Consider the following 115,343-nt stretch of genomic DNA (forward strand, 5'->3'; position numbering starts at 1 on the left):
CCTACGGGTCACCATATGGAGGCTTAGCTCAGCTGGGAGAGCATCTGCCTTACAAGCAGAGGGTCGGCGGTTCGATCCCGTCAGCCTCCACCATAGTTGTTGGGGATTAGCCAAGCGGTAAGGCAACGGACTTTGACTCCGTCATGCCAAGGTTCGAATCCTTGATCCCCAGCCATTTATTTTGAGCCATTAGCTCAGTTGGTAGAGCACCTGACTTTTAATCAGGGTGTCGTAGGTTCGAGTCCTACATGGCTCACTTCTTCAAATGCTTCGCGCGTATGGCGGAATTGGCAGACGCACCAGACTTAGGATCTGGCGGGCGACCGTGGGGGTTCAAGTCCCTCTACGCGCATACTGATTTGACAAAAGACTCTTGTTAATCGCAAGAGTCTTTTTGTTTTCCTTTTAACTCAAGGTTCAAGCCGATCCGGCCAACTAACGTTAACGTTATCCACTTGTGTATAACGTTTGAAGCAGAGGTATTCATTTAACTATCCACATGAAGTGGATGAAAACGGTCTGGATCCTGATAAATAAGGAAGATAATCATTGACGGATACAGTGAGAATCGTTATCATGAATATTAGTGAGAATAATTATCATTTTCGGGACTTGTCTTCACAAGTCTTCGTTGAACCGTTCAGCTTAAGCTAACGGATATAGATTGCCTATATGCGGATGTAGAAGAGGGAGATGAGATGACTGTGATTCGTTTAACGACGTCAGGCTTGAACATCGGATATGAAGAACGTCTAATTGTAGAGGACCTTAATATTGCGATTCCTCAGGGGAAGATTACCGCTCTTGTAGGTGCGAACGGATCGGGTAAATCTACAATTCTGAAGACGATGGCACGTATTATGTCCCCTTCTGCCGGATCTGTATTGCTTGATGGACAATCGATTCATAAGCAGTCCACGCGCGAGGTTGCCAAGCAGTTGGCTATCTTGCCGCAGAACCCGACCGCTCCTGACGGACTTACCGTATCAGAGCTCGTCTCTTACGGGCGATTCCCTTATCAGAAGGGATTCGGCTCTCTGAACCGTGATGACCGTGCCATTATTAAATGGGCGATCGAAGCGACACGAATGGAAGAGTTCACGGATCGACCAATCGATCAACTCTCTGGCGGCCAGCGTCAGCGTGCTTGGATCGCAATGGCTTTGGCTCAGCAGACGGATATCTTGTTCTTGGATGAACCTACGACGTTCTTGGATATGGCCCATCAGCTTGAAGTGCTCGAGCTGCTTAGGGAGCTTAATCTAACGGCTAACCGTACGATTGTTATGGTTGTGCACGATCTCAATCATGCTTCCCGGTATGCACATCATATGATTGCTATTAAGAAGGGTAGAGTTGCCGGCGAGGGCTCGCCAGAAGAAGTCATGACGCCAGACATTCTTCGTGAAGTGTTCAGTATTGAAGCTGATATCATTCCAGATCCGCGTACGGGCGTCCCGCTTTGCTTGCCTTACTCTTTGGTAGGCGGTCCTGCGGCGAAATCGCCAAGCGTAGCTCAGGAACCTGTGCCAATGATGGCGGCTGTAGGAAACTAATTCCTATTATCCAGTGCTGTGCCTGTTCGTCAGGTACAGCATTTTTTATTAGCGAAATCAGTAATGTTACTTGCATTAGATAGGGAATAGTGATATATTACTTCTTGTCGCTGCCTTGTGTAGTGATGCTTGCGGAAGTGGCTCAGCGGTAGAGCATCGCCTTGCCAAGGCGAGGGTCGCGGGTTCGATTCCCGTCTTCCGCTCCATAATACGCGCCCTTAGCTCAGCTGGATAGAGCGTTTGACTACGAATCAAAAGGTCAGGAGTTCGAATCTCTTAGGGCGCGCCATTTATATCGGGATGTAGCTCAGCTTGGTAGAGCACCTGGTTTGGGACCAGGGGGTCGCATGTTCAAATCGTGTCATCCCGACCATCATTTTGCGGGTGTAGTTCAATGGTAGAACTTCAGCCTTCCAAGCTGATAGCGTGGGTTCGATTCCCATCACCCGCTCCATAATAATAAGACAAAGCCTTGAGTTTTCAAGGCTTTTTTTGTTGTTTAATAACATTCAGCAATACTTCCAAAGGATGCCTTCTGATGTAAACTTATCGGGTAGGTTTGGTCAAAAAAGCTTCAACGGACCATTATTTTGTAGTATGATGGAGAAAGTGAAAATTGACTGCTGGGACATCCCTGCTAATGCAAACGAAGTGGATTGCTTGACGTGGATGCCTTCGTACGAACTTATTGAATGGCACTGCCAAGGCAAATCCTGAGGAGGATCATCAATGTCGGAACAGGCCTCATCAACATTAACGGCGAGTCGGCCGCAATCGAACAACCTTTTGCGCCGCGACGTTCGTTTTTTGGGGAACATTTTAGGTGATGTGCTCGTGCATCAAGGCGGGCGTGAATTACTCGATATCGTCGAACGAATCCGCGAGATGAGCAAGACGCTGCGCGCGGAATTTATCCCTGAGCTCTTTGCAGAATTTAAGCAGGTCATTAGTGAATTGAACCCGGAGATTCGCCACCAAGTGATTCGCGCCTTCGCGATTTACTTCCAATTGGTGAATATCGCTGAACAGAACCACCGTGTCCGCCGCAAACGCGATTATGAGCGTTCCGCAGGCGAGACGGTACAGCCAGGCTCGATCGAGAGCGCGATTCAAGTGCTCAAAGAGCAAGGCATTCCGGTGGAAGACGTGAAGTCGATGCTCGAGGGCATTTCGCTTGAGCTGGTCATGACGGCCCACCCGACGGAAGCTTCCCGCAGAGTGGTCCTCGATATCCATCAGCGTATTGCACGCGACATGATGGAACTCGACAACCCGACGCTCACGTATCGTGAACGCGAGAAGCTGCGCGACAAGCTGATGAATGAAGTGCTGACGTTGTGGCAGACCGACGAACTGCGCGGCCGTAAGCCGACAGTCATCGATGAAGTGCGCAACGGTATGTATTTCTTCGACGAGACATTGTTTGAAGTGTTGCCGAACGTATACGAAGAACTGGAGCGCTGCCTGGCGAAATACTATCCGGGCGAGAACTGGCATGTGCCAACGTATCTGCGTTTCGGATCGTGGATCGGCGGCGACCGTGACGGTAACCCTTCCGTTACGGCCAAAGTAACTTGGGAGACGCTTGTACTGCATCGCGGCCTTGCGCTTCGTAAGTATGAAGAATTGCTCAAGAATCTGATGGAACTGCTCAGCTTCAGCACGAACCTCGTCGAAGTTTCGGATGAGCTTGTACAGTCCATTAAGCGCGAACGTGAAGAAATCGAGCTTCGCTGCGTGGATATTTGGCGCAATGATACCGAGCCGTATCGGATTAAGATCGGATATATGCTCGAGAAGATTGCCAACACGCTGAACAATGAGACGAATCAGCGTTACAACAACCCGGATGAACTGAAGGAAGATCTGCTCATCATTGACCGGAGCCTTCGTCATCACTATGCGAATTACGTGGCGGATACGCACATACGTAAACTGATACGTCAGGTAGAGCTGTTTGGTTTCTATCTTGCAGCACTTGATGTTCGTCAGCATAGCAAAGAACATGAAAATGCAATGTCTGAAATTTTGAAATATATGAGCATTACTGACGATTATGCTTCCTTGTCCGAGGAAGAGAAGGTCGAGCTGCTGTACAGCTTGCTGAAAGATCCTCGCCCGCTGACGAGCCCGCATTTTGAATATTCGGAATCAACACGCGAATGTCTGGATGTGTACCAGACGATCTATCGCGCGCAGCAGGAATTCGGTCAAGGCTGTATCACAAGCTACTTGATCAGCATGACGCAAGGCGCAAGCGATATGCTCGAGGTTATGGTATTCGCGAAAGAAGTAGGATTGTTCCGGATTGAAGCAGGCGGCAAAGTTCGCTCTTCGATTCAGTCGGTTCCTTTGTTCGAGACGATCGACGATTTGCATGCCGCACCAGCCATCATGGAGCAGTTGTTCAACCTTCCGGTTTATCGTCAAGCGGTGGAAGCAAGAGGCAATCTGCATGAGATCATGCTCGGCTATTCGGATAGCAATAAAGACGGCGGCGCGGTAACAGCGAACTGGGAGCTGCGCGTAGCGCTTAATGCTATTACGCTTTCGGCGAAGAAATCCGATGTGAAACTGAAGTTCTTCCACGGACGCGGCGGCGCGCTCGGACGCGGCGGTATGCCGCTCAACCGCAGTATTCTTGCACAGCCTCCGCATACGATTGGCGGGGGCATCAAGATTACCGAGCAAGGCGAAGTGTTGTCCTCGCGCTACTCGATGCAGGGCATTGCCTACCGCAGCTTGGAGCAGGCGACATGGGCGCTTATTACAGCGGCTCGTCTGGCGAAATACCCGGAGCAAGAGCAGGAAGCTGTAGCGGAATGGGATGAGATTGCCAAGGGGATTTCGGAATCAGCGCAGACGAAGTACCAGGATCTTATCTTCCGTGATCCGGACTTTATGACGTTCTTCAAGGAGTCGACGCCGCTACCGGAAGTTGGCGAGCTGAATATCGGTTCCCGTCCTTCCAAGCGGAAAAACAGCGACCGGTTCGAAGATCTGCGGGCGATTCCGTGGGTATTCGCTTGGACGCAAAGCCGTTACTTGCTGCCGGCATGGTACGCTGCAGGTACTGCCCTTGACGGGTATGTGCAAGGCGATTCGGCGAAGCTCGATACGCTGCGTACGATGTACGCGAAGTTCCCGTTCTTCACTTCGCTTATCGATAATCTGCAGATGGCGCTGGCCAAAGCCGATTTGAATATCGCCAAAGAGTACGCGGGCATGATTGCGAATGAAGAAATCCGTGATCGGATCTTCAATCTCGTGCAAGAAGAATACGCGAAGACGTCTTCACTCATTCTCGAGATTACCGGCCAAGCCGATATTCTGGATAATGTGCCTGTCATCCAGGAATCGATCCGACTGCGTAACCCTTACGTCGATCCGCTCAGCTACATGCAAGTGCAGCTGCTGACGGAGCTGCGTGAGCTGAGAAACCGCGGCGAAGACGATCCGGAGCTTCTCCGTGAAGTGCTGCTTACCATTAACGGAATTGCAGCAGGGCTTCGGAACACTGGCTAATTCTTTAAGAAGATTTTGAATAAGGGCTGGGACCCGGACAGCACGGTCTGTTCGGGGTTCCGGCCTTTTTGATTTGGAGCGGGAAACATGCTGTCGTGTTGCTTTTTAAGGCTAGATGATTTACCATTTTTCCCAGACAGAAGAATTAGTGTACAATAAGATGATTAACGCTTAGTGAGAAGGACATGTAGAAGCAGCTGCTAATGCGTAAATAGTAATTGAATGCCGCATTGCCAAGCTGTCGCCTGCCAGGGCAACGAAAGCCGACAGCGGGTTTGGAGGAGAAACGGTGAAATCATTGGAGGCGCGTCTTGCGCGCATGGCGCTAAAGGGCGATCAAAGTGCGTTTGCCGAGATCGTCAGTCTGTATCAAGACAAGTTGTATCATATGGCTTACCGGATGCTGTATAACCGCCAGGAAGCGGAGGACGTCGTACAGGATACGTTCCTTAGGGTGTACAAGAATTTGGAGCGTTACGATGATACGATGAAATTCTCGACGTGGATCTATCGCATTGCAACCAATCTGTGCATCGACCGGCTGCGCAAGCGCAAGCCGACCTATTCGCTGGATGCCGAATCGAATGATCATGAAGGACTAGACGGCTATTCGATGATTCCAAGCGATAATATTACGCCTGAGAGCGAGACGCTGATGTCCGAGACGCAGCGGATCATCCATCAGGCGATTGAGACGTTGCCGGCCAAATATAAGTCGGTAATGGTGCTTCGTTATTTGCAGGATATGTCGCTACAGGAGATTGGCGATGTTCTCGATATGCCCGTTACAACGATAAAAACGCGTGTCCACCGGGGACGGGAGTTTCTCCGGAAGAAGCTTGAGCATAAGCTATAGCGTGTTTGATAAAAACGAAACTAATGCGGCAAAGGCACGTATCGTATACAAGCAAGTCGATGACTTGTTCGTATGAAACTGCCCCTAGCTGCGAGCTTCATCTAAGACCAAGAAAGGAATGGCTGCTATGAATTGCAACGTCGCCATCGTATGGATGCACGATTATTTGGACGGCGATATGCCCCGCGATGATGTGGCGCAACTGAAGACGCACCTCATTGCTTGCCCAACCTGCCGAGCTCGATTCGAACAGCTTCAGCAGACCGAGGCGATGGCTTTCGGGTTCGTGGGCACAACAGCGGCAATCGATGCGAGGCAATCCGCACAACTGACGGATCGGATTATGGCCCAGCTTCCGGCCAAACGGAGCAGAGCCAACAGCTTTACGACATGGATACGGAGACATCCGGCCGTTGCGGTTGCTGCCGTCTTCGCATTCGTCATGTTCGCAAGTTTTGCCGCCATGTGGGAGCAGGATAACCAGCTGTCGGTCAGCGGCGTAGACTTGGCCCAGGTCGTCATTGAAGGCGATACGGTTACTGTGCCGGAAAACGCGCATATTAAAGGCGATCTGACGATCGAGAACGGCAAAGCGAATGTACTCGGGGAAGTCGACGGGAATGTTACTGTCATTGATGGATCGCTGTATCAAGCGTCCACCGCACATATAGCCGGACAAGTGAAGACAATCGACCAGGCGCTCGATTGGTTCTGGTACAAAGTGACCAAATCGATCAGTGATTTGGCCTACTAGACTGGCTCCTCCCTTCGCGGGGAGGTTTTTTTGTAAAATTAAAGGATTTACAACCCCGTCTCTAGAAGAAAATAAAGTTGAGAATCTACTTTGGGATCGAAGAACCTGTGCAATCGGTCGTTGGGGGTTGACGCATGGACTATTTTGCCGATTTAACATGGAATGAATGGATTAAGGATATTATTGACGTCGCGATCGTCAGTTACATTATTTATAAACTGATTCTGCTCGTTCGCGGCACGAAGGCCGTCCAGCTGCTGAAGGGCATCTTCGTGCTTGTCGGGACATGGGCGTTCAGCACCTGGTTCAACTTATACACGCTCAAGTGGCTTATGAACCAGATGTTCACGTTCGGCGTCGTGACGGTGCTTATTATTTTCCAACCCGAACTTCGCCGGGCGCTCGAGCAGCTTGGACGGGGCAAACTGTTCAGCCGTACCTCTGTCGTGGAGAAGGACGTGAACGACCGGATCACGGAAATCATTAAGTCCGTGAACTACATGTCGAAGCGCAAAATCGGCGCGCTTATCGTGTTCGAAAGGGACACGGGGCTAAATGATTACATCGAGTCCGGCATCCAGATGGAATCGCTGATCAGCTCCGAGCTGCTCATTAACCTGTTTATTCCGAATACGCCGCTGCATGATGGAGCGGTCATCGTTCGGGGGAACCAGATCATGGCGGCAGGCTGTTATTTGCCTTTGTCGGAGAATCCGTTCATCAGCAAGGAGCTCGGAACACGGCATAGGGCCGCGATCGGCGTGACGGAAGTATGCGACGCGGTCTCGGTCATCGTCTCGGAGGAGACCGGGCAAGTGTCGCTGGCAGTCGGCGGCATGATTGTTCGCGATATTAAAGAAGAGTCGCTGATCTCGAAGTTGTTCGAAGAGCTGAACCCGAACATGAAGGAGAAGCAGGCTGGCGCAAGCAAGACTCCTTTCTGGCGCAAATGGAAAGGGGGCAACCAGAATGGATAAGTGGCTGAGCCATCCGACGGCGATCAAGATTATTTCACTCGTCATCGGCATCCTTCTGTTTGCGGTTGTCCATTTCGACGCCGAACGTTCGCCAAATACGGTAGCGACATTAACGGAGACGGAAGAGTATGAACTGAATGTTGAGGTAACCGGGCTAGATACCCAGTACGCGCTGCGCTCGGTCGAACCGACGATCGTAAAGATCAAGGTGCAGGGCACAAGCGGCGACTTATTCAAGGCGGCGAAGGAATATAAGGCGACAGTTGATGTAACGGGGATCGGACAAGGGCTGCATGAGCTGCCGGTGACGATCGATAAACCGGATACGGTCGAATTGTTGGATTATTCGCCGCGGAATGTTTCCGTGTTGCTCGAACCGATGGTCACGAAGAACTTTACGGTCCAGTTGAAGACCGACGGGACGGTGACGGACGGCTACAATTCCGGTGTGCCGGTCGTAACGCCAGGCGAGGTAGCGGTGACGTTGCCGGAGGATCGGATGGATGAAGTCGGTTTTGTCGGAGCGGTTATCTCCATTCAGGATGCAGATGACGATTTCACGGAGAACAAAGCCAAAATCATCGTGCTGAATGAAGCCGGGGAAGAGCTAAAGGAAGCGGTCGTGCAGCCTAGCACAGTTGAAGTTCAAATACCGGTGTCCATGCCTTCGAAGGTACTGCCGCTGCACGTCGATTATACGGGGAATGCGCCGGAAGGATTGGCTGTAGCATTAGTAACGCCTACCGTGCAGCAAGTCACGGTCTACGGCCTGCAGGAAGAGCTGGATAAGCTGAGCAGCTATGACGGTGTGGTAGCGGATCTGTCGAAGCAGAAGCAGTCTGGCGCCATGACGGTTGCCGTTCCGCTGATTGAGGGGATTGCAGCGGTCGAACCGGCAGAGATTACGGTGGATGTGACCTACTCCGCGGCTGCGACGAAAGTGCTGCCTCAAGTACCGGTTACGCTTAGCGGATTAGCTTCCGGCCTGCAAGCGAAAATCTCCGTGCCTGCAGCAGGCACTGTGAATCTGACGGTGTCGGGGGCCTCGAACATGCTAGCCGATGTCGATGCGCAGGATGCTCAGCTGATCGCGGATCTGACCGAACTTGGGGCCGGCACGCATGTCGTGCAGTTAAAGGCGGCGCTGCCGCGGTTTGTGTCGTTGGCAACCGGCGGGATTAGCGCGACAGTAGTCATTACGGATGGATCGACGGCAACCGGCAGCGCGGCTAACAAAGAGGATAATGCCGCGGCAGGCGGCGCTTCGAACAATACATCCGACAATCAGACGGATGCGGCGACGAATGAACCCGCCAGCGGAACGACGAATGAACCGGAGGCGGGAAGTACGAACGGGGCGGAGCCGACAACCGGCGGCAATACGAATGCAACCAATGAAGCAAACAGTACCGATAGCGGCGGAGATCCGGTCATTAATGAAGAGGATCCTGCCGAATAACGTGACATTTGACGAATACAGTCGTATGCTATCGGAATAAACATCAGAAGTACACACCATGATACTTGGCGAAGGGATTGGACTAAATAATGGGGAAATATTTTGGAACTGACGGCGTTCGGGGCGTAGCCAACCGTGAATTGACGCCAGAGCTTGCTTATAAAATCGGCCGCTGCGGCGGTTATGTACTGGCGGGACAAGCGGACAAACCGAAGGTCGTTATCGGACTCGATACGCGAATTTCCGGCCCAATGCTGGAAGCTTCGCTGACGGCTGGACTGCTCTCTATCGGGGCGAGCGTCATTCGTCTTGGCGTCGTATCGACACCGGCGGTTGCTTATTTGACGCGCATTCTAGGCGCCGATGCAGGCGTCATGATCTCGGCTTCGCATAATCCGGTCGAAGATAACGGCATTAAATTTTTCGGCGGCGACGGGTTCAAACTGTCGGATGAGACGGAGAACGAGATCGAGCGTCTGATGGATGCCGAGGTCGACGAACTGCCTCGTCCGGAAGGCGGCGAGATCGGTTCAGTGACGACGGAAGAGCATGCGCAGCGTCTCTATCTGGACTTCCTGAAGACGACGGTAACGCATTCCTTTGCAGGTCTCAAAATCGTGCTGGACTGCGCGAATGGCTCCGCCTATTCGCTGGCTCCTTCCGTATTCCGCGAGCTAGGCGCAGAAGTGATTACGGTCGGCGCGGAACCGAACGGCCTCAACATTAACGATGGCGTCGGATCTACGCATCCGGAATATCTGCGCGAGGAAGTGCTAAAGCATGGCGCGGATCTGGGATTGTCCTTCGACGGTGACGCGGATCGTCTCATTGCGATTGACGAGAATGGCGATGAGGTCGACGGCGACTTTATTCTGTGCATTTGCGGCGAGGCGATGAAGCGGGAAGGCAAGCTGAACCATGATACGATCGTGACGACGGTTATGGCCAATATCGGCTTCTTCAAAGCGACGGAGCGTCTGGGGCTTAAGACGGCACAGACGGCGGTGGGCGACCGTTACGTCATGGAAGAGATGCGCCGCGGCGGATTTAATCTGGGCGGCGAGCAGTCCGGCCATGTGATTTTCCTCGATTACAACACGACAGGCGATGGCATCCTTACGGCGCTCCAATTGGTCAACACGCTGGTCGGCGCAGGCCGCAAGCTTGGCGAGATCAAGACGCTGATGCGCAAATACCCGCAGAAGCTCGTTAACGTGCGCGTTGCGGATAAGAGCCAATATAAGGATAACCCTGCGATTGCGGCAGCGATCGCAAAGGTCGAGCAGGAACTCGGGGACAACGGCCGCGTGCTGGTTCGTCCATCGGGGACGGAATCGCTCATTCGCGTCATGGCGGAAGGCCCGGACAAAGAGCAGGTTGAAGCTTATGTCGAAAGCATTGCCCATACGGTGCGCGCTGAGCTTGGCGGCGCTTAAGCGGTAATGATGGGATAGCGTAATGAAGTGTAATGGCCTCGAGGTTAGCCATAGCTAGTGGCAGCTTTCGGGGCCTTTTGCTTGAAATAGAAGAACGTATAAGTTGCACGCATATAGTTCATCTTCTATTTCTCAGGAATGAAACGCGCTACGCCATCAAAGACGTCTTCAGCCGTTTCACCTTGTTCCCTTAAGACAAGGTTTGAAAATAATTGTGAAAATTAACGGTTGCGCCTCGGGGGTAAAATGAATATGATAGGTTATGTATTCTGGAAGGAAAGAGAGGGAAGAGGTTGCGAGTGTCATAAGCGCCAGAGCTTGCGCGGAGGTGTTCATCTTCAGCAATGAGGATGTAGCACCGGCAAGCTGACGAGGTGGAGGTGTTCGAAATGTTCGGCGGGGACCTCCCGGTACTGCATTCAGACCGTAAGCTGATCTTCGAAAACGACGGGGCGACCAGTCGCACAAGAATTCAGCAGGAATGCTTCATCATTCATTAGCAGCTCAGGCCGGCATCGGAGGCTCGTGTTTGAGTATGCGCGATTGCACGTTTGGATTTAACGGAATCGGATTGCAAATGCTATTCCCAAAGCGAATCCTGCGCGGTGTGAGTCCGTGAGGAGCTTACTGAGGGGAAGCCAGAGAAGTTATACGTTATTAATTATTTATGCCTAACGAATGTCGAATGATGTTGCCGAACCGGCGGCATTTGTTTAATTGCTTATTACTATCCCGTTTGCTTACGAGGCCGTCTTGAGAAGTCGCGGCGCTTAGCACAACGGTTACTTGCGAGAACAGTCATCATTGTTAACGTTAGATAACCTCATAACGCTATTCACGCCGCGAGGCACGGACGGCTTCGTAGAAGCGGGCATCATCCCCTTATACGGAGGTCTGTACACATGTGTGGAATCGTAGGATATATCGGTAATCGTGAATCGCAGGATATTTTGATCGAGGGACTGAAAAAACTGGAATACCGCGGTTATGACTCGGCTGGTATTGCAGTGTTCACTCAAGAAGGTCTTGAGGTTCGCAAATCCATTGGCCGTCTGGCTAACCTGGAAGGCAAACTTGAGGGAGATCCGCTCCATGGCTCCGTCGGTATCGGCCATACACGCTGGGCGACGCACGGCAAGCCGTCGGATGCAAACTCGCACCCACACACGGACAACTCGCACAAGTTCTCTGTTGTTCATAACGGTATTATCGAGAACTACCTAGAACTGAAGGAAGAGCTCATCGCGAAAGGCCGCCACTTCGTATCGGAGACGGACACGGAGGTTATTTCGCACCTGATCGCGGAAGAATATGACGGAGATATCGTTCAAGCGGTTCAGCGCGCCGTGAAGCATATGCGCGGTGCTTATGCTCTGGGCGTACTGACGGAATATGAGCCGGATCGCCTCGTTGCGGTACGTTTTGCAAGCCCGCTCGTTATCGGCGTCGGCAAAGGCGAGAACTTCATCGGTTCGGACATCCCGGCGATTCTGGAATATACACGCGACGTGTACATTCTGAACGACGGCGAGATGGCCGTTCTGACAACGAACGCTGTCGAGTTGATGACGATTGAAGGCGAAGTTATTTCCAAGGAAATATTCCATGTCGATTGGGATCTGGTAACCGCAGAAAAAGCCGGATTCGACCACTTTATGCTGAAGGAAATCTACGAGCAGCCTAAAGCTTATCGCGACACGATGATGGGCCGCGTATCGGAAGATGGCCGCAGTGTCGTCCTGAAAGAAATCGGTATGACGGCAGAGCAAATCCGCGGCATCCGCAAAGTGCATATTGTTGCTTGCGGTACGGCATTCCATGCCGGTCTTGTCGGCAAAACGGTCATTGAAGGCTTGGCGCGCATCCCGGTAGAGACGGATGTAGCATCCGAGTATCGTTACCGCTCGCCGATCATTACGCCTGATACGCTCGTAATCGTCGTCAGCCAATCGGGCGAGACGGCAGATACGCTGGCTGCGCTCCGCGAGGCAAAACGCAATGGCGCACGCGTACTTGCGATTACGAACGTTGTAGGCAGCTCGGTTGCCCGTGAAGCAGATGACGTCATCATCACACAAGCAGGTCCGGAGATTGCGGTTGCTTCGACGAAGGCATATACTTCGCAGCTGATCGCGTTCAACCTGTTCGGTCTGTACTTGGCTCAAGTGCTCGGCACACGTGACGAAGCGTTCGTTGCGGAAGTACTCGAGGCGATGCATAAGCTGCCGGAACAAGTCGAAGCGATTATCGAGCAAGCGCCGGTGCTGAAGCAAGTGGCGGACTCGATCTCGACGCACAATAACCTCTTCTTCATCGGCCGCGGCGTCGACTTTGCAGTCGCGCAAGAAGGCTCGCTGAAGCTGAAGGAAATCTCGTACATCCACTCCGAGGCGTATGCGGCAGGCGAGCTGAAGCATGGCACGCTGGCGCTGATCGAGGATGGCATTCCGGTCATTGCGGTCATTACGCAGAAAGATCTGTATGAGAAAACACTCAGCAACATCAAGGAAGTGAAAGCGCGCGGCGCGCATGTCCTTGGCGTCGTCAACGCCGGCATGGAAGAGGAAGTCGGCAAATCCGTCGACGAGCTGTTCGTTATTCCGAAGACGCTGCAGCTGCTGTCGCCGACGCTGTCGGTCATTCCGCTTCAGCTGATCTCGTACTACGCGTCGCTGGCACGCGGCAACGATGTCGATAAACCGCGTAACCTCGCCAAATCGGTTACGGTTGAATAAATGTGACTTAGGTTGCTCTGATCTGTGTTCAGTGAAAATAAAGTATTAGACTGAAAAATAAAGTATTAGACTGTGAAAATAAAGTTGTAGACTGAGAAAATAAAGTATTAGACTGCTGGGAGTTCGGCACATCATGGATAAATAGACATCATGAGCTAAACCCCGTAACCCCGTAATTATGCGAGTAATTACGGGGTATTTTTCTATTCTGGAGCTGATACAGGTTGAATCTAGGCGAAAAAGTCAGATTTATTCGAAAATCGAATGATCTAAACCAGAAGGAGTTTGCATTAAGAGTTGGGGTCTCACAGGGAACGTTAAGCGATATTGAACGGGGCGTGTGTCTTCCTTCATGCGAGACGATCTCTGCACTAAGAATCAAATTTAATTGTGATTTGAATTGGCTGCTTGATGAGGAAGGTACTGATTCCTCCTCTACTCAAACCACAATAACCAACGAGGAGTTAAAATTACTCGACAGCATTCGGTCTCTCCCACCTAGAGAAAAAGAAGAATTGCTTGAAATCATACATATCAAACTAAGGAAAAATAAATATCCGAATACGGATTAAAATATCCGAAAAGTGTAATTATGGTAACATCACCGAAATACGGGGGTGTTGCTTTGGATAAGTTTGAGATTGGGATCGTAACTTCTAACGGAATATGGTTCGAGGGTAAAATCTATTCATGTTCTCTTGCGTTAAGACAGCAGTGGTATAAGCATGCGGAGTATATTGGCGGATGGCCTGTGTCGGTGAGACGCCTAGAGAACGATAGAGTTGAAGTAATCTTACAGGATAGCACCACTGTAGTGTGTATTCGTGTAGACCACATCCCTGTAGATCAGGTAACACTCAATTCATATTATGTGGAGTTTCAGAGATTAGCTGCTTTACGTAAACAGCTACAGGCCGAGAAAGATACTGATACAGGAGGAAATCTTCATTCGGATAAGCCTACTAACAACTGAGGTGTATCAATGGCAAAGAGAAAACGGCAGCTAACCGAAGCGAAAATCGAAAGAATGATTAAGGAAGGAAGAGGCCAAGGCACAGGGAGAGAATATCTTCCTTGGCTTAAGATTCAGGACGTTCCATCCGAAGGTAGAGCAACTCGTGGATTAGGCTGGACTACAGGCCGAAGACACGAGCTTCTTTCGGATATAGAACGTGATTATTTTTATCTTCTGGACTATGCAGATGAGGTTACGGATATTCGAGAACAGTTTCCGCTGTTGCCGTTAGAAGAAACATTAATGATCGCGGAACAGATAGGTATTGAACACCCTCGTGATCCTAGAACGGGGGTACCAATCGTAATGACAACGGATTTCCTTATCACCTGCAATGATAGAGACTATGCTCGAACAGTTAAGCCATTCAATGAACTGGAAAATGAACGCACAATCGCAAAGTTTGAAATTGAGCGAGTTTACTGGGAAACGCATCATCTTGACTGGGGAATTATTATCGATAAGGATATACCGGACGTAATGGTTAGAAACATCGAGTGGGTGCATAAGGAGTACCATAATGAGGATGTTTCTGAGCTCAGCACATTTACGGTCCGCAACGTAGAACAATTACTTTCTGTTCGTTTGCAGGACGGAGAGAAAATATCGAGCGCTTGTTTAGCATGCGATCAAAAGTTAGGGCTAGAAGCAGGAACTTCTCTCGCATTGTTTCGGCATTTTATTGCGCGAAAAAAATGGATTGTAGATATGAATGAAAGAATTATCCCGTCTCTTCCAGCCGTAGATTTCAAAGTTGCGATTTCTGAATACAGACTTGAAGCCAAGGATGGGTGATTAATGTGCATAATATCGTAGAAAACACGGTGATCGAATGGTTTACATCAGATACTGAGAAACGGCAAATTGAACGAATCTTGTGGGTTTCACCTAGTAACGATGTAGCCATTAGTATTGCTATGGAAGACGACAAAGCATTCCCTTTAATGAAAACCCACTCCGAATATATAGCAGGCTTAGAATCCAATTTATGCAGGGTTGTCGAGTGGGTCAATGGCAATATCCCATTATTAGACCGAGAACTTGATGAAGAATATCTCAATCTACGTGAAAAATCTTGGGATGCAATCAAAGGTATTGTTCTGGATGAGCCGGGATGTTTCGATAAATCCTTTAGGGGTTCACGAGTTCGTGAGGCACAAGAACGTACAGGGCTACATAAGAGTACAATTTACCGTTACTTACGCAGGTACTGGCAAGGTGGGAAGATGAAGAATGCCCTTCTCCCCCACTACAATAATTGCGGCAGCTACGGGAATGATCGAATGCCTGGGGAGGCGAAGCGCGGTCGCCCTAGAAAGTTCGAGGAAGAATCCTTGGGCATTAACATCGATGAGGAGACGAAGCAACTACTACGTTCGGGAATTCGTTTGTTCTACAACAATAAGAACAAGTCGCCGCTCAAGCATGCTTACCAGAAAACACTTGAGAAGTTCTTCACAACAGGATTTCGTCAAGAAGGACAAGCTATAATTCCAATCCTACCTCCCACCGACAAGTTACCGAGTTTCGGACAGTACAGGTACTGGTTCAAGAAGGAGATGGATCTAGAGGATACGCTTAAAAGTCGTCATGGGGAGAAGCGTTTTGCCTTAGACTATCGTCCCATTCTGGGTAGCTCCACCTACGAAAGTTTTGGGCCAGGGTCAAGATTTCAGATTGACGCTACTGTAGCGGATGTTTATTTGGTTAGCGAATACCGGCGGGAATGGATCATTGGACGTCCCATTATTTATATCGTTATCGATGTCTTCAGCCGTTATATAGCCGGAATCTATATAGGGCTGGAAGGTCCAAGCTGGATAGGCGCAATGATGGCATTGGCCAACACGACAATGGATAAGGTGCAATTCTGCGCACAATACGGGATCGATATTGAACCAGAGGAATGGGTCAGCAGTCACTTGCCACAAAAGCTGACTGCGGATCGTGGTGAACTTGAAGGTGAGAAACCAAGCCAACTTATCGATGTGCTTGGTGTCGATGTGGAGAATGCTCCACCTTATCGGGCCGATTGGAAAGGTATTGTTGAGCAGCAGTTTAGACTTGTAAATCTACGGAGCATTCAATTCATTCCAGGGGCTATTAAAGAACGTTATAGAGAACGTGGGCAACGAGATTATCGGTTGGACGCTAAGCTGACACTTAAAGAGTTTACTCAGATCATGATTCGGAATGTTCTTTATCATAACAATCATCATCACATGCTGTGGTATGACCGGAATGAATTTATGGTGGCAGATGAAGTTGCACCTGTTCCTAGGGATTTATGGCATTGGGGTATCATCAACCGGAATGGAAGACTTAAGAAACAACCAGAGAACATCGTGAAGCTGAATTTGATGTATCAAGGTGAAGCTACTGTTACAGCTGCTGGTATTCAATTTAAGGGCATGCATTATGGCTGTGAGTTGGCAATGCGTGAACAATGGTTTGTGATAGCTCGGGCTAATAAAACATGGCGGGTCAAAGTCTGTTACGATCCACGTTCGACTAATGAAATCTATTTATGGTTAGATGAGGGTCGACAATTTGAGACGTGCATGCTTCTCGAACGAGAAGAGCGGTACCGTAATAAGAGGATTGAGGAAGTGGAAGATCTGCTTGAAATCGAGCGGTATCAAGGACGGCATCAGGGATCAAATAATATGTTGTCAAAGATTGAACTCGATGCGCACACGAAGGCAATTGTCGATGCAGCTGCCAAGAAGACTGAGGAAGCTATTCAACAAAGCCAGGAAAGCAGTAATCAGCGTATCAAAGGCACAAGGCAACGCCGTTCTAACGAGAAGCTGATAAATCGCGAGCAAGAGGTTTTTAAGTTGTCAGAACAGGTTACATCGCCCGACAGTCCTACTAGTAATGTTGTTCCTTTGAAACGTGACGGTAAGCCTGAGACGAAACAAACCTATATACCGCCCGCCGACAAGCTGTCCAAAATTAAAGCTTATTTGCTTGAAGATGGTGATGATGATGAGTGAGTTTGATGTTCCGTTATTTCACTTTAGCCGTGGTGAGTTTGTAGAAGCGGAATATCGAGATCCGTTACTTGAGGATTATCGGAATAATCCTCTTTTGGAGGCGTTACCGCCCATATGGGACGACAAGACTGTTGTAAGAAGGCTAGCTTCCAAGCCGATCTTTCATGAATCCGAACGTGAGTTACCTGTTCATCTTCGATTACATTGTGTTCAGCGAATATCCCGGGACTTCTTCAGACCATTATCAAGACACCTTGAGCTTCAACAAAGCATCTCTCGACTCATTAGAGATGGCTATGTAGGTCGTAATCCTCTTACGCCTAACTATGCCTTCAGAGCCCGTAGAGACGCATACGAGCTCATTATGCAAGGCAATACAAACGGGTATCCGGTGAACACCCCAACATCAGCTGGATTCGCTTTGGTGGGCATATCTGGAATCGGGAAGTCAAGCAGTTTACTACGCATTCTTCAGATGTACCCGCAAGTCATTCTTCATCGGAAATATAAAGGTCAAGATATGCCTGCACCCTATCAAATTGTTTGGCTGAAGATGGATTGTCCTCATGATGGCTCCATTAGAGGGTTATGTCTAAACTTCCTCTTGGCCGTAGATAGCTTGGTGGGGACTAAATACTATAAGAAAAATGTGACCAAAAGTCCCGACGAACTCTTGCCTTTAATGGCTCAAGCTGCCGCTGTACATTGTCTTGGAGTGCTTGTTATTGATGAAATCCAGAATCTACAGGAAGCCAAAGATGATCGGGCGGCTCAGATGCTCAATTTCTTTGTACAGCTCGTTAATACAATTGGTTTACCGGTTGTTCTTGTTGGCACCTATAAAGCCCTTCCTGCACTAAATGGAGAATTTCGTAATGCGCGGCGTAATAGCGGTCAAGGTGATGCAACATGGCATCATTTTAAGAAGGATGAGGAATGGGATTGGTTGCTACAGGGCCTGTGGAAGTACCAATGGACAGACAAAAAGGTTGAGCTGGATCAGGAATTCATTGACGTTATGTACGATGAATCTCAAGGAATCTCCGATATAGCAATTAAGCTGTTCATGTTAACGCAATGGAGAGCCCTAGATAAAGAAATTGAACATATTACACCCGAGCTTATTCGTTCTGTTGCAAGGGATCGCTTTACTCTGATACGCCCAGCTTTGGAAGCGCTGCGCTCCGGTAAAAAGAAGCAGATTCAGAAGTTCGCTGATATATATGACAGTGTCTCAATAGACGACTACTTAGAACGGATAGAAGCTGAACAAAGGCAGGCTGAGCGGCTAGAAGTGATTCGATCAGAGCTTGGCTATGATGTTACCGAACAGACTGTAAGTGAACTCAGTGCATGGTTGATTGACGCGGGTATTAATCAGGATATTGCATCAGATGCTGCCAGAGAGGTAACTAAAATTCACCTTCATGAGCTGGACAAGATAGACATTCACAAGGAAGCGCTTAGACTAGCCCTGCAAAAATCATCTGGCCCTAAGAGTAATTTGACTCAACCACGCAGCAGCACAAAGAAGCCCAAAACAATGCCAACTGAACCAAACGACTTACGATTAATTGTGACCCAGGGGAAGAAGAAAAAGATGACGGCTTACGATTCATTGAAAGCCGCTGGTTATATAAAAAGTCCAGTGGAGTTTCTAGGATAAAGGTGATTAGAGTATATGAATGAATGGTGTGCACTTCCGACTCCATACCCTGATGAGCTCTTGTACAGTGTTACAACTCGATACCATCTTAGGTCGAATAATACGAGTGCGAAATGGACGCTTAAGGAAGTTTTCGGTACAGACAACGTCATACCGACAATTGACCTTCCAAGTCATCTTGGAGAGTTTGCTAAAAGATGCATGGTACAAGGGAAATCAACAGATCATTGGATAGAAAAGCACACCCTATTCCCCTTCTATGCTCCATTCTTACCGGAGGCTCGAACTCAACGATTAAGGAAGTTGATGAAGAGTTCCGATGGTTCGGGCATCCATGCTCTTGTTGGTATTACCGCTAGCACACTGGAGACTAACCGGCATTTGCATTTCTGTCCTTCTTGTTTTGATGAAGACATTAATCAGTATGGTGAACCGTATTGGCATCGGGTACACCAGTTATCTGGCTGTCTAGTTTGTCCCAAACACCGTAAAGTTTTAGAGCAAATTACTTATCCGCTCTCCGAGCGACACGGGCTGACGGTATTGCCGATTAAGCGAGTAATGTTTCATTCAGTTCCAGTTATTACTGGTTTACCGGATAAAGTATTTTGCCGTCTTTCCGATATTGCTTGTGACCTCCAATCGCTCCTTCATTTAGCAGAAGTGCCTGTACTCTATGATAGCAAACCTATACTTCTGCCAAGGTTGGCGGAGCTAGGTTATGTAACGGCAGGACAACGTATTCGACAGCATCAGTTACAAGAGCAATTTACCTGCTACTACGGACATGAAATCTTAAAGATGCTAGATAGTCTGCCCGATCGCAATGACTGGAGTTGGCTGACCTTTGCCACAAGGGCTGCGCGGCGTGCCATCCATCCACTACGTCAGTTGCTTCTCTTTCGTTTTTTATACGGTTCATTTCAAGAGTTTATGAGTCATTGGGGCAATACCTATGCTCCCTTTGGTAAAGGACCATGGCCCTGCCTAAACAGAACCGTGGACCATTATAGGAAGTCTGTAATTAAATCTTGTTCCATTACCAGATGTACGGATACAGGACGGCCTGTAGGTACATTTAGGTGTGAGTGTGGTTTTGCGTATTCAAGGCGTGGTCCGGATCGGTCCGAGGAAGATCGGTTATATAGGGGCAGAATCAAATCGTACGGATCTATTTGGGCTTCAAAGCTGCAAGAGTATCTGAGTCAAGGTCTATCATTCCGTAAAATAGCAGCGTTGCTTGACGTAGATACAAATACAATCATCAAGTATTCCAAGACGGAGATTCATGATCGGATTGAGCCAGCTATCCCCAAAAAGGAAATTAAATCTCGTCTTGATTCCCGAGTAAGGACATCGAGTAAACCGCGAGTTGACTGGGAAAAGCGAGATATCGAATTAAGTTGGCAAGTGGAGGAAGTGTGTAAAGGAATGAATTCCGACGATGCCTCTAAACCGATCAGAATCACGAGAGCAGCAATTGGCAAGAGAATCGGAAGACTGAGCCTGCTAGAGAAGTACAAGCGGAAACTCCCCATTACGATGTCAATTTTGGAGCAATACTTGGAGTCGGTCTCACAGTTTCAGATTCGTAGAGTGCGTTGGGCCGCGGAACGATTGAGTGGTGAATGGCCTATAAGGCGATGGAAGTTGATCCGAAAGGCAGGACTGAGGCCAGGGTATAGCAAGGAGGTTTCAGAGGAGATCGATCGTTGTCTTAGTCGTAACACAATAAATTATCAGCATGCGTCTACTGAGGTGATTCAAACATGGCTTCACTAGCTCTACAAGGATGGCCGTTCCCTGATAATCAGGATATTGAATTATTCTGGTTTGGTTCACCCTACATGGATTATAGGGAGAATTGGCGTATCCGTGTAGCTTTTCGAACTCCTACGGGAGAAATAAAGGTTATTTCATTTCCGTGGGGAACAATTCCAACTTTACGCCTAGGGCAAATTTATTCAAACGGTATAAGTGATCCGATTAAGGCGCTAAGCGGAGATGTCCTTAAGGTCACGATAAACAACTTGAACCAGGGCGTAATAACAAATGGATTTAGATTACCTAAACGATTAATTGATTTTGGCAAAAATCCTGAGCTTGGCTTACAAAGGATTATACAGTTTCAATCAGAAGGCTTAACAATCTGTATTCCGCTCATTGAATTCGTTCGAGCGCTTTTTATCAACTCTAAGTATCTGGCTTATTATCTACTCCAGCCTCACGGTCTGGAGTTATTGGTGGAGAAAAGTGATCTTAGGGGAAAAACTCTTCATTTCGATCTAACCAGTCGTGTTCCCGCAAAGCATGCAACTGATACAAACGCACGTCATTTGTCATGGATTTATACCGACTCCAGAGTACGCTCAATGTGGGATTCGGTGTATAACTCGATGTTCAGTCAGGCTATAAAGGATTCACCGGTAAACCCTAGTACTAGACTGAAAAAAGGGTTGCCGCTGAATATTGAACTCCCTGATCTAGGGCCACTTGAATTACATGTTAGAGGCGAGAGATTTATGGATCATGTTTTGGTCAAGGAGATTATAGGAGTCAGCGGCTTCAACCATCCGGCTAGCGAAATCCTCTTCTGGCATCCTTCAAAGAAACATCGTGAGAGCGCCTATGGAGATAGGCAAGTTCGAATTGTTTCGAAACCCACTAGTGAAAATTATATTTTGAATGATGAAAGTGAGAATTCCAAAGAAGACGTAAATCAAGATATTCTGGAAGCCCCTCTTACCGTCATGCAGTTCAATAATTATCCGGTTGTTAATACTCGGAGTGAGAATGTTCAGCATTCCAATAAGGGGAAAGATGTAATTGTTATCTCAGGCAGAGGCGGAAAGAACTTAGGGACGCTAAAGGAAGTAAGTACACAAGACTCAATGGTTGGAGGTGACACACCACCAATCGACTTTCAAAGTTTAGAGACGATCCCGTCAACTCAGGCATTCGGACTTGAAGACTTCTTTAGTATGATTCAACTTTTAAAACAAGAATTTGCAGTTGGGATCCGTATGTCGGTATTACGTGTTCCTACGGGCAAGCGCTTCTCAATTTGTCCTAATGGATCGCGCAGGACATGTGCTATCGTTCAGGTTACAAATACGGTTGTTACAAAGTATATCGTCGAAGTTGCCAGGCCGGATAATTGGTCGATTTCGACCTTAATCCTTGAGCCAACTCAACAAGCAACGATGAAAAGTATCGAGCGGGATATTAAATTTCTACTTGAGGGACTAGTTGAGAAAAATGGCCATTGGGATCAATCTGTCTTAAACCTACGTAGCCAGGTCAAAATCGACAAAGTGAAGCATTACCAAAGTGATAGTGCACGAGATTGGGCGTATAGGATTGCAAATAAATTGATCCATTAACGGACTGATAAATCGCAGTTCGTTTTTTAGTATTGTAATACTTAATTTTAATGTGGTATGATTTGCTCGTGAGCTAGCACTGAAAAGAGGGTGATGAATTGATTGAAACGTTCTGGAATATCTGCCTACTTCATGATATTGGCACCAGGGATCAGCTTCTTCGTGAAGCAGTTCGGGTTATCCGTACGAAGCAGATATTAGAACAAAGTAATCCATCGAATGAGGATCTGACACTAGATCCTGAAGAATTATTTCGATGGATGAAGGAACGCGTAGGTGAGCGTGAACTGGGCCATTTCCCTGGAGACCGGGATTTATTTTATAAATTATATCATGCAGGCAAAGACTTAGACTTGCTGGAATACGCATTGCAGACCTTGCAGCAAGATCGAGTTACCGGTGGAATCATTGTTTATCCCGGAATTGTAGAACGGTTCGTGGATATGTGTAAACGCAGTAACTACAAGTCCCTCCTCATTACCGAGGTCGAGAAGTACCTTAAAGGGTTAATTGAGACAAAATTCTTTTTGGAGCCTTTCTCTATAACCCTTTTAACAGAGAGCTACATCGTTGGCAGGTTATTGAAGACGTACTTCGACTCTTCATCCAATGTAACCGTCATTCAAGGCTCCATTTATCAGCCGCTGCCTCTGCAAGAAAAGTATGAAGCGGTATTAGCGATTCCAAACTTCGGAATGAAAATGACCGATGAAGATGATACAACGATTCGAGATGCCGAAGGCGCTGCAATTAACAATCTCGTCCCACTTTTGCAAGAGGGAGGAACAATAAGCGCCACCTTCCCTGCTCGCATGATGTTTCAATCTGGTGCTATCGCAAACTGGCGTAAACAGATTAATGATTGGCTACCAGTAAAATCGATTTGTTTGCTTCCGGATGGCTTGTTCCGTCCCTATACCTCCATAAAGACATACCAAGTGGAGTTTAGTAACTCAATAGGTAAAGAAGTTCTTCTGGGACGTTCAAAGGTTGAGAACACGAAGCTAGTCACAGAGAAAGAGATAACAGTGTATTCCGATCAATTTCGAACGTTTGAAGATTGGCGAATCGAAATGCTGATTGATGAAGATCAAGATGTGATTCGCTCATTCCAGCAAGTTGTAATCCCTAAAGTGAAGCTAAGAGATGTGGCGGAGATCTTTCGTGGCAAGTCGATTCTCAAGCAAGATTTAAAGCCAGGAACGATAAAGGTACTTAACATCTCTAATATAGAAGATGGTAAAGTGGTTCTGGACCGGCTAGAAACAATTGACGAAGCGGAACGGAAAATTAAGCGATACGAGATTTTACCTGATGACCTTGTAATGACCTGTCGAGGAACCGTTACAAAGTTGGCTGTGTTTCCTGAGACCAATGAAACGGTTATTGCCTCGGCAAACATAATCGTTATTCGTTTCAAATCAACGATCCTTAGTCAGTATGCGAAGATATTCTTAGAAAGCCCCACAGGGTCTGCACTTATTCAAAGCTTTCAGCGAGGTACAACAGTAATGAATTTGAATCCTGCTGATGTCGCGGAGATCGAGATTCCTGTCCTCTCACAAGATCAACAGTTAGAACGGATTAACCGATATATACAAGAGGAAGAACGATATAACACCGTGGTTCGAGAGGCGACTACTCGGTGGGAACAAGTGAAGAACCAAATTTACAGTGATTTATATTGAGGAGGACATTTAAGAAATGGCAACAGCGAACTTAGGTTTTGAAGAAAAATTATGGAGCATGGCCGACAAGCTGCGCGGCAGCATGGATGCCGCGGAATATAAGCACGTTGTGTTAGGCTTGTTATTCCTAAAATATGTTTCCGATGCATTTGAAGAGAAGTACGAAGCATTGAAGAATGAGCCTTACGCTGATGCTGAAGATCGGGATGAATATGTCGCTGCGAATATCTTCTGGGTACCGAAAGATGCTCGATGGAGCCACATTAAGAACAATGCCAAGAAACCGGAAATCGGCCAAATAATTGATCAAGCGATGATCGACATAGAGAAAGAAAACTCTTCACTTAAAGGTGTTTTGCCGAAGGATTATGCCAGACCTGCCCTGGATAAAACGCGCCTGGGCGAAGTCATCGATTTGTTCTCGTTCAAAGTTGGCGATGAAGATAGCCGTTCCAAGGATGTGCTTGGCCGCGTATATGAATACTTCCTTAGTAAGTTTGCTAGCGCGGAGGGCAAGAACGGTGGCGAATTCTACACACCGAACAGCGTTGTACGCCTTCTCGTCGAAATGATCGAGCCTTTTAAAGGCCGGGTTTATGACCCTTGCTGTGGATCCGGTGGTATGTTCGTACAGAGCGAGAAGTTCGTCGAAGAACATCAAGGCAAACTCGGTGATATTGCAGTATATGGCCAAGAATCCAACCCAACGACTTGGAAGCTTTGTAAAATGAACTTGGCGATCCGCGGCATCGACAGCAACTTGGGCGAACATCATGCGGATACGTTCCATAACGATCTGCATAAGAATTTGAAAGCAGATTACATTTTGGCTAATCCCCCTTTCAATATCAGTGATTGGGGCGGCGACCGGTTAACTGAAGACGCCCGTTGGGCGTACGGGATTCCACCAGCTGGTAATGCCAACTACGCCTGGATTCAGCACATGGTGAACAAACTGGCTCCAAGTGGTATAGCCGGCTTCGTCTTGGCGAACGGATCTATGTCTACGAGTACAACGACCGAGTTGGACATTCGGAGCAAGTTGGTCAATGCGGATTTGGTGGACTGCATTGTCACGCTGCCAGGACAGTTGTTCTATTCGACGCAGATCCCAGTCTGCCTCTGGTTTATGGCTAAGAATAAAGCTCCAAGAGGGCTCCGTGACCGCCGCGGGGAAATTCTGTTCATCGATGCTCGTAAAATGGGACAAATGGTCGATCGTACACATCGTGAGTTGACGTCTGAGGATATCAGGAAAATCACAGATACTTATCATGTTTGGCGTGGTCAGTCTGAAGCTGGGTCATATGAGGACACGAAAGGTTTCTGCAAAGCGGTGAAACTTGCGGATGTGCAAGAGCATGGATATATCTTGACACCAGGAAGGTATGTTGGGATTGAAGATGTCGAGGAAGATAGTGAGCCATTCGAGGATAAGATGGCTCGACTTATGTCTGAGTTGGCGGAGCAATTCGCTAAATCGCGGCAGCTAGAAGACGAGATTCGTAAGTGTCTTGGGGGGATTGGGTTTGAGTTTTAAAGAAACATTGGTAGGGAAAATTCCTGTTAACTGGTTAATTGTTTCCGTAGGTGAACTAGTAGATGAAGGGGTTTTATTAAAGCCATTGGATGGGAATCACGGAGGGATTCATCCTAAAGGTAGCGATTTTGTTGCAACAGGTATCCCATTTATTATGGCATCGGACATAAATAATGGCGTGTTATCGTTTAATGAATGTAAGTTCATTACCGAGTTACAAGCAAGCAAACTTAGAAAAGGCTTTGCAGAAGAAGGGGATGTTTTAATTACTCACAAAGCGACAATTGGTAGGGTTGCTTTGGTTAAGAAAAACCCCTACAAATTCATCATGTTAACTCCTCAGGTTACTTACTATAGAGTTGCTAATAAAAAAAAGCTGGATAATAAATTTTTGAAATACTACTTTGAGTATAGTAATTTTAAAAGTTTGTTGTATCTTTGGTCGGGAGCGGGCTCAACCAGAAGCTATATTGGTATTACTGAGCAACTTAAATTGCCAATTATTGTCCCGCCTATCGAGGAACAACAGAAAATTTCAAGTATTCTATTTGGTCTTGATGAAAAAATTGAACTCAATAATTCAATAACCAAAAATCTTGAAGAAATGACACAAGCTATTTTCAAACGTTGGTTTGTGGAATTTGAGTTCCCGAATGAGAACGGAGATCCGTATAAGTCCAACGGTGGTGATTTTAATGAAAGTGAATTGGGATTGATTCCGAAGGGGTGGCAAGTATTAAATCTAGATAATTTTGTTCAAATCAATCCAAAAAGGGCAATGAAAAAAAAGGCTATCTATCCATATGTTGAAATGAAAAACCTTATTAACGATTATGCTAGGGTTTTAGAACATACAGATAGGGAGCTTAGTTCTGGATCGAAATTCACAAATGGTGATGTGCTTCTCGCCAGAATTACACCGTGTTTGGAAAATGGAAAAACGGCCTTTGTCGACTTTCTTGAGAAGGACCAGTTAGGTTGGGGCTCTACTGAGTTCATAGTTTTAAGGACGTATGATGGAATTCCCAATGAATTTGCATACTTCCTTGCTCGTTCCGAGTTATTCAGGTCACATGCAATCACAAATATGACGGGATCATCTGGACGTCAGAGAGTGTCTGAATCAGGCCTAAAGAATTTTAGAATTGCACTCCCCCTTGATTTAAAACTGATTGTCGATTTTGGGAGGATTGCTAAAAGCGCTTTGGAATTAATGAAAAAGAACGATGATGAATCTAATCGACTAAAATCAATTAGAGATTCTCTTCTCCCAAAACTCATGTCCGGTGAGATTCGAGTGCCAGTAAAACAGTATTCACGAGTTCAAACCACCGACTTGCCTAAAGCCGCTGAGAGCAAAGAACAATACACTACTACCTGACCAAAGGAGGTGCAATATGGCCCTGTACACCACATCCTACACAGAGAGCGACCTCGAACAAGCCGCTCTGGAGTGGTTCGAAGAACTGAACTACAACAAAGCCTACGGACCGGAGATTTCACCCGAAGGTGAATATCCGGAAAGGCAATTCTATCAGGAGGTCATTCTAAAAGAACGCCTACGTGAAGCGCTTATTCGCATCAACAAACATCTACCTCGTGAAGCAATTGAAGAAGCGATTCGTATTATCGAAGTGCCTCGAAGCCCAAGTTTAATGATTAACAACAAAGCGTTTCAGAAAATGGTTACGGACGGCATTGATGTACAATACCGTATGACCAATGGTGACTATCCTACCGAGAAAGTTTGGTTATTCGACATGCATCCGGACCGTGTGGACAATAACGATTTTCTCGTTGTGAATCAGTTTACGGTAATTGAGAACCAAGTGGATAAGCGTCCAGATGTCGTGGTGTTTGTCAACGGCCTTCCGATTACGGTTTTAGAGCTAAAGAGTGCCTCCAATGAAGAAGTGGGAATCAGTGATGCGTACAATCAGGTGCAGACCTATAAGAAGGCCATCCCGTCTCTATTCACGTACAACTCCTTCATGGTGATCAGTGACGGGGTCAATGCCAGAGTAGGCACGCTGACGGCTGACGAGGAACGGTTTATGATGTGGCGCACCATTGATGGTGAGGACGTAGCCTCCTCCTCACTCCCGCAGCTCGAAGTGCTGATTAAGGGCATGTTCGAGAAAAGTCGTCTGTTGGACATCATTAAGCATTTTGTGTTGTTTCAGACGGATGGTGAACGTCTTTTCAAAATATTAGCCGGTTATCATCAGTACCACGCCACAAATAAGGCGATTGCTGCTACGGAAAGAGCAACGCTTGACGATGGTGACCGTAAGATCGGTGTCATCTGGCATACACAAGGCTCGGGCAAGAGTTTGTCGATGGTCTTTTACGCAGGTAAACTGGTTCTGACACTCGATAACCCGACGATTGTAGTTGTAACAGACCGTAACGATCTCGATGATCAGCTGTACGCTACGTTCAGCAAGTCGAAGGACCTGCTCCGTCAAACCCCACAACACGCCGAAGACCGCGACCACTTAAAACAGCTGCTATCAGTGGAATCAGGCGGTATTATTTTCACTACGGTTCATAAGTTTGCGCCTGAAGAAGGCGAATCGAAGTACCCTGTTCTCACAGATCGCCGTAATGTCATCGTTATGGCAGACGAAGCTCATCGCAGCCAATACGGCTTTCAAGCTGAAATGGTCGCATCGGATGATGAAGCAAAAATCAAGTATGGCTATGCGAAATACATGCGCGATGCGTTGCCGAACGCTTCTTATATTGGGTATACCGGAACGCCGGTAGAACTGACGGATAAGAACACCCCAGCTGTTTTCGGTGATTACATCGACATCTACGACATGACCCGGGCTGTGGAAGATGGCACGACCGTCAAGATTTACTATGAGAGTCGTATTGCACGGTTGGAACTATCGGATACTGAACGTCCAGTTCTCGATGAGGAGTACGAAGAAATCACCGAATATCAAGAGTATTCCCAGCAAGAGAAACTGAAGTCCAGATGGGCGCGTCTCGAGGCTCTCGCTGGTGCGGAGAAACGGGTCAAAAAGGTCGCCAAGGATATGGTCAATCATTACGAGCAGCGTAAAGGCGCCATGTACGGCAAAGCGATGATCGTTGTCATGTCACGGCGCATCGCCATTGATCTGTATAAGGAGATAATCGCCCTTCGCCCGGATTGGCATAGTGATGACGATAACGAAGGCAAAATCAAAATCGTCATGACTGGAAGCTCAAGTGATCCAGCCGAATGGCAGCCTTATATCGGGACAAAGCGGCGGCGGGAACACCTGGCCAAGAGGATGAAGGATTTGAACGATCCTCTAGAGATTGTTATCGTTCGCGATATGTGGTTGACCGGTTTTGACGTTCCGAGCATGAACACGATGTACATCGATAAGCCAATGAAGGGTCATAACCTGATGCAGGCCATTGCTCGCGTTAACCGTGTATTTCGCGACAAGCCGGGCGGCCTAATTGTAGACTATATCGGCATTGCGGATAAGTTGAAGTCGGCACTTCAGCAATACACAGAGAATGATCGCCAGACCGCGGGTATTGACACTGACCAAGCCATTGATTTTATGTTGGAGCGAATTCAACTCATCCGCGAGCAATTACATGGACATGATTTCTCCAAGTTCGCATCAGAGAAAGCCTCTGAACGGATGAAAGCTATCGTAGAAACAGTGGATTATGTGCTTGGACTTGGCGATCAAGGCAAACGTAATTTCGTAAACTGGACGACGGAGCTGGCTAAGGCCTATGCTTTGTGTGCCACGACTGAAGCCGCGGAGTCGGTCAATCTGGAAATCAGTTTCTATAAAGCCGTGAAATCGGGAATCGTTAAGATCATCACTACGGAGAACAAGAAGAAAACAACGAATGAGTTGGACGCTGAACTTAATCAACTGATCTCCAAGTCAATCATGTCCGATGAAGTTGTCGATATTCTCGAAGCGGTTGGTTTGCAAAAGCCGAACATCGCGATTTTATCGAATGAATTCCTCGAGCACGTTCGGGGATTGAAACAGAAGAATCTTGCGGTTGAATTGCTGAGAAGGCTCCTCCAAGGCAAGGTGAAGGCTGTTTCACGTACGAGCATTGTGCAGTCCAAAAAATTCTCTGAAATGCTTGAAGAAGCTATTCGTAAGTACAATAATCGTACTGTTGAGACAACGCAGGTTATAGAAGAGCTCATTCAGATGGCTAAAGAGATGAACGCTGCCGTTAAGCGCGGTGAAGATCTCGGGCTAATCAAGGAAGAAGTGGCCTTCTATGATGCACTTGCCTCAAATGAAGCAGCAAAAGAACTAATGGGAGATTTGGTTTTAAAGCAAATTGCGCATGAGCTTACTCAGGCCATTAAGAACAATATCAAGGTGGACTGGACGCTGCGTGAAAATGTCCGTGCTCAGATGAGGATTACGGTTAAGAGATTACTGAAGAAATACGGATATCCACCTGATCTTGAAAAAATGGCAATTGATTTGGTACTTCAACAGGCGGAGTTAATGGCACAGGCAGAGACAGAAGAATTTAAATACTAATGGACATCAGGCGTAGCTAAAACAGTATTAGCGACGCCTATTTTTTGGGGGTGATTGTATGGTAAGGATAAATAATATATTGGATCAATTATTTAAAAGAAAACAAGATGAAATCTTAAAGAAATCTTTGGTCTTTGAAATAGCCCAAAATCAGCATCCGGACACTACAAGGCCACCATTAGCAGAGATAAGAAGGTTATTCGGGAAACCTGATGAATGTTTTTCTTTTAGTATTGGGTCGCACCCTGATTTTTGCGATCTAAGGGATGATGAATTTCAATACCACTATATAGTCTCGATGTTCATTGATATTTCGGGCTCTACACGTCTTGGTTTAAAGTTTGATTTGCCAGAGGTGAGATTCTATAAAAATGCTATTTTAAAATCTGCGATTGAGATTTTTCAGGCTTTTGATGGACACATTCATAGGTTGCAAGGTGATGCGGTTTTTGCGTTTTTTGGACATAAAGGGATGAAAAAGGCAGATGCTATTATTAATGCTTTAAATGCAGCTTCATTAATGCAAGCATTTAACAAAACTACTTTAACTAACTTTTTCGAAGAAAATGGCCTTGAGCCCTTAAAGATTCGTATTGGTATCGATTTTGGTGATAATGAGAGTGTCCTATGGTCCAAATATGGTATTGGGGATACAACAGAAATTACTACAACTAGTATTCATACTGATCTTGCTGCAAAGTTACAATCAAGAGCGAATGGAAATAATATCATGATTGGTGAAAATGTATATACTTATTTAGATCTTCCTGAGTCATTTTTAGATGTGAAAACTTATCAGGAGAATTATCAAGTAGTTGAAGATAAGTATATTATTAAATCTCCCGCATACTCAATGCGATTGTTTAATTGGAATAAATATCTTAACCAGTTCTCATTCTTGCCTAAAGAGGGAGCAGATGTAATAACCTCGCCAGATCATTTTGAAATTAAGTGCTATGTACTATTTGATGGGAATGAAATTGAATATAGAAGTAACAGTTTTGCACTTGAAAAAGGCTTAAGACTGAAATATGTGTTAGAAACTAAGTTTGTTAAGCCGTCCTATATTAAATGGAGAGTAGAGAATACTGGAGAAGAGGCAACCAAAGAGGGGGCATTGTCATTCACAATGGATTCATATAACGATAGGCTGGAGTGTTACCAAACAACGAAATACAATGGACACCATAATATGGTATGCTCTTTGTTCCATAGGGATAATACGCTGATGGCAAAAGATAAATTTGGTATATACGTAAGTGACAATAAACAAGCTATCAAAAAATTAACACCTTCAAGTCAAATTCAACTCATGAGAGGTTAAAACTATTAAAAGCAAAGGGCTGTATACTTGGAATGGATGAAATTTGTCAAGGAGTATAAACAAAAGTATATACTAATTCTTCGACATATCTTTACACGATGCCTGATGATCTAAAAAAGCAGACTAATACTAAAGAATTCCGGTATGGGGTGAAATAGTGGATAATAACAAAGAGTTTGACTACCATAAACATAATTCAGTTTATATTAGTGATTATATAAAATTCGCTGATGCAAAAGCAGGGGCTGCATTGGGACTTAACGTCGCATTGGTTGGTTTTTTTGCAAAAACATTAAAGGACAGTTGGACGATTACAGCATTAAAGTTGTCTGACTTGTTTTTACTCATCGCTCTACTTTTTCTTATAATTTCCTTGTATTTTATCTTGTGGAGAATTCTTTGGCCTCGATATGTTAAAAGTACACAACTGTATCAATCATGGGGAGGGATAGGCTCCTTTGCAAATTTAGATGACTACTATAATTATCTTAAACAACAGCCTGAACAAAAGTTTCTTAAGGATATGGCTGCTCAGAATTATTCATTAGCCCAAGTGTGTATAAAAAAATACTGGAACTTTGAAAGAGCAGTTGTTTTCTTAACGACAGGCGCTATCTCAGGTGTTGCTGGTTGGATGCTTATATAACTTAAAAATTGGTATGTAACATAAATTCAGTTGAAGATTTCAGTACAATGATAAGGCGGAGGATTCGATGAAGCGTTTATTGAAAAAGTCGCTAAACCCAAGCGATCTCAGCAAGCTATTTCAAGCCGGACAGCTCACCCGAAGGGCAATCTATGGTAGTTTAGACCCTGAGGTTATCCGTGAGCATTTCTCCATTACTGATGTTGAGATTGGAGATAATGCAATCTTAGAAATACCAGGGGTAACATTCGTATTCGACCTAGAGGGATCTTCCGCCAACATCCGTGATCATGGTGAACGGGATTTCATCAATACATATGCTGAAATGTTTAGCAACCTGACTGGCATCATTTATCGTAATAATGGCATAGTGGAGAAATTTCCAGGGGATGGTATAAGCGCCCATTTTCTTAAACTTGAAAATGAGCAAAGTTTAGCTTCGTCTAGGTCTAGGGCGGCAACTGCTGCATACGAAATTCAAACATACATGAGTAGACTAGGTTATAAAGGGTTTCGAATTTGTATGTGGTCAGGGGAAACAACGGTAGCAACGACAATTGGAAATGAAATTCACCATGAACTCATTAGTGTTGGACATGGTGTAAATATGGCCCATAAGCTTGAAAAGATTGTTAAAGAGAACGGGTTCACTGTGGGAATGGACTACGAAATATCAATCCACTACAAGGGGAAAGCAAATAGGGCTATAAATCAACGTATTTTACCACATAACCTAATGACTCATGAGGTAAAACATTGGTATGGAGTAGTCTAATACTTTATTTTCTTAATACATCTCCGTTATTAATTAACTCAGTAAGCTAGTCTAAAACTTATTTTTTAAAAGCTAACGAATTTTCAACTCGAATATCCCGTTAAATCAACAACTCTAGTCTAATACTTTATTTTCACTGAACAATCTGAATGCGTTAAATATTGTTTGTAACTGCAAAATAAAGTTTGTAACTGATAAAAGAAGTTTGTAACTGCAAAATATAGATTGTCACTAAGGTTGCTCTGATGTGCTCAGGGCAACCTTTTTTCTTTGGGCTAGAATTTAGGCAGAGATTCATGCATGTTACGGCCTATATGCCCTTCTGACGCGTCTAACATCGAACAAAGGTTTTTTTTCATTGATCTATGTTTATGTGTGTTTCTGAGCATTACAGAGGGTTCTGAGGTCCATGCGGAAGCGGGAGCAATGTGGGAACGTATTAAGCTTAACCGAGGGGCGGGATATAGTTGTACATCCAAGTACGGATCCTTCAGCCAATTAGTCAAAAGCAGCCCAGATTTATTGGAGGTATTCATTGAATGTATGATGATATTGATAATCCATAGCGAACTTGCTCTCGTGCGGAAAATTCAAAAAGTTGATACGGGATTATGTATAAATCCCATAAATGATTTAACACTAACTTGGTGATTAAGAATGAGAGCAACCATAGCTAACAAACATCAAAATGCAAAGAACTGAAAAATAATAGTGGTGGTAATAGTATGGATAAAAATGAATCACTAGAGATAAGATTAATAGATTTAAAAGATTCGGAAAGAGTCTTTTATTTAATTGATAATTCAAGAGAACATTTAAGGAAATGGCTTCCGTGGCTTGATGAAACTGTAGAAGTGAAAAATACTGAAGAATATATAAAACTGAGTATTAAAGCAAAGGAACAAAACCTGGGCTTACAATTAGTAATTATGAACAGTGAAATTGTGGGAATTGTGGGCTTTAATTTAATTGATTGGCCCAATAAAACAGGGTATGTGGGTTATTGGCTTGGCGAGGAATATCAAGGAAATGGTATTATGCTGCATGTTGTCAAATCTTTGGTTACATATGCTTTTGATGAAAGGAAACTAAATCGTATCGATATACGGATTGCTGTGGAGAACATGAAAAGTCGAGCAATACCTGAACAATTGGGGTTTATAAATAAGGGAAGAATTCGGTAGGCAGAATGGCTCTATGGCCATTATGTTGATCATATTGTGTATGGCATGTTATCTGAAGATTGGAATAGGGGAACGTAATAAAGCAATTGCAAGATGAAGGTCACTTCACTGTGATGGTCTAAAGAGTCAAAATTAATACAAATAAATTAACGAAAGAGAACAGTTCTTGTGAGCTGTTCTTTTTTGTTTGTCAAACTAGGAAGTTGCACTGCAAATACGCTGTCGGTATGCGCTGATGACGAATGTACTTAACTTAGTAAAAGAGTAAGAAAATTAGGCTCATTCGCATGTTGACATACCCCATGGGGGTATAATATGATTAAATCAACAAAGAACATACCCCTTAGGGGTATGTGTAAAAATTGATGAGGTGAATGTTATGGCTAACGAACAAACAACGTTACAGATAAACGGAATGACCTGCGCTGCATGCGCAAATCGTATTGAGAAAGGTCTCAATAAATTGGAGGGTGTGACGAAGGCAACGGTCAATTTCGCTCTGGAAACGGTTAGCGTTGAGTTTAATGCCTCTACGGTAACGCTTGAAGCCATGCAACAGAAAGTAAAACAACTAGGGTATTCGGCTGATCTGAAGAAAGAGCAAGGAGATACTGGGTCGAACAAAGAGCATATCCAGGTCCAAAAGCTTAAATTCTTTGCCTCGGCTGTTCTGTCTCTGCCGCTGTTATGGGCGATGGTCGCACATTTCTCGTTTACTTCGTTTATCTGGTTGCCAGATGTGCTTATGAATCCATGGATTCAGTTTGCGCTTGCTACTCCAGTGCAGTTCATCATCGGCGGGCAGTTTTATGTAGGTGCATATAAAGCACTGCGAAATGGTTCTGCCAACATGGATGTACTGGTTGCGCTAGGAACATCGGCTGCTTACTTCTACAGCCTCTACATGACGATTGAATCGATAGGCCACGGCGCGCACATGGTCGAACTGTATTATGAAACGAGCTCGATATTAATTACGCTTATCCTTCTAGGGAAACTTTTTGAAGTTAGAGCCAAGGGTCGTTCTTCAGAAGCTATCAAATCACTCATGGGTTTGCAGGCCAAGACAGCACTTGTCATTCGAGACGGCGTTGAACTCGAGTTACCTATCGAGAACGTGCTGGTCGGTGACGTGATTATCGTTAAACCAGGCGAGAAAATCCCTGTTGACGGTATCGTTCTAGAAGGCCTCTCTTCGGTAGATGAGTCCATGCTTACAGGAGAGAGCTTACCAGTAGAGAAAAAGGTAAATGACACGCTTATTGGAGCAACGATCAACAAAAATGGTGTACTTCGTATGCAGGCGACGAAGATTGGCAAGGAAACCGCGCTTGCGCAAATCATTAAGGTCGTTGAGGAAGCGCAAGGCTCCAAGGCGCCGATCCAACGGGTTGCGGATAGAATCTCGGGCATCTTTGTTCCAATTGTCGTAGGGATTGCTGTCTTGGCATTCCTTATCTGGTACTTCTTCGTTTCACCTGGAGACTTCGCTGAGGCGCTTGAAAAGGCTATAGCGGTTCTCGTAATTGCCTGCCCTTGCGCACTTGGTTTAGCAACGCCAACCTCTATTATGGCCGGTTCCGGTCGAGCGGCAGAGCTGGGTATTCTATTTAAGGGCGGCGAGCACCTAGAGTCGACGCACCGTCTGCAAGCCGTGATACTGGATAAAACCGGAACGGTAACGAAGGGAAAACCGGAACTTACGGATGTGCTCGTCGAGAAAGCTTTTGAAGAAGATCAATTTTTATCTTGGGTTGGTGCAGCCGAGAAAAACTCCGAACACCCATTGGCTGAAGCGATTGTCACAGGGATTGAAAAACGAGGCTTTTCTCTTCCGCGGACGGAGTCATTCGAGGCTATTCCGGGTTATGGTATCCGTGCCGTTGTAGAGGGTCATGAAATTCTCGTGGGAACCAGAAAGCTCATGGCACAGTTCAAGGTAACCGCTGTAGAGGCTCTTGAAGACATGGAGAGATTTGAAAGTGCGGGGAAAACTGCGATGCTGGTGGCCATTGATCATCAATACGCGGGAATGGTCGTGGTCGCGGATACAATAAAAGATACTTCAAAATCGGCAGTCGCGAAATTGAAGCAACAAGGCCTTCAGGTTGTTATGATCACAGGCGATAATGAACGTACTGCACAAGCTATCGCACGAGAAGTAGGTATAGATAGCGTTCTCGCCGAGGTTTTACCCGAGGGTAAAGCCGAGGAGGTCAAGAAGTTACAATCCACAGGTCTTAAGGTAGCAATGGTTGGAGACGGGATTAATGACGCACCAGCCTTAGCTACAGCCGATATTGGTATGGCAATCGGTACAGGGACAGATATAGCGATGGAAGCTGCCGATGTAACGTTGATGCGCGGCGATTTAAATAGCATTCCAGACGCTATTACAATGAGCCATAAAACCATGGCGAACATCAAGCAGAATTTGTTCTGGGCATTAGCTTATAACATTATCGGTATTCCGATAGCTGCCGCAGGCTTCTTAGCCCCTTGGCTGGCAGGTGCAGCAATGGCGCTTAGTTCCGTGTCTGTTGTCCTGAATGCTTTGCGATTACAGCGTATCAAACTATAAACAACACAAACTTTAGAATAGAGTTGAAGAGATATGAAAACAACATTGAATGTCCAAGGAATGTCTTGCCAGCATTGCGTGAACAGCATTGAAGGTGCGCTTAAGACGAAGGGTGTCACAGCTAAAGTAGATCTGGCTGCTAATCAAGTAACGGTCGAATTCGACGAGAACAAAATCTCGGTCGCTATTGTGAAAGAGACGATTGAAGAGCAAGGGTACGACATCGTATAAATCAAAGAAGTGAGGCGTTGGGGATGAAAACAAACATCGATCTGTATACAATTCCGACATGCAGTGATTGTAACTATGCTAAACGTTTCTTTAAAGAACACCAGATTCCATACACCGAATACAACTGCGAGAACAATGTGAGCTATGCGCAAGAAGTTTTGCGACTAACCGGGAAACAGGTTGTTCCGACTCTTGTTATAAACGATAAAGTGTACGTTGGGTTTGCCGAGAATTTGGTGGCAATTAAGCAGCAGCTAGGGCTTTCCTAAACAACGCAAACCAAATGGGATGGGAATAACCCGTCCCTTATGGTTTCGAATGAAGTCCCATTGCAGTTGATTTTACTTCAATCAGAGGTGGATATCTTGGGGGATAAGACCAAAATTGCAATAAGTGCTCCTATTCAAGTGGGTGGCAGTTTATTCACATCGGAGCAGCTTTCACAAATTGGAACCATCGTCGGAGCGGATGCAAAAATTGAGATGACCACGTTCAAACAGCTCTACGCTGAAGTACCGATCGAACGGCGGGATGCAATAAAAGAGGGGCTTGAACTTCAGGGCTTGGAAGTTTATCCTGCCGGGTTCGCTACGAAAAGTTTAATTGCCTGCAATTTTTGCAAAGGTGCCGAAGAAGCGAGTCTGAGTGCCGCAAAAACGTTAAATAAGGCGATAGCCGGTATAGAAACGCCTATGCCGTTAAAGGTCGGCTATGCGGGTTGTGCGCTAGGTACAAGCGAGCCGCTACTGAAAGATATCGCGGTCGTCAAAATGCGCGATACCTTTGACATATACGTTGGGGGAGAGCCAAAGGGAATTAAAACTGCCATTGCCAAGCAGCTCCTAACCGGTTTAACGGAAGAACGTCTCGTTCCAGTCGTTACCGCTATCATCGATTTCTATAAAACACATGCAAAAGGGAAGGAGAAGTTCAGCAAGTTCGTGAATCGTGTTACACTTGAACAACTACAGCAGGTCGCAAACAAACATTAAAAATGATACGACGTAAAACCCCGGTCAAATCGACCGGGGTTTTACGTTATTCAGTCGACGATTCAGCAAGATTCAACGTTGCCTCCGCTATGGACTTCGTCAATGCATCCATCGGTAACTTCAGCATCGTGCCGTGTCCCACCGCGAGAAGGGTAGGAGAATATTCAATCAGCTTGCTGGCACTTTTCAGCGCGGTTATTTTGCTCCAGGTTCCCTTGGATGGATACGGGAATGTCGGCCGTAATTGACCCGCAACTGCGATTCCTCCCTCGATTTGAAAAGCGTCACCGGCAATTAAATGACCATTACGTGTATCAAAGAAGGCCATCGATCCAGGCGTATGCCCTGGCGCATCTAGTGCCAATAAGGAACCGATTCGATCTCCTTCATGGAGCAGAATATTCGGCCTCGTTTGGACGTTTTTAGGGATTGCGCCGCGGACTGGAGAATTCGACTCTTCTGGATTCAATGAGAGGTCTCCTAATAGCAGGCGAGATTCTCTTGCCGAAATGTAGACGGCGAGATTCGGTAATGCTTGTTTCAGAGCATCAAGAGAACCTACGTGATCATGATGAACATGGGTCAGAACAACCTTAGTAATAGGCTTCCCTATCTGTACAGAGGCTTCAAGGATTTCCTCTGCGCAACCAGGGATTGACGTATCGATTAAAGTTAATTCCTCGTCTTCCTCCACGAAATAACAATTTACAGACAGGGATTCCTTATTGAAAAAAGTCAATTGATACAATGTATCTTCAATTTCAAGACGCATGACTTAACCCCCTCATACTGTTTTTGATACCGTGCTTATCTTAATTATAAATGATCCTTCTTTTGGATAATGATACTAAATTCAAGGGACCCTAAGAACAAAACGTGACAGCTCAACAATAACCTCGATATAATGAGAAAACATAATGCGGTTTTTATAGGAGGGTACTTAGTGACTGACCATAAAAAATCCCCACCTACACCAAGATGGGTGAAGATACTGTTTACTGTTGCCATTGTTTTGATTCTTCTATTTGTAGTTTTAAAGCTTACGGGCATTGGTGGAGAGCATGGGCCGGGGCGCCACCTCTCGGAGAATGATTCTTTGAATTACACATCACCTGTTGAACGGCAACTGATAAAGTCATGATGATGACTCAAGGCATTCGCAAATTTACACTTACTGTGCATATCACTACATCAGTAGGTTGGTTGGGAGCAGTTGCTGTGTTTTTAGCTCTTGCGACTACTGGGCTTATTAGTGAGAATGATCAGTTGGTTCGATCTTCTTATATCGTCATGGATGTTATTACAAAATCTGTTATTCTCCCCTTAAGTATTGCCTCACTTATAAGCGGGGTCATACAATCCTTAGGCACGAAGTGGGGGATATTCCGACACTATTGGGTAGTGGTGAAACTTATTCTAACAATCATTGCTGCGATTGTTTTGATTCTTCAGCTTGAACCTATAAGTTACATAGCAGCTCAAGCTTATGGTTCACCCTTAACGAGTGGTAGTTTTCACGAGGTTAGACTCTCGCTGGTTGTACACGCGGTTGGAGGAATCGTGGTGCTGCTATCAATCATCGCATTATCTGTATTCAAACCACGAGGGATTACGCGATATGGTTGGAGGAAGCAATTAGAACAGGAACGGAGTTAAATCGGTCATATGATCTCACGCTGATATGTAAATGCCATAACTTAAGACCAAAAAAACGATGGAACCCTATAGGAGTTCCATCGTTTTTTGTCCGAGGAAAATACAGTTGACTTGATCGCTGAAGTTAAGCTCCCATGAAAATTAAAACTTGGCTGCTGTAAAATGACAATAGAAAAGAAGACCGCTGTTTTGATCTTTTTTAAGTGGGGCAGCGCTCGGATATAGAGATATAGATTAACTTTGAGAGATTAAGAGACTTCAGAAATACTTACTGAATATCCTAAGTTCTCTAGCCGTCGAACGGCGTACTTTACAATAGATTGTTGTTTCTGCTTGTCAAAGTAGTCTTCGCCTAAATCTACATATAACTCTTTACGAGTTAAGAGATAGAAGGCAATCCTCAACATCGCATGTGCCACATTAATTGCTGCCCGTTTTTTACCCTTTCGTGCTGCTGTACGTCTATACATGGCACCAAGGTAATTTTTAGAGGCTGCAACCTATAAAGTTTCAACGCTTGAAATTATCAATGCCAATCATCTTACGAACACTCAGCTTCTGATTGGCCAAAAACTAATAATTCCTAATGCTATCAGCAGCACTACGCAAAACAGTGTTGTTGCTAAACCAGTCAACGAGATCACATATGTAGATTATTTAATTCAAAGTGGTGATACCTTCTGGAATATCGCGATAAAACATGGGATCCCAATGCCTGAATTGATACCGATTCATACAATCCCAACAACCACAACTCCAGGACCTCAATATGGGGAGAACTTGGATTGGTTTCAAGCGGCTCAGTATTTATTTCCGATCAATAAAATTGCGACCGTGACTGATTTAAGTACTGGAGTTCAGTTCAAAGTGAAGCGGGTGATGGGAGAGATCCATTCCGATACGGAGCCCTTAACTGTAGCAGATGCAGCTCAAATTAAGGCTGTCTGGGGTGGAAGTTATTCTTGGAAAACAAGAGCGGTAATCGTCACTGTTGATAATAGGCGGATTGCGGCTTCCATGACATCAATGCCGCATGGGGAAGACTTCATGAAGGATAACGATTTCGTTGGACATTTTGATATTCACTTTAAGAATAGTTTGCGTCATGCCGACGGTAAGCTGGATTTGCTACACCAAGCTGAAGTATCAAGAGCTGCCGGTATAAAATAGGAAGCATAAGCCTTCGTTAACGATAAAATGTCGTTCCGATGGCTTGGCCTTTATTCGAATAATTAGGGGGCCGACTAGCTCAAGCTATTTAAGAAAGGATGAATCCGGGTGAAACAGATTTTAGTTGTTGAAGATGAGCCGAAAATTCGAGATGTCGTCACTTCTTACCTGAAAAAGAATGGATTTAATACCTTAGAAGCCGAGACAGGAAAAGAAGCTCTACATACGCTTTACAAAGAGACCATTGATCTCGTAATTCTAGATTTAATGCTTCCCGACATGAGCGGAGAAGAGGTTTGTAAGCAAATCAGGCAAACGAGTTCCATCCCTATACTTATGCTTACGGCAAAAGTATCCCAAGACCAACGACTTGAAGGGCTTTCACTTGGGGCCGATGACTATCTTACAAAGCCATTCGATCCTCGTGAGGTAGTAGCTCGAGTGAGGGCGATACTCCGTCGTTCAGATGACACTCAGCTGTTAGCGGATCGAATCAGTTTCCAGAACGGTTATTTGATTAGATTCTCTGCAGCACAAAGTTCTCGTCCAGTCTGAACCAATTAGTTTAACCCCCAACGAGTACAAGTTACTGCTTGCGATAGCGAAACATCCCCAACGCCCTTTCACGAGGGAACAGTTGATCGAAATGGTTTGGGGATATGACTTTGATGGCGACGTAAGAACCGTCGATCAGCACATCAAGAACTTAAGACAGAAGATTGAGCCTGAACCACGAAATCCTCTGTTTATTGTTACGGTTTATGGGGCTGGTTATCGGTTCACAGGAGGTGCCCCGTCAAGTGCGTCTACATAATAAATTGGCAGCGATCCTCATTGCTATGGCAGCCATTATATTAGTGTTGTCTACGGTGAGTACGTTATTGAGCATTCATTACCATCTTCGATTATTTAATCACCAACAGCCGCTCCATTCGATGATGGTTGACGAAGCGAATTTCCCTGCATTTGATTTTCATCTAGAACAAGCTCTTGTACAATCTACGCTGCTTACCTTCATCGGTTCTCTGATGATCGCAGTGTTAATCGGTTTTTATGTAGCGCGGCGCATTTCTTCTCCTTTAGTTGAGATGAAGGGGATCGCAGAAAGAATGATCACCGGGGAATGGAACTCTCGGGCAAATGTCAAAGGGAAAGATGAACTTGCACAATTGGCCTCTTCGCTCAATGGGCTTGCCGAACAATTACAAGTCCAAGAGCAGCTGCGGATCAACATGTCTCAAGATGTAGCTCATGAGTTAAGAACTCCATTAGCGACATTAAAAAGTCACATGATTGCCCTTGAAGACGGAATATGGGAGCCCACCCCTGAACGAATACATGCGTGCTACGAAGAAATTGAACGATTAATTTCATTAGTTGCAGAACTTGAAGAACTGAATTATATGGATTCCCCCGAGTTTCGTCTTCAGCTTGAGAAACAGTCGCTGGCCCCAGCAATACATAAAGCTAATGACATCGTAGCGGCAGCATTCCTGAATAAAGACGTACGCTTAAATATCATGCTTGTACCTAATGTAAATATTCAGATGGACTTTAATCGAATAATACAAATTCTCGTCAATATCCTGACGAATGCGTTGACACATACGCAAATAGGCGGTCAGGTCGATGTGAGAGCGGAAATACAAGGGGAATACGTCATAATCGACATTCATGATTCCGGTCCAGGGATAGCCTCTGAGGATCTACCTTACATCTTCGAGCGTTTCTATCGTGGAGACAAATCAAGGAACCGAAAATCAGGTGGAAGCGGAATTGGCCTCGCTATTGTAAAAAAGCTCGTCTTAGCTCATAAAGGTGCAATTTGGGTTGAAAACCACAACGGAGCATTATTCCATATTAGATTGCCTATCATAGATAATCAGCCTGCTCATTAAATAAAGAGCAGGCTTTATTTGATAGCTAAGGACTTTCACACAAGCTCTGGACTCATAAAGGGATCTTTTGAAACAACTAACCCGTCTTTATGAAAGGATTCTAATTTTTATAGAGCAGGACTTCGACACGAAAACTCGAATCCTACTTCTAGCATAAAAAAACCACATACCTTGCCGAATTCCGTAAGGAAACGGGGGATCCATTTTGGGTGAATTAATCTGGTAATAAGAGATTATAGGGAACCTTCAACCGAACCCCTCAGCTAACCTCGTAGGCATCGAAGGGAGAACAAATCGTTTTATGAAAGTGCTTGCATCTCTGTTAGGGGCCATCATGTTATTTACGTTTGGTGCATCAAGTGTTTTTGCTGATATGTCTGAGTTAAGGCATGCAACCAGTAAAGTTGTAGGAACTCCATACAAATGGGGCGGAACTACGACAGAAGGTTTCGATTGTTCGGGATTCATTCTATACATATTCAAACAGTTCGATGTAAAGCTGCCGCGCGTCTCCAAAGCACAAGCGAAAGTAGGCACCGCGGTTGAAAAAGATCAGCTGCGCGAAGGAGATCTCGTTTTCTTCAATACGGATGGAAAAGGGATTTCCCATGCTGGAATTTATGTCGGAAATGGTGAGTTTGCTCACTCTTCTAGTAGTAAGGGTGTAACAATTAGCAAGTTGACTGATACATACTATGCGAAAAGATATGTGACCGCTCGTCGTGTCGTTACGGGTCAAGACTATACAAACATGGTTAATGACGAACATTAATTCGGTTGATTAATAACAAAGGGATAATTCCTATCACGGAATTGTCCCTTTTGTGTTGCCCAAAAGTTAAATTCCTTGAACGATGTCGTCTACACGGCTTCTACATAAGTCTTGGTTATAATGAAAGTATGAGATCAGGGATAATGCGATACTCCAACAGAAGGGATGTACGAAAAATGAAGAAAAAGCTAATGATCCTTAGTTTTGCAGCGCTTCTTGTTTTAAGTGCGTGCGGCCAACAATCAGCGACTACTGACCATAATAGTCATCAATCCATGAACCATTCAGGAACTGGTGAGGTACCAGAAGGATTAAAGGTAGAAGCAAATCCTACCTACAAAGTTGGAGAAGAAGTTGTCATTCATGCTGAACATATGCCTGGTATGGATGGTGCGAAAGCAACAGTTGTCGGTGCGTATGACACAACAGTCTATAGTGTGTCTTATACTCCGACTACCGGTGGTGAAAAGGTTACCAATCACAAATGGGTCATTCATGAAGAAATTAAGGATGCGGGCAGTGAGCCGTTTCAAGCGGGAGATACAGTTACGTTAGATGCGGAGCATATGGAAGGCATGAAAGGTGCAGAAGCCACAATTGACACTGCCGAAAAGATGACAGTATACATGGTCGACTACACGCCAACTACAGGTGGAGAAGTTGTGAAGAACCATCAATGGGTTGTTGAGAGTGAGCTTGGGAAAAACTAAGGATAAACAAAATTGGAGGCCTTTAGGGGCCTCCGTTTTATATGGTTTTTGGCGAATTTTAACGCATTTTTGGCAAGATCCCAACGGCTCTTGCGGCTGCCGCGCTCTTTTGGACAAAATCGACAGGATCGTCAATCGATTCCCAGTGAATATACTTGAAGCAGTTGCTTTGGAACAGCCAGTGATTGTGAATAGCTGTTACCTTAATACCGCGTTTACGAAGCTCAGTAACAAAGGGGTTTATTTCTTTTTCTAATATGACGGTTTCTCCAAGGTTTAACGTCCGGCCGCGCGAATCTTTCGATTCCACGGATAGGGCGAACGGTAAAGTTAACGGAGAACGGCTTCTACGACCTAAGATCTTTACATTCAAATTCCGCAGTGTTTGGACGACACAAGCACCATTTGTCACGCTACCAGTGCCCCCAATTATACGAGCTAGACGATCACAAAGATTGGTACCCATATAAACTTAACCTCCCTTCATTTTGCTAGATTAATATATGAAATAAGGAGTCTACTGTCCGTGCTATAAACTAGTGGATTATAAAAATATGTAGTTGTGCTAAGGGAAATTTAGAGGCTTAGTAGGATTTTTAGATGAGGCGAACAAAAAGTTGAAGGCCTCAGATCAAGATCTAATGAACCTGCGGAATCAGATCATCTCAATTGAAGAATGTTCCGCTACTTGGCGATTAGGAGAGTCTCGTGCTGCAGACTCACCTCTTAGTTTTTTAACGTCATATAATAGTGTGAGGTCCTATATGTACTCCATTACTACCCGAAAATTCAGGGGTTGGTTGATATATTCCAAATTACCGATTTTAGTTACAAACTATATTTATCGGTCGGAAAATTGTCAGTTACAAACTTTAGTTTTAATTCATGATAGAAGAACTCTTACTTATCAATAAACCCAAGTTACAAAGTATATTTAACGCTTTCAAGAGCAACCTTTTTTATTGTCTCCGCCAGTCTAGCGACGTAGTGGCTGTGACGACCGCTTCTTTGTCCGCATTCATCATTCCGTCACAATCTAATGGCCATAATCGGCTGATGCCATAAAAAAAGTAAACGCATGCCCCGATCATTCGTATGAATAACCTAAGCTTCACTGAAATTGAATCGGTTAAACCATTCATTCATGATCGTAGGAGGTCAATCAGCTTGTCAGTAGAAATAGTCGTCTTACTTTTGCTCATCGTATTAAATGCTTTCTTCGCCGCTTCCGAAATCGCGCTCATCTCTCTCAATGACACGAAGATCAAAACGATGGCGGAAGCGGGACATAAGAAAGCGAAAATGTTGGTCCATCTCTTAAACGAACCCTCACGGTTTTTAGCGACGATACAGATTGGTATTACATTGGCCGGATTTTTGGCCAGTGCGTTTGCGGGCGAGTCGTTCGCAGGCGTGCTCGCGACCGCTCTATTCGAAGCGGGAGTGCCGCTTTCGATCGAAGTATTGGAGACGATATCGCTTGTCATCATTACGCTGGTGTTGTCCTATTTCACGCTCGTATTCGGCGAATTGGTCCCGAAACGTCTAGCGATGCAAAAGGGCGAAGCGATCGCCATGTTCGCGGTAACGCCGCTTACGCTTCTCCTCAAAGTTGCTTCACCTTTCGTCAAATTGCTCACCTTGTCCACGAATATGACGGTACGGCTCTTCGGCGTAGACCCGGATGCCAATAAAGAAGAGGTCACGGAGGAAGAAATCCGCATGATGCTCGATGTGGGCAAAGAGAGCGGCGCGATCCAGGAAACCGAGAAGCGCATGATCAATAATATTTTCGAATTCGATAATAAGACGGTCTCGGACATTCTGACCCACCGCACGAGCGTAATCAGCATTCCGGTAACGATATCGCTCCAAGAGTTGGCTGTGATTGCGCATGAAGAGAAGTATTCCAGACTTCCCGTATATGAGGAGCATATCGACAATATCGTAGGCATCCTGCATACCAAAGACCTGATTCCTTTCATCCAGCAAGCGAACTCGGATGAATTTGATTTGAAAGCCATTATGCGCACGCCGTATTTTGTGCCCGAGAACAAACCGATCGATGAATTGCTTAAGGATCTGCAGACGAATAAGGTTCATATGGCGATTGCTATTGACGAGTACGGCGGTTTGGCGGGGATTGTGACGATCGAAGATTTGCTGGAGGAGATTGTAGGTAATATTTTCGATGAGCATGATGAAGATAATAAAGAGATTGAACGGTTAGATGACGCGACCTATATCATCAACGGAATGGTTTCATTGCGAACGGTGAATGAGGTACTGGGCATTACTCTTCCCGTCGAGGAGTACGACACGCTGAGCGGATTTATTGTCGGCCAGTTAGGTTCCATTCCGAGAAAAGGGGATCGGCCGGTTATTGAATTCGAAGGCGCGGTCTTCCAGGTGGAAGAGGTAGAGGCCAAACGAATCGGGAAAATCAGAGCGTCCCGAGTCTCGTAGGGCTGACTGCACGAATCCGAGCGCATGACAAAAATAAAGCAGGCTCTTGTCCAATCGGGCAAGAGCCTGCTTTTTATCAAAATATAAGATTTATAAGTTGCACACTTATAAATCATCTTCTATTTCTCCGGAATGAAACGGTTAACCTACGTTTGTTTTCGTATCGTTGTGGAAACATTCGTCGGAACAGTAACCTTTGTGCGTCTCTTGGCAATCCTCGCACACCAGATGCTGATGGTGGCACAGGTCGTCCGCACAGTTGACGTACACATCGGTAGGGGCGTCGCAGTGGTGGCACTTGCCGACCGTGATATCCTCATCCGTCTGATTAACGCGAACCGAGACGCGCTCGTCGAACACGTACATTTTGCCGTCGAACAAACGGCCTTGCACTTCCGGATCCTTGCCGTAGGTGGCGATGCCGCCTTCCAGCTGGGCAACGTCGGTGAACCCTTCATTCAGCAGCACGCCGGTCAGCGTCTCGCAACGGATGCCGCCCGTGCAGTAAGTCAGAATCTTCTTATCCTTGGCATCCTTGAGGTTCGTCCGGATCCATTCCGGGAATTCGCGGAACGATTCTACCGTAGGGCGGATCGCATTGCGGAAGTGTCCGAGATCGTATTCGTAATCATTGCGGCCATCGACAATGATGACGTCTTCCTGCTGCAGCTGCTCATAAAATTCCTTCGGCGACAGACGCTTGCCGCTTAAGACGTTCGGATCGAGCGGAGTGTCGTATCGCAAGGTGACGAGCTCCTTCTTCGGGCGGACGAACAGCTTCTTGAAGGCATGTCCTTCGTGCTCGTCGATCTTGAATACCATATCGTGAAAATAAGGATCTTGGCGCATGTGGGCGATGTACGCATCCGTCTGCTCTACGGTACCCGACAGCGTGCCGTTGATCCCTTGCTCGGCGATCAGGATTCTTCCCTTGACGCCCAGTTCTTTGCAGAAAGCAAGATGCTCTTGGGCATATGTCTCATAATTCTCGATCGTGACATATTTATAATATAACAAAATGCGATAAGGCTTGTGGTTCTCCATGTCGATTCTCCTGACTTGTCTATATTCATTGGATAGTGATAGTGCCGGGTTACGGCGCGGCTGCCCGGATACGATACACGCATTTTTGGCCTGCGCTCGCCAAGCATTCGGTGCGTGTTACCTCGGCCTCTAACAAAGCTTCGAATAGCTGCAGCTCGCAGGTGCAAGCATGATTATAGGTGCGTGCCACTTGGTAGATCGGGCAATTGTACTCGGTCAATTCATACTCGTGGTCGCCGTGCTTCCTCCACGTCGCCATATAGCCGTTACGATGCTGAAGGGCGGTTAAGGCAGCCACTTTATCTTCGAGCTGCTTGCCGTGCAGTTCGGCCTTATACCGTTTCTCTAGAGAGGCTTGGCGAAGATCGAACAAATGATTGACCTGTATCTCGCTGGAATCGCCTTCGAGCTCCGATAATAATTCCAAGGCAACCGTGTGGTACTTCTTCGGGAAAAAATCATCCGCCTTCTCCGTCAAGCGATAGACTGCGGCGGGTCGTCCCATGGGAAGCCGAACGGTAGAAGAGGCAATTAATTCATCCCGCTCAAGCGCCGACAAATGGCGGCGGACGGCCATACCGGTAATAGCCAGCTCTTCGGTAATGGCTTTGATGCTGAGCTCGCCGCTGGTCTTAAGCATCAACATGATCTTCTCGCGTGTCGAAAGATCGAGTTCTTCTGAAATCAAACGGCCTTCATCTCCTAGGTGGTGACCGTTATACGCCAGTGCCACAAAAGGTGCGTTGCTTCAAACATTATATACAAAATAGTTAAATAAGTATATTATACAGCATGCGAATTTTGTTGGTTATTCGTCCAATCCTGGCAGGATGAAACCTAGACCGAACCAGTGAACAGTGCTATAGTCAACTGAACGCACTTGTCGGATGATCGATAGGAATCGCACGCGCGGAGGATCCGGAAGCGGGATCCGCGCGAAGGCATCGGAAGGATGCCGGATGAATCGTTACGTATGGGAGATGAATGTGATGGAAGCTTTTTTACGCACAATCTATGACGAATCGCACATTAAAATAAATGAGCCTCTACGGAATTACGCGTATACCAAAATAGGCGGATCTGCGGATGTCCTCGTGTTCCCGGTGAACGAAGAACAGGTGCAGCAGACCCTTCAATATGCAGATCTTCACGAGATACCGGTTACGATTCTAGGCAACGCGTCGAACGTCCTCATCCGGGATGGCGGGATTCGGGGCATCGTGATGAATCTCACGTTAATGAACGGCATCGAGCGGCAAGGCAACAAGGTCATCGCCAAAGGCGGAGCGTCGCTGATCGAGACATCGCGCTTTGCCTTAAGCCATACGCTTAGCGGGCTGGAATTTGCTTGCGGCATACCCGGCACGGTCGGCGGAGCGGTCTACATGAATGCGGGAGCCTATGGAGGCGAGGTCTCCGACGTGATCGACCATGCCGTAGTCTTGACGGTGGCCGGCGAAAGACGGATTTTGTCCAAGGATGAACTGGGGCTCGAATACCGGAATAGTGCCGTGGCCAAACAAAATCTCATCGTGCTTGAAGCAACCTTCACGCTTCGGCCAGGCGTTCGCGAAGAGATGGAAGCCAAGATGAACGAACTGACCTTCCTGCGCGAATCGAAGCAGCCGCTCGAATATCCGTCTTGCGGAAGTGTATTCAAGCGTCCGCCGAATCTATTTGCCGGCAAACTAATCCAAGATGCGGGACTGCAAGGCGTGCGGATCGGCGGAGCGCAAGTGTCGACCAAACATGCCGGGTTCATCGTCAATGTGGGGGAGAGCACGTCGGATGATTACTTGTCCGTCATCCGTTTGGTGCAGCAGAAGGTCAAAGAAGCATTCGATGTTGAGCTGCAGATGGAAGTGAAGGTCATCGGGGAAGACGAATAGGTAATAGAGGCGAGGTGAGCTAAGTGAGCTAAGTTCGCCCGCCTAATAACGACAAACGGCCTCCATGCGGAAGGCCGTTTTCTTTGCGTACGCCCGGCAGAGGCATCGGGGCTAACGATACGATACCGTGGCAGAGCGTCTATCCTAAGCGACTATTGGGCGATTTTCCATTGCTGCTTAATCATATCTTTCACTAGTGCGGCCGCTTGCACCTTCTCATGCAGCTGCGGCGAGATGATGATGTCATACTGCCCGTTCAACAGGCAGGCCTTCAATTCTGCAACGGTGTTGCACGACTGATGCAGGCGGTTCATCACGCAGCCGTATTGAAGCGGGTGATGGGTGTCGCTGCCGGCAACGACGGGCAGGCCGATCTCCGACGCGAGTACGGCGACGCGCTCCTGCATGCCGAGGCCATACTTATGCAGATCCTTGCCGTTCAGATCGAAGCAATCGAGACGGCGCAGTTCTTCGGCCGGCAGATGGTGAAGCGGCGTGCTCTCCCGATGGGGATGGGCGCCGATGCGCAGGAGCGGAAGCGTGTCGCAATAGTCGAGCAAGTCGCGGATGCCGATGAACGTATGCTCTTCGACATGGGCCGTGAGCCGGGCGCGGAGGGCGCGGATCGCTTGGCGCGGACCGATCATCAGCAGATGGCCGATTTCCTGCACATCGATCTCGATGCCGGGGAACACTTTGAACCCTTCAATATCGTAATAGTCGTGCACATAGTCGTAGCGGGCGTCGAGCTGATCGTACAGGTCATTAAAATTTCGCGTGTTAAAATGCTCCGTCAGCGCAATCGCGTCCAGTCCGCTGAGACGGGCGTATTCGATCATTTCGCGGAAGCGGATCGGGTCGAAGTCGGTCTTCTTGGCGAGTTTGCCATGGGTGTGCAGATCAATATTCATCGTTAGGCTCCATTCCTATTATGAGATGTTAGAGAGGGAAAATCCGGCCGAGGGTGAACAGGGCCGCCACGAACAGAACCGAGACGGCGATGAACAGGTAGTCATGCCGCTCGATACGCAGGTAGGCCAGCTTCAGCTTCTTGGCCTGTGAGCTGGTCATCGCGTACGTGAAGCCTTTCACTTCGAGCGCCTCGACGGTCGTTCTAGTCCGCTTGGCCGTATTAAGAATGAGCGGATAGAAGGCAATGACCGTAATTTTGCCCATGTAGACGAGATAACGCCACTTGAGCAGCCCCTTGTTGCGCGGCGTACGCCCGCGAAGCCGGTACGAATAGATCAGGTTGTTATATTCCTCGATGAGAATCGGCAGCATCCGATAGCCGTACGAGATCCCGAAGCTGAACTGCGCGGGCATGCCGAGACTGAGCATGGCATCGCTGAATTTCTCGGGGTCCATACTGGCGAATACGGCGATGCTCGCAAGCGAGATGACGAGCAGCTTAAGCGTTAACGTCGACAAGGACCAGATGGCGTCCAGACTGCCGCCGAAGAAGAACGAAACGAACAGCATATAGCCGACATCGCTGACGAGTCCGACCGCCAGAATGACGAGGACGAGGGTGCTGACTCTCGAGGTGTAGGTGAGCACGACCATGAGCGCGAGCATGCCGAGCAGAACGGTTTTGTTGAAGATAAACCACGGCGCGATGGCGAAAAAGGCATACCAGATAACGAGCACGCGCGGATCGAATCGCGACAGGAACGTATTCGCGTGGCCATAGGCCGTACGCATCAGCTCAATCTTGATCTGCTCCACGCTCAGCTTATCCCAGAAGGATGGTTTAACAGCTTCCAATGGCGGTTTCCTCCTTGCAGCTTCGTTCAATGAGTCGGGCGACCAGTTCCTCCACGGTGAGGCAGACAGGCGAGATGCCGGCCATGTGGCTGAGGCGGACGATCTGCGGCGGAATAAGCCCGGCCTGCTCCAGCAGCGGCGCGCATTCGAACACCGTGCGCCCATCGGTATCAAGCGCAACCTGCCCGTTGTGCATCACGATGACCCGATTCGCCCAATCGGCGACCAGCTGCATGTCGTGAGTGGCGACGATGACCGTCTGAACGCGGTCCTGCAGCCGATCGAGCAGCTCGGTCATCTCGCGCCGGCTGGCCAGGTCCAGACTGGCCGTCGGTTCGTCGAGGAGCATGATCTTCGGCCTCATCGCAAGGCCGATGGCAAGCGTCGCCCTGCGCTGCTGGCCGCCGCTCATGAGCCGCCCGTCGCGCTGCTCCAGCTCCTTGAGCCGGAAGCGGACCATGATGTCCTCGATGAACGCTTCGTAATCCGGTATTCGGCGCGCCTTCAGGAAATATTCGACGTCCTTGCGGATGGAGTCTTCAATGAACATTTCCTCCGGGTTCTGAAAAATAAACGCGACGTCATCCGAAAGCTCCTCAGGAGAGACGGCCCTCGTTATTTGCCCGCACACCGTTACCCGCCCCTGCTGGGGCTTGCGAATCCCGGAGATCAGGCGCATCAGCGTAGACTTGCCCGCGCCGTTATTGCCGATCAGGGCGATTCGGTCGCCTTCGTATAACGTCAGATTGACGCCGCGCAGGACGGGAGCCGTCGTGCGTGCCATATCCTTATAGCCATAAGTCACCTGCTCGAAGCGGACAAGTGGCTGCCGACCGGAACGACTGTCGGCTTCCTGCGGCAGCTCGTGGGTCTGCTTGTCCCTGGAGGAGACGTCATCACCGCTGTTCGAATGGTCAGGCTGATACCGATCTTTGCCCAGGGACAGATCGTCCAGCCAGTCGGCGGCTTGTGCCAGGGTCACCGGGTAGAGCGGACGGGAGGAAGCGGGCGAATCCTGCGTCGTCGGCGTAGTTCGTTCACGCAAACGATGAAAGGCTTCGGTCACTTGCGGCGGCTCAATATGGAGCTCACCCAGCTCACTTATGGCATTCAATGCCTCGCGGACAGGCTTCACCCAGCGGATGCGGCCGCGATCCATAAGCAGCATCGTATTGCCGTATTCGGCGATGAACTCGGTATGATGTTCGATGACGATGATCGTCTTGCCGTGCACCTCGTTCAGGATGCGCAGCTTGTCATAGATCAACCGGGCGTGGAAAGGGTCCAGCTGCGCGACCGGTTCATCGACGACGATGACATCGGGGTCGAGCGACAGCGCGCCGGCGAGGGCGACCATATGCTTTTGCCCGCCGCTCAATTCCCAGATCCACTTGTCGCGCAGATGCGTGAGGCCGAGCAGCTGCAGCGCGCGCTCGCCGCGTTCGCGGTAATCCGCATAGCCGTAGTTGAGCGGGGCAAAGCAGGCTTCATCATAGACGCTCGGCCGGACGAGCTGATTCTCGAAGTCCTGGAAGACGTAAGCGACCTGCCGGGAAAGCGAGGAGACGGTCTGCTCATGGGCGGGAGCTCCGTTAATCAGCAGGCTGCCGCTGAAATCGCCGACGTAGTAGTTCGGAATGAGGCCGTTCAGGCATTTGCACAAGGTCGACTTGCCGCTTCCGTTGCCGCCGGCGATGGCGATGAAGTCGCCTCTGGCGATCGTAAGCGACACATCGCGCAAGACATCGTCCGTTGCGCCGGGATAACGAAACGTTAGGCCATGGATCTCGATAATCGGTTCCTGTTGGTTAAGGTTCATTAGAGCTTCCTCGCATGCGTGGCTTTGCGGGCGGAGCGGCGGATCGAGAAGATCAGCGTCGCGACGAGCACGAGTGCCGCGGCGCCGATGCTGGCCCAGACGACCCCGTTGCCGTATTGCTCGACGAATTCAGGCTCCCAGACGGCGAAGTTAATGTCCGCTTCCGACATGAATTCGGCGGTGCCGGCGATCAGAATGAACAAGATGCTGAGCAGCATCAGCCGCGGAGAGGCGAACTCGCCGAAGGACGCCTTAACCCGGGTCTCGCGCGGCTTCATGCCGAGCAGAGGCTCGATCTTGCCATAGAGGCGCGGCACGAGATACAGCGTAGGCAGAAGGGTGAACAGCGTGCCGGAGACAATCATCGTATTCAGGAAGTTGACGCCTTCAATGACGAAGATACTCTCGGGAAGCCCGGGTACCGCCTCCAGATCCTCGATGCCGAAGCCGACCTTCGCGATGTCGACGATGACGCTGAGCAGCTGATCGATGCCGATCGCGACATAGGCGGCAAGCGCCAGCTGACGGCGATTCGATGGATTGCTGACGAGCAGACCGGCGATGTAGACCGCAAGCGAGAACTCGATGAATTTCTCGACCTCGCCGAGACCGCCGAACTGGCCGAGCAGCAGCTCTCCGAAGATGACCTCGCCGAAGGAGGCACCAAGCGCCGCGTAGAGCGGATTGAACAGGATGGCGAGCGTAAGCGGCACGAACATGAAGTACTCGACCTTCAGCTCGATGAATCCGAGTTTCACCGAGGGGATCAGCTCCGTGAACATATTGGAGATGCCGTACAGCGACATCGCCAGAATAAAGACCATCAGCTTCTGGGACGACGTCATTTCATTGCGGGATAGCATGTGGAACCCTCCTATAATGATTTGGTCTGGCATGTGTTGGTTCAAAGTATAGGCAAGGATTGTTAATCCGGCGTCAACCGGAAATGGATGTATTGTAAAATTTATTTCATAAAATTAAAAATGAAAAAATATTTTCATTGGGCGTCAAATTCTGCTAAGGTAGTACCAGATGAAAGTTGTCTATATCCATGGATACACAAGGGAGAGAGAAACGGATGAAGTGGGAGTTCGATGTTGGGAGGTTCTCGAAGAGCCAGCAGAAAATCGCCGATTTCGCCATGAAATCCGAGGACCGGCTGCTCTACTTCACCGAGGAGGAGATCGCTGCGCACACGGGCGTCAGCGTCGCGACGGTATCCCGGTTCTGGCGTTCCATCGGATATGCCAGCTTCAAGGAATTGAAGCGGGTTATGCAGGAAAGCCGTCAGGCTACGCCTGCCCGCAAGATGCAGCAGCTGCTCGACAAGCTGGAGCAAGACGACATGATGAGCGGCATACTGGCGATGAATATCGCCAATCTAGAGGAAACGGCGCGCAGGCTATCCCGCAGTGAGTTCGAACAGGCGGTCGAAGCGCTATGCTCGGCCAGAAGAATCTTCGCCTATGGCAGCGGGGCCACGGCGTTCCTGACGGACCTGCTTCAGTTCCGCTTGAACCGGATCGGGTTCGATGTACGCGTCATGGCGAGGAGCGGACATGAATTGTACGAGAATCTTGTCCATGCCGGAGAAGAAGATATCGTGGTCATCTTCGGCTTCGTACGAAGCTCGCCGGAGATTCAAGTGATTCTGTCCCAAGCCAAGGAGGCTGGGTATAAGACGCTTCTTATTACCGATCTGCTCGTCTCGGAGATGATCGAGGCGTGCAGCATCGTGCTCCAGGTAGATCGGGGCGAGATTGAAGGCTTCCATACGAATGCCGCGCCGCTGGCACTCGTCGATGGGCTGGCAGCCGCGGCGGCCAAGCGCAGCGGAGCGGCGGCGATGGAGCGACTCGAGCAGCTGCACGCATTAAGGAAGCGATATGTCAGCATGATTCCGAAATAACGGCAAGAGCAACGTCCCGATTCTAGTCTATCGGGGCGTTTTTTATTTGGTCGGCACATAGGTCTCATTGGATAGCTGGATAACGTACCTTTTATGGCCACAGTCATATACTGGTTTATCTGATTATTCGCCTATGGAGGTCATTTCTGACATGTACGGTTATCCGAGAGCCCAAGCTTTCCCGATGTATGTCTATCCGGCATACGCCTACCCTTCGAACGCCTATCCGTATTACGCTTATGCCAACATGCGGGCGTATCGTCCCGGCTACGTGACAGGCTACTACCCTGCATACATGCCGCATCCAGGGTCTTTGCCCGCTATACCGCGGTCAGACGTTGCAGAAGCGATGGAAATCAAGGATTACGGTCCGAATCCTACGGTCGTTAATATCGAACAGATGACGACGCGCAATGATACGTTCCGGACTGCATTGTGGACCGGCAAACATTTTCAGGTAACGGTCATGAGTATTCCCGTCGGCGAAGACATCGGCCTTGAAGTTCATCCCGCCACTGACCAATTCATTCGCATTGAGCAAGGGCAAGGCCTGGTTCAAATGGGGGACGCTCAAGACCAACTGGATTTTCAGAAAATGGCGCATGAAAATGAGACCATTATGGTTCCTGCCGGTACGTGGCATAATGTCACGAACACCGGGGATAGGCCGCTGAAGGTATATGTCATCTATGCGCCGCCTGAGCATCCGCATGGGACCGTTCATGCAACGAAAGCCGAAGCGACAGCAATGGAGAAGCACCAGCCATAGGGGTAACAAGAACAACCGTTCATCGCCTGAGACCAGGGAGGAACGGTTGTTTTTTGGTGGTTGCATTGGAGGCGTATGCTACTTCGTGATCAGCAAGGCCGGCTGCCCGAACCGGCGCGAAGCATTTTGACTGGAGATCTGAGATCTATAAAGGATTCATGGAAAGGAGCATATCCTGAGTTTCACCAGCATAAAAAACCGAGTGAACGAGACTTCTTCATCCGGAACACCGTATCTCATATGGATGAGGGATGATATCGAGGAGAAAGTAGGGGGTAGGATGAAGGCAGTCTTATATGGGGCATATGGACCACCAGACGTATTGAAGATTCGCGAGGTAGCCAAGCCTGTCCCCAAAGATCATGAAATCTTAGTGAAAATCCATGCTACATCCGTAACGGCGGGGGATTGCAGAATGCGCAGGGCAGATCCATTCGCGGCCAGACTCTTCAACGGGCTGGTAAAACCTTCGAGAGTGCAAACTCTAGGCTTCGAGCTGTCTGGCGAGGTCGAAGCCATAGGGAGCAAGATTACGCGTTACCAAATAGGCGATGCCATTTTCGCCTCCTGCGGATTCGGCTTCGGGGCCTATGCGGAGTACCGATGTCTGCCTGAGGATGGCATCATCGCATTGAAGCCGTCTAATCTCGATTACACGGAGGCTGCGGCCGTGCCGATCGGCGGAGGAACGGCCTTGCGATATCTGCGGGCAGGAGGGATCAAGCCGGGGCAACAGGTTCTTATCTATGGCGCATCCGGTAGCGTGGGCACCTATGCGGTTCAGCTCGCTGCCCTTTTCGGCGCAGAAGTAACCGCCGTATGCAGCACAGACAACGTCGCGATGGTGAAGGCATTAGGCGCGAAGCACGTCATCGATTATACGAAGTCGGATTTCTCGCAGTTTGGCGAGCAGTATGACCTTATCTTCGATACGGTGGGCAAGAGCAGGTTCGCGAGCGGGATCAAGGCGCTGAAGCCCCAAGGCTATTATGTAAGCTCATACAGCGTTGGGCTCTCTCCGGGAGTCAATGGACTGTGGTTGAGAATGAGCAGCGGCAAGAAGCTGAGAACTCGAACGGAGAGGGAAAAACAAGAGGATTTGCTTTTTCTCAAGGCACGCCTGGAGGCGGGGGAGCTGCGGCCGGTCATCGATCGTTGTTACTCTCTTGAGCAGATCGTGGAAGCGCATCGTTACGTGGACACGGGGCGCAAGAAGGGGAATGTCGTCATTCAGGTTGTGCATTAAACAAGAAGCGGTAGTTTGGTTTATACTTGCGTTCACAACTACCGCTTTATTTCTGCAGATGCTCACTTCACTTCAGTTGCGTTATTGAATCTTTAGCTGCGTCAGCTGATGGTATTTGAGGTCATACTTTTCATAATAGTCCTCGCCGAATAGCGAGTAAGGACTGTGGCCGACTCCCCATAGTGTGCCGTCACGCTTCAGGAAGAGTGATTTCTCCGACGCCGCGGCTACTTGGTTAATCCCTGACATGAGAGGGATTCGGATTGGTTTTTCGATTCGATCGCCAATCGAAGTTGAACCGAGTTCACCGAATTCGTTATTCCCCCAACCGAAAAGATTGCCTTTGACATCAATCGCGAAGAAATGGAACATTCCCGACTCGATTTTGGCTATTTGACTGAGCCCGGCTATTTGTTGAGGTCTTTCGGTAAATAGCCCTTGGTTCCCGAATATCCCGTTATTCCATTGGCCCCAACCCCAGACCGTACCGTCTTTACGAAGAGCGAGAGCGGCTGTGTTGCTCGTCGCCACCGTAACAACATTGCGCAGCTCTTGCAATTGAACGAGTTGGTCGGAATCAGGAGCTGTTTGCCACACCGTACCATTCTTCTTGACGACGATCGTAAAGGGGAAGCCGATCTTAACTTCCTTCACATTTGTCCACGGCAGCTTGAACGGTTTGGAGTAGATAATATTCGAAGGGCCAAAATCCATTTGGCCCAATCTCCCATTAAAGTTAGAGCCCCAGCCGAATACGTTACCGCTTCGGTCGATGACGATGGTTGAAGAATTGTTTTTCTCTAATGATAGGATGTTAGACAAACCTTTTACCTGCTGCGGCACTATGGTTACTTCATACGCTTGTTCTCCGTTTCCCCAGCCCGCGGCGTTATTAAAGCCCCATACCCATACCGTGCCATCCTTCTTGAGCGCCGCGCCGGTGTCCCAATCGGTCCGTGCTTGAACGACCCCTGTAAGTATACGCGTCGGTTTCTCAAAGAATTGCCCCCAGACCCACAGCTCTCCGTTCATGGTGACGATAGCTGCTTCGCCATCAATGCTTATCATTTTTACGGATTGTTTATAATAAGGATCAGTAATTCCCCAGACGCCTTTCTTGTGTAGCATGGCCTCTTCAACAAGCGGTCTAAACTGCTCTGCGAGTGAATCATAAGGGCCGTTCACCGTTATCTTCGCATAGCCCGATCTCACCAGCAGTTCGTTAACAAACGTCCCGTCCTCCAAATAAAGCGCAGCCCAATAATGCTTATTACGATCCCGTTCTCCCCTAAAATCAATCATGATGGACGAGCCGGCGGGCAGCAGGCTCCTCATGTAACTTGTGGCATCCATGCCATTGCGAATCGGGGACAGAGCGGCAAGACGTACAGGCTCCGTCACTACGCTTCCCTCCGCATCCCGATACTTAACCTCCACATACATCCCGTCAAGGACGCGTATTACTTCCGCTTTCGTTTTTACCGCATTCGTTGATTCTTCAGCGATTGCGGATTCCGCGGATACAACACTGACTACGGGGCTAGCGATTGTCGACAGTATGAAAATAACCGCAAGGAAGAAAAATAAGTTTAATCTGCTTTTCATATTCTTCGTAGATTGCCTCCTGCTCGATAATAGTTATTACGCCTATCATACCAATTGTAAGTTTTGACAGGAAGTTTCAATTGCAACCGATAGGGAAATCAGATGTCGGCAAGACAAGTATATGACCGTGAATCTTTCACGCCCTAAACTAGTAGTAGGCCGCCATTTCCGAAATGTGTTATCTTTAGTAGGGTTAACCACTAATCGGATGAGGTGTGCATAGATGAGCGAGTTTACGTATGGCAATATCATTCGGACGGCAGACAAAGCGAAGCTGATAGAGCATCTGCCTTCGGGCACGCCGCTGCTTCCGCTGGGCGAGAATTGGTTGGCGTTCTTCACGACGGAGGATGGAGAGCTAGGCGCGTCGGAAGAGCTGGAGGCGCTGTCGGCGCATTGTCCGGTTTTATATTTCTTCCATCTGGAGGATCATGGCTGGGGCTTCGAAATCCACCATCAAGGCGAGATTGTCTCGAATCTGCAGGTGATCTATGAGTTGATCGGCGAGGATCTCGGCGAGTTGCTGGATATGAATGATCAGCCGCTTGAGCTCGAGGACTACGAGAATCAGAATCCGGATGCCGAAGCATTCAAGCTGTTCGGGCTGGATGACGCGAAGATTGCGGCGATTCAAGAGCTGCTGGCCGGTGATCTGACCTTCGATGAAGACGATTTCGTAGCCGTGGAGCAATTCAAAGCGCTGCTCGGCATCGAGGCGATGAGCTGGATCCGATACGATCGCACGGAAGATCGGGAAGAGATCGAATACGTCTAAAAAATGGACACATTAAAAGACGGGAGTCGACAGCCGCAGGGCTGTAGGGACTCCGGTCTTTTGTTTTTATGAGGGCGATGCCTCAAAGCTGCGGCCGCGGATCATCCGCCTATCTGAACCAATTGAGGACATATGTCCTTTCTAAACCGGCCCGAGATGGCGTTTAATAAGTGAAGAACATGAAGCGTAAGGGGAGAAGATAACATGAGAGGAGCTCTATTCGCCATTCTCGGCGGAGCTTTCATCACGCTGCAAGGGGTGGCGAATACGCAGATCAGCCAGTCGATCGGCACGTGGCAGGCGGCGGCCCTGACCCAGTTCACGGGGTTTATCGTCGCCCTCATCATTCTGCTGTTCATGCGGGACGGCAAGCTGCAGGATTATAAACAGGTGAAGCCGTGGTACTTGTTCGGCGGCGCATTTGCGGCCATTATTATATTCAGCAACGTGAAGGCGATCGAAGAAATCGGCGTGACGATCTCGATCGCGGCGCTCTTGATCGCCCAGCTTGGCGTGACGTTCGCGATCGACAGCAACGGCTGGTTCGGCGTGGCCAAGCAGCGGATGAGGCTGCCGCAGTTTATCGGAATCGGAATGATGATTGCGGGCGTCGTCATTCTCAGCGTTTAATAGGGGTACGAGGTTTTTGGGAGGGGAAGCGCGCGATGAAAGAGATAGCGGATGCCATGCTGCTTCAGCAGTATTTGGCCATGCCTCAGCTCGAGACGGTTCTGCCGGAGGCGCTGCTGCCGCATCTGTCCTTATATGGGTACGAACCAGGCGAGTTCGTCTGTTCGCAGGGCGAGACTCCGCAGCAGCTCTATGTGCTGGTGAAGGGCAAACTGAAGATTTATACGAATACGGCGGAAGGCCGCGCGATCATTCTGTCCTTCAAGACGCCGATCGAAGTCATCGGGGATATCGAATATATCCGGGGGACGGACATCCATAACACGGTCGAGGCGGTGACGCCGGTCCACATGATCGTCATTCCTTACAAATGGCTGCGCAAGTACGGGAAGGATCATGCGCCGCTGCTGCAGTTCCTGCTCGAGATCATTACGCGCAAATTCACGATCAAGTCGAACGCGTTCAGCTTCAATCTGCTCTATCCGGTCGAGGTGCGGCTGGCCAGCTACATGCTGTCCGTCTGTTTTGACGAGTCGGATACCCGGTTCCACGGGAAGCTGCGCACGGATCAGCTGAAGGACGCGGCGAATCTGATCGGCACCAGCTACCGACACATGAACCGGATTATCCAGCAGTTCTGCGCTGAAGGATTGCTCGAGCGGCGCAAGGGCGTCATTGTCGTGAAGGATAAGGAAGGGCTCCGGAAGCGCGCGAGCGAGAACATCTATGAATAGGAGAATGCAGTTATGCTGGTAGGGTTAATCATGGCGCTGGTCGCAGGGGCATTGGTGGCGGTGCAAAATATTTTCAACAGCAAGGTGAACGAGCGGACCGGTTCCTGGGCGACGACGACGCTTGTGCTGGGCATGGGATTCGCGGCCTCGCTGACGTGCGGCCTGATCTTCGAAGGGAGCAAGATGTTTCAGCTGCAGCACATGCAGCTATGGTTCTGCTTTAGCGGCATTATCGGCGTAGGCGTCGTCACCTGTCTGGTCCAAAGCATGCGGCTGCTCGGTCCGACGTATGCGATCGCCATTGCGCTGACGGCTCAGCTGGGTACCGCGCTGCTGTGGGATTCGCTCGGCTTGTTCGGTCTCGAGCAGGTGCCGTTCACGGCCAAGCAGCTGATCGGCGTGCTCGTCATTGTCGGAGGCGTCATCGTGTTCAAGCTTGGCGGGACGACGCGGGAGCAAGAGCCGGTCCACGCGCGCGCCAACGTAAAGGAAGCTCATTCATAAGGGGAGATCAGGATGAAAAGATACGATACGCTGCTGTTCGATGTCGATGATACGCTGCTCGATTTCCGCGCGGCGGAGAAGCTCGCGCTGCGGCTGCTGTTCGAAGCGCAGCAGATGGCGCTTACGGAGGAACTCGAAGCGGCGTACCGCACTATTAATCAAGGACTGTGGCGCGACTTCGAAGAGGGCCGCATCTCGCGCGAAGAGGTGCTCAATACCCGGTATGCGCGGCTGTTCCAAGCTTTCGGGCAAGAAGTGGACGGCATCTTGATGGAGCAGAAGTACCGCGGTTTCCTGGAGGAAGGCAACCAGCTGATTATCGGCGCGATGGAGTTGGTCACCCGCCTGCAGCCGGATTTTGACCTCTATATCGTGACGAACGGCGTATCCAAGACGCAGGACAAACGGCTGCGAAGCTCGGGTCTGCATCCGTTCTTCAAGGACGTATTCGTCTCCGAGGCGACCGGCTACCAGAAGCCGATGAAGGAATACTTCGATTACGTCTTTGCGCGGATTCCGAATCTTGCGCTGCCTCGTACGCTCATCATCGGAGATTCGCTCACGGCAGATATTAAGGGCGGGCAGCTGGCGGGCCTCGATACATGTTGGTTCAATCCGGAGCGGAAGGCGAATGCGACCGGCATCGAGCCGACCTACGAGATTCACGGCTGGGATGAGTTGGATCAGATCGTGTACACGACTCCGGAATGAAACGAGCCTGCGCCATCGAAGACGGTGCAGGCCTTTTTCTATTCCTATCATGGAAGGCGTTAACTGTTTCATTTTGGAAAATAACTGAAGCCGGGATATTTGACGACCGGCCATTTTTCTTTCCTCAGACTTCCCATCAGCTCCGGACTGGCATGCAGATTCCCTTCGACAAGCTGTTTCGGCGTGAGCGCCATCCATTGGTTCAGCGATACGTCCTGGAAGCGGTCGCTCTTGAACATCTCGAGGAACCAGACGGATTCCGTCCCCGTGTTCTGAATATAATGTCCGTAGGCAAAAGGCACGTAACCGACGTCGCCGGCGCGATAATCGAACGTGCGCGCCGCACCGTTGCCGCCGAACACCGTCATGCGCGCCTGGCCGGTCAAATAGTACTGCCATTCGTCGTTATTGGGATGCCAGTGCAGCTCGCGCATGCCGCCGGGCTCGATCTCGACGAGCGCCGCCGCAATCGCGACGGAGATCGGGAAGTTGGTGGAATCCACGATCCGTACGCAGCCGCCGGGGAAACGCTGGGCGGGCTGCTTCAGCAGCTGATGCTTGAAGCTGAGCGGTATCGTGCCGTACGGCGAGCTGATGGCTTGCGTATCGACCGGGCCTGGCACTTTATCTTGATAAATGTACACTTGGTCCTTCGGAATGCCGTCGAATGCGCTGATCGGCACGCCGAAGTTGGCGGACAGCACGTCCTTCGGCGTGTGGGCGAACCAATCGGAGATCGAGAGGGTGTTCAGATCCGAGAAGTTGCCGTCGTCGAAGACGAGCAGAAATTCGCAGCCGCCCTCCAGACCTTGAATGGAATGCGGCAGCCCTGGCGGAAAATACCATAGATCGCCGGCTTCCACGTCGGCTATGAAGTTGCGGCCGTTCTGATCCACGGACGTAATGCGGGCTTTGCCGCCGATCATGTAGGACCATTCCGCCTGCTGATGCCAATGCAGCTCCCGTACGCCGCCGGGGGTAAGGGCCATGTTGACGCCGGCAAGCGTGGTCGCGATCGGCAGCTCGCGCGCGGTAATCTCGCGCGACCAACCGCCGTGATTGAGCTGCATATGCGTATCCGAGTAAGCGTAGCGCATATTCGGGATGAGTCCGCTATCGGTCTTCGGCGGCACGAGCAGGTCCGGGTTCTCGCGGTCGCGCATCACATCGCGCGGCCCGAGGTCGACCCATCCGGCACCGTCGCCGCGGATCGGCTGCGGAATGGCGTTGTTGTCTTCCTTGCGGTTGGTCAACACGCTCACCTCATTTCATTAACGGGATGAAACAAGTCCGGCTCCATCCTTCTCCTTGCGAAGCATATGAAGCTTTTCGAGCGGAAATGACAACGGCTGGAGGAAACATAGATAGGCCTGCCGTCCCGGCTGAACGGCTTGATTCTCTCCACAAGGGTTGAATATTTAACCACATGAAAAAGAAAGCGGTATCATTTTTCTTGCCCGACACTGTGGATAATTGAAGAAAATTAGAAAGATTGTACACAATTTCACGGCGTTAATGGATTTATTAACCAAAAGGAGCATCGGATCGCCCCGTTTTCCAACAAAATGGTTCCAAGCTATCCACATAGTTCTCCACAATATCCACAACTCCACATGTGGATGAATGGTGCATAACTATTCAAGAATGCTAGAAATTTCATGGTAGAATGGAACTAGCTAGACGGAAAATCGGGATTGTTGATGCGATAAATCATTAAGGGGGTTAGCGACGATGATGCTAGTAAGCTCCTGCCTGGCTGGCCTGGCGGTTCGCTACAACGGAACAGACTGCCTCGATGAGACGATCGCGAAGCTGCTGGAGACGAAGCAGGCTGTCACGGTCTGTCCGGAGCTGCTCGGCGGATTGGCTATACCGCGCGAGCCTGCCGAGATTCAAGGCGGCGACGGGTATGCGGTATTGGATGGGCGGGCGAGCGTAGTTACGAGCTCCGGCGAGGATGTAACGGAGCAATTCGTGTTAGGGGCGAACCTGGCGCTTAGGCATGCGCGGGAGGTTGGCGCCACCGTCGTCGTGCTGAAGGCGAATAGTCCCTCCTGCGGAAGCGGGATGATCTATGACGGGACCTTCCGGGGAAGACGGATTGCCGGCCACGGCGTCACGGCGGCGCTTCTTCAGCGCAGCGGCATTCGCGTGATCTCCGAACTGGAGCTTGCGGATTACCTGTCCGGCATAGAATAAGCGGGAGGAGCGACAGGCCGCGTCTATTCGCCTCGGCGCGTATTCCTTACCGCCAGGCAATCCGCTACAATAGAGGCAGTCCTATATGTTAGTGTTGAGGCAACTCCAATCGGTAACAAGAAAGAAGGGAAGAAAGATGTCATCCCTTGTCGATACGCTGACCTCGCTTACGGAAGAGGATCTGAGGCGCTTCCTGGATCAGTACCGTTCGCTCGGGCCGATCCCCGGCATGCTGCTGACGTTCATGAAGTCGTTCGTGCCGCCGCTGCCTACGCTTATCATCGTCGGCGTGAATGCCGCAGTTTACGGCTTGTGGCTCGGCTTCCTGTATTCATGGATCGGAATGATCGCAGGTTGCCTGACCACGTTCCTCATCTTCCGGAAGCTCAGCGACCACCCCTATGCGGATAAGTGGGCGCGCAAGCCGAAGGTCCGCAAAAGCATGGCGTGGGTGCAGCGCAACGCATTCGGCTATGTATTCCTGCTCAGTTTGTCCCCGGTTGGCCCGTTCGTCGTCATTAATATCGCGGCCGCCCTCGCGCGGATGCCGCTGCGGTCCTTCCTCATCGCGATCGCGTTCGGCAAAGCGGTGATGGTCATGGCGGTCTCGATCGTCGGTCACGATGTGAGCCGGTTCCTGGAGCATCCGGCGGAGCTTGCCTATGTGCTGCTGTTCGTAGTCGCGTCGTTCCTTATTAGCAAATGGGTGGAGTCGAAGTTCTCGCGCGAGATCGCGGAGGATGAGGCTCAGCAAATCATGCGTTGAAGCAGGCCATACATACGGCTTCCTATTCTTCCATACGAGAGGGCGTGAATCCGCTTGATCGATCTACTGGATTATCCGGACGCGAGTGAAGTGAAGCAGCTGCTCTCGGCATGTATGTGGCCGGATGAGCGGCGAATCGCCGAAGCTTACGCCAATTATGCCGCCAGCCATTCGAGCGAACTGCTGGGCATCGTCCAAGGCGGTCAACTCGTGGGGCTGGCCGGCATCGAGCAAGAATCGCCAGGCGTGTCCGTCTTGAAGCATCTGGCGATTAAGCGGGACTTCAGGAGGCAAGGCATGGGGCAAGCGATGATCGAGGAATTGATGAAGACTCGGCAGATCGGCTGCCTGAAGGCGGAGACGGACCATGAGGCCGTCGGCTTTTATGAGAGAATCGGGTTTCAAGTGACGAGCCTGGGCGAGAAATATCCGGGCGTAGAGCGGTTCATGTGTGTGCGATATGCCAAGCAGTAGCGCCAATAGCGGTATTCTGGGACTTCATACGTCCTGGAATACCGCTATTTCTTTTACCGACTCGCTACAAGCTAAGGCAAGGGACAAATATGCGCGATCTCACTAATTTACGTCATATCAATGTTAGGTATATGAAGAATTTTGGCTGAGATGACGAAGATCATGCAACATTTTGTTTTAAAAAACAAAATCCTCCTCATCCATGTGTGAGGAATATTGACGTAATACCTAAATTTGGCATATGATCTGCGTAGCCATTAAGCCTACAACAACGCTGCTCAAGGAAGGGGAACGAACTCATGGGGCTGGAGCATGAGCAGGAGATATATAGATCGATCAAACAGGCCATCATTGAACAAAAGCTGCGGCCCAATATGCAGCTGGTCGAGGAGGTACTGGCCGAATCGTTCGGCGTGAGCCGCACGCCTGTCCGCAATGTCGTCCGCAAGCTGGCGAGCGAGAAGCTCGTGACGATGATCCCGTACCGCGGGGCATTCGTCTCTTGCCCGACGATCCAGGAAGCGAAGGAAGTATTCGAGATGCGCCAGGTGATCGAAGCGGCCGTTGTTCGCAAGCTGTGCGGACGGCTGACGGAGCAGCAGATCGAAGAGCTGGGCATTCTGCTCGAAAAGGAGCATGAGGCGCAGGCGAACGGAGATATTTTCGGCGCGATCAGCATTACGGGCTCATTCCATCTCAAATTGGCTGAATTATCGAATAACTCGTATTACAGCCGCAGTCTGGAGGAGCTCATCTCGTTAACGTACGTGATTATCGCGCTCTACGGCGAGCAGCAGATGAAGGCTTGCATGGACCATCACCGGATTCTGGATGCCATCCGCCGGCAAGACGCGGTAACGGCAGAACGTCTCATGCGGGAGCATCTGCAGGAGCTGGAGGATTCGCTGCGGTTCGAGCAATCGGAGGACCGCTTGTTATCGCTGGCGGACATTTTTAAGACCGAGCGGCAGGCGCATACGTAACGGCAAAGCGCTGTCCATTTTTTTGGCCAGCATTGTATACAATTTTGTATCTGATATGGCGGAACGATCGGATACAACGCAGTGCACGACGACGTTAAAGATGGGGTGAGGGCATGAAATTATCGGTCGAGCAGGTGGGCAAACGTTTCGGAGACAGGCGGATTCTGCAGGATGTCAATTTGACGGTACGCGAGAATGAGTTCGTCTGCATACTTGGCCATAGCGGCTGCGGCAAATCGACGCTGCTTAATATGGTCGCCGGCTATTTGTTTCCCGACGAGGGACAGATCCGCGTGGATGGCGTGCCGATCGAAGGCCCTTCGAAGGCGAGGGGGATGGTGTTCCAGGATCATGCGCTGTTCCCTTGGTGCACGGTGATCGAGAATATCTCCTTCGGCCCGGAAGTGCAGGGCATGCCGAAGAAGAAGGCGAGGGAGGCGGCCCAGTCGTTCCTGAGCCTGGTCGGTCTGGAATCTTACGCGAACCATTATCCGGCAGAGCTGTCGGGCGGCATGAAGCAGCGCGTCGGGATCGCCAGGGCGCTAGCGAGCAGCCCGGACATTCTGCTCATGGATGAACCGTTCGGCGCGCTCGACATTCTCACCCGGGATATGATGCAGCGGGAGCTCCGGCGCATCTACGAAAAGCTGCGTCCGACGATCCTGTTCGTGACGCACAGCATCAGCGAAGCCGTCTATCTCGCCGATCGCGTCGTGGTGATGAAGCATGGGGAGATCGCGGATATCTTCGAGATCGGCATCGCCCATCCGCGGACGTACGAATCGCCGGGCTTCGGCGAGGCGATGGCCCGCATCGAGCGGGTGCTCATGAAGGATGAAGAGGAGGCGTTGGCATGAGCGACTTACAGCCCGAGACGCTGAATAATCCGCCGGCAGCCGGCCTATCGGCTGTGACTGCGGCCTCCGAAACGCCGCTTGCCGCTGCAAGCAAGAGCAAGAATGGGAAGAAGACGCGTCCTACCCGTTCGGCACGATGGAATCTCATCCCGTATGTCCTGTTCTTCGTCGTCTGGGAAATCTTCTCGCAGCTGAACGGGAGCCTGAAGCTGTTCAATCCGTTGTTCCTCCCGGCCCCTTCGCTGCTGCTCTCCGATGGCTGGGCGCTCGCCAAGACGGGCATTATCGTCGACAGCCTGGTAGCGAGCTCCATCCGCATCGCATTCGGTTTCGCGATCGGGACCTTCGCCGCTATTCTGCTCGCGGTGCTTATGAGCAAATTCCAGCAGCTGGAGCGATGGGTCTCCCCGATCCTGTCGCTCGTCAGCCCGATTCCGGCGCTCGCGCTGCTGCCGTTATTCATCATCTGGTTCGGCATCGGCGAGTTTCCGAAGGTGCTGCTCATCGCCTGGACGACGTTCGTGCCGGTGCTGGTCAATACGCTCGAGGGGTTCAAATCCGTGCCGTCGACCTTGATTCGTTCGGCGCTGAGCTTAGGCGCTTCGCAGCGGCAGGTGTTCACGCGGGTGATGATCCCCTCGGCGGTGCCGAATCTGCTGATCGGCGCGCAGATCAGTCTGGGCCTCTCGTTCTCGGCGCTCATCGTCGCGGAGATGATGGGGGCGGATTCAGGCTTGGGCTACATCATCGTCGATGCCCGCAACTATTTCAAGATTAGCAATATGTTCGTTGCCATCATTCTGATCGGCATTGAATACAGCCTGTTCCATGGGCTTCTGAAGCTGCTTGAGAGGAGGGTGCTCGCTTGGAGGAGGGGCGGCATGCGAGAAGCCGTCGAGAAAGGTTAGCGCGAAGAGAGAAACTAATTCCTTGGAGGGAAACCGTATGAAGAGAAAAAGTTGGCTTCAATCCTGTCTCATCCTATCCTTAACCGCCGTCATGCTCGCTGCTTGCGGCGGCAACAATGGCAATTCCGGCACCAATGCATCCACGACCGAATCGACCGCAGCCTCCACCTCGGAGCCGGCCTCTACGAACACGAATACGGACGACGGCGCCGCGCTGGAGACGACGGATCTCGAACTGATCGGCGTACGGGACGCGCAAATCTCTTCGCAGCAGATCATCGCCGACAAGCTGGGCTACTTCAAGGAAGCGGGCCTTAACGTGACGAGCAAGCTGATCGAGAGCGGACCGGACATCGGGCCGATGGTATCGGGCGGCAGCGCGGCGGTGAGCATTCAGACGAACTTCATGGATATTATTCTGAAGTCGAACGGCATCGGCGTCAAAATCGTTGCGCCCCTCGCGCAAATCGCGGGAACGCAGGCGGTCGTCGGCGCGAAAGATCTGGAACTTGCGAGCGCCAAGGATCTGGAAGGCAAGACGATCGGCATCCCGAACGGCGCGGACGTGAAGATCGCCATCGATAATATGGGCAAGGAACTGGGCGTCGACGTGAGCAAAATCAAATTCGTCAACCTGGCGCCGAGCGACGCGGTCGTTGCCCTGCAGAACGGCGACATCGACGCGATGGCCGCGTGGGAACCGTTCATTACGAAGGCGATCCAAGGCGGCGGCAAGTTCCTGTTCAGCGGCACGAAGAGCGAGCTGCCGGAGAAGCAGGGCGACGTTAACTGGATGAGCGTGCACACGACGATTCAGGTGACCGACGGCTACCTGGAGAAGAACCCGAATACGATCAAAGCCGTGCTTGGCGCGCTGAAGAAAGCGACGGATTACATCAACGATAACCGCGACGAAGCGATCAAGATTCTGGCTCCCGAGCTGCACCTGAGCGAGGAAGAGCTGAAGGAGATCATGAACCGCAACGTTTACTCGATGGAGGTTAACGATACGTACGTCAATGGCAGCAACGGCCCGGCCGTCGGCGAGTACCTGGAATCGGTCGGCAACATCAAGTCGACACCGGAATCCGCATCGTATCACGATCTGAGCTTGCTGCAAGCGCTGGATGCAACGCTGATCAAGACCGAACTGAAATAATTCGCATCAGGGATGAGGGGAGGCCATCGCTATGGCGTTATTCGATCAAATCATCCGCGGGGCTAACGTCGTCCTGGAGCATGAAGTACGAGCAGCCGATCTGGGCATCCGGTCAGGGAAAATTGCGGCTATCGCAGCAAGCGGAGCGATGGAAACGAAGACGGCGGATGCCGTTATCGAGGCACGGGGACTGTTCCTGATGGCCGGTATGATCGATGCGCATGTCCATCTGAACGAACCCGGACTCGAAGCATGGGAGGGATTCCGCAGCGGATCGGCGGCGCTTGCCGCCGGCGGCTGCACGGCGTATCTGGATATGCCGCTGAACGGCATTCCGCCGACGGTGTCGGTCCGCGCGCTGCAGTTGAAGATGGACTGCGCCAACGGCAGCTCCCATGTGGACTATGCCTGTTGGGGCGGCTTGGTTCCAGGCCATCTGGATGATCTGGCTCCGATGAGCGAGGCCGGCGTGATCGGGTTCAAGGCCTTCATGTCCGCGCCAGGCGACCCGAGCGAGGAAGCGTTCCGCGAAGTAGACGACGAGACGTTGTTGGAAGGGATGAAGCGCATCGCGAAGCTGGGCAAAGTGCTGGCTCTGCACGCCGAGCGCGAGTCGATCGTCGCCAAGTTGACGAAGGAGAAGCTGGCGGCCGGTACGGTCTCGGCGGCGGATTATTCCGCGTCGCGTCCGATCGCGGCGGAGGTAGAGGCGGTCCAGAAGGCGCTGTCGTTCGCCCGGCTGACCGGCTGCGCGCTCCACTTTGTCCATATTAGCAGCAGTGAAGCGGTAGGCGTGATTCAGAAGGCGAAGGCGGAAGGGCTAGACGTGACGCTGGAGACGTGCCCGCACTATTTGGCACTCACAGATGAAGATCTGGCGCACATGGGACCCGTCGCGAAGTGCGCCCCGCCGCTGCGGTCCGCCGCAGAACAGGAAGCGTTGTGGAGGGCGGTGGAGAACGGGCGGATCGATATGATCGCCTCGGACCATTCGCCTTGCGATAGCGCGATGAAGGCCGATACGTCGAACTTGTTCGAGGCATGGGGCGGCATCTCCGGGGCGCAAAGCACGCTGGAACTGATGATCGATGAAGGCCATCTGAAGCGGGGCATTCCGCTTCCGCAGCTCAGCCGGATGCTGTCTGCGGAACCGGCAAGGCGCTTCGGTCTGGACGCAGCCAAAGGCAGCATACGGATCGGCGCCGATGCCGATCTGGTGCTGATCGATCTGAACGCGGCGTACCGATTGGAGCGAGAGCAGCTGCTGTACCGGCATAAGCACAGTCCTTATGTAGGGCGCACATTCGGCTGCAAGGTACGGATGACGATCAGCCGCGGCAAAGTGGTCTATACGGCGGAGTCCGGCGTGACGGAGGAAGCCGACGGCCGGTTTATCGCGGCGTCTGCGGGCGCGAAGTGTAAGTGATGTAACGGTATGACGCGAACCTTTGCTATAACACAAAAGCGGCAATCCTGGACTTGGTCCAGCGATTGCCGGTTTTTGCTTTTCATTATTGGCTTACCTGGGCTTCGCTCATCCGCTCCGTGCTCCGCGAGACATCCTTGTAATGGACATGGACCACGATATCCTGGTTGTAGTTGCCGAATTGCTTGCCGAAGAGGCTGATCCCGCCGCAATGGCGCGCTTTCTCATCCGATACAAGCTTCAGCCGGAAGTCCTCTCCGCGGACGATGCCCAGATCCTGCACCGTGACGTCAGAGAGCCTCGTACCATCCAGATACGTACCGCTTTCTTGGACGGAAAGCGTCTTGAGCAGGCCGTTCTGCGTGCCGATCTGCCACCAGGAAGGGGTGAGCAAGGCGCGCTTGCTGCCGAAATCGCCAGGGCAAGTCCACATGCCCACCTCGATGTCATTGAGCAGGAAGCTGATGTCGGACGGCCAGTCTTCATTATAATAAGGCGCCTCCGAACAGAGCTCGAGCGAGATCTCGATGCCCTGGACTTCCTGGCCTGCGTGCAGATAGTTCGGGATTCGGTATTCCACGAATCCGCTCCCGAACCACAGATGCGCCGCCTTCGTCCGTTCCGGATCGGAGAAGTAACGGGGGTCGTCGACGAGCCCGAGGATCTTGGTCTCGGAGGCAAGTCCACAGGTCGGCTTGACGGCGTAATCCGAATATTGCCCGACCGGAATTTCCACGCTGTACTTCGTCATCTCCTCGTGCACTTTCGGGGAACGAAGCTGCAGCGTGAGCGCATCGACGGCAAGCGAGCAGATCTTCGGGCTTCCGCGCGTACCGGCCAGGCTCTGCGTCGCAATGATTCCGCCTTCCTCCATCTTCTGGATATGCTTCGTGACGATCGCCGACGATATCTCGAGCGTCTCGGCCAGCTCCTTAATGCTCATCGGCCGCTCATCGAGCAGCTCGATCATCCGCACGCGCGTCTCGGAGGAGAAGCATTCCAGCAGGTTCATATATTTCGTGCTTACTTGTATATGCATAGGATGTCCTCGCTTTCCATACTTGCTCCATTATATAACCATACGGTTAATACAACAACTTTATAGTTGTCAATAATGCGGTAGGCAGGAATAAGCTGAGCTGCTAGGCGATCGACGGCTTTCTACGGGGCAAGGAAACAGCAGAAGGTCTGGACTTTGGGATAAGTCCAGACCTTCTGCGCCGTTGGCGAAATTACTGTTCCTTCGCATCCGTGATGAAAATCTCGCCTTCATCGAAGAACACCTTCATGTTCAGCGCCTCGCTGACGAACCGCACCGGCACCAGCGTCACTTCGTTGCGGGAGATGGCCGGCGAATCGAGCAGCACGGTCTCGCCATTGACGCTGGCTTCCTTCTGATCGATCACGAGTTCGATCGACTGGCCGTCCTTCGTAATGGTGACGCGTTGCGCCTTCTGATTCCAATCGACCTTGGCGCCGAATGCTTCGCTGATGAAGCGGAGCGGCACCATCGTGCGGCCGTCGAGGGAGAATGGCGCTACTTGAAGCTGCACGCTGCGATCGTCCACCGTTGCGGCTTTGGAATTGAGCTTCAGCGAGATCGTTTTGAACGGGAAGATCGTGTCGTCGCGATAGATCGACTCTTGGTTCCCGAATTCGATCGGCTTGGAGATGACCGTGCCGAATTGCGTCTCCACCTCGATGACGTAGTACTGGCCATTCTTGATCGAGCCGTTGTTGTTCGCATACAGGTCCAAGGAGACCGTGCCTTGGAACTTGCCCACCGGCGTCGTCACGTCTTTATTGAAGCTAGGGTTGATGATTTTATCCCCTTGCATAAGTCCGAGCAGCCAGCCGACGCCTGCGCGATTGGTGCGCCAGATGCCTGGTTGTTCATTGCCGTCTTTGTCCGTGCCGCGCAGAATGACCGACAACACCTCTGTCTTCTGGGCAAAAGCAAGCTTCAGCCTAAAGTGCCCGTCCGTGCTGCCGTCTTCGCCGAATTGGGCAATGGAGATTTTATCTTGGTTCAGGTCGGCCCAGCTGAATTCGCGGATCAGCACAGGCGCATACGAAGTGTCGGCATCGACGAATGGCGTTACGGCCGTTTTGACCGTGCCCGCGCTTGTTATGATCTCCAGGTAGTAAAACTCGCCGGCCTTCATGCTATTGTTATCAGAGCCGTACAGTTCGAATTGATTCACGCCCTTAAACGTTCCGAGCGATTCCTTGAACGTGCCGTTGATCGTCTTTCCGTCATGCTCCACAGCGAGCAAGTATTTGCCGACGTCACTTGGCTCCTTCCATGTCGTCCAGATGCCATGGCCCGTATCGGTACCTTTGTCGTCCGCCGTCTTCATGACGATCGACTTGATCTCGAGTCCTTCGCCCGCGTCAACCAGCAAGCTCAAATGGCCATCCCGCGTGCCGTCCGGCTGGTTCGCGTGCGTCAGCGAGATCCGGTCCTGTTCGCGGTCCAAATAGCGGAATTCTTTCACGGTCAAAGCCGCGCCCGTCGTACCGTCCGCTCCCCAAGCGATACCTCCTGCAAGCAAGCTGTTCGCCGCTAGCGCTCCAATAGCCGCGGTCTGCAATGTCTTCCGTAAACCTTTCATTCGTAGTGCCTCCTTTAATGTTTTCCTTGCCTTAACTATAGGGAACGGACCGGTCATATGACCATTTACCAGCGTCACTCGTTCGGTCATGACGGTCATACCTGTCGAAAACCAGAAAAAAGTGAAGTTGTTTTTTCTCTTTATCCTGAAGTTCTTCCTCTTTTATAATGGCGCTAAAGGCTCGGGACTGGACTTAGAGGAGGTTGAGGGAGAATGACGACATTGCCGTATCGCGTAGAACAAACGATGAATAAGCTGTGCAGCGCCTTAGCCGCACGGATGACGACAATCGAAGCTGTCTATCTGTACGGATCGGTCGCCCTGCAAGACTATATCGAAGGCTCCAGTGATATCGACTTTATTGCGGTGCTGCGGCAGACGCCGACGGAGGAAGAGCTAGAAGCGATTCGGCTTGCGCATGAGGAAGTGGAGGCAGAGCTTCCGAATACCGACATCATGGGCAGCTATATCCTTCGCGAGGAGCTGGGCAAGCAAGCGGACGCACGAACGCCGATCATGACTTATTTCGATAAACAAGTACGCACGGACGGACATGGCGCGGATCTTAATCCGATTACATGGTGGATTCTGAAGCAGCACGGTATTCGTATCTACGGGAATGAACTTCCGTTCGACTATGAGCTGGACGAGAACGAGTTGACTCGTTATGTCCTTCACAATATGAACCATTACTGGACGCAATGGATCGACCGGCTGGAGCGGCAGCTGGCGCTCGTGCAGGACATTCAGGCGGATCTGCCGGTCGAGCAGCTGGACGAAGCCGTGGAATGGTGCGCCCTAGGTATGCTGCGTCAGTTGTATACGATTCGGGAGCGGGCGATCACGAGTAAGGTGAAAGCCGGACTGTATGCGATGGAACAGCTGCCGGAGCGGTGGCACGGGGTTATTTTCGAAGCGATTGCGATCAAGGAACGCAAGCCGCATCGTTACTATAGCTTGCAGCGGGATCGGCTGACCGATCTGGTCGGCTTGATGCGTTTTATACATTTGGAAGCGAATCGCCAGGGAGTTGCAGTGCGGATCGAAGATCAGGAAGAGGAAAGCGGGTGCTAAAGCATGGCGCAAATACAAGTTGCATATACTAGTATCATAGACAGGGCGTTCGTCCTTCATGGCAAGTTGCTGGAAGGAAAGCTGGTTCCCGGTTCGAGTCTCTATATTCCGCTCGATCGGTACTCGCAGCTGGCGGGCGCAGTGAGCCGCGTGGAATATCAGGATGACGCCAAGCTATGGGATATCGTTATCGTTTGTCCGGACCACGAGGAAGCGGAGCTGCTAGAGATGCTTATCATACATGACGAGGTGCTTGAAGTGGCGTAGCGTCGTAGCCAGAATAGCTTAGCTTATGGTAAAATAATCCTAATGTGAACGTTGTTCCATACGTTAGGGATCAACTTCATAGGACGGAATAGGGATAAAGAGGGGATCAGGATCTCCTCTTGTTTGTATAGGAATGGGAATAAGCGAGGGTATTCTGGGGAACCTGCAAGTGACCAGATACACTCGTGCGATTCATCTATTTCTTAGCAAGTGTAATAGAGGATCGACATATACATAAGCAGAAGACGTACAAGCAGGCATGGAAGAATGGGAGAGGAGAGGGGAGCGATTTGAAGCATTTAGTCAAAGTATTAGTGCTGCACAACAACGAGATCGTCGTCATTGAGCAGTTCCGGCGGTCGCTCAACCGTCGTACCATTGAGCTGCCTGGCGGCAATTTGAATCCGGGCGAAGACGTCGTCTCGGCCGCGAAGCGGGAGCTTCGGGAAGAGACCGGTCTGGTGTGCGGAACATTGATCGGGCTCGGAGAGTATTTGAACACGAACGGGACGATCAAGGTCAATTTCTTTTTCACCAAGGATATTCTAGAGGAGCGCGAGCAGCAGTTGGATGAGGATGAGGACATTCTCGTGCAGCGGCACTCGGTCGCCGAGGCGTTCCAATATGTGCATACGGGCAAGTGGGAAGATGTGCGGCTGGCAATGTCGCTGTATATCGCAAGATCCAAACGACTGCTTTAAGGCGAGACTGCTGATCGACGATTGGCGGTCTTTGTTGTGTTAAGGATCGAAAATAGAAGTTTAGGCAGGTGGAATTGGTGGATATCGAGTATGTGTGGGGTATTTTTGTAGCCGATCAGACGAAGCGTTTCCCGGATTTTTTCCCGATTGGGATCTATACGTCGCGCGAGTTGGCGCTCGAAGAATTGGGCCGCTTGCCGAGAGACGAGAATTATCAATTGCTGAGGATGCCGCTCAATAAGAGCTTCCCTTACTATCATAAGAAGACGGGGAAATTGGTGGGGATGAACGCGATCCATCATGAGCATTTTCACTATAAAGATGAGCAGGACAGAGAGGAATCATGATATTCATCGAATCGAAAGGCCAAAGAGTTGTATATAAGGATCGGTTGCAGCTAAGTCCTAATCAAGGAGAAAGAAAATGAAAGCTGGGATTTTCCATAAAAGGTATGCGATCGGTGTTTTGACATTGGCGCTATTCTGGCTGATTGCCGGTTGCGGCAACGCTGATCTCGAGACTACTAGGGGCGAGGGGGAGGCAAGTATGGCAGCAGACATTACGCCGCTTATTACAGAATTCGAAAGGCTCGGTTATTACAAATATACCGATGCAGATCAGTTACCGGCCGTTAAGAAAGACTCGATAAGTGCCGGGTACGTATTCGGTTGGGAAGAGACGAATCGTGATTTTCATGCCGATGCGGAAGATTTGGCCGAAGGGGGAGTAGGACAGTTCCTACAGCAAATCGAGCCCTTTCTGACCAAGGAAAACGTGCCGTTAACGAATATTCGTGAGCGAATTGAAGGTTACGACTATGAGATTGAAGTGAATGGTAAGGGCTACATCATGTATGATCTGGAAGATCAAGAGAAGGAAGATATCTGGGAGTTAACCACGAAAAGAGCTTTTGCCATGGTGAATGAGCTCCTGCAGCAGGCCACATCGGAAGCAAGGGTATATGCGTTATATGGCGGCAATGATCAAAGAGCCGTCTTCCTAACTACGGAAATGTTTGCGCTCGTTCAGAACACGGATTTGATCGAGGAAAGCGAAAAGCCGATAACGCCATAGAACAGAACATAAGCGCACGATAATTATTGAGAACGATCAGTAAAGAACAACCATTACGAGAAGCGCGACTTTCGTGTGGGAATTCATGTTCACCCGTTCAAAGTATCAGACGGCCGATATGATCGAGCAGCATCGTCTGTTGATGAGAATCTGCGCGAAGCGCATCGTCTGCTGGAAACCGGCCGGACCGTGGGCAAGAGCGTGCTGGAACGCTTCTAAATGCTTTGCCCAAGGGAGTCTTGAGCTGGGAGAAAAACCGATGATTCATAAAGGCGGGGTATGGCAGGATGGCATGTGAGGTCGTAATAATGCCATAGGTCACCGCATAGAATTCAGAGGTAAGAAAACAGAAAATAGAAAACAGGCGCGATGTAGCAAATCAAGGTATGAACGAGTATAGGAAGGAAAAAGGACAGGAGCGCCTCGGAACGCTCCTGCGCCTAGTCTAATCTGTAGCTCGGAACGGATTACACAGAATCGTTATTTGCTCGAAGCCTCTTCATTGGAGGAAACCGCTGGCTGCCCGTTAGCGGTTTTCTCGCTTTTCTTCGTTTCTTTTGCCGTTTTAAGATACCCAAGCAGCGCTGTAGCTAAGCCAAAGGCGGCGGTGAGAAGAGAAATAATGGCTGAAAATACGTTCATAGTTATTTTCACCTCCATATCAAACTCACATCTCTTGCTAAGCATCGCTCCTCTTCCATCTTTTCAAGGGCAGAAACCTAACTTACCCTCAATGAAATTATAGTCCCGAACATATGTTTATATGCCAGTTTGGCCATAAAGCTGAAATACTTACAAGTTCGCTCTAGGATCAGAAACGAAGAACGAAGAAAGCTAAACTGGGAATAGGAATAGAGGAACAGTTGCCGGAAGCCGATCAATAAGCGATTGCCTTTTCTTATGTCCGGCAAATGGGTGGTGGGAATATAAACTAAAAAAAGAATGCGTATGTTCCGAAGAAGTAATGAGGCACGTTAATTCTTAATGAGGAGCATATTTGAGATGTTCAAGAAAATTCTATCGTGGTTCAAGTCATCCAACGAGAAAGAATCCCCACAGACTACTAGGAAGTCATCACCGAACTCACCTATGAAAAGGACGATTGATCCCTCCAGGATTGGGGAACTCGGGGAATATAAAATTAACATTCAATTGGACCAACTTCCGAAGGATACAAAAAACCTGCGTGATATTATGGTTAAAAACCCCAGATCCCGTACAGGATACGCTCAAATCGACCATATTGTCGTAACTCCGTACGGATTATTCGTTATTGAAACCAAGAACTACAATGGAGAAATTAAAGGAGGCCGGTCTGATAAGTATTGGAAGGTTAGCAACAGATTCAATATGTTTAATCCTTTAAGACAAAATTTTGGGCATATTAAAGCACTTGAGCTTGTACTATCGGAAATCCCCGACTTACTATATATCTCCATGATTTCCTTTACGATGCGATGCCGCTTCAGTATTGATCCTGAACTGAGAAAGATTGAATCCAATGAGTTGATTGTTTATGATACAGAACTATCAGAATTTATCAGTCGTAAGATAAATAGGATCAAAGCTACTTCGGATAAGGCTTTGCTAACGGAAGCTGAAGTGCAAAACATCTATGATAGGATTCAAAGCGCCAACATTACTGATCCTGCGCTTAGATCTGAGCATGTTGCTAAGATAAAAAAGCAATAAATAGATCTCCTGACAACGGCAGCAGCCCCGGGTTCATCCCGGCGGCTGTTTTTCACATTACCGCACCCGAAATATGTCCATCCGCCCCCACAAAGCGACATTTGTTCGGCTCCCCGGCCCGCTAGAATGAAGGGCCATCTCAGGCCAGTGGCGTTGCCGATCGTTTCCCTGTAAAGGGGAGAGGTCGGTCTCGTCTTTCTATTGCCGCTACCGGTGAAGGGCTACAATTTTCGAGGTGGTTTGGAGGCCGCGAATGCCTCTACGCCAGCCATCAGCAGGTCTGCACCAAATTTAAAATGATGGTCCATATCAACGGAAGCGGCGATATTCGGAGCCGTTTCCACGAGCCTAGGGTATTCTTGCTTCGGAAGGCTGCCATAGAACGCCAGCAATTTCGCCCCCCACAATCGGCGTTCTTCTTCAGCCCCTTTTACGTATCCATCCCCCGTCACCACCAACGATACCACTTGATTCAGGATGTGTTCAAAAATAAGAAACGCTTCCTGAGGCTCGAAGCCGGCATCGCGCAGAATGCCGAGAGAGGCCTCGAAAATCCTCAGCCTGTTTGTGGAAGGAAGAGCTCTCCTCGACAGCAAGCTTCTTCCTGATGGATGGGTAAGCAGCAGTTGGCGCAACGCGTAAATTAACCCTCTGACCTGGTCCCGCCAATCCGTTTCCTGTTGTGCGGAGACATCGAAAGACGCCAGCATAGATTCGGTCATCGCATCCAAAAGATCGTCTTTGTTGTCTACATAGCGGTAGATTGCCATAGCCGTTACTTCGAACTCTTGGGCTAAGCGGCGGAAACTCACCGCATCGATCCCTTCCGTATCCGCCAGATGTAAAGCCTGCGCTGCGATGGCTTCCCGATTAAGGGAGCCCTTTTGGTTAGGGTTGCCTTCAGGTTGTTGATCATTTTTATTACGAACCACAGTTCGACGCTCCCGATAGAAAAAGTATAGCCCTAGTATAACAAAAAAGTTGACGAGTATACACTGTATACCTATAATGCGAAGTATACAGTGTATACTTCCGGAAATAGGAGTTGAACTTGCCCTTGAGGAGAAAAAGCATACGTAGAATTGCTCTAGCTGCCGGCGTAACCGTGATTGCGCTATCTGCTTGCTTCGGGTTTCTGCTTTATCAGCCGCTGATGGTTGCTTCGGGTTATACCAGCAAAGAAATCTGTTCCGGAACCTTTGTCTCGGGGCTTGATCCCGATCAGGTCTACGCCGATATGGTCGAACCGGAGGGGGCTATCGGGTATATTAGCCCTTTGATTCGCTTCGACGTTAACCCGGAGCAACGCGAAGTAACGACGACCATCGCTGGTTTTTACAAAACTCGGGCGGTATATGGTGAGGGGATGGGCTGCATGCTGGTGCATCAGCCTGACGATGTGAATCTGGTCGCAGCCGCTGACGTGGATACCGTAATCGGCCTATCGGATTCACAGGGTCCCGAGATAGCGGGAAACGCCATGGTCGAGACGAAGAACGAACGACTGCGCGCCGCGTTAGACCGAGCTTTTGCAGAGCGCGAGCAGCCGCCCTACATACGCACCCAAGCGGTCGTCGTGGTGAAGGATGGCAAGATCGTTGCTGAGCGGTACGCTTCCGGCATAGGTGTGGATACCCCATTGCTAGGGTGGTCGGCGACAAAATCGGTTACCAACGCGCTCATTGGCATTCTGGTCCGGCAGGGAAAACTGAATGTCGACCAATCTGCGCCAATTGCCGCTTGGCAGGATGAAAAGGATCCGCGCCACTTGATTACGATAAATGAACTGCTGCGGCAAACAAGCGGACTCGCGCTGAAACAAACCAGCTCCGGATTCGATCCAGCCTCAAGAATGATATTCCTCGAACGGGACATGGCGGGTTTCGCCGAGCATGCCGAACTGGCGGCTGCCCCTGGGAGCCAATGGGCTTACACCGATGGCAATTTTATTCTTCTCTCGCGTATCATCCGCGATGCGGTTGGCGGTCGAGCGTCGGATGTCAGACAGTTCGCGCAGCGTGAACTTTTCGGGCCGACCGGCATGGAACACGTGACGCTGGAATTCGATGCGACCGGCACTCCGAACGGGGCCATGTCGATGTTAGCATCCGCGCGCGATTGGGCTCGTTTTGGACAGTTGTACCTGAACGACGGCATGGCAGGCACGGATCGCATCCTGCCGGAAGGGTGGGTGGAATACTCGGCTTCGCAGACGCTCGATACGGGGTATGGAGCTGGCTTTTGGATTAACCAAGCCGTTAGCGGCAACGCGCCTTATGGACTTCCATGGGGGATGCCCCATGTGCCGCAGGACGCATTCTTTGCCATGGGCAATATGGGTCAGCATATTGTCATCGTACCCTCGCAGCACTTGGTCGTCGTGCGATTGGGGATGTCGCATCATCCGGATGGCCTGATCGCCGGAGCCGACCGGCTGGTTGCCGATGTGATCGAGGCGCTTGCAGACAAGTAGTTGAATAGGAGCAGATTCCATAGAAGTAACTCGTATGTTCGCATAAAGTTAGCAGCCCCGGTTCTCCCCGGCGGCTGCTTTTTCACATTCCGCCGAACCCAAAAATATGTCCATCCGACCCAAAAAAGCGACATTTGTTCGCCTCCCCCCGACCGCTAGAATGAAGGTCATAAGGCATCGCACTTCATATCATGGGGGTTATGACAGTGAAAAAATCCGTAAAAGTGTTGAGCACGACGCTCCTTGCAATGAGTCTTGTCACCGCGGCAGGCTGCAGCAGCGATAACGGCAATAACGGCGGGGGCAACACCAACAGCGGCGGTACGAATACCGCGGCCGAAGGCAACAGCGGCGGCGGCAACGCGCCTGCAGCCGAGAAGGCAGACATTCTGTTCTGGACGCCGTTCTCCGGCGCGGACGGCGAGTTCATGAAGAAGATCGTGGAGAAATATAACGGCTCGCAGGATACCTACAAAGTGAAGTTGGTCATCCAGCCGAACGGCGAGTATTACAAAATGCTGGACGTTGCGCTCAGCGCGAGCAAAGACCGTCCGGACCTGGCGATCATGCACGTCGACCAAATTCCGACCTATGTGAACAAAGGCCAACTGCAGCCGATGGACGATCTGGCCGCAGCGTCGGGTATCAACAAGGCGGACTACGTCGAAGCGCCGGTGAACTACGAGACGATCGACGGCAAATGGTACGGCATTCCGCTCGATATCCATCCGCTCGTCATGTACTACAACAAGGATCTGTTCGACAAAGCGGGCATCGCCGCGCCGCCGACGAACCGCGCGGAGTTCGAATCGGCAGTCGAGAAGTTGACGGACAAAGACAAAGGCGTCTACGGTTACGCGGTACCGACCTTGTGGCCGCAGCAGTTCATCTTCCCGTCGCTCGTCTGGCAGAACGGCGGCGACCTGTGGAATGGCACGGACGTAGCCTATAACTCGCCGGAAGCGGTCGAGATGGTGCAATGGATGCGCGGCCTCGTCGAGCAAGGCTTCTCGCCGGCGAACGTGCAGCAAGACGGAGAGAACACGCTGTTCCTGCAAGGCAAGAACGCGATCCAGTTCAACGGTCCTTGGATGAAAGGCCAGTTCGACGAAGCGGGCATCAACTACGGCGTTGCGCCGGTGCCGCAGATCGGCAAAGCGAAGCAAGCGGTCTATGCCGGCTCCCATAACTTCGTCGTCACGAAGGACACGACGGACGCCGCGGTCGTCAAAGGCATCGGCGACTTCCTGAAATACGTCTCCACCAACTCGATGGATTGGGCGGCTTCCGGTCAGGCGCTCGCATCCAAGCCGATGCTCGAGAGCGCGGAGTTCAAGGCGCTTCCGATGCAGAGCAGCGTTGCGCAAGCGTTCGATTACGTGCAATTCGCGCCGAACGTCCTGAACTGGGCGACGATCTCCGATCCGATCTGGGGCGAGCTGAGCAATGCGATCCTCGGCAAGAAAGACGCGCAAAAAGCGATGGATGACGCAGTCGCCAAATCCCGCCAAGCGATGAACAAATAAGCCCGCTTGAACCTAGGGGTCTAGCGGTCATGAAGTAGAGGACGTCAGGAGGCGCGGCAGCTTAGCGCCTCCCGCCGTTCTTTTATAGGTTCATTTCAGGCGGGAAAAGGAGGAGTCGCTTATGGTGAAAAGCACCTGGCAATCGAGGCTGACGTCATCGCTGTTCGTGCTGCCGTATGTCGTGAGCTTTTGCGCGTTTTTGTTAATCCCGATTCTTTATGGCGTTTATATTTCATTCCATAACTTCGAGCTGTTGTCCGATACGCATGAATTCGTCGGCCTTCAGAATTACGTCACGATCTTCACGCCGGGCACGTATCTGTTCGAGCAGTTCACGCGCGGGCTGTGGAACACGCTGCAGTTCGTGCTGTACTCCGTGCCGCTGCTGGTCATTCTCGGCTTGGGTCTGGCGATGCTGCTGAACGCGCTGCCGAGCAAGCTTCGCAGCCTGTTCCGGACGTTTTATTTTATGCCGTACGCGGTGTCCGCTTCGGTCATGTCGGTCATCTGGCTCATGATGTTCGATTCGAACGCCGGTTTCCTGAACGGACTGCTGGGCAAGATCGGTGTGGATCCGATCGCTTGGCTGACCGATCTTCCATGGGCTTGGGTGTCGCTTACATTGACGACGCTCTGGTGGACGATCGGGTTTAACATGATTATTTTCATTAACGCGCTTAATGAAGTGCCGGAGGACTACTACGAGGCGGCTTCCATCGACGGGGCCAACGCCTGGCGCAAGTTCACGAGCATTACGCTGCCGTCGATCCGGCCGGTCATGCTGTTCATCATCATTACGTCGACCATCGCTTCGTTCAACGTATACGCGCAGCCGTTCCTTCTCACCCGCGGCGGACCGGGCGACAGCACCCGCGTGCTGCTGATGAACGTGCTCGACGAAGCGTTCAAGGGCAAGCAGGTCGGTTCGGCTTCGGCGATGGCCATCCTGATGGCGGTCATCATCATCATCATTTCGGCGGTGCAGTACAAGATCGCTTACGGCAGGAAGGAGTAGACCCGCATGAAGAAGACGTTGCTTATGATATTGGCTATTCTCCTGGCGGCGCTCTTCCTGCTGCCGCTCATCTGGATGGTATCGACCTCGTTCAAGAACGATTTCGAGGCGCTGGCCGGACAAATGAATTTTATTCCGAACAAACCGACGCTCGATAACTACATCGAAGGTTTGCGCGGCGAGCTGATGAACGTGCCGATCACCCGTTGGATCACGAACTCGTTGTTCGTCGGCCTGGCCGGGACGGCGATCGTGCTGCTGTTCTCCTCGATGGCGGCTTTCGCGCTGGCGCGCCTGCAAGACTTGCCGCTGCGCAAGGTGATGTTCCCGATGTTCGTCGGGTCGATGATGATCCCGGGCGTCCTGACGTTCCTGCCGATGTACATGGAATTCAATGCGCTCGGCTGGATCAACACGTACGCCGCGCTCATTCTGCCTTACTCGTCCGGAGCGTTCGGCGTGTTCCTGCTCTACCAATTCTTCGCCTCGTTCCCCAAAGAGATCGAGGAGGCGGCCCGCATCGACGGCGCGAACAAATGGCAGATCTACTCGCGCATTCTGCTGCCGGCATCGGTATCGATCATGGTGACGCTCGCGATCTTCACCTTCATGGGCATCTACAACGATTTCGTCTGGCCGCTCTATGCGACGACCTCGCCGGAGATGCGGACGATTACGGCCGGTATTGCGATGATGGCCCAAGGCAGCTACACGCAAGCCTACGGCAAGCTGATGGCGATGACGGTGATCGCGACGCTGCCGGTGATGATCGTGTTCATCGTCGGCCAGCGCTCGTTCGTGAAGGCGATCACGCAGGCAGGTGTCAAGTAAGCCAGACTTGTGGCGAACGCAAAGCCGCAGGCGATAGGTTTTCAGCTGTTAGCGGAGGTTTTTCGTTATAAGCGACTTTTGTAGATGAGTTGCTCCCTTAGCCGATTCAATCCGGCAACTCATCTATAACGGGAGCGTTAACGAAAGAACCGGAGCTATAACAGCGTAAAGAAGTTTAAAGAGACCCTTCGCGGTCTCTTTTCGAGCATGTAGGCAAAGGAGACGAACATGCAGAAATCAACGCATATGAAAATACGGCTGGCGGCAGCGGTGCTGCTCGTCGTGGCTATTGGATTGGGGGCATGGTTCGCCATGACAAGGAACAACGAAGAAGCGGAAGTGTACGCGGCCTATAACGGCCATGGCGGCACGTTCAAGAACACCTTGGTGCCGTTCGACACGCCGGACCCGAGCGTCGTGTACAAGGACGGTTACTACTATATGACGTTCACGCATAACGGCGCGGATGTGATGGTGCTGAAGTCGCGGACGATCGATTTCAAGCAGGCGGAGCGCAAGACCGTCTGGTATCCGGACGTGGGGACCGCCTATTCCGCGAACCTGTGGGCGCCGGAGATCCAGTATTTGCAGGGCAAATGGTATATCTATTTCGCCGCGGACGACGGCGCGAACGAGAATCACCGGATGTATGCGCTGGAAGCCGATACGGATGACCCGATGGGCAGCTATACGTTCAAAGGGCAAGTGACGGACGAGACGAATAAGTGGGCGATCGACGGGCTGGCGATGGAGCTTAACGGCAAGCTGTATTTTGTCTGGTCCGGCTGGGAAGGCGAGATCAACATCCAGCAGAACACCTATATCGCGCCGATGAGCGATCCGCTGACGATCAGCGGTCCGCGCGTGCTCCTCTCGGAGCCCGATCTGGCCTGGGAGAAGGCAGGCGGCCCGCCTTATATCAATGAAGGCCAATCCATTCTTCACCAGGACGGGCGCGTCCATATCGTCTACTCGGGCGCGGGCAGCTGGACGCCGTTCTATGCGCTCGGGATGCTGACCTTGGAAGAAGGCGCGGATCCTCTCATCCCGGCCAATTGGAAGAAGGCCGAGCAGCCGTTTCTGAAAATGGACGAAGATGCGGGCGTCTACGGTCCCGGGCATAATTCCTTCGTCACGTCCCCGGACGGCGAAGAGCAGTGGATCGTCTACCATGCGACAACGGCGCCGACGGATGGCTGGAGCAACCGCAGAGCCCGTGCCCAGAAGCTCGCTTGGGATGCGGACGGCAATCTGCAACTCGGCAAACCGCTGTCGCTCGATACCGCGATTCCGGTGCCGGCTGGTACCGGCGTGTTCAAGGCTGCGCCAGGCGGCAAGGAGGCGGTATTCGACCTGATCCCTTCGAAAGTGCCGACAGTCGCGGCGATCCTGCTGCATTACCGCAATGATTCTGGAGAAGCGCAGGAAGCAAGTATCCGAGCAGGCAGCGCAGCGCCAATCTCAATCTCGTTGCCGCCAGTCGATGGCACGGGCTATACCTACGCCGACATTCCGCTGGAAGCGGGCATGAACGAGATCGCTATCGCGGTTGATGGCGATCAAGCCTCCATAGAGGCGATCGAACTGCCGCGTTACGAAGCGGAGAATGCCACGGCGCTTACGCATGGCACGATCGAGGAGAATGCTTTTACCACATCGGGATTCGGGTATGCCGTGCTGTCGTCCGGCGAGGAAGAAGCGCTCCGGTTCGACAACGTCATCGTGCCGGTGAGCGGCGTCTACCAGATTCGGCTGCAGGCGGCGAATGCCGCCGGCCAAGCGGCGAAGCTTACGGTCCGCACAAGCGGCGGCAAGTCCGATGAGATCGTGATTCCGTCCGGGGGAAGAAATGATTTCCAACCGCAGACGATTAGTTTGCAATTGAGCGCCGGTCCAAACACCCTTATACTTGAACATGCTACCGACGAGGTGCAGCTCGATTATATCGACGTAACGCGAACATTAACACCATAGGGGATAAGGGGATGTAGGCCAATGACAGGCTTGTCCAACGCGAAATCGGCCCTCACCGGAGTGATGGCCCTCCTGACGGCAGGCCTGGTCTTGGCCGGCTGCGGCAACAGCGCCTCAAGCGCCGAGAGTACGGAGGCCGTATCGACCGATGCGGTCCAGCTAGAATATTGGACGCCCTTCAGCGGCGGGGATAATCTGTTCATGACCGAGATGGTCGACCAGTTCAACCAGGAGCACAAGGAGATTCAGGTGGTCCAGATGAATTCGCGGCTGGACGATTATTATTCCCGCCTGCGGACGGCGATTCTGTCCGGCAATGCCCCGGATGTCGCCATTATTCATGCCAGCTCGCTGCCGCGCTTTGTCCAGAACGGGTACATAGAGGATTTATACGAGCCTGCGCAGGAAGCGGGGCTGGACTTCGGTATTTTTAACCAGACGATCATGAAGGCTTCCCAATTCCAGGGCAGGCCTTATGCAGTGCCGCTCGATACGCACACGCTGGTCCTGTATTACAACAAAACGTACTTAAGTCAGGCGGGACTGCTGGATCCGCAAGGCAAGCCGATACTGGAGCAAGGAGAGACGGGGTTCACTTCCTTCCTGCAGCAGTTGAAACGGACGGTTCCGGCGGATGTGGCGCCGCTCGCCCAGCCGAGCACGCGCATCGATTCCGTGTGGCTGTGGTGGAGCCTGTATAACCAAATCGAAGGAGGCGGCGCTTTCTACGACGCTTCGGGGACGAAGGCGGTCATGGACAATCCGGCAGCCTTAAAGGCGCTCACGTACATCAATGGGTTGTACGCAAGCGGGCTCATTCCCGCGAACATTACCGACGCGTTCAAAATGTTCCACGACGGCAAAGCGGCCGCCCTCATAACGGGCGTATGGGCGACAGGAGCGCTCGAGCAGGCGGAGCAGCTCGACTTCGGCGTCGTGCCGTTGCCCACGCTGTACGACAAACCGGCGGCATGGGCGGATTCGCACACGCTGACGATTCCCGCGCAGCACGAGATGACCCCCGAGAAGCGGCAGGCGGCGATGATCTTCATGAAATGGCTCGCCGAGCATGGCGCGATGTGGGCCGAGGCCGGGCATGTACCGAGTGTAAGCGCTGTCTTGAATGCCGAGGCGTTCAAGGCGCTGAACTATCGCAGCGATTATGCGGCCGCCGCCAATTCGGTCGTCTTCTGGCCGAAGGCGACGAAGCAATTCTCGATGGTCGAAGTCCTCATCCGGCAATTCGAGCGCATGATCTATCGGGAACAGACGCCGGAGCAGACGCTGCATGCAGCGGTCCAAGAGATCGATGCCGAGCTCACGAAATAGGCAAGGGGAGCGCACATGATGATATTTACATCGCTTAGAAGATGGTTACGCAACTTGCCGCTTGCCCGCAAGCTCATTCTCGTCCAGGTCGCGCTGATCGTCGTTCCGCTCGGCGCGATGGGTTACTTTGCTTTTGCCAGCTTCGCCGGGAAGATCGAGGAGCAGGTGGGCAAATACCAGCTGCAGACGCTCAAGCAAGTCACGCTGAACATCGATACGTACATGAATGAGCTGAACCGGCTGTCGCTCATGCCTTATCAATATGAAGAGATTCTCGACTTTCTCGCTTCCTCCCGCGCGCCGGGGCAACCGCTGAGCCTCACGGAGATCGGCCAGCTGAACAATTTCGTCTCCAAGGTATTCCTGAACGGCCGCGTCGACATTATGGGCATCTCGTTGGTCGGAGATAAGGGCGCTTCCTACGTGGTATTGCCCGAGAGCCAATATATGACGACCTACCAGCTGGAGGGCGGGACGGAATGGCTCGAGCAGGCGAAAGGCAAATTCGGCGAACCGACCTTCATTACGACGCACGAGGTCCAATCCACGAGCGGCACGGTCTATCAGGTGTTCTCGATCGCCCGCGAACTGCGCAGCTTCGACAGCGGGCAAATACTCGGCTACATCGCGATCGATATCGATCCGAAGGCCGTACGCAACCTGCTCGCCCAGGTGAGCATGGGCAGCGAAGAATCGCTGTATATCGCCGACAGTGCCGGTGATCTGGTGCTGCGCAAGGACCAGGCGGCTGTCTATCCGCCGCTTGGCGAGCTGACGCAGGAAGCGGGCGTCTCCCATATGAACGTGGATGGTCAAAGCCTGCTCGTCGCGCACGTCAATTCCGACGTGACCGGCTGGACGACGGTGGGCGTCGTCCCGGTCGCGGAGCTGACGAAGGACAGCCTCGTCGTGCGCAACTCGATGATGCTTATCGGCGCCATCTGCGTCGGGCTTGCCGTCTTAATCTCCGTGTTCATCGCCTTCCGGATGACGATGCCGCTGCGCAAGCTGCGAACCTTGATGCGCAAGGTCGAACGCGGCGACCTGAAGGTCTCGTTCCCGGTCGAGCAGTGGGATGAGGTCGGCCAACTCGGCAACGCGTTCAACATGATGGTCTCCCAGCTGAGCGAGCTGGGTTATCGGCTGTACGAGACTGAGATCCGGGAGAAGGATGCCGAGATCGCCGCGCTGCAGAGCAAGATCAATCCGCATTTTCTGTACAACACGCTGGGATCGATCTCCATGTACGCCGAGGTGGAAGGCAATCGGGAGGTCGTGAAGATGACGAACAACCTCAGCCGCTTGCTGCGTTATTCCTTGAGCGGACGCAAGGAGATCGTTACGCTTCGGGATGAGATCGAGCATGTGAGAGGCTACATGACCATTCAGAAGATGCGCTACGAGGACCGGATCCATTTTGGCTTGGACGTGGAGGAGACGCTGCTGGAGTGTCCGGTCATTCCGCTCTTGATCCAGCCGATCGTGGAGAATGCGATCAATCATGGGTTGGACAAAGGAATCGGCGAAGGCCGCATAAACCTCGCTTGCCGCCGGCATCAAGGGATGCTGGCCATCGTGATCGAGGACGACGGAATCGGTATGACGTCAGAGCAGCTGAGTGTCATCCGGCAGCGATTGCACCATGACTATGACCTGGGCGGCACGTCGGGCAATGGCCTGATGAATGTGCACCGCCGCTTGCGGCTCCATTACGGCCAGCAATACGGCGTGCAGCTGGAGAGCATGCCGTTCCAAGGCTTGAAGGTGACGCTGACGATGCCGGTCACCTATCCGATGACGGAAACGGGATAGAGAGGAGAGGACGATATGCACCGTATTCTAATCGTGGACGACGAGACGATATTTCGCAGAGGACTTCGTAAAATGATCGAATCTTCGGGCTCTGGCGTATGGGAAGTGGTCGGTGAAGCAAAGGACGGCTATGACGCGTTGGAGCAGATTGAGCAACTGGCGCCCGATGTGCTTCTGACGGATATCCGGATGCCGCGGATGGACGGCATCTCCCTGCAGCAGATCGTCAAGGAACGCTTCCCGAAGCTGCGCGTCATCGTGCTGAGCGGCTACGATGAATTTACGTATTTGCAGCAATCGCTGCGGCATGGCGTACGGGATTATCTGATGAAGCCGGTAGAGCGGGAGGAATTGTTCCATGCGCTCGGGAAGCTGGCCGTGGAGCTGGATGCCGCGCAGAAGGAGCAGGAATCCCATGCGCCGGAGCCGCCCGACGCGGCTCGGGTTCGGCAGCAGGTCAGTGAGCATCTGGTCGCAGGCCTGCTGCGCGGCGAGGTGCATGCGAGCGAGCTGGCGCTGCTCGGACGAATCGGCAGGCCGCTCGACGAGCCTTGCTTCGCGTGCATGATCATCAAGCTGGATAAGGATGCGCTCGATCAAGATCGTTACGCGAAGGCCGACCCATCGCTGTTCCAACTGTACATCCAGCAGATGGTGCAGGAGTTATTGGATCAGAAGGCGAAGGGATTCGCCTTCGTCATCTCGGATACCGAGGTCGTGGCGCTCATTAACGTGAAACAGCAGCCTCAGGCGGAAGAGGAGCTGACGCTCATGTCGGCCTCGATCCGCAAGCGGATGATCTCCCTCTCGAATTTGACGGTGACGATCGGGCTTGGCCGCATTCTGGAGGGCGCGGATAGCATTCCGCAGTCGTTCGCGGAGGCGCGCATCGCGCTGCTCCACAGGCTGATCGTCGGCGGCGACCGCGTTCTCAGCTACAGCCAGACACGGCAGAGCCATCACGAGCTGGCCTTGGATGTGAAGGAATGGTCCTGGGATCTGCTCGAGACGGCCATCTATGAGGGGAAGATAGAAGAGACGCAGCAGCTGGTGCGCACGTTCATTACCGATCTGTGCCAGCATGCCAAGAGCCCGGAGACGATCCACCAGCAGCTGTGCAAGCTGCTCATCTATTACTATGAGCAGGCGGAGAAGCTGCAGTTGACGAAGGCTTGGCTCGGCGATAAGACGATCCAGTCGGCTATGCTCGAGCTATGCTCCATCACGTCCCGTGCCGAGCTGATCGACCTGTGCAGCAGGCAGCTGGGGCGGCTTGCCGGCTGCATGGCCAAGTCGCCCCGCCAACAGGGCAGCGATCCGATCGAGCGGGCGCTGCGTTACGTGAAGCAGCATTACCGGCAGCCGCTGACGCTGCGGGATGTGGCGGAGCATGTCTATCTGAACCCGGCCTACTTCTGCACCTTATTCAAGCAGCGCACGGGCAAGTCCCTGGTCGAGTATTGGACGGATCTTCGCATCCATGAGGCGAAGAAGCAACTGTCCTCCTCGAACGAGAAGGTGACAGTTATCGCGGAGTCGATCGGCTTCGGCAACGTGCGCCACTTCAACCGGGTGTTCAAGAATGCGACTGGGGCAACGCCCAACGATTACCGCGAACAGGCGCGGGCGATGATCGGTCATTCATGAAGAAGAGCGTCGGCATTAGGACATGGCATGGAGTCCTAGTGCCGACGCTCTTTGATTTTATAATGGGATGGACCCTCTACGCTCTCGGCTCCCAAACCGCGTCCGGAATCGGATCGTTGAACATCTTCTTGCCCGCATATAGATAACCTCTGACATATTGCTCGTATTCGCCGTTGTCCGCAGGCATGCCGGCATTGAACCGGATGAACGTTAAGCCGCCCTCAGCGAGATCGTAACGCAGCTGCATGTAATTGCGCCAATATTGCTTGACGTCAAAGGCATCGGCGCTGTCGCCGTAATTGCCCAGATCGATGCCTTCCGCCGTCGCGAACGCCGGGGAAGAGAACTCGACTTGTTTGACGATCCCGCTCTCCATTGCAATCCGAATATAGTTTCGCGCGGAGCGATAGATGAGCTCGTCGTTCCCCGTTTCGGTCGGACGGCCCAAGATCGCCAGCACCTCGCCTTGAGTCATGCCGAGCGCGATCTTGCCGATGGATTGGCCCGGTACGATCAGATAGTCCGAGTTCTGCTCTTCCATTCGTTCGTGCTCCGTCGTCTGGCCGGTGCCGGCAGCGGGTTCCGGATCGTTCCGGTACGGAAAAGCGCCGTCCGTCAGTTGAGCGGAGGTCACTTTCTTCAGTTTGCCGTTCCCATTGTCGTAATAGATGTCCGACGTATAGCGATTCACATAGAAATCGTTGATCTTCCTCGTATTGCCGCTAGTAATCTCCTGGAATAGCGTCACTTTATATTTGTCGTCGATGAGTTCCGCATCCGATAGCCACAGCGGCAGCTGCAGCTGTTTGCCCAGCATTTTCTTCACCCGATTGACGGCTTCCTGCGCGGTAAGGATTCGATTCCATCCGCTGCCTTGCTCCTGAACGTCTGTTCCGATATCCGCGTTATCCTCCGTCTGGGTCGGATTGCTCAACGGCTCGGCCGCGTTCGTGCAGCCGATGACGCTCATTGAGAGGGCAGCCAGGATCCAAACAGCCTTTATGTAGCCTTTCATATTGTCCTCCTATTGAATCATGAAGAAGCGGCCAGACTTCGCGCCGATTATCTGTTATCTATTATAAGCGATCTCTGGGCGATATTCGGTATTTTGACATACATTTATGGCGATGCAGACAAAAAAATAACCCGCTGCGCAAGGCGGGTTCTAGGTCGATCTATGAGAGGAACTGATCGATCGGCTTAGATGCTGCGCGAAACGCCACGAGCAGCTTGTTTCGGAGAATGGACCAGCCGGAACTTAATGAAACTTACGATCCGCCAAGTCGCGATATAGCCGAAGGTCATGAGGTTGCACATAAACCCAAGCGTACCCGGATCGATGGATGTTATCGTTGCAATCGCGACGAAACGCAGCGCGAACAGTATGAGAAGCAGCGCAAAAACCGTCCTGTTCCGCTTGATGAACGTGCTGCCGTCCCGCACTTCAAAATTGGTCGACTCGAATCAACGGAATCGAGACCAGGACGCCGATAGCGATCGCAAGGATCGCTTGCTCCTCGCGGATATGCAGCGAAGGATCGAGCAATTGCGTAAGCGATGCCGCAATGAAGAAGACCGGCAGCAATAAGGTTGCGCCTGCCTTATTTTCTCCGTTTAGGGAGCGACTCCATAGTGTGTCTAGTCATCGATTCAAGGTGATAATCGTCATATCGATCGCCAGCGTAATGGAAACCGCGCAACCGAGGAACACTGAAGAGGACAAAACGTACAGGGAGCTGCACACCATGAGATGGACATCTACGACAGTGTTAGCGATTAGTCTTACCCTCGGTTTAACGGCTTGTGCCCGCAGTAACGAGCCGCTTCAGCGGCAAGATCAGGTTCGCAGCCAGAATGTCACTGATAACAAACTGACCGATCCTCGCATCGTGGCCGAGGACAAGGATTTGAAGCAAGGCGACCTTGGCATAGGTGGAGGCGGCAGTGCGGACAGGCCGTTCGCTGCGCAAGCGGCGATCCCTCAGGTATTCCCGAATTGGTCGGTCAAGCCCATCAACGGCAGCTATGCGGAGAATGCCATCGCAACCGCGCAACAATTCATGGGCACTCCTTATCTATACGGCTCTGACCGAGATGATCCGTCCTCGTTCGATTGCTCGGATTTCACCCGATGGGCCTATCTATCGGGAATCGGCATGGATCTTCCGCTCGATTCGCGCAGCCAAGCCCGCTATGTCCAAGCTTATTCGAACCGGTCCTACTATAATCTGAACAACGCCCGCCGCGGCGATCTGTTGTTCTTCACCTCGTTCAACGGCGTGAATCCGGATCAATACCAAGGCGTCTCGAAGACCGTCGATTCGGTGTCCCATTGCGGCATCTATCTGGGGAATGGCAAAATGATTCATACCGCTTCGCCCCGCACCGGCGGCGTCCGCATCGACAATGTGTTCGGCAACCACCTGCAATGGCGGTTCTTTATGGGCGGCACGGTGCTGGATCAGAAGTAAGGTCGCATGCGCAAGCGCTGCTTCGTTCTCCCGACAAGCATTCTCCCTAACGTCGACCATCAGGCTGCCTAGCCCGGCGGTCGACGTTATTTGCTTCGTCTACCGTATCTTTCGTTAAGGAAACAAGCTGCATTCCTCGAACGATCCACTTCGCGGTTCATCTCGGAGACAATTTTTTATTCAATCTTAAGTTTACCAGTATATGGATGGACGATATAGTTAACCTGACCATGTATGACGGGAGGGGCTGTATCTATGGAAAGGCGATTGAATGAAACAGCCGCAGGTTGGCTATTCTTGATCTCTTATGTAACCGGAGTGCTGCTGACGGCCTTCATGACGGCGAGCGGGAGCCCGCATCATGACAACCACGCCGCATTCCTGGGTTATGTCATTGCAGGCCAGGTCGGTCTCAATCTGCTGCCGGCCGTTGTATGGTGCAAGCTTCGTCGGATCCCGTTCAGGGAGGCCTTTCGCTTAAGAAGAGTCTCGCTGCGCGCACTTGTTCTATCTCTGCTTATCTTCGTCGTCAGCCAGGTAATTCTATTGTTCTTCCACCAGTTGACGGAGCTCGCGGCGATCGCGGCAGGGGCGAATTACGAGACGTCCCATTATCCGATTGCGGATTCATTAGGGACGCTTCTTCTCCTTGCCGTGAGCATCGGGATTATACCGCCGATCTGCGAGGAGCTGCTGTTCCGAGGGGCACTATTGTCGGGTTACGCCCGAGGAGGCGTCTGGTTCAGCGCAGCGGTGACAGCCGGGCTTTTTGCTTTATTCCATGATAATCCGTACCGGCTTGCCGAATTATTCGTTTCGGCGTGGATAGCGGCTAGCATTGTGCTGCGTACACGGTCTGTCTATCCGGGGCTGCTCGTCCATCTCGTCACGAATCTTACCTACGTCTGCGTTTCTTACTGGCAAGGCGGCGATATGCTCGAAGGGTTAACGGCAGCTGAGGGGCCGAAGCTTGCGGCGGTGGCGCTGACGGGTCTCGCTTCGGTCGCCGCGTTCTTCGTTTGCCGGTGGCTGTGGCTGAAGATCGAACCTGCGGGACAGAGGCAAGAAGAAGGAGGATCTTTGCGGCTTCGTGCCGCATGGCTCCTGCCGATTGTCCTTGCGGTCATCGCGTTCATCGTGAAATTCGTGTGGAACCAATAAGAGGAGTGCACATACTTGCAGACAAATGATGGGACGCTAAGCAAGAGCGACTGATATATCGAGCTGAAAAGAGGATAATTCGATGCAATATGACCAAGACATGCACTATGGCAGCGACTATCATTACATACCGGCTACCTCGGTCAATAATGGCGAAGGAGTGGAGGTACGCCCCGACCTGTACTGCTTCACGGTCCAGATCGTCAATGTCATTATGGCCGGGCACCCGGGATCGCCTGATTTCGTGCTGATCGACGCCGGCATGCCGCATTCGGCGCCTGCGATTATCGAAGAGGCGGAAGGGAGATTCGGCCGGAATTGCCGGCCCAAGGCCATCGTATTGACGCATGGGCACTTCGATCATGTCGGCGCGATCATTGAGCTGGTGCAGCATTGGCAGGTACCCGTCTATGCGCATGAGGCGGAATTGCCCTATCTGACCGGGCGCGAAAGCTATCCGAAACCCGATCCCGGCGTGCAGGGCGGGCTTGTGGCGAAGCTGTCGTTCATGTTCCCCAATGAGCCGATCCAGCTAAGCCGCCGCGTGAAGCCGCTTCCGGAAGACGGCACTGTGCCGGAGCTCCCGGATTTTCGCTGGATCCATACGCCAGGTCACTCGAAGGGACATGTCTCCTTGTACCGGGAATCGGACCGTACGCTGATCGCGGGGGACGCGGTGGTGACCGTCGAGCAGGAATCGCTCTATAGCGTCATCACGCAGGCGCCGGAGCTTAACGGACCGCCGGCATATTTTACCCCGGATTGGGAGCAGGCCAAGGCGTCGGTACAATTGCTTGCAGAGCTGAAGCCGGAAGCGCTCGTATCCGGGCACGGGCAGCCGATGTTCGGCGAAGAGCTGCAGCACAAGCTGGACCAACTGGCCCAAGATTTCGATACGGCAGCCAAACCGAAATTCGGCAAGTACGTGCATTAGCCGCCAGGTCAGACCGGGCGGCTGCGATCTTACTAATCCCAAATAGTAATTAGACGCATGCTGTGCTCCTCTTAGAGGTTCCTCAATTGGTCCAACAGGGCCGAAGGCTCCATCCGCTCCATGAAGTCTGGGTTCACGCTGGCGTGCCGAATAATCCCGCGCTTGTCAATCAGATAGGTCGCGGGGACGGGCAGCGTCCAACGGTCGGCGCTGTTGAACGCGGCAAGGTCAAGTCTGAAGATTTCGGCGAACGTCCGCTGAAGGTAGTTGGGCATCTCGAATAATAGCTTATAGCTGTCGGCCGTTCGACCATAGGGATCGCTGAGTACCTCGAAGGATAATTGCTCCTTCTCCTTCTGGGTTAAGGCATTGTCGGGACTTTGGGGGGAGATGGCCATGAGGTGGCCGCCGAGTGCTTGAATGTCCGGCAGAATTTGCTCATACGCACGAAGCTGAACATTGCAATACGGACACCAGCTGCCGCGGTAGAAGACGAGCGCGATATGCGTTCGGGCCAGCTCATCATGCAACCTGACTGTCTTCCCGAGCGGATTCGTTAATGAGAAGTCCGGTGCAACGGATCCCGCTGGGAGCCCAAAGGTAATGCCGGATTGTTGCTGCTCGAAGATATGACGAAATACTGCCGTCTGGGCTTCTTCCGGTACGCGCGCGACGAAGCTTGCTTTCTGCAGCTCCAATTGTTCGTGAAGGGACATAGGACAACACACTCCTTTGACGAAATCGGATAACGGCAACTCCCGATGCTATCCTTAGAAAGATACCATATGGTATCTTTTTTTTATTTTACAACCATGTTCCAAATTATGGCAAGAGGCAAACCGACCCTTTTGGTATAATGAAGCCAAACCATTACCTACGGAGGTTGTATGAAAAAGGGAGAGCAGACCCGCGAACGTATTATTCGGAAGTCCGCCGAGTTGTTTAATCAGAGGGGATACGCGGGTTCGTCGATCAATGATATTATTGCCGCTACCGGTATCAAGAAAGGCGGCATCTACCGCCATTTTGCAAGCAAAGACGAGATTGCGTTTGAAGCTTACGACTATGCCTCCGGAATCGTCGGCCGCCGGTTCGCCGAAGGGATTGCGCAAGCGACGTGTGCGGCGGATCGGCTTCTTGCCTTTTTTCATGCGTATGAGGACGTGGTGAACGATCCTCCTTTCATTGGCGGGTGCCCCTTGCTGAACACGGCCGTGGAGAGCGACGACACCCATCCTCAATTACGGGAGAAAGCGAAGCAGAGCCTGAGCAAGATAATGGCGATGATGAGCGGGATGATCGAGGAAGGCGTCAAGCAAGGGGAGTTCAAGAAAGAACTCGATGCCGAATCGCTTGCTTCCTTCGCTCTATCGCTGCTGGAAGGAGGCATCCTGCTTAGCAAACTCGAGGGCACCAACACCTATATTCGGATGAACAGGGACAGTCTCGCCCGGTATCTGGAGCAGTGCTGCGTAACGGGGCGGTAGCAGGGACGACATCTACCGGAATGCCCCTGTTACGTCCAAACGACGGCCGTACAGGTGCTCAAGCGTCACTGCCAGCGTGAAGCCGAGCGACTCAGCTAGACGAATGGAGGCTCTGTTCGACTCGATCACCTGATAACGTGGGATAAGGCCTTGGGAGAGCAGCTGCTGGGTCGCCGCGGCGGCGACCTGTTGGGCCAATCCTTGACCGCGGCAGGCCTCGCCGGTGTGAACGCCGCCAATCTCCCACACGTGCTCGTAATTCCGGAAGGTGAAGCAGGTGCTCGCTGGCTGGCCGTCATGATAGATCGTATACGAACGAGCGCCTCGGCGGAACAGATCGGCGAGCTCATCCTTGCTATAGCCGTTGGCCATCCAAAGCGGCAGAAGCGTTTCGTTGAGCATCGTACCTTCGATTACCGTATTCGTCGACCGGGTAGGAACCGGCAATTCCGTGCAGGAGTAGGAATGGAAGGCTCGGATCCTTTCGTATGCGTACCGGTGGGCGATGTAAGGCTTATACCTGTTGTCTTGGATCTTGAAGACGATTGCTCCTTCATCCGGTAATTTCCCGAGCAGCCTCGGAAGCAGCTGCGGATCGGTCGCATACAGGAAGGCAATGGCGGAGGCGTTCGGGTAATGGATGAGATCGTAAGGAAATAGCGAAGCCGGGAGCAGGAGGAGAAGCGCGGACTGCCCGCACTCTTGGTGGAGGCGGCAGTCTATGTGAGGACCGTACGATTCGATCATTTTGAGCAGGGCAATATTGTGCAGGATACGCTGGCTAAGCAGCTGACGGGCTTGTTCGAGCATGGCAGACTGGCCCCCTTGTATCGGCTTTGCCCCTAGTATACCATTAACGAATGGTTGGATCTCCCAACAAGAGTGGTAGTGTCGGCAAGGTAAACTGCCTAACCGGCAAGCCAGAAGACAGGTGGTGACGACAGGTGATTGCGAATAGCTTGCTGCTGTTGTTCGGGGTCATGATCGTGGTGTTACTGCTGCTGTTAATCGTCGCGATAATCCGTCATGCGATCGATTCCTCCAGGACATCGCAAAAGATTGACTTGCTTACGGACGAAGTTCGGATGCTTCGCAAGGAGCTTGGGCGGCAGAAGCAGCACCATATTGATACGCAGGTATAGGGAAAGGAGAAAGGCACATGTCCTACAATATTCTGTTCAGCTACGCCCATCCCGATGACGAGACGTTCCTTAGCGCTTGTCTCATCCATCAGCTGGCCGAGGCAGGCGAGCCGGCGGCGCTGCTGCTGGCTACGCGTGGCGATGCGGGAAGCAAGAACGGCGCCTTCGGGCATCTGACCCGGGAGCAGCTCGGCGAGCTGCGGGAGGAGGAGATGGAGCGGGCGGCCCGCGTACTGAAGCTCGGGCAGGTGACGCATCTGGGATTCCCGGACGGCAAGCTGGCTGAAGTAGACCCTGGCAGCGCGGTGGATGCGATCGCGGAAACGGTGAACCGGCTTCAGCCGAGCGTCGTCTTCACGTTCCCGCCGGACGGGTGCAATTACCACCCGGATCATATGGCGATCTCGCGACTGACGACCGAAGCGGTTGTCAGCGGACGGTGTCCCTCGGTCCGGCAGCTGTACTATGTCATGTCCGGTGCGCTTCATGAAGAAGGGCGCAGACCGAATCTTGTGATCGATACGGCGCCGCTGTGGGCGATGAAGGCCGAGGCGCTACGCTGTCATGACTCACAGATTCTGGCGATCATGCGGCATTTCGGCCCCTTGGAGACCGTGCTGGACGACCGCCGTTTCGAGGCATTCGCTCTGGCTTGGGAGCAAGGCGCCATGTGGCCCGAGAAAAGCGAAGCGGAAGCGCGAGCGGCATTACGGCTGCCATAAGGCTAGCTGCCTACGGCTCGCACAAATAAAGCAAGGCTGACCGCATGTGCACGCGGTCAGCCTTGTTTTTGTTTTCTCGATGCGGATCAGCCGACGGTTGATGTCTTGTTCGCGTTCCTGGCCAGCATGCGCCAGCCTGTGGCGGAGATGGCCGTGAGCGCCAGGGTAACGATCAGCCAGCCGGCATATGGCGTCGCGCGGTTGACCGCGGCTGCAACCGGATTGGACGCTGCGGTAATACGTTCGACGATCCAGGCAGCCGAGGCGACGATGGATAAGCTTGCACCTAGCAGGCGGATGGATGCGGCTAGCCGCGTCACGCTGAGCAGCAGCAACCACGGCATCGTGACGGCAATAACCGCGAGCTGCATCAACTCGATGCCGAGATTGAAGCCGAGAATGCTCGAGGCCATCCGCAAGGGACTAAGCCCAATATTTTGAATGAGCATAGCGAACGCCATGCCGTGAATGAGGCCGAAACCGAAAGCAACGACCGATTCCCGGCCAGGGAACAGCGGCCGGATCGCATGGATCGCCGATACGAGGATCGATAGCGCAATACACACTTCCACCCAACGGCTAGAACCCGGAACCCAGCCCATGGCACCTGCGATCAGCGTAAGCGAGTGGCCGATGGTGAAAGCCATCGTTACTCGGAGCAGCTGAGCGAGGCTATGCCGGACGCCGCCGAATTCAACCCATCGGTTGTTTCTAGCCAGCATGGGCGCCGGCAGCAGCAGCGCGAGCAGAAACATCAGATGATCCGTCCCTTCCGCAATATGCGAAATGCCGAGCTGAACGAAATTGACGAATCCTTGCCACCAGCTGCCGCCGCTGAGGTCGACGTCGATCGAGGTGACATTCGCACGCAGCGTGCCGAGCACGACGGGCTCGCTGGACGTTATGCCATGATCCCAGTCGCTGCGGGCCGAGACGATGACGGAATGCGTCACGATCTCATGCAAGATGACGTCGTAGTGGAGTGTGAAGCGGTTAGCTGCTGCACCGCTAGGCGGCGTCATCGCCAGCTGGACAATGAGGTCATAGGGCTGCGTCTCCAGTTGAAGCGACATCTCCTTCACCGTGACGTCCCATGTCCTTCCGTCCGCGCTGACGGGACGCACATGTTCGAGTACATATTGTTCCAGCTCGTCTTCGTACGCGCGAAGAACTTTGGCCGGGTTGTCCATAAGCGATTGGCCGAACGCGATCTCGAGGCGATCAAGCGGAAGCACCAGCTCCGCCGTCACGCGATTGTCTTCGATGTCGAGGGAGACCGCAGAGCTTGGCATTTCGTGCGCCGAAGCTCCCGTCACGACGCTTGCAAAAAGAAGGCTCATCATGGCGAACGCAACTAGTAACTTCCGCATGTTCCTCCTCCTTCGTTTTAGCTGCTGAAGCTGCCTCCATAGTCGGCCACTTTATCGCGCCAGATGGTGTGGTAGTGAATTTCGTTCGGGAAAGCGATCCCGTTCTGACAGACGAATTCGATCCATACGCGCGGACCGTCGATACGGACGTAGGAAGCGTGCGTGTTCAACTCGGTCGATCCGGACCAGGCGATGTTCGTCTGGCCAAGCGATTCCGTGGACAGATAGACATCCAACAATTCGTTGGCAATATCGGATTGGGTATCGTTCACCCAAGCCTCGATCGCTTTTTTGACGAGCGCTTGCTGATCCGCGCTTAACTCAGAGACTGCGACGCCTTCGCTCTCGGTAGGGAAGGCGCTGTCTTTGCCAGGTCCTACGAGCACGTCGTCGAATGTCTTCGACAGCTTCGCCGCTTCGGTCTGCTCGTCGCTCAGCGACTGGAGCATGTCGTACATCGTATCGTGGCGGACGGCGAGCGGCGTATAGGTCGCGCCATCCGCGGCCGTGAAGCTAAGCGGCTCGACGCCAACGAACATCGGCGTCGAGCTGGTAGCCTTGGCGTTGTAGGAGATGTTGCTTGCATAGTGATGGCCGCCGATCTGCAGAATCCATGCGGAGCTGTCAGAGGGCTCGCCCAGGAAAGAGACATAGTAATAATTGGAATCCCACATGCTGCTGTTCGAAGCGCTCAAGAATTCGTCCGCATAGAGCAGCTGCCGGAATGTCTCGTAACCGGTCTGGCCCAGCGCGCCATAGGCCAGCGCCTTGAACGCTTCCAAGCTCTCAGCGCTCAAGGTACCGATCATAATCCCGTTCCGCTGCGTCGTATTGATTGGCAAGTTGGACCACACTTTGGCGTTGTCCGCCGTCATATCGTATTGCAGCGTGCTGATCTGCTCCTCGGTCAGCGTCGCCTTGAACGCTTGGGCCAGACAGGCAACTTGTGCAGCGGCAGTGCCCGTACTACAGGCGGATACGTCCGGCAAGGCAGTGTCTTTGGTCATCGTAGCCGCCACATCCGTGACGCTCTCGGGAATCGTTACGCCGCCGCCGGGTCCTCCTCCGCCTGGACCGCCGCCGTCAGGTGGGCCTTCCGTACCGGAGGGCGCTTGATCGGTCGTCTCCGTTCCCTCGGTATTGGCGGTGTCCGTCGTGTTCGTGGTGGAGTCATTGGTGTCCGTCGTATTCTCGTTCCCGCAGGCGCTCAAGACGAGGCTCACGAGGACGAGTAGACTGACGAGGGTTAAAGAAAGCTTCTTCATGGTTTCCTCCAAACATGGAATGGATTAAACTAGCGGCACTAACTTAAGCGGTTAACCTTAAATCAAGCATTCATTAATCCGTCTTTTGCGTGCCTGTTCTAGTGTGGTAAATTTACCATTTTCTTATAAGGGGGAGAGACTAATTGTTTGCAGCGTAAAAAAGGACAGCCGAATGCGACTGCCCTTATCGTTATAGACGGTAGACTACGCTATTTACTGTCCGTCCGGTGACAGATATGAGGCTAAAGGAAAATCATCCCACACCTGCACTTCAATGTATCGCTCCGGTCCTTGTTCGCCTTGGTAGTTCCATTCCTGCGGCAACCCGAATTCATCAATAACCTGCTTTATCTCTCGCAGCGTATACACCTGTCCTCGGTATGGCTTGCTGTCTAGAACCCGCATCGTAGGGAATAAGTCACCGTAAGTAAAGCTTATGGAGCAGGGATCGAAAGTGGGGGCTGGTATTCGTAAAGCTTGGCCGTTCTCGTACCAAGTCAACAGCCAAGGGCATTCACCAACTGTCATATAGTGCGGTGCCACACGTACAGGTTTGCCGCCCTTCAAGAGGAACATCTCTCTGGCCTTGCTTTCCAGACGGCGACGAATCTCCAGATAGTCCTCTGCACGTTGGCTGGCGAATCCTTTGCCCTGCTTCCTGATGTCGCGCATGACCTGCTGTGCTTCAGTAGGACTCAGATCCGATAAGTTGCGGAAAGGGCCCGTAGCCGCATCATAATAATGAAAGAGATCCGGAATCATCTAATCCTCCTCCTTTGACCCCGTTCATCTGGTTATTTCTTGTTGATCTAGCATTCGATCCAGAACCGATGAAGCACATTGCCGTCTTCCTCGATAAAATCCGCATCCTGAATGCCGCCGTTACGCAAGATGGTCCGTTCGGAAGCGGTGTTGGCCGCATCGCAAATGACGAGCGCCCGGTTGATGCCGAGTCTTCGCGTCTCGATTAGCGCGAGTGCCAGCTGCTTGGTCGCATAGCCTTTGCGCCGCTCTGAAGGGCGGATGCCGTAGCCGATATGCCCTCCATGATGGACGAGCCACTCGGTGAGCCGATGGCGAATGTTCACTGCGCCGACGATCCGATTGCGTCCCGTGACGAGCCAGAACGTCGAGCTCGGTACCCAGCCGTCCGGCTGATTGACGCCGGCCGCATTGTCGTGCAGCAACTGGAGCATCGCCGCGAAGTCCGTCGGGTCTTGGCTGATGACCCAAGGCACCATGGTCTCCCCGCTCGCTACCCATTCCTCGTAGAAATCCATATATTCCGTCTGCAGAGCAGCAGTCGGTTTCGCTAAGTAAACCTCTTCCATCCCGGTTCCGCTCCTTTCGGACAATCCCCCTCGTTTCCTGTATTATACAAAAAACGAGAAGCGTGACAAGCGCATATATGGAAATTTTGACCTTAGCTATCCTAGTTAATGGTAAAATATTCAGAGAGTGACGACCAGCAAGCAAGGGAGGAACTAAGATGTACGACGAGAGTAAGGAGCCTGTCATAATACTGCGCGATGTGCGCATGAAGTATAGCGACAGATATGTCCTGCAAGGTATCGATCTGGAAGCTTATCCGGGCCAGATTATCGGCTATATCGGACCGAATGGCGCCGGCAAGAGCACGACGGTCAAGATTATGCTCGGCCTGGTGCAAGGCTACACGGGCGAGGTGAAGCTTTTCGGCCGCAGTCTGGCCGAAGAAGCGTATGACTATAAGCGGCGGATCGGCTACGTGCCTGAAGTGGTGGAACTGTTCGAGAACTTGACGGCCTGCGAGTATCTTACCTTCGTGGCGGAACTGTACGGCCTCTCCTATGCGGACGCCGATGCCAAGGCTAGCCGGCTGATGGCCATGTTCGAGCTGGAGCAGGTGTACCATAAGCGGATGACCTCGTATTCGAAGGGCATGCGGCAGAAGGTTATGCTGATCGCCAGCCTTTTGCACAATCCCGATGTGCTGTTCTTCGATGAGCCGCTAAGCGGGCTCGACGCGAACAGCGTCATGATCGTGAAGGAGATTATGGCGCAGCTTGCTGCTCAGGGCAAGACGATCTTTTACTCCTCGCATATTATGGAGGTTGTCGAGAAGATCAGCAGCCGCATCATCCTGATCGACGAGGGCCGAATTATCGCCGACGGTTCGTTCGAGGAGCTGAAGTCGCAGAGCCAGGAGGGAACGCTAGAGCAGATATTCAACCAACTGACCGGCTTCCATGCCTATAAGCAGCTAGCCGGGGAGTTCGTATCGATCGTACGGGAGGCTTAAAGCGATGAAGGATTATTCCATCTTGAAGCTGCTCGATTATGGGCAAGGGCTGTTCGAGCGGTTCGGCGTGGACTACGCGATGATGCGCCGCATGCTCCAGGTGAAGCTGACGATGGACCGCAGGCGGGTACCGACCGTCTTCATGCAGCAGCAGGACGCGGACAAGCGGGCCGAGGAGGAGGAGAAGGACAGCAATTTGTTCGTCCGCTCGTTGTGGCTGTACGGTTTGCTCGGCCTCATTATGATCCCGATCGTCGTCATGGGCGATCATTATATGTTTCAATTATCGCTCGTGTGGGCCATTCTTATGTTCATGATTACGACCTCGATGATCTCGGACTTCTCTTCCGTACTGCTCGATATCCGGGACAAAAGCATTCTGCAGACGAAGCCGGTTTCCCCGCGCACGATCCATATGGCCAAGACGGTCCATATCATCATCTACCTCTCGCTGCTTACGGCTTCCATGACGCTGCCATCGCTCGTCGCAGGCTGGATTACGCATGGATTCGTTTTCTTCCTGCTTCTTCTCACGGAGATCGTGCTGGCCGATATGGTCATTGTGCTGCTGACCGCTTTGCTTTATGTGCTGCTGCTCAAGTTCTTCGACGGGGAGCGGCTGAAGGATACGATCAACTACGTGCAGATCGCCTTATCGATCGTCATTGCGGTCGGTTATCAGGTCATCATTCGCTCATTCGAGCTGATCGACATGTCGCTTGGCTATACGTTCCGCTGGTGGCAGGTACTGTTGCCGCCCGTCTGGTTCGCGGCCCCTTTCGAACTGCTGCTCCATGGCGATACATCGATCCCCATTCTAATAATGACAGGACTTGCGCTCATCGTTCCCATCTTATCGATTCTCTTCTATTCGAGGTTAATGGACGGATTCGAACGGAACTTGCAGAAGCTTGCCAATAACAGCGGCGGCGGGAGCGCTTCTGCGGGACATAGCCGATTGACGGATTGGGCGGCCCGGATCTTGTGCCGATCCCGGGAGGAGCGGACGTTCTTCCGCTTCACGCTTCGGATGCTGAAGGGTGAGCGGGAATTCAAGCTGAAAGTGTACCCGTCGCTGGGGTTCGCGATCATTTTTCCGTTTATTTTTATGTTCAACGCGCTGCGCGATATGGGGTGGGAGGGGATGGCCGGCAGTTGGTGGTACATCTCCATTTACTTCAGCGGCATTGTTATTCCGACCGTTGCGCTCATGCTGAACTACTCCGGTTCTTACAAGGGCGCATGGATCTATTTGGTTAGTCCGGTTCGGTACCAGAGCTCCATTACGCAAGGGGTCATGAAGGCAGCGATGGTCCGCCTCTTCGCGCCAATTTTCCTGCTCCAATCCGTCATTTTTACCGCGGTGTTCGGGCTGCGCATTGTTCCGGATGTGGCGGCTATGCTGCTCAGCCTCGCTATCTACACGATCATCTGTTTCGCTGTTTTTAATAAGGAACTGCCGTTCTCGCAGTCTTTTGCCGGGAAGAAAGGATCTGGCGGAGCAAAGACCGCGATGCTCCTCGTTCTGCTTGGCGGCTTCGTGCTTATCCATGTAGCGGCCCTATTTATTCCGCACGGGATCTGGATCTATCTGGTGCTGCTCCTTATCCTTAATGGCTGGTTGTGGAAGCCGAAGGGCGAGAAGGACGCCGGACACAGTAAGGGAGGACAAACGGCCTAATGACGATCAAGAAGCTGTATCTGACTGTTGTGCTCTATTTCATTTGGATTGCGTTGAGCTGCACCGTTGTGGCCGGGACGCCGCATCTGTTCGTCCGTATTCTGAATCTGATCTGCATCGTCTTGTTATCCGCTATGATGGGCGCTTTCATTCGCGAGATCTTCATGCTGAAGCAGAAACAAAAAGAGAAGGAGCAATCCTAGGAAGTCGTGTGAGTTGAACGAATTAAATAATCCGCGATTGGTCGAGATAACGAACGATATTCATCGATTGGCAGAGCGCAGGGGTGTTGTAAGCGTTACCTTGCGTTCTTTTTGATGCGCGAAGATACAAAAACTGACTTCTATTGCGTTTTACAACCGCATCTTGCAGGCGTAATATTAGTGAAGCCTTCAGCATGTTTGAGGCATTCTTATAACTGCATATGCAAATTGCACACGCTAAATTTCCAGGAATGGAAAACGGGGGACCCAATCAAATGGGGTGAATCCCGATCGACCGATGAGCGCTCATCGGTCGATCGGGTAGGGCGACTCTACCGCCCGAATCCGACAGCTAACCTCGTCAGCGTCGTTTAGAGGGAGGGGTATGTGTTTCGACTTTCGAAAACACAGGACTTGCGCCTGTGTTTTTTTGTTGTTCAAAAAACCGCATACAAGCGTAATCGGAAGCTTCTGTGCAGGGTAATTTAATTCTATCTCCTAAGGTGGTGAGTCCCGTGCGCTCCTCGCTCAAACGTTTTTTAATTGGACGCCCGTTGAAATCGACGGAAGCCGGCGAACAGAAACTGAACAAGAAAAAGGCGCTCGCAATCCTGTCATCCGACGCGCTCTCTTCGGTGGCATATGGTCCGGAGCAGATTCTGATCGTGCTCATGACGGTCGGCATGGCAGCCTTCTGGTATTCGCTTCCGATCGCGATCGGCGTGCTCGTGCTGCTGACTGCGCTCATTTTGTCCTACCGCCAAATTATATTCGCCTACCCGCATGGGGGCGGAGCTTATGTCGTATCCAAAGAAAACCTCGGCATGCTGCCCGGGCTCATAGCCGGCGGCTCGCTGCTGGTCGATTATATCCTGACCGTAGCCGTCAGCGTATCCGCGGGAACGGATGCCATTACATCCGCATTCCCGAGCTTGCACGAGCATAACGTCATCATCGCCATCGTATTCGTGCTTTTGTTAACGACGTTGAATCTTAGGGGCGTTACGGAATCGGCCTCCGTTCTGGCTTATCCGGTATACTTGTTCGTGCTTGCGCTCCTTGTGTTGATCGGCGTGGGCTTATACAAGGTCGCGACGGGGCAAGTGGATCCCGATCTTCACGCCTCGTTCGGCGCGCCGGTCGCCGGCATCAGCCTGTTCTTGCTCCTCAAAGCTTTTGCATCGGGCAGCTCGGCGCTTACGGGCGTCGAAGCGATCTCCAATGCGATCCCGAACTTCCAGTCGCCGGCGCCGAACAACGCGGCCAAGACGCTGGCGGCGATGGGGATTCTGCTCGCGCTGCTGCTAAGCGGCATCGTGCTGCTGGCTTATTTCTTCGGCGCGGTGCCACGAGATGAGGTCACCGTCGTCTCGCAAATCGCCGAGGAAGTATTCGGCCGCCATGCCATGTACTATTTCATCCAAGGAACAACGGCGCTGATCCTGATCCTGGCGGCGAATACCGGATTCTCGGCTTTTCCGCTGCTGGCCGTGAATCTGGCGAAGGATAAATTCATTCCCCGCATGTTCACCGTCCGGGGAGACCGCCTTGGCTATTCGAACGGGATCATCATCCTGGGCTTGTTGTCGATCGTGCTGATCATCGCTTTCGAAGGCATGACTGAGCATCTCATCCCGCTCTATGCGGTAGGCGTATTTATTCCGTTCACGTTGTCCCAATCGGGCATGATGGTGAAATGGCTGCGCGACAAACCGCAAGGCTGGGTCACGAAGTTCATCATTAACACGACGGGCGCCTTGATCAGTTTCATCGTGACGATGATGTTCTTCATTACGAAATTCCCGCAGGTGTGGTCGGTCCTCATCTTCCTGCCGATCATCCTGTTCGTGTTCTACCGAATCCGCAGTCATTACGAGGCGGTCGCCGACCAATTGCGGATCTCGACCTGCGAAGAGGCCGTGCCGGTTGAAGGCAACGTCATTATCGTGCCCGTAGCGGGAATTACGCACGTTGTGGAGAACTCGCTGAATTATGCGAAGTCGCTCCATGCGCATCAAGTCATTGCCGTCCATGTGCCGTTCGAACGGGAAGATGAGGCGATCTTCGAAGAGAAATGGCGCAAGTGGCAGCCGGATGTGCGACTCGTGACGCTGCATTCGCCCTATCGCAGCCTGCTCGCGCCGCTGATCAAATTCATCGATACGGTGGAGCGCAAGGCAGGCGAATCCAACTACAGGGTAACCGTCATTATCCCTCAGTTCATCCCGAAGAAGGGCTGGCATAATATTCTGCATAACCAGTCCAGTCTGCTCCTTCGCGCGCATCTGCTGTATCGGCGAGATGTCATCGTCGCAACGGTGCCGTATCATTTGAAGAAATAAGGGATAAGGAAAGGCAGTTCAAGGACGAATCGATCCAAGAACTGCCTTATCTTGTGGGAAAATAGTGTAGGTTTTCGATCAGAACGAGTGAAAAATGAGTTGGTTGAGCTGCAAATTTTGCGGCTCTTTTTTATTTTATTTACTATTAATAGTCCCGCGGTTTTGGAGGCCGTTTCCAGTTTTTATGGGTGTACTTCGGTTGAAAACCCATGTTACGCTGTTTCAGGCCGAAACGTCGGTGACAAGCCGAGGTGCGGGGGACGCAAGACTTTCAGCGCGACAGACCATCTTGATCGCGTCTGAATTGGGGTGAATCGCGGCAACGCGTAGGGCTGACTCCTTCAGTTCGAACCCGACAACTAACCTCGTAGGTACGGCCAATTGCTTAGCATTTCAGGGTACGGAAATGCGCATTTGGCCACGGACGAATGCTTCACATTTCAGGATACGGAAATGTGTATTCATCCCAGGTCAATTGGCTTGCAACTCAGTGCAAAAGTTGCAGCATTTGGCCACGGACGAATGCTTCACATTTCAGGATACGGACAAATATCCGGTATTCCTCCCGAAATGTGTAGTCGTATATTTCGTCCAACAACAAAGGGGGAAAACATGAACATGAACAACATGAAGAAAACGATTCTTGCTGCAACGGTCGGTCTGTCGGTAATGATGAGCGCTGCGCTTCCGTTCGGAGACGGCGGACAAGCTTATGCAGCGACAAGCACGACGCAAGCGAACAAGATCATCAGCGCAGGCAAAAAATATCTCGGCACGCCGTATCAATTCGGCTCCAGCCGTTACAATACAAGCACCTTCGATTGCTCGGATTTCGTACGTCAGGCGTTCCTCGACGGCCTTGGCGTGAAGCTGCCTTCGGATTCCAGGCAGCAGGCGACGTACGTGAAGAACAAGACAGCCGAGACGAGCAACTGGCGCAATCTGAAGCCGGGTCATCTGATGTTCTTCATGAGCTATAAAGGCACGAGCAAGTCGGCTTACGCGGGGATCAACAAGTCCGCTCAGCGCATTACGCATGTCGGCATCTACCTGGGCAACGGCAAAGTGCTTCATACGTATTCCAATGCCGGCGGCGGCGTCACGATCAGCAATATTGCAGGCACGCATTGGGAGTACCGCTTCGTATTCGGCGGCAGCGCCCTTTAATATAGCTTACCCCGCATTCGTATTTGAAGCAGATTGCCAAGATTTATAGGTGTACGATACCGGAATAACCATGATACGCTATTGCAGATTCTTCAGCGCCGCCATTCGCCTTTCCCAAACAAAAGGAGGACGACTTACGACATGAAGAAAACTATACTTGCCGCAACGATTGGACTATCAGTGATTATGGGCGCCGCTGTTCCGCTGGGCGGTCACAATGAAGCGTCTGCCGCCACGAGCAGCACGCAGGCGCAGCAGATCTTGAGCGCCGGCCAGAAGTATATGGGCACGCCGTATGAGATGGGCTCCAGCCGTTACAATACAAGCACATTCGACTGTTCGGATTTCGTCCGCCAGGCGTTCTTGGACGGCCTTGGCGTGAAGCTGCCTTCCGACTCCAGGTCGCAGGCGACTTATGTGAAGAATAAGACGGCCGAGACGACGAATTGGCGCAACCTGAAGCCGGGTCATCTCATGTTCTTCATGAGCTACAAAGGCTCGAGCAAATCGTCGTACGCCGGTATTAACAAACAGGCGCAGCGCATTACGCATGTCGGCATCTACATGGGGAACGGCAAAGTGCTCCATACGTACTCCAATGCCGGCGGCGGCGTCACGATCAGCAATATCGCAGGCACGCACTGGGAGTACCGCTTCGTATTCGGCGGCAGCGCCCTCTAATATAGTTTTACCGTAACCGCACCAAGGTATGAAGCTTACCCGCCACATAATTGAACCGATTAGCCGGTACCGCTCACATGCGGTATCGGTTTTTTTTATCCTGAACTTGGCCCCGTCTCGCCGGTTTGACGATGGCGATGGATGGTGACACTACAAGGCATCACGATAAATTGAGGTTGAGGTGTCAAACGTGAGGACGATTCCTACCTATCTAATTCTGCTCGCGCTAGCTGGCAGTCTGTTCGGATTCGGATTAAGTGGCTCCGCTTATGCATCGGATCTGCCTAATCCCGAACCGGACGAAGCATTGGACCCGAGAGCGGCCAGAATCGAACAAGCGCTGCTCCAGCAGCTGAAACCGGCGATCGATAAAGCGCTTAACGAGATTTTTCAAGAGCAGTACGCGCAGTTTAATTGCGAGCAGATCGTCTCGATCAATGAACGGGAGACGTTCCGAGGCAAGCGCGGCGAGGCTAGACCGGTCGATGCGATTCATGGCGCGTTGTATTTTGAGATCGGCATCAATCTGTGCCGGCCCAATGGAGATCGGATAGAGCTGACGCTCAAGAACGATACCGCGAATGCGCAGTATTATTTGGCGGGCTACAAAATCACTCCGGCCGTCAATGTGCACGAAGGCAACGAGGAAGACGATGACTAGCAATAGATAAGGGAGCAAGGGGCAAGTTTTCTCGTAAGTGGGGAAGGCTTGCTTTTTTGATGCCATGAAACCTGCGTTAAAGTGGAATGGAATAATTTTACTATTCGTGAAACATTGCCTACTCCGGGTGCGTCTAAAGTAACAGAAGTAAGGAGGTGCGTCGATGAAACATTGGAGCAGCATCGGGATAATTGCGGGCATCTTGTTCCTGGGCGGCTGCGGCCAACATCCACAGACTGGCGGTACGGAGCCGGTCGGGATCGAGCAAGTTAAGCTGGTCTGCTCATCGTTCATGAAGGAACGTATGCCTTGTGAAAATATGCAGTGGGACGATAAAGCGTCTATCGCCGTATTCGAACAGGCGGTGAAGACAGCGGAGAAATTGCCTGGCGTCATGGACTATACAAGTGAGTACATGATGACATTCACATACTCGGAAGGCGCAGCAATGAACTTTTCAATCGGCGTAGGGCCCGACCGGACGATGAATGGGCTGCTCGTCTATGAAGAGGACACGCATACCGGGTATTCGATTCCCGTCGAGCAGTCCAATGCGATTCGGGATTTGATCGAGGAAGCGACAACGGATAACCGGAGCAGCGGCAACGATGAAGTGGACCAAGAGCGGGATGTCATTAACCTGCATGGCATTCAGGTACATAACCGGGAGCTTCTCGATGCTTGGATGGAGCAAGGCAGCGGCAGTCAGCGGATCGTGCATTACACGATCGAGGGCGATCCGATTTTTCACACGGTATCTCATGATCAAGGGAAGGTGAAGCTTGTCGTCGATACGACGCACGACAAATTTGGCGCGCCTACTGTCTCCACATTGCAATGCGAAGCATTAGATCGGGCGGAGTCGGATACAGCCCTAGTCTACACGCTTAAGGGCTGTTCCGGGGATAGCAGCGGTGAACGGAATGCGGTCGTTCTTCTGGAGATCAATTATAATATGCAGGCACAAGATCGTTTCGATTTCGTACTGAAATATGGGCCTAATCTCGAGTCGGAGATTCATACGGCGGATCAATCCGTCCAGTTCGATCTGGGTCAAGGCGAAAGCTTGGCCGTTTCCGATTTCCAACTCCCGTCAAAGGACCTTCAGGCCATCTACAAGCAGCTCGTGCTTGCCAACTATCTGGGCAACAAGAAGCTTACCGTCGCCTGCAAGAAGGACGCATCCGACGTGAGTTATGACATGACGGTATGGATTAATGGAGGCGAGGTTCGCTATCAATGGGCGGCCTGTGATTTCGGCAAGGACGGCAGAGAGATGACCGAAATTGCGAATCAAATCATTACAAGCGTGAAGGAGAGGCTCGAGGCATACCAATAGAGGTAGGATACGAATAGAAGAGCGAATGAATACGGATGCGCATTATCTTGAAATTCGTTAAAAAGGTGGGGAATGCTGTGATCGTGCTCTATGTGCTGCTTGTCTTGTTCGGCCTCTTGCTAATGGTGAAGCCTGCCGTCTTCTGGGCGATCTCGGAGAGTTGGAAATCCAATGACGGCACCGAGCCGTCGGATTTGTACCTGTGGTCGACGCGCTTCGGCGGTTTCATGTGTTCCGTGGTCGGGATTGGCGCTATCATAGCTGTCTCGTTATAGGGAGGTAACCAAATGAAAGAAGGCTGGGAACGGACGGCGACCGCCGCCACTCTCCCTACCCATGAACTTAAGGCATTGATTCAACAAGTATTCCCCGGCAAAACAGTGGCTTATGCCGAAGCGCTGGGCACGGGGCTGAGCAATACCAATTATCGGATTCATCTGGAAGGGCATCGCGATCCGTATGTGGTACGGATTTACCGCAGCGGCGCCGAGACGGCGAGGAAAGAGCACGCGATCCATCAGCTCGTGCGCCGAAAGGTCCCGGTAGCGGATTTTCTGTACATGGACACGAGCCGCTCGGTCTTCGACGGAGCGTGGGCGGTGCTGGAGTGGAAGGATGGCACGCTGCTGCGGGACGTGCTGCGCCAAGACGAACTCGCGGAGACGATCGAAGCGGCGGAGGCCGTTGGAGCGGTACTGGCGAGGATTCATTCGTTCCCATTCGCCGACTCCGGCTTCTTCGGCGACAAGCTGGCGATCGCGCAGCCGTTCCCCATGAACCGGGAAACCTTCCTCGCCTTCATGGAGAATAGCCTCTTCCATAACCGGTGCGGCCAGTGGCTCGGCGAACAGGTGACCGACCAGCTATGGACGGCGTGCCTGATGTACGGACCGCTTTTATCGGCAATCCGGGAGCAACCGGTGCTGGTGCATGCCGATTTTAACGGCTTGAACCTGCTGATGCAGCCGGGCACGGGCGGGATGGGCGTGTCGGCGGTGCTGGATTGGGAGTTCGCTTTTGCCTGGAGCCGATATGCGGATATGGGCAATTTGCTGCGGTATGAGCAGCCGGGCTCGTCCTTCGGGCAGGCATTCCTTGCTTCTTATGAGGCGCATAGCGGCAGTAAGCTTACGCGTCATTGGCTGCTGCTCGCCAAGCTGGAGGATCTTATCGCCTTATCCGATATGCTGAATCATGCGACGATCATGACGCCTCGCCGGGTCGCAGACCTGAAGCGGCTCATCGGGGGCACGTTATCTTTTCTGCAGCGCTATGAGGTTACGTAAGCTTGCTAGCATGCGGACATTCATGCATAGTTGAAAGATACATATAATAGAAGAACGCGGGTGCAAGATGAGAATCGAAGCGGCAACGGAACGGGATTACGCGTATATCCGCAAGCGGGATCGCCACCTGAGGGAGCAGCTGATTACGGCCAAGATACAAGGGAAAGAGATTTACATCCTCCGCACGGACGATGGCGATCCGATCGGGTGGCTGCGTTACGGGTACTTTTGGGACAACACGCCGTTCATGAACCTGTTATGGATCGATGAGCCTTATCGGGGGCAAGGCGCGGGCAAGCGGGCTGTTCTGTATTGGGAGGACATGCTGCGGGAACAGGGGTTTAAGCTCGCGATGACCTCGACGTTGGCGAATGAAGGCGCCCAGCATTTCTATAGGAAACTGGGGTACAAGGATGCGGGCTGTCTGCTGCTCGAGAACGAACCCCTTGAGATCATGATGACCAAGAACCTTTAGATCAGGAGGTCATACGGACGATGCGCGACCCTTACGAATTCAAGCCGGAAGAGACGGACAAGATTACCGCGCGTTTCGGCGAACCGTTCTATGCCAAAATAAGTAGCGATCTCGGTACGTATGCGGACCTGTGGTCGCTGACTTCCCTTCAACTGATCCCTTCCTATTCCGCGAATATCGTCTTCCGCTGCCACTCGGCGCGTCATGGCCGTGCGGTGCTGAAGATCGGCAATCCGGCTTGGGGAGGAATCGCAGCGGAATATCTGGCGCTCAGCGAATATAAGGGCAGACGATTCTGCCAAGTCTTCGAGGCCGATATTGCGAATCAGGTCATGTTGGAAGCTTGCGTGGAGCCGGGCATACCGCTTCGGGATGAACCCGTGCTCGAGAATCGGCTAACGGTATTCAGTACCTTATATGAAGGACTGCACATCGCGCCGGATGAATCGGAGCGCTATCCGACCTATATCGGCTGGGTGCGCAGAATAACGGCCTACATGAGCACGCGGACAGACTTCGTCGAACTCTATCGGCATATGAGCAAGGCGGAGGAGATCTGTCTGTCCGTCGCCGCAGCCTATGGGCGGCAGCTGCTGCTGCATGGCGACTTCCACCACGATAATATACTGCAAGGCAGCGATGGGAACTACGTGCTGATCGACCCCAAAGGCGTCATTGGCGATCCGGTATTCGATGTGCCGCGATTTATCCTGAATGAGTTCGATGATGATCTCACGCCGCGGACCGGCGATCATATCAACGCCGTCATTGGCTCGCTGGAGGCGAAGCTCGACATTCCACAGCGGATCATTCGGCAATGCCTCTACGTCGAGACGACGATGGGCATGTGCTGGAGCGTCGAAGACGGCGCGGCGCCCGAAGAGCTGCCGAAGCTGCTGCGAACGGTTGAATTCGCCGAATCGTTGTTGGCGTAAATCTGCTCCGTAAGCGAAAGGAGTCTATGCGGATGGTGTTCAAATTCGGTAACCGCTCGGTGCAGGTGATCTAATCTGACAGCAGATTGGGCCGAGCGATAGTAATAGAAGATGCTGTCAGTCAGCTGCACCGAACCTCACATTTGGAACCATACATGAGAGGGGTACAGCCGTACATGATGAACAAGGAAAACGAGTTGAAGCAGCTTTGGCTGCAGGAGGCGCGGCGCACCTTCAGCGGGTGGGATTTTGCCCATATTGCCGCAAGAACGACGGAGCAGCCGCTGCCATGGGATTATCGTACCGCGGTGCAGGCGGCTATGTCGCCGAGCCGGCAGATACTGGATATGGGCACGGGCGGAGGAGAGTTTCTATTGTCCCTATCCCCGCCTCCGGGACGCACGTATGCCACCGAGTCCTATCCGCCGAACGTGATGCTATGCCAGGAACGGCTGCCGGCGCACGGGATCGAGATCAGGCAAGTATTCGATGACAACGAATTGCCATTCCCGGATGAAAGCTTCGATCTCGTCATCAATCGCCACGAATCTTATGCGGCCGAAGAGGTGTACCGGATTCTGAAGCCGGGTGGACGCTTCCTTACGCAGCAGGTCGGCGGGATGAACAATCGGGAGTTGGCCGGTTTCGTGCTGGGGAAGGAGACCGAGGCTTCGCCGATCGATCGCAAGTTCGGGCTGGACCAGAGCGCTGCGGCGCTTCAGCAAGCGGGCTTCACCATCCAAGAAGGCCATGAGTTTTTCCCGCTGCTTACCTTCCATGATGTCGGGGCGTTCGTTTATTTTGCGACCATCATCGAATGGGAGTTCCCCGGATTTACGGTCGAACGGTGCTTCCCGCAGCTGTTGGCACTGCAGGCGGTGACGGAGCGTAAGGGAGGCTTCACCTCCCGGGAGCATCGGTTCTTCCTTGTTGCGGGGAAGCAGCTTGCCAGTTAACAACAATTACATGTTGAAGAATATATGAAGAACCCTTCCGCCGCTTTTTCG

At 51.4% G+C, this 115,343-nt stretch carries 102 protein-coding genes, 8 tRNA genes, 5 pseudogenes and 3 riboswitches; of the genes and pseudogenes, 92 read left to right on the top strand and 23 right to left on the bottom strand.

The genetic code is table 11. The features are described 5' to 3' along the window. The first annotated feature begins 17 nt into the window (after positions 1–17). The 34 genes and pseudogenes from FHS18_RS18755 (at position 18) to FHS18_RS18920 (ending at position 37,857) form a co-directional block, all read left to right on the top strand. Positions 18–93 (top strand) — tRNA-Val (locus FHS18_RS18755). Between the two features lie 7 nt (positions 94–100). Beyond that, positions 101–175 (top strand) — tRNA-Gln (locus tag FHS18_RS18760). A gap of 8 nt (positions 176–183) precedes the next feature. Further along, positions 184–256 (top strand) — tRNA-Lys (locus FHS18_RS18765). Positions 257–272: 16 nt separating this feature from the next. Next, positions 273–352, top strand: a tRNA-Leu gene (locus tag FHS18_RS18770). A 352-nt stretch (positions 353–704) separates the two neighbouring features. Next, complete coding sequence (locus FHS18_RS18775) at positions 705–1,556, top strand: ATP-binding cassette domain-containing protein (RefSeq protein WP_183601837.1); 852 nt, start codon at positions 705–707, stop codon at positions 1,554–1,556. 131 nt (positions 1,557–1,687) lie between these two features. Next, positions 1,688–1,762 (top strand) — tRNA-Gly (locus tag FHS18_RS18780). Between the two features lie 6 nt (positions 1,763–1,768). Then, a tRNA-Arg gene (locus tag FHS18_RS18785) sits at positions 1,769–1,845 on the top strand. Positions 1,846–1,852: 7 nt separating this feature from the next. Further along, positions 1,853–1,929: transfer RNA gene (locus tag FHS18_RS18790), tRNA-Pro, on the top strand. 7 nt (positions 1,930–1,936) lie between these two features. Beyond that, positions 1,937–2,010, top strand: a tRNA-Gly gene (locus tag FHS18_RS18795). A gap of 275 nt (positions 2,011–2,285) precedes the next feature. Further along, positions 2,286–5,081 (top strand): phosphoenolpyruvate carboxylase, encoded by a 2,796-nt coding sequence (ppc, locus tag FHS18_RS18800; RefSeq protein ID WP_183601638.1) that lies wholly within the window; start codon positions 2,286–2,288, stop codon positions 5,079–5,081. 289 nt (positions 5,082–5,370) lie between these two features. After that, a complete protein-coding gene (sigW, locus tag FHS18_RS18805) occupies positions 5,371–5,937 on the top strand; it encodes an RNA polymerase sigma factor SigW (RefSeq protein ID WP_183601639.1) in 567 nt (188 codons plus the stop codon). Positions 5,938–6,064: 127 nt separating this feature from the next. Next, on the top strand, positions 6,065–6,691 hold the full coding sequence (locus tag FHS18_RS18810) for a zf-HC2 domain-containing protein (protein ID WP_183601640.1): 627 nt from the start codon (positions 6,065–6,067) through the stop codon (positions 6,689–6,691). 134 nt (positions 6,692–6,825) lie between these two features. Continuing rightward, entirely contained in the window at positions 6,826–7,668 is an 843-nt protein-coding gene (gene cdaA, locus FHS18_RS18815; RefSeq protein ID WP_183601641.1) for a diadenylate cyclase CdaA, read from the top strand. Then, positions 7,661–9,127, top strand: a complete 1,467-nt coding sequence (locus FHS18_RS18820) for a CdaR family protein (RefSeq protein WP_183601642.1) — start codon at positions 7,661–7,663, stop codon at positions 9,125–9,127. The genes cdaA and FHS18_RS18820 overlap by 8 nt, the downstream gene beginning before the upstream one ends. Before the next feature lie 89 nt (positions 9,128–9,216). Next, positions 9,217–10,563, top strand: a complete 1,347-nt coding sequence (glmM, locus tag FHS18_RS18825) for a phosphoglucosamine mutase (RefSeq protein WP_183601643.1) — start codon at positions 9,217–9,219, stop codon at positions 10,561–10,563. A 902-nt stretch (positions 10,564–11,465) separates the two neighbouring features. Beyond that, positions 11,466–13,298 carry a glutamine--fructose-6-phosphate transaminase (isomerizing) gene (gene glmS / locus FHS18_RS18830; RefSeq protein ID WP_183601644.1) on the top strand — a complete coding sequence of 611 codons (1,833 nt, stop codon included), beginning with the start codon at positions 11,466–11,468 and terminating at the stop codon, positions 13,296–13,298. A 224-nt stretch (positions 13,299–13,522) separates the two neighbouring features. Then, positions 13,523–13,870 (top strand): helix-turn-helix domain-containing protein, encoded by a 348-nt coding sequence (locus FHS18_RS18835; RefSeq protein WP_183601645.1) that lies wholly within the window; start codon positions 13,523–13,525, stop codon positions 13,868–13,870. Positions 13,871–14,280: 410 nt separating this feature from the next. Continuing rightward, on the top strand, positions 14,281–15,108 hold the full coding sequence (locus FHS18_RS18840) for a TnsA endonuclease C-terminal domain-containing protein (protein ID WP_183601646.1): 828 nt from the start codon (positions 14,281–14,283) through the stop codon (positions 15,106–15,108). A gap of 5 nt (positions 15,109–15,113) precedes the next feature. After that, positions 15,114–17,312 (top strand): Mu transposase C-terminal domain-containing protein, encoded by a 2,199-nt coding sequence (locus FHS18_RS18845; RefSeq protein WP_343060577.1) that lies wholly within the window; start codon positions 15,114–15,116, stop codon positions 17,310–17,312. Further along, complete coding sequence (locus FHS18_RS18850) at positions 17,293–18,978, top strand: ATP-binding protein (RefSeq protein ID WP_246427780.1); 1,686 nt, start codon at positions 17,293–17,295, stop codon at positions 18,976–18,978. The genes FHS18_RS18845 and FHS18_RS18850 overlap by 20 nt, the downstream gene beginning before the upstream one ends. Before the next feature lie 15 nt (positions 18,979–18,993). Further along, complete coding sequence (locus tag FHS18_RS35430; protein ID WP_183601647.1) at positions 18,994–20,760, top strand: TnsD family Tn7-like transposition protein; 1,767 nt, start codon at positions 18,994–18,996, stop codon at positions 20,758–20,760. Further along, positions 20,748–22,361, top strand: coding sequence for a Tn7-like element transposition protein TnsE (locus FHS18_RS18860; RefSeq protein WP_183601648.1), 1,614 nt, complete (start codon positions 20,748–20,750; stop codon positions 22,359–22,361). Before FHS18_RS35430 ends, FHS18_RS18860 begins: the two co-directional genes overlap by 13 nt. Before the next feature lie 98 nt (positions 22,362–22,459). Then, a complete protein-coding gene (locus FHS18_RS34455) occupies positions 22,460–24,049 on the top strand; it encodes a restriction endonuclease subunit S (protein WP_183601649.1) in 1,590 nt (529 codons plus the stop codon). A 16-nt stretch (positions 24,050–24,065) separates the two neighbouring features. Further along, complete coding sequence (locus tag FHS18_RS18870) at positions 24,066–25,589, top strand: class I SAM-dependent DNA methyltransferase (protein WP_183601650.1); 1,524 nt, start codon at positions 24,066–24,068, stop codon at positions 25,587–25,589. Beyond that, complete coding sequence (locus tag FHS18_RS18875) at positions 25,579–26,970, top strand: restriction endonuclease subunit S (protein WP_183601651.1); 1,392 nt, start codon at positions 25,579–25,581, stop codon at positions 26,968–26,970. Before FHS18_RS18870 ends, FHS18_RS18875 begins: the two co-directional genes overlap by 11 nt. 16 nt (positions 26,971–26,986) lie before the next feature. Then, positions 26,987–30,124, top strand: coding sequence for a type I restriction endonuclease subunit R (locus FHS18_RS18880; RefSeq protein ID WP_183601652.1), 3,138 nt, complete (start codon positions 26,987–26,989; stop codon positions 30,122–30,124). A 79-nt stretch (positions 30,125–30,203) separates the two neighbouring features. After that, positions 30,204–31,448 carry a nucleotide-binding domain-containing protein gene (locus tag FHS18_RS18885; RefSeq protein ID WP_246427767.1) on the top strand — a complete coding sequence of 415 codons (1,245 nt, stop codon included), beginning with the start codon at positions 30,204–30,206 and terminating at the stop codon, positions 31,446–31,448. 157 nt (positions 31,449–31,605) lie between these two features. Further along, on the top strand, positions 31,606–32,094 hold the full coding sequence (locus tag FHS18_RS35210; RefSeq protein WP_183601654.1) for a Pycsar system effector family protein: 489 nt from the start codon (positions 31,606–31,608) through the stop codon (positions 32,092–32,094). 67 nt (positions 32,095–32,161) lie between these two features. Beyond that, positions 32,162–32,869 carry a hypothetical protein gene (locus tag FHS18_RS18895; RefSeq protein WP_183601655.1) on the top strand — a complete coding sequence of 236 codons (708 nt, stop codon included), beginning with the start codon at positions 32,162–32,164 and terminating at the stop codon, positions 32,867–32,869. 725 nt (positions 32,870–33,594) lie between these two features. Then, positions 33,595–34,131, top strand: a pseudogene (locus FHS18_RS18900) (GNAT family N-acetyltransferase). A 331-nt stretch (positions 34,132–34,462) separates the two neighbouring features. Further along, positions 34,463–36,634 (top strand): annotated as a pseudogene (locus FHS18_RS18905) (heavy metal translocating P-type ATPase); the annotation flags it as partial. 33 nt (positions 36,635–36,667) lie between these two features. Further along, positions 36,668–36,865 (top strand): copper ion binding protein, encoded by a 198-nt coding sequence (locus tag FHS18_RS18910; protein ID WP_183601657.1) that lies wholly within the window; start codon positions 36,668–36,670, stop codon positions 36,863–36,865. Positions 36,866–36,888: 23 nt separating this feature from the next. Then, positions 36,889–37,134, top strand: a complete 246-nt coding sequence (locus FHS18_RS18915; protein ID WP_183601658.1) for a glutaredoxin family protein — start codon at positions 36,889–36,891, stop codon at positions 37,132–37,134. Between the two features lie 39 nt (positions 37,135–37,173). After that, positions 37,174–37,857: an NAD(P)/FAD-dependent oxidoreductase gene (locus tag FHS18_RS18920; protein WP_183601659.1), complete on the top strand. Its 684-nt coding sequence runs from the start codon at positions 37,174–37,176 to the stop codon at positions 37,855–37,857. A 46-nt stretch (positions 37,858–37,903) separates the two neighbouring features. Here the strand turns inward: FHS18_RS18920 and FHS18_RS18925 are convergent, their stop codons facing one another. Further along, positions 37,904–38,629: an MBL fold metallo-hydrolase gene (locus FHS18_RS18925; RefSeq protein ID WP_183601660.1), complete on the bottom strand. Its 726-nt coding sequence runs from the start codon at positions 38,627–38,629 to the stop codon at positions 37,904–37,906. A 365-nt stretch (positions 38,630–38,994) separates the two neighbouring features. On the opposite strand from FHS18_RS18925, the gene FHS18_RS18930 reads away from it, so the two are divergent. The 6 genes and pseudogenes from FHS18_RS18930 to FHS18_RS18960 all read left to right on the top strand — a co-directional run bounded on the left by FHS18_RS18930 (position 38,995) and on the right by FHS18_RS18960 (position 44,063). Beyond that, complete coding sequence (locus FHS18_RS18930; RefSeq protein ID WP_183601661.1) at positions 38,995–39,513, top strand: hypothetical protein; 519 nt, start codon at positions 38,995–38,997, stop codon at positions 39,511–39,513. A 780-nt stretch (positions 39,514–40,293) separates the two neighbouring features. Continuing rightward, positions 40,294–40,683, top strand: a complete 390-nt coding sequence (locus FHS18_RS34465) for a hypothetical protein (protein WP_183601662.1) — start codon at positions 40,294–40,296, stop codon at positions 40,681–40,683. Positions 40,684–40,791: 108 nt separating this feature from the next. Continuing rightward, positions 40,792–41,497: pseudogene (locus tag FHS18_RS18945) on the top strand (response regulator transcription factor). Then, positions 41,484–42,581, top strand: coding sequence for a sensor histidine kinase (locus FHS18_RS18950; protein WP_343060580.1), 1,098 nt, complete (start codon positions 41,484–41,486; stop codon positions 42,579–42,581). Before FHS18_RS18945 ends, FHS18_RS18950 begins: the two are co-directional and overlap by 14 nt. Before the next feature lie 162 nt (positions 42,582–42,743). Continuing rightward, positions 42,744–42,874: riboswitch (cyclic di-AMP (ydaO/yuaA leader) on the top strand. A gap of 8 nt (positions 42,875–42,882) precedes the next feature. Beyond that, the gene (locus FHS18_RS18955; RefSeq protein ID WP_183601663.1) at positions 42,883–43,353 is read left to right on the top strand and encodes a C40 family peptidase; all 471 of its coding nucleotides are present in this window, start codon (positions 42,883–42,885) and stop codon (positions 43,351–43,353) included. Positions 43,354–43,529: 176 nt separating this feature from the next. After that, positions 43,530–44,063, top strand: coding sequence for a YdhK family protein (locus FHS18_RS18960; protein WP_183601664.1), 534 nt, complete (start codon positions 43,530–43,532; stop codon positions 44,061–44,063). A gap of 58 nt (positions 44,064–44,121) precedes the next feature. Here the strand turns inward: FHS18_RS18960 and FHS18_RS18965 are convergent, their stop codons facing one another. Beyond that, positions 44,122–44,529: a DUF1259 domain-containing protein gene (locus FHS18_RS18965; RefSeq protein WP_183601665.1), complete on the bottom strand. Its 408-nt coding sequence runs from the start codon at positions 44,527–44,529 to the stop codon at positions 44,122–44,124. Positions 44,530–45,230: 701 nt separating this feature from the next. On the opposite strand from FHS18_RS18965, the gene FHS18_RS18970 reads away from it, so the two are divergent. Then, positions 45,231–46,529: a hemolysin family protein gene (locus FHS18_RS18970; RefSeq protein ID WP_183601666.1), complete on the top strand. Its 1,299-nt coding sequence runs from the start codon at positions 45,231–45,233 to the stop codon at positions 46,527–46,529. Between the two features lie 141 nt (positions 46,530–46,670). Here FHS18_RS18970 and trhO read toward each other — a convergent pair whose 3' ends face one another. Both trhO and FHS18_RS18980 read right to left on the bottom strand, forming a co-directional pair. Further along, entirely contained in the window at positions 46,671–47,573 is a 903-nt protein-coding gene (gene trhO, locus FHS18_RS18975; RefSeq protein WP_183601667.1) for an oxygen-dependent tRNA uridine(34) hydroxylase TrhO, read from the bottom strand. A gap of 49 nt (positions 47,574–47,622) precedes the next feature. Next, complete coding sequence (locus FHS18_RS18980; protein ID WP_246427768.1) at positions 47,623–48,261, bottom strand: helix-turn-helix transcriptional regulator; 639 nt, start codon at positions 48,259–48,261, stop codon at positions 47,623–47,625. Positions 48,262–48,532: 271 nt separating this feature from the next. Between FHS18_RS18980 and murB the strand changes: the two genes are divergently transcribed. After that, positions 48,533–49,462 (top strand): UDP-N-acetylmuramate dehydrogenase, encoded by a 930-nt coding sequence (gene murB / locus FHS18_RS18985; RefSeq protein ID WP_409348561.1) that lies wholly within the window; start codon positions 48,533–48,535, stop codon positions 49,460–49,462. Between the two features lie 152 nt (positions 49,463–49,614). On the opposite strand, the gene FHS18_RS18990 is transcribed toward murB, so the two are convergent. The 4 genes from FHS18_RS18990 to FHS18_RS19005 are packed head-to-tail and all read right to left on the bottom strand — an operon-like array spanning position 49,615 to position 53,911. Next, positions 49,615–50,373 carry a PHP-associated domain-containing protein gene (locus tag FHS18_RS18990; RefSeq protein WP_183601668.1) on the bottom strand — a complete coding sequence of 253 codons (759 nt, stop codon included), beginning with the start codon at positions 50,371–50,373 and terminating at the stop codon, positions 49,615–49,617. 28 nt (positions 50,374–50,401) lie between these two features. Beyond that, positions 50,402–51,229 carry an energy-coupling factor transporter transmembrane component T family protein gene (locus FHS18_RS18995; protein ID WP_246427769.1) on the bottom strand — a complete coding sequence of 276 codons (828 nt, stop codon included), beginning with the start codon at positions 51,227–51,229 and terminating at the stop codon, positions 50,402–50,404. Then, the gene (locus tag FHS18_RS19000) at positions 51,216–53,048 is read right to left on the bottom strand and encodes an ABC transporter ATP-binding protein (protein WP_183601669.1); all 1,833 of its coding nucleotides are present in this window, start codon (positions 53,046–53,048) and stop codon (positions 51,216–51,218) included. The genes FHS18_RS18995 and FHS18_RS19000 overlap by 14 nt, the downstream gene beginning before the upstream one ends. After that, positions 53,048–53,911, bottom strand: coding sequence for a DUF8171 family membrane protein (locus tag FHS18_RS19005; protein WP_183601670.1), 864 nt, complete (start codon positions 53,909–53,911; stop codon positions 53,048–53,050). The genes FHS18_RS19000 and FHS18_RS19005 overlap by 1 nt, the downstream gene beginning before the upstream one ends. A gap of 215 nt (positions 53,912–54,126) precedes the next feature. Between FHS18_RS19005 and FHS18_RS19010 the strand changes: the two genes are divergently transcribed. The 3 genes from FHS18_RS19010 to FHS18_RS19020 all read left to right on the top strand — a co-directional run bounded on the left by FHS18_RS19010 (position 54,127) and on the right by FHS18_RS19020 (position 56,972). Then, the gene (locus FHS18_RS19010; protein ID WP_183601671.1) at positions 54,127–54,957 is read left to right on the top strand and encodes a MurR/RpiR family transcriptional regulator; all 831 of its coding nucleotides are present in this window, start codon (positions 54,127–54,129) and stop codon (positions 54,955–54,957) included. A gap of 151 nt (positions 54,958–55,108) precedes the next feature. After that, positions 55,109–55,726 carry a cupin domain-containing protein gene (locus FHS18_RS19015; RefSeq protein ID WP_246427770.1) on the top strand — a complete coding sequence of 206 codons (618 nt, stop codon included), beginning with the start codon at positions 55,109–55,111 and terminating at the stop codon, positions 55,724–55,726. A gap of 280 nt (positions 55,727–56,006) precedes the next feature. Beyond that, a complete protein-coding gene (locus FHS18_RS19020) occupies positions 56,007–56,972 on the top strand; it encodes an NAD(P)-dependent alcohol dehydrogenase (RefSeq protein WP_183601672.1) in 966 nt (321 codons plus the stop codon). Between the two features lie 81 nt (positions 56,973–57,053). Here FHS18_RS19020 and FHS18_RS19025 read toward each other — a convergent pair whose 3' ends face one another. Next, positions 57,054–58,373: a thermonuclease family protein gene (locus FHS18_RS19025; RefSeq protein WP_183601673.1), complete on the bottom strand. Its 1,320-nt coding sequence runs from the start codon at positions 58,371–58,373 to the stop codon at positions 57,054–57,056. 427 nt (positions 58,374–58,800) lie between these two features. Here FHS18_RS19025 and FHS18_RS19030 point away from each other — a divergent pair, with 427 nt between their 5' ends. The 5 genes from FHS18_RS19030 to FHS18_RS19050 all read left to right on the top strand — a co-directional run bounded on the left by FHS18_RS19030 (position 58,801) and on the right by FHS18_RS19050 (position 61,931). Continuing rightward, positions 58,801–59,352 (top strand): hypothetical protein, encoded by a 552-nt coding sequence (locus FHS18_RS19030; protein WP_183601674.1) that lies wholly within the window; start codon positions 58,801–58,803, stop codon positions 59,350–59,352. Positions 59,353–59,556: 204 nt separating this feature from the next. Next, positions 59,557–59,982, top strand: a complete 426-nt coding sequence (locus tag FHS18_RS19035; protein ID WP_183601675.1) for a DMT family transporter — start codon at positions 59,557–59,559, stop codon at positions 59,980–59,982. A gap of 35 nt (positions 59,983–60,017) precedes the next feature. Continuing rightward, positions 60,018–60,716 (top strand): Crp/Fnr family transcriptional regulator, encoded by a 699-nt coding sequence (locus FHS18_RS19040; protein ID WP_183601676.1) that lies wholly within the window; start codon positions 60,018–60,020, stop codon positions 60,714–60,716. 12 nt (positions 60,717–60,728) lie between these two features. Beyond that, entirely contained in the window at positions 60,729–61,220 is a 492-nt protein-coding gene (locus tag FHS18_RS19045; RefSeq protein WP_183601677.1) for a DMT family transporter, read from the top strand. Positions 61,221–61,232: 12 nt separating this feature from the next. Continuing rightward, on the top strand, positions 61,233–61,931 hold the full coding sequence (locus tag FHS18_RS19050) for a YjjG family noncanonical pyrimidine nucleotidase (protein WP_183601678.1): 699 nt from the start codon (positions 61,233–61,235) through the stop codon (positions 61,929–61,931). Between the two features lie 68 nt (positions 61,932–61,999). Here FHS18_RS19050 and FHS18_RS19055 read toward each other — a convergent pair whose 3' ends face one another. Then, complete coding sequence (locus FHS18_RS19055) at positions 62,000–63,184, bottom strand: oxalate decarboxylase family bicupin (RefSeq protein ID WP_221401389.1); 1,185 nt, start codon at positions 63,182–63,184, stop codon at positions 62,000–62,002. Between the two features lie 478 nt (positions 63,185–63,662). On the opposite strand from FHS18_RS19055, the gene FHS18_RS19060 reads away from it, so the two are divergent. The 8 genes from FHS18_RS19060 to FHS18_RS19095 all read left to right on the top strand — a co-directional run bounded on the left by FHS18_RS19060 (position 63,663) and on the right by FHS18_RS19095 (position 70,703). Further along, on the top strand, positions 63,663–64,130 hold the full coding sequence (locus FHS18_RS19060; protein ID WP_183601680.1) for a 2-thiouracil desulfurase family protein: 468 nt from the start codon (positions 63,663–63,665) through the stop codon (positions 64,128–64,130). Positions 64,131–64,266: 136 nt separating this feature from the next. Next, positions 64,267–64,896: a TVP38/TMEM64 family protein gene (locus tag FHS18_RS19065; RefSeq protein ID WP_183601681.1), complete on the top strand. Its 630-nt coding sequence runs from the start codon at positions 64,267–64,269 to the stop codon at positions 64,894–64,896. Between the two features lie 54 nt (positions 64,897–64,950). After that, positions 64,951–65,370, top strand: a complete 420-nt coding sequence (locus tag FHS18_RS19070; protein WP_183601682.1) for a GNAT family N-acetyltransferase — start codon at positions 64,951–64,953, stop codon at positions 65,368–65,370. A gap of 299 nt (positions 65,371–65,669) precedes the next feature. Further along, the gene (locus FHS18_RS19075) at positions 65,670–66,353 is read left to right on the top strand and encodes a GntR family transcriptional regulator (RefSeq protein ID WP_183601683.1); all 684 of its coding nucleotides are present in this window, start codon (positions 65,670–65,672) and stop codon (positions 66,351–66,353) included. A gap of 113 nt (positions 66,354–66,466) precedes the next feature. Further along, positions 66,467–67,210, top strand: coding sequence for an ABC transporter ATP-binding protein (locus tag FHS18_RS19080; protein WP_183601684.1), 744 nt, complete (start codon positions 66,467–66,469; stop codon positions 67,208–67,210). Beyond that, entirely contained in the window at positions 67,207–68,118 is a 912-nt protein-coding gene (locus tag FHS18_RS19085; protein WP_183601685.1) for an ABC transporter permease, read from the top strand. The genes FHS18_RS19080 and FHS18_RS19085 overlap by 4 nt, the downstream gene beginning before the upstream one ends. A gap of 37 nt (positions 68,119–68,155) precedes the next feature. Further along, a complete protein-coding gene (locus FHS18_RS19090; protein WP_183601686.1) occupies positions 68,156–69,277 on the top strand; it encodes an ABC transporter substrate-binding protein in 1,122 nt (373 codons plus the stop codon). Between the two features lie 31 nt (positions 69,278–69,308). Then, the gene (locus FHS18_RS19095) at positions 69,309–70,703 is read left to right on the top strand and encodes an allantoinase (protein ID WP_183601687.1); all 1,395 of its coding nucleotides are present in this window, start codon (positions 69,309–69,311) and stop codon (positions 70,701–70,703) included. Positions 70,704–70,788: 85 nt separating this feature from the next. On the opposite strand, the gene FHS18_RS19100 is transcribed toward FHS18_RS19095, so the two are convergent. After that, positions 70,789–71,742: an ArsR/SmtB family transcription factor gene (locus FHS18_RS19100; protein ID WP_183601688.1), complete on the bottom strand. Its 954-nt coding sequence runs from the start codon at positions 71,740–71,742 to the stop codon at positions 70,789–70,791. 193 nt (positions 71,743–71,935) lie between these two features. Then, entirely contained in the window at positions 71,936–73,318 is a 1,383-nt protein-coding gene (locus tag FHS18_RS19105) for a copper amine oxidase N-terminal domain-containing protein (RefSeq protein WP_183601689.1), read from the bottom strand. A 213-nt stretch (positions 73,319–73,531) separates the two neighbouring features. Here FHS18_RS19105 and FHS18_RS19110 point away from each other — a divergent pair, with 213 nt between their 5' ends. The 6 genes and pseudogenes from FHS18_RS19110 to FHS18_RS19135 form a co-directional block, all read left to right on the top strand. Next, positions 73,532–74,392 (top strand): nucleotidyltransferase domain-containing protein, encoded by an 861-nt coding sequence (locus FHS18_RS19110; RefSeq protein WP_183601690.1) that lies wholly within the window; start codon positions 73,532–73,534, stop codon positions 74,390–74,392. A gap of 3 nt (positions 74,393–74,395) precedes the next feature. Beyond that, complete coding sequence (locus FHS18_RS19115) at positions 74,396–74,659, top strand: hypothetical protein (protein WP_183601691.1); 264 nt, start codon at positions 74,396–74,398, stop codon at positions 74,657–74,659. 290 nt (positions 74,660–74,949) lie between these two features. Next, a complete protein-coding gene (locus FHS18_RS19120; protein ID WP_183601692.1) occupies positions 74,950–75,360 on the top strand; it encodes an NUDIX hydrolase in 411 nt (136 codons plus the stop codon). A 68-nt stretch (positions 75,361–75,428) separates the two neighbouring features. Next, a complete protein-coding gene (locus tag FHS18_RS19125; protein WP_183601693.1) occupies positions 75,429–75,707 on the top strand; it encodes a hypothetical protein in 279 nt (92 codons plus the stop codon). A gap of 76 nt (positions 75,708–75,783) precedes the next feature. Further along, complete coding sequence (locus FHS18_RS19130; protein WP_183601694.1) at positions 75,784–76,434, top strand: hypothetical protein; 651 nt, start codon at positions 75,784–75,786, stop codon at positions 76,432–76,434. A gap of 55 nt (positions 76,435–76,489) precedes the next feature. Further along, a pseudogene (locus tag FHS18_RS19135) lies at positions 76,490–76,653 on the top strand (zinc-binding alcohol dehydrogenase family protein); the annotation flags it as partial. A gap of 261 nt (positions 76,654–76,914) precedes the next feature. On the opposite strand, the gene FHS18_RS19140 reads toward FHS18_RS19135, so the two are convergent. Next, positions 76,915–77,076, bottom strand: coding sequence for a hypothetical protein (locus FHS18_RS19140; protein WP_183601695.1), 162 nt, complete (start codon positions 77,074–77,076; stop codon positions 76,915–76,917). 360 nt (positions 77,077–77,436) lie between these two features. On the opposite strand from FHS18_RS19140, the gene FHS18_RS19145 reads away from it, so the two are divergent. Beyond that, positions 77,437–78,126, top strand: a complete 690-nt coding sequence (locus FHS18_RS19145; protein WP_183601696.1) for a nuclease-related domain-containing protein — start codon at positions 77,437–77,439, stop codon at positions 78,124–78,126. Positions 78,127–78,347: 221 nt separating this feature from the next. Here the strand turns inward: FHS18_RS19145 and FHS18_RS19150 are convergent, their stop codons facing one another. Further along, positions 78,348–79,058 carry a TetR/AcrR family transcriptional regulator C-terminal domain-containing protein gene (locus FHS18_RS19150; protein ID WP_183601697.1) on the bottom strand — a complete coding sequence of 237 codons (711 nt, stop codon included), beginning with the start codon at positions 79,056–79,058 and terminating at the stop codon, positions 78,348–78,350. A 125-nt stretch (positions 79,059–79,183) separates the two neighbouring features. On the opposite strand from FHS18_RS19150, the gene FHS18_RS19155 reads away from it, so the two are divergent. The 8 genes from FHS18_RS19155 (at position 79,184) to FHS18_RS19190 (ending at position 90,733) form a co-directional block, all read left to right on the top strand. Beyond that, positions 79,184–80,599: a serine hydrolase domain-containing protein gene (locus FHS18_RS19155; protein WP_221401390.1), complete on the top strand. Its 1,416-nt coding sequence runs from the start codon at positions 79,184–79,186 to the stop codon at positions 80,597–80,599. A 200-nt stretch (positions 80,600–80,799) separates the two neighbouring features. Continuing rightward, positions 80,800–82,125 (top strand): ABC transporter substrate-binding protein, encoded by a 1,326-nt coding sequence (locus FHS18_RS19160; protein ID WP_183601698.1) that lies wholly within the window; start codon positions 80,800–80,802, stop codon positions 82,123–82,125. A gap of 121 nt (positions 82,126–82,246) precedes the next feature. Further along, positions 82,247–83,140 (top strand): carbohydrate ABC transporter permease, encoded by an 894-nt coding sequence (locus FHS18_RS19165; protein WP_183601699.1) that lies wholly within the window; start codon positions 82,247–82,249, stop codon positions 83,138–83,140. A 6-nt stretch (positions 83,141–83,146) separates the two neighbouring features. Then, positions 83,147–83,971: a carbohydrate ABC transporter permease gene (locus tag FHS18_RS19170; protein WP_183601700.1), complete on the top strand. Its 825-nt coding sequence runs from the start codon at positions 83,147–83,149 to the stop codon at positions 83,969–83,971. A gap of 228 nt (positions 83,972–84,199) precedes the next feature. Then, on the top strand, positions 84,200–85,945 hold the full coding sequence (locus tag FHS18_RS19175) for a family 43 glycosylhydrolase (RefSeq protein WP_246427771.1): 1,746 nt from the start codon (positions 84,200–84,202) through the stop codon (positions 85,943–85,945). Positions 85,946–85,966: 21 nt separating this feature from the next. Beyond that, the gene (locus FHS18_RS19180) at positions 85,967–87,274 is read left to right on the top strand and encodes an ABC transporter substrate-binding protein (protein ID WP_183601701.1); all 1,308 of its coding nucleotides are present in this window, start codon (positions 85,967–85,969) and stop codon (positions 87,272–87,274) included. 15 nt (positions 87,275–87,289) lie between these two features. Then, complete coding sequence (locus tag FHS18_RS19185; protein WP_183601702.1) at positions 87,290–89,086, top strand: cache domain-containing sensor histidine kinase; 1,797 nt, start codon at positions 87,290–87,292, stop codon at positions 89,084–89,086. A gap of 15 nt (positions 89,087–89,101) precedes the next feature. Continuing rightward, on the top strand, positions 89,102–90,733 hold the full coding sequence (locus FHS18_RS19190) for a response regulator (RefSeq protein ID WP_183601703.1): 1,632 nt from the start codon (positions 89,102–89,104) through the stop codon (positions 90,731–90,733). A 76-nt stretch (positions 90,734–90,809) separates the two neighbouring features. On the opposite strand, the gene FHS18_RS19195 is transcribed toward FHS18_RS19190, so the two are convergent. From FHS18_RS19195 to FHS18_RS19205, 3 genes are all read right to left on the bottom strand, one after another. Continuing rightward, positions 90,810–91,748: a hypothetical protein gene (locus tag FHS18_RS19195; protein WP_183601704.1), complete on the bottom strand. Its 939-nt coding sequence runs from the start codon at positions 91,746–91,748 to the stop codon at positions 90,810–90,812. A gap of 185 nt (positions 91,749–91,933) precedes the next feature. Continuing rightward, positions 91,934–92,176 carry a CcdC protein domain-containing protein gene (locus FHS18_RS19200; RefSeq protein WP_183601705.1) on the bottom strand — a complete coding sequence of 81 codons (243 nt, stop codon included), beginning with the start codon at positions 92,174–92,176 and terminating at the stop codon, positions 91,934–91,936. 1 nt (position 92,177) lies between these two features. Then, positions 92,178–92,318 (bottom strand): CcdC protein domain-containing protein, encoded by a 141-nt coding sequence (locus FHS18_RS19205; RefSeq protein ID WP_183601706.1) that lies wholly within the window; start codon positions 92,316–92,318, stop codon positions 92,178–92,180. Positions 92,319–92,478: 160 nt separating this feature from the next. Here FHS18_RS19205 and FHS18_RS19210 point away from each other — a divergent pair, with 160 nt between their 5' ends. The 3 genes from FHS18_RS19210 (at position 92,479) to FHS18_RS19220 (ending at position 95,299) form a co-directional block, all read left to right on the top strand. Further along, positions 92,479–93,204 carry a C40 family peptidase gene (locus FHS18_RS19210; protein ID WP_183601707.1) on the top strand — a complete coding sequence of 242 codons (726 nt, stop codon included), beginning with the start codon at positions 92,479–92,481 and terminating at the stop codon, positions 93,202–93,204. Between the two features lie 255 nt (positions 93,205–93,459). Further along, positions 93,460–94,365 (top strand): type II CAAX endopeptidase family protein, encoded by a 906-nt coding sequence (locus tag FHS18_RS19215; protein WP_183601708.1) that lies wholly within the window; start codon positions 93,460–93,462, stop codon positions 94,363–94,365. 82 nt (positions 94,366–94,447) lie between these two features. Then, positions 94,448–95,299, top strand: coding sequence for an MBL fold metallo-hydrolase (locus FHS18_RS19220; RefSeq protein WP_183601709.1), 852 nt, complete (start codon positions 94,448–94,450; stop codon positions 95,297–95,299). Positions 95,300–95,370: 71 nt separating this feature from the next. Here FHS18_RS19220 and FHS18_RS19225 read toward each other — a convergent pair whose 3' ends face one another. Next, positions 95,371–96,015, bottom strand: a complete 645-nt coding sequence (locus FHS18_RS19225; protein WP_183601710.1) for a peroxiredoxin-like family protein — start codon at positions 96,013–96,015, stop codon at positions 95,371–95,373. A gap of 171 nt (positions 96,016–96,186) precedes the next feature. On the opposite strand from FHS18_RS19225, the gene FHS18_RS19230 reads away from it, so the two are divergent. Then, a complete protein-coding gene (locus FHS18_RS19230) occupies positions 96,187–96,786 on the top strand; it encodes a TetR/AcrR family transcriptional regulator (RefSeq protein WP_183601711.1) in 600 nt (199 codons plus the stop codon). A 12-nt stretch (positions 96,787–96,798) separates the two neighbouring features. On the opposite strand, the gene FHS18_RS19235 is transcribed toward FHS18_RS19230, so the two are convergent. Further along, the gene (locus FHS18_RS19235) at positions 96,799–97,596 is read right to left on the bottom strand and encodes a GNAT family N-acetyltransferase (RefSeq protein ID WP_183601712.1); all 798 of its coding nucleotides are present in this window, start codon (positions 97,594–97,596) and stop codon (positions 96,799–96,801) included. A 134-nt stretch (positions 97,597–97,730) separates the two neighbouring features. On the opposite strand from FHS18_RS19235, the gene FHS18_RS19240 reads away from it, so the two are divergent. Together FHS18_RS19240 and FHS18_RS19245 are read left to right on the top strand one after the other, a co-directional pair. Then, positions 97,731–97,928, top strand: a complete 198-nt coding sequence (locus FHS18_RS19240) for a hypothetical protein (RefSeq protein ID WP_183601713.1) — start codon at positions 97,731–97,733, stop codon at positions 97,926–97,928. Positions 97,929–97,945: 17 nt separating this feature from the next. Then, positions 97,946–98,650 carry a PIG-L deacetylase family protein gene (locus tag FHS18_RS19245; RefSeq protein ID WP_183601714.1) on the top strand — a complete coding sequence of 235 codons (705 nt, stop codon included), beginning with the start codon at positions 97,946–97,948 and terminating at the stop codon, positions 98,648–98,650. Between the two features lie 86 nt (positions 98,651–98,736). Here FHS18_RS19245 and FHS18_RS19250 read toward each other — a convergent pair whose 3' ends face one another. The 4 genes from FHS18_RS19250 to FHS18_RS19265 form a co-directional block, all read right to left on the bottom strand. Then, positions 98,737–100,020: a HupE/UreJ family protein gene (locus FHS18_RS19250; RefSeq protein WP_183601715.1), complete on the bottom strand. Its 1,284-nt coding sequence runs from the start codon at positions 100,018–100,020 to the stop codon at positions 98,737–98,739. A 17-nt stretch (positions 100,021–100,037) separates the two neighbouring features. Further along, positions 100,038–101,285 carry a DUF3500 domain-containing protein gene (locus FHS18_RS19255; protein WP_183601716.1) on the bottom strand — a complete coding sequence of 416 codons (1,248 nt, stop codon included), beginning with the start codon at positions 101,283–101,285 and terminating at the stop codon, positions 100,038–100,040. A gap of 213 nt (positions 101,286–101,498) precedes the next feature. Further along, a complete protein-coding gene (locus FHS18_RS19260) occupies positions 101,499–102,047 on the bottom strand; it encodes a hypothetical protein (protein WP_183601717.1) in 549 nt (182 codons plus the stop codon). 47 nt (positions 102,048–102,094) lie between these two features. Next, a complete protein-coding gene (locus FHS18_RS19265) occupies positions 102,095–102,616 on the bottom strand; it encodes a GNAT family N-acetyltransferase (RefSeq protein ID WP_183601718.1) in 522 nt (173 codons plus the stop codon). Between the two features lie 158 nt (positions 102,617–102,774). On the opposite strand from FHS18_RS19265, the gene FHS18_RS19270 reads away from it, so the two are divergent. From FHS18_RS19270 to FHS18_RS19330, 13 genes and pseudogenes are all read left to right on the top strand, one after another. Next, entirely contained in the window at positions 102,775–103,566 is a 792-nt protein-coding gene (locus FHS18_RS19270) for an ABC transporter ATP-binding protein (RefSeq protein ID WP_183601719.1), read from the top strand. Positions 103,567–103,570: 4 nt separating this feature from the next. Further along, the gene (locus tag FHS18_RS19275) at positions 103,571–105,247 is read left to right on the top strand and encodes an ABC-2 family transporter permease (protein WP_183601720.1); all 1,677 of its coding nucleotides are present in this window, start codon (positions 103,571–103,573) and stop codon (positions 105,245–105,247) included. Next, complete coding sequence (locus tag FHS18_RS19280) at positions 105,247–105,450, top strand: hypothetical protein (RefSeq protein ID WP_183601721.1); 204 nt, start codon at positions 105,247–105,249, stop codon at positions 105,448–105,450. The genes FHS18_RS19275 and FHS18_RS19280 overlap by 1 nt, the downstream gene beginning before the upstream one ends. Positions 105,451–105,675: 225 nt before the next feature. Beyond that, a riboswitch (cyclic di-AMP (ydaO/yuaA leader) is annotated at positions 105,676–105,832 on the top strand. 133 nt (positions 105,833–105,965) lie between these two features. Next, entirely contained in the window at positions 105,966–107,792 is a 1,827-nt protein-coding gene (locus tag FHS18_RS19285; protein WP_183601722.1) for an amino acid permease, read from the top strand. Between the two features lie 215 nt (positions 107,793–108,007). Beyond that, positions 108,008–108,181, top strand: a riboswitch (cyclic di-AMP (ydaO/yuaA leader). 343 nt (positions 108,182–108,524) lie between these two features. Beyond that, positions 108,525–108,959: pseudogene (locus FHS18_RS34470) on the top strand (C40 family peptidase); the annotation flags it as partial. A gap of 141 nt (positions 108,960–109,100) precedes the next feature. Further along, on the top strand, positions 109,101–109,640 hold the full coding sequence (locus FHS18_RS19295) for an NlpC/P60 family protein (protein WP_183601724.1): 540 nt from the start codon (positions 109,101–109,103) through the stop codon (positions 109,638–109,640). Between the two features lie 190 nt (positions 109,641–109,830). Next, positions 109,831–110,301 carry a hypothetical protein gene (locus FHS18_RS19300; protein ID WP_183601725.1) on the top strand — a complete coding sequence of 157 codons (471 nt, stop codon included), beginning with the start codon at positions 109,831–109,833 and terminating at the stop codon, positions 110,299–110,301. A 163-nt stretch (positions 110,302–110,464) separates the two neighbouring features. After that, the gene (locus FHS18_RS19305; RefSeq protein WP_183601726.1) at positions 110,465–111,640 is read left to right on the top strand and encodes a DUF4362 domain-containing protein; all 1,176 of its coding nucleotides are present in this window, start codon (positions 110,465–110,467) and stop codon (positions 111,638–111,640) included. A gap of 47 nt (positions 111,641–111,687) precedes the next feature. Then, the gene (locus FHS18_RS19310; RefSeq protein WP_246427772.1) at positions 111,688–111,915 is read left to right on the top strand and encodes a DUF6199 family natural product biosynthesis protein; all 228 of its coding nucleotides are present in this window, start codon (positions 111,688–111,690) and stop codon (positions 111,913–111,915) included. A 12-nt stretch (positions 111,916–111,927) separates the two neighbouring features. After that, complete coding sequence (locus FHS18_RS19315) at positions 111,928–112,926, top strand: phosphotransferase family protein (protein ID WP_183601728.1); 999 nt, start codon at positions 111,928–111,930, stop codon at positions 112,924–112,926. A gap of 67 nt (positions 112,927–112,993) precedes the next feature. Next, complete coding sequence (locus FHS18_RS19320; RefSeq protein WP_183601729.1) at positions 112,994–113,401, top strand: GNAT family N-acetyltransferase; 408 nt, start codon at positions 112,994–112,996, stop codon at positions 113,399–113,401. Between the two features lie 20 nt (positions 113,402–113,421). Then, positions 113,422–114,336 carry an aminoglycoside phosphotransferase family protein gene (locus FHS18_RS19325; RefSeq protein ID WP_183601730.1) on the top strand — a complete coding sequence of 305 codons (915 nt, stop codon included), beginning with the start codon at positions 113,422–113,424 and terminating at the stop codon, positions 114,334–114,336. 176 nt (positions 114,337–114,512) lie between these two features. Continuing rightward, a complete protein-coding gene (locus tag FHS18_RS19330) occupies positions 114,513–115,292 on the top strand; it encodes a class I SAM-dependent methyltransferase (protein ID WP_246427773.1) in 780 nt (259 codons plus the stop codon). The last annotated feature ends 51 nt before the right edge of the window (positions 115,293–115,343 follow it).

This window comes from Paenibacillus phyllosphaerae, assembly GCF_014192105.1.
Lineage (GTDB): Bacteria > Bacillota > Bacilli > Paenibacillales > Paenibacillaceae > Paenibacillus_Z > Paenibacillus_Z phyllosphaerae.

What these genes read in the sequence shown, in the direction of transcription:
- FHS18_RS18910 (WP_183601657.1), top strand. Translation starts at nt 36,668, where the DNA reads ATGAAAACAACATTGAATGTCCAAGGAATGTCTTGCCAGCATTGCGTG.
- FHS18_RS19140 (WP_183601695.1), bottom strand. Translation starts at nt 77,076, where the DNA reads ATGAACGTATTTTCAGCCATTATTTCTCTTCTCACCGCCGCCTTTGGC.
- FHS18_RS18880 (WP_183601652.1), top strand. Translation starts at nt 26,987, where the DNA reads ATGGCCCTGTACACCACATCCTACACAGAGAGCGACCTCGAACAAGCC.
- cdaA (WP_183601641.1), top strand. Translation starts at nt 6,826, where the DNA reads ATGGACTATTTTGCCGATTTAACATGGAATGAATGGATTAAGGATATT.
- FHS18_RS19115 (WP_183601691.1), top strand. Translation starts at nt 74,396, where the DNA reads ATGGCGCAAATACAAGTTGCATATACTAGTATCATAGACAGGGCGTTC.
- ppc (WP_183601638.1), top strand. Translation starts at nt 2,286, where the DNA reads ATGTCGGAACAGGCCTCATCAACATTAACGGCGAGTCGGCCGCAATCG.
- FHS18_RS18840 (WP_183601646.1), top strand. Translation starts at nt 14,281, where the DNA reads ATGGCAAAGAGAAAACGGCAGCTAACCGAAGCGAAAATCGAAAGAATG.
- FHS18_RS19175 (WP_246427771.1), top strand. Translation starts at nt 84,200, where the DNA reads ATGCAGAAATCAACGCATATGAAAATACGGCTGGCGGCAGCGGTGCTG.
- FHS18_RS19190 (WP_183601703.1), top strand. Translation starts at nt 89,102, where the DNA reads ATGCACCGTATTCTAATCGTGGACGACGAGACGATATTTCGCAGAGGA.
- FHS18_RS19325 (WP_183601730.1), top strand. Translation starts at nt 113,422, where the DNA reads ATGCGCGACCCTTACGAATTCAAGCCGGAAGAGACGGACAAGATTACC.
- FHS18_RS19105 (WP_183601689.1), bottom strand. Translation starts at nt 73,318, where the DNA reads ATGAAAGGTTTACGGAAGACATTGCAGACCGCGGCTATTGGAGCGCTA.
- FHS18_RS19215 (WP_183601708.1), top strand. Translation starts at nt 93,460, where the DNA reads ATGGAAAGGCGATTGAATGAAACAGCCGCAGGTTGGCTATTCTTGATC.
- trhO (WP_183601667.1), bottom strand. Translation starts at nt 47,573, where the DNA reads ATGGAGAACCACAAGCCTTATCGCATTTTGTTATATTATAAATATGTC.
- FHS18_RS18895 (WP_183601655.1), top strand. Translation starts at nt 32,162, where the DNA reads ATGAAGCGTTTATTGAAAAAGTCGCTAAACCCAAGCGATCTCAGCAAG.
- FHS18_RS18960 (WP_183601664.1), top strand. Translation starts at nt 43,530, where the DNA reads ATGAAGAAAAAGCTAATGATCCTTAGTTTTGCAGCGCTTCTTGTTTTA.
- FHS18_RS19100 (WP_183601688.1), bottom strand. Translation starts at nt 71,742, where the DNA reads ATGCATATACAAGTAAGCACGAAATATATGAACCTGCTGGAATGCTTC.
- FHS18_RS19180 (WP_183601701.1), top strand. Translation starts at nt 85,967, where the DNA reads ATGACAGGCTTGTCCAACGCGAAATCGGCCCTCACCGGAGTGATGGCC.
- FHS18_RS18990 (WP_183601668.1), bottom strand. Translation starts at nt 50,373, where the DNA reads ATGAATATTGATCTGCACACCCATGGCAAACTCGCCAAGAAGACCGAC.
- FHS18_RS19260 (WP_183601717.1), bottom strand. Translation starts at nt 102,047, where the DNA reads ATGATTCCGGATCTCTTTCATTATTATGATGCGGCTACGGGCCCTTTC.
- FHS18_RS19320 (WP_183601729.1), top strand. Translation starts at nt 112,994, where the DNA reads ATGAGAATCGAAGCGGCAACGGAACGGGATTACGCGTATATCCGCAAG.
- FHS18_RS19315 (WP_183601728.1), top strand. Translation starts at nt 111,928, where the DNA reads ATGAAAGAAGGCTGGGAACGGACGGCGACCGCCGCCACTCTCCCTACC.
- FHS18_RS18870 (WP_183601650.1), top strand. Translation starts at nt 24,066, where the DNA reads ATGGCAACAGCGAACTTAGGTTTTGAAGAAAAATTATGGAGCATGGCC.
- FHS18_RS19275 (WP_183601720.1), top strand. Translation starts at nt 103,571, where the DNA reads ATGAAGGATTATTCCATCTTGAAGCTGCTCGATTATGGGCAAGGGCTG.
- FHS18_RS19265 (WP_183601718.1), bottom strand. Translation starts at nt 102,616, where the DNA reads ATGGAAGAGGTTTACTTAGCGAAACCGACTGCTGCTCTGCAGACGGAA.
- glmS (WP_183601644.1), top strand. Translation starts at nt 11,466, where the DNA reads ATGTGTGGAATCGTAGGATATATCGGTAATCGTGAATCGCAGGATATT.
- FHS18_RS18915 (WP_183601658.1), top strand. Translation starts at nt 36,889, where the DNA reads ATGAAAACAAACATCGATCTGTATACAATTCCGACATGCAGTGATTGT.
- FHS18_RS19195 (WP_183601704.1), bottom strand. Translation starts at nt 91,748, where the DNA reads ATGAAAGGCTACATAAAGGCTGTTTGGATCCTGGCTGCCCTCTCAATG.
- FHS18_RS19280 (WP_183601721.1), top strand. Translation starts at nt 105,247, where the DNA reads ATGACGATCAAGAAGCTGTATCTGACTGTTGTGCTCTATTTCATTTGG.
- FHS18_RS19220 (WP_183601709.1), top strand. Translation starts at nt 94,448, where the DNA reads ATGCAATATGACCAAGACATGCACTATGGCAGCGACTATCATTACATA.
- FHS18_RS19050 (WP_183601678.1), top strand. Translation starts at nt 61,233, where the DNA reads ATGAAAAGATACGATACGCTGCTGTTCGATGTCGATGATACGCTGCTC.
- FHS18_RS19090 (WP_183601686.1), top strand. Translation starts at nt 68,156, where the DNA reads ATGAAGAGAAAAAGTTGGCTTCAATCCTGTCTCATCCTATCCTTAACC.
- FHS18_RS18925 (WP_183601660.1), bottom strand. Translation starts at nt 38,629, where the DNA reads ATGCGTCTTGAAATTGAAGATACATTGTATCAATTGACTTTTTTCAAT.
- FHS18_RS19145 (WP_183601696.1), top strand. Translation starts at nt 77,437, where the DNA reads ATGTTCAAGAAAATTCTATCGTGGTTCAAGTCATCCAACGAGAAAGAA.
- FHS18_RS19010 (WP_183601671.1), top strand. Translation starts at nt 54,127, where the DNA reads ATGAAGTGGGAGTTCGATGTTGGGAGGTTCTCGAAGAGCCAGCAGAAA.
- murB (WP_409348561.1), top strand. Translation starts at nt 48,533, where the DNA reads ATGAATCGTTACGTATGGGAGATGAATGTGATGGAAGCTTTTTTACGC.
- FHS18_RS19075 (WP_183601683.1), top strand. Translation starts at nt 65,670, where the DNA reads ATGGGGCTGGAGCATGAGCAGGAGATATATAGATCGATCAAACAGGCC.
- FHS18_RS19270 (WP_183601719.1), top strand. Translation starts at nt 102,775, where the DNA reads ATGTACGACGAGAGTAAGGAGCCTGTCATAATACTGCGCGATGTGCGC.
- FHS18_RS19065 (WP_183601681.1), top strand. Translation starts at nt 64,267, where the DNA reads ATGTCATCCCTTGTCGATACGCTGACCTCGCTTACGGAAGAGGATCTG.
- FHS18_RS18810 (WP_183601640.1), top strand. Translation starts at nt 6,065, where the DNA reads ATGAATTGCAACGTCGCCATCGTATGGATGCACGATTATTTGGACGGC.
- FHS18_RS19185 (WP_183601702.1), top strand. Translation starts at nt 87,290, where the DNA reads ATGATGATATTTACATCGCTTAGAAGATGGTTACGCAACTTGCCGCTT.
- FHS18_RS18860 (WP_183601648.1), top strand. Translation starts at nt 20,748, where the DNA reads ATGGCTTCACTAGCTCTACAAGGATGGCCGTTCCCTGATAATCAGGAT.
- FHS18_RS18920 (WP_183601659.1), top strand. Translation starts at nt 37,174, where the DNA reads ATGGTTTCGAATGAAGTCCCATTGCAGTTGATTTTACTTCAATCAGAG.
- FHS18_RS35430 (WP_183601647.1), top strand. Translation starts at nt 18,994, where the DNA reads ATGAATGAATGGTGTGCACTTCCGACTCCATACCCTGATGAGCTCTTG.
- FHS18_RS19095 (WP_183601687.1), top strand. Translation starts at nt 69,309, where the DNA reads ATGGCGTTATTCGATCAAATCATCCGCGGGGCTAACGTCGTCCTGGAG.
- FHS18_RS19305 (WP_183601726.1), top strand. Translation starts at nt 110,465, where the DNA reads ATGAAACATTGGAGCAGCATCGGGATAATTGCGGGCATCTTGTTCCTG.
- FHS18_RS18820 (WP_183601642.1), top strand. Translation starts at nt 7,661, where the DNA reads ATGGATAAGTGGCTGAGCCATCCGACGGCGATCAAGATTATTTCACTC.
- FHS18_RS18850 (WP_246427780.1), top strand. Translation starts at nt 17,293, where the DNA reads ATGGTGATGATGATGAGTGAGTTTGATGTTCCGTTATTTCACTTTAGC.
- FHS18_RS19250 (WP_183601715.1), bottom strand. Translation starts at nt 100,020, where the DNA reads ATGCGGAAGTTACTAGTTGCGTTCGCCATGATGAGCCTTCTTTTTGCA.
- FHS18_RS19015 (WP_246427770.1), top strand. Translation starts at nt 55,109, where the DNA reads ATGTACGGTTATCCGAGAGCCCAAGCTTTCCCGATGTATGTCTATCCG.
- FHS18_RS18955 (WP_183601663.1), top strand. Translation starts at nt 42,883, where the DNA reads ATGAAAGTGCTTGCATCTCTGTTAGGGGCCATCATGTTATTTACGTTT.
- FHS18_RS19130 (WP_183601694.1), top strand. Translation starts at nt 75,784, where the DNA reads ATGAAAGCTGGGATTTTCCATAAAAGGTATGCGATCGGTGTTTTGACA.
- FHS18_RS19000 (WP_183601669.1), bottom strand. Translation starts at nt 53,048, where the DNA reads ATGAACCTTAACCAACAGGAACCGATTATCGAGATCCATGGCCTAACG.
- FHS18_RS19165 (WP_183601699.1), top strand. Translation starts at nt 82,247, where the DNA reads ATGGTGAAAAGCACCTGGCAATCGAGGCTGACGTCATCGCTGTTCGTG.
- FHS18_RS19060 (WP_183601680.1), top strand. Translation starts at nt 63,663, where the DNA reads ATGATGCTAGTAAGCTCCTGCCTGGCTGGCCTGGCGGTTCGCTACAAC.
- FHS18_RS19160 (WP_183601698.1), top strand. Translation starts at nt 80,800, where the DNA reads ATGACAGTGAAAAAATCCGTAAAAGTGTTGAGCACGACGCTCCTTGCA.
- FHS18_RS19295 (WP_183601724.1), top strand. Translation starts at nt 109,101, where the DNA reads ATGAAGAAAACTATACTTGCCGCAACGATTGGACTATCAGTGATTATG.
- FHS18_RS19005 (WP_183601670.1), bottom strand. Translation starts at nt 53,911, where the DNA reads ATGCTATCCCGCAATGAAATGACGTCGTCCCAGAAGCTGATGGTCTTT.
- FHS18_RS19245 (WP_183601714.1), top strand. Translation starts at nt 97,946, where the DNA reads ATGTCCTACAATATTCTGTTCAGCTACGCCCATCCCGATGACGAGACG.
- FHS18_RS19210 (WP_183601707.1), top strand. Translation starts at nt 92,479, where the DNA reads ATGAGATGGACATCTACGACAGTGTTAGCGATTAGTCTTACCCTCGGT.
- FHS18_RS19330 (WP_246427773.1), top strand. Translation starts at nt 114,513, where the DNA reads ATGATGAACAAGGAAAACGAGTTGAAGCAGCTTTGGCTGCAGGAGGCG.
- glmM (WP_183601643.1), top strand. Translation starts at nt 9,217, where the DNA reads ATGGGGAAATATTTTGGAACTGACGGCGTTCGGGGCGTAGCCAACCGT.
- FHS18_RS19230 (WP_183601711.1), top strand. Translation starts at nt 96,187, where the DNA reads ATGAAAAAGGGAGAGCAGACCCGCGAACGTATTATTCGGAAGTCCGCC.
- FHS18_RS18965 (WP_183601665.1), bottom strand. Translation starts at nt 44,529, where the DNA reads ATGGGTACCAATCTTTGTGATCGTCTAGCTCGTATAATTGGGGGCACT.
- FHS18_RS19040 (WP_183601676.1), top strand. Translation starts at nt 60,018, where the DNA reads ATGAAAGAGATAGCGGATGCCATGCTGCTTCAGCAGTATTTGGCCATG.
- FHS18_RS19255 (WP_183601716.1), bottom strand. Translation starts at nt 101,285, where the DNA reads ATGAAGAAGCTTTCTTTAACCCTCGTCAGTCTACTCGTCCTCGTGAGC.
- FHS18_RS19030 (WP_183601674.1), top strand. Translation starts at nt 58,801, where the DNA reads ATGAGCGAGTTTACGTATGGCAATATCATTCGGACGGCAGACAAAGCG.
- FHS18_RS19045 (WP_183601677.1), top strand. Translation starts at nt 60,729, where the DNA reads ATGCTGGTAGGGTTAATCATGGCGCTGGTCGCAGGGGCATTGGTGGCG.
- FHS18_RS19170 (WP_183601700.1), top strand. Translation starts at nt 83,147, where the DNA reads ATGAAGAAGACGTTGCTTATGATATTGGCTATTCTCCTGGCGGCGCTC.
- FHS18_RS19235 (WP_183601712.1), bottom strand. Translation starts at nt 97,596, where the DNA reads ATGCTCGAACAAGCCCGTCAGCTGCTTAGCCAGCGTATCCTGCACAAT.
- FHS18_RS19085 (WP_183601685.1), top strand. Translation starts at nt 67,207, where the DNA reads ATGAGCGACTTACAGCCCGAGACGCTGAATAATCCGCCGGCAGCCGGC.
- FHS18_RS19110 (WP_183601690.1), top strand. Translation starts at nt 73,532, where the DNA reads ATGACGACATTGCCGTATCGCGTAGAACAAACGATGAATAAGCTGTGC.
- FHS18_RS19080 (WP_183601684.1), top strand. Translation starts at nt 66,467, where the DNA reads ATGAAATTATCGGTCGAGCAGGTGGGCAAACGTTTCGGAGACAGGCGG.
- FHS18_RS19225 (WP_183601710.1), bottom strand. Translation starts at nt 96,015, where the DNA reads ATGTCCCTTCACGAACAATTGGAGCTGCAGAAAGCAAGCTTCGTCGCG.
- FHS18_RS18930 (WP_183601661.1), top strand. Translation starts at nt 38,995, where the DNA reads ATGATGATGACTCAAGGCATTCGCAAATTTACACTTACTGTGCATATC.
- FHS18_RS19020 (WP_183601672.1), top strand. Translation starts at nt 56,007, where the DNA reads ATGAAGGCAGTCTTATATGGGGCATATGGACCACCAGACGTATTGAAG.
- FHS18_RS19035 (WP_183601675.1), top strand. Translation starts at nt 59,557, where the DNA reads ATGAGAGGAGCTCTATTCGCCATTCTCGGCGGAGCTTTCATCACGCTG.